95 protein-coding genes and 2 pseudogenes (2 of these 97 running past the window's edge) are annotated in these 114,673 nt (G+C 72.8%); 51 read left to right on the plus strand and 46 right to left on the minus strand.

What is annotated here, in order from left to right; translation table 11 throughout:
* From ABZ865_RS35130 to asnB, 5 genes are all read left to right on the plus strand, one after another.
* On the plus strand, positions 1-11,831 hold the 3' portion of the coding sequence (locus ABZ865_RS35130; RefSeq protein ID WP_361239539.1) for an SDR family NAD(P)-dependent oxidoreductase. The gene continues 2,554 nt to the left of window position 1, outside the view; 11,831 of the gene's 14,385 nt are visible here — the last part of the coding sequence; the start codon falls outside the window, past its left edge; the stop codon is at positions 11,829-11,831.
* A 33-nt stretch (positions 11,832-11,864) separates the two neighbouring features.
* On the plus strand, positions 11,865-14,327 hold the full coding sequence (locus ABZ865_RS35135) for a thioester reductase domain-containing protein (RefSeq protein WP_361239541.1): 2,463 nt from the start codon (positions 11,865-11,867) through the stop codon (positions 14,325-14,327).
* On the plus strand, positions 14,324-15,463 hold the full coding sequence (locus tag ABZ865_RS35140) for an alpha/beta fold hydrolase (RefSeq protein ID WP_361239543.1): 1,140 nt from the start codon (positions 14,324-14,326) through the stop codon (positions 15,461-15,463). The genes ABZ865_RS35135 and ABZ865_RS35140 overlap by 4 nt, the downstream gene beginning before the upstream one ends.
* Before the next feature lie 120 nt (positions 15,464-15,583).
* Complete coding sequence (locus ABZ865_RS35145; protein WP_361239545.1) at positions 15,584-16,363, plus strand: alpha/beta fold hydrolase; 780 nt, start codon at positions 15,584-15,586, stop codon at positions 16,361-16,363.
* A gap of 327 nt (positions 16,364-16,690) precedes the next feature.
* On the plus strand, positions 16,691-18,532 hold the full coding sequence (gene asnB / locus ABZ865_RS35150) for an asparagine synthase (glutamine-hydrolyzing) (RefSeq protein WP_361239547.1): 1,842 nt from the start codon (positions 16,691-16,693) through the stop codon (positions 18,530-18,532).
* A 3-nt stretch (positions 18,533-18,535) separates the two neighbouring features.
* Here asnB and ABZ865_RS35155 read toward each other — a convergent pair whose 3' ends face one another.
* Positions 18,536-19,060 carry a DUF4232 domain-containing protein gene (locus ABZ865_RS35155; protein ID WP_361239549.1) on the minus strand — a complete coding sequence of 175 codons (525 nt, stop codon included), beginning with the start codon at positions 19,058-19,060 and terminating at the stop codon, positions 18,536-18,538.
* A 140-nt stretch (positions 19,061-19,200) separates the two neighbouring features.
* Positions 19,201-20,811 (minus strand): alpha/beta hydrolase, encoded by a 1,611-nt coding sequence (locus ABZ865_RS35160; RefSeq protein WP_361239551.1) that lies wholly within the window; start codon positions 20,809-20,811, stop codon positions 19,201-19,203.
* Between the two features lie 305 nt (positions 20,812-21,116).
* Between ABZ865_RS35160 and ABZ865_RS35165 the strand changes: the two genes are divergently transcribed.
* Positions 21,117-21,959, plus strand: a complete 843-nt coding sequence (locus ABZ865_RS35165) for a chaplin (RefSeq protein ID WP_361239553.1) — start codon at positions 21,117-21,119, stop codon at positions 21,957-21,959.
* A gap of 268 nt (positions 21,960-22,227) precedes the next feature.
* On the plus strand, positions 22,228-23,082 hold the full coding sequence (locus ABZ865_RS35170; protein ID WP_361239555.1) for a GNAT family N-acetyltransferase: 855 nt from the start codon (positions 22,228-22,230) through the stop codon (positions 23,080-23,082).
* A 36-nt stretch (positions 23,083-23,118) separates the two neighbouring features.
* Here the strand turns inward: ABZ865_RS35170 and ABZ865_RS35175 are convergent, their stop codons facing one another.
* A complete protein-coding gene (locus tag ABZ865_RS35175) occupies positions 23,119-23,601 on the minus strand; it encodes a nucleoside deaminase (protein WP_361239557.1) in 483 nt (160 codons plus the stop codon).
* Positions 23,585-24,868, minus strand: coding sequence for an MFS transporter (locus tag ABZ865_RS35180; RefSeq protein WP_361239559.1), 1,284 nt, complete (start codon positions 24,866-24,868; stop codon positions 23,585-23,587). Before ABZ865_RS35180 ends, ABZ865_RS35175 begins: the two co-directional genes overlap by 17 nt.
* 118 nt (positions 24,869-24,986) lie before the next feature.
* Between ABZ865_RS35180 and ABZ865_RS35185 the strand changes: the two genes are divergently transcribed.
* The 3 genes from ABZ865_RS35185 (at position 24,987) to ABZ865_RS35195 (ending at position 27,851) form a co-directional block, all read left to right on the plus strand.
* Positions 24,987-25,373 (plus strand): MerR family transcriptional regulator, encoded by a 387-nt coding sequence (locus ABZ865_RS35185; protein ID WP_361239561.1) that lies wholly within the window; start codon positions 24,987-24,989, stop codon positions 25,371-25,373.
* A 40-nt stretch (positions 25,374-25,413) separates the two neighbouring features.
* On the plus strand, positions 25,414-26,190 hold the full coding sequence (locus ABZ865_RS35190) for a GNAT family N-acetyltransferase (RefSeq protein ID WP_361239563.1): 777 nt from the start codon (positions 25,414-25,416) through the stop codon (positions 26,188-26,190).
* A gap of 209 nt (positions 26,191-26,399) precedes the next feature.
* On the plus strand, positions 26,400-27,851 hold the full coding sequence (locus tag ABZ865_RS35195; RefSeq protein WP_361239565.1) for a hydrolase: 1,452 nt from the start codon (positions 26,400-26,402) through the stop codon (positions 27,849-27,851).
* Positions 27,852-27,888: 37 nt separating this feature from the next.
* Here ABZ865_RS35195 and ABZ865_RS35200 read toward each other — a convergent pair whose 3' ends face one another.
* A complete protein-coding gene (locus ABZ865_RS35200; RefSeq protein ID WP_361239737.1) occupies positions 27,889-30,660 on the minus strand; it encodes an exo-beta-D-glucosaminidase in 2,772 nt (923 codons plus the stop codon).
* A gap of 136 nt (positions 30,661-30,796) precedes the next feature.
* Positions 30,797-31,981: an ROK family transcriptional regulator gene (locus ABZ865_RS35205; RefSeq protein ID WP_361239567.1), complete on the minus strand. Its 1,185-nt coding sequence runs from the start codon at positions 31,979-31,981 to the stop codon at positions 30,797-30,799.
* A gap of 135 nt (positions 31,982-32,116) precedes the next feature.
* Between ABZ865_RS35205 and ABZ865_RS35210 the strand changes: the two genes are divergently transcribed.
* Together ABZ865_RS35210 and ABZ865_RS35215 are read left to right on the plus strand one after the other, a co-directional pair.
* Positions 32,117-33,571 (plus strand): APC family permease, encoded by a 1,455-nt coding sequence (locus ABZ865_RS35210; protein WP_361239569.1) that lies wholly within the window; start codon positions 32,117-32,119, stop codon positions 33,569-33,571.
* A 76-nt stretch (positions 33,572-33,647) separates the two neighbouring features.
* A complete protein-coding gene (locus ABZ865_RS35215; protein ID WP_361239571.1) occupies positions 33,648-34,415 on the plus strand; it encodes a metalloregulator ArsR/SmtB family transcription factor in 768 nt (255 codons plus the stop codon).
* A 121-nt stretch (positions 34,416-34,536) separates the two neighbouring features.
* Here the strand turns inward: ABZ865_RS35215 and ABZ865_RS35220 are convergent, their stop codons facing one another.
* A complete protein-coding gene (locus tag ABZ865_RS35220; RefSeq protein ID WP_361239572.1) occupies positions 34,537-34,974 on the minus strand; it encodes an SPW repeat protein in 438 nt (145 codons plus the stop codon).
* 166 nt (positions 34,975-35,140) lie between these two features.
* On the opposite strand from ABZ865_RS35220, the gene ABZ865_RS35225 reads away from it, so the two are divergent.
* Complete coding sequence (locus ABZ865_RS35225; RefSeq protein WP_361239574.1) at positions 35,141-35,677, plus strand: HXXEE domain-containing protein; 537 nt, start codon at positions 35,141-35,143, stop codon at positions 35,675-35,677.
* Between the two features lie 93 nt (positions 35,678-35,770).
* On the opposite strand, the gene ABZ865_RS35230 is transcribed toward ABZ865_RS35225, so the two are convergent.
* Entirely contained in the window at positions 35,771-36,739 is a 969-nt protein-coding gene (locus ABZ865_RS35230; protein WP_361239576.1) for a S1 RNA-binding domain-containing protein, read from the minus strand.
* 139 nt (positions 36,740-36,878) lie between these two features.
* Between ABZ865_RS35230 and ABZ865_RS35235 the strand changes: the two genes are divergently transcribed.
* The 9 genes from ABZ865_RS35235 to ABZ865_RS35275 all read left to right on the plus strand — a co-directional run bounded on the left by ABZ865_RS35235 (position 36,879) and on the right by ABZ865_RS35275 (position 44,684).
* Positions 36,879-37,559 (plus strand): hypothetical protein, encoded by a 681-nt coding sequence (locus tag ABZ865_RS35235; RefSeq protein ID WP_361239578.1) that lies wholly within the window; start codon positions 36,879-36,881, stop codon positions 37,557-37,559.
* Complete coding sequence (locus ABZ865_RS35240; protein WP_361239580.1) at positions 37,556-37,906, plus strand: YciI family protein; 351 nt, start codon at positions 37,556-37,558, stop codon at positions 37,904-37,906. Before ABZ865_RS35235 ends, ABZ865_RS35240 begins: the two co-directional genes overlap by 4 nt.
* Positions 37,906-39,108 (plus strand): RNA polymerase sigma factor, encoded by a 1,203-nt coding sequence (locus ABZ865_RS35245; RefSeq protein ID WP_361239582.1) that lies wholly within the window; start codon positions 37,906-37,908, stop codon positions 39,106-39,108. The genes ABZ865_RS35240 and ABZ865_RS35245 overlap by 1 nt, the downstream gene beginning before the upstream one ends.
* Before the next feature lie 144 nt (positions 39,109-39,252).
* On the plus strand, positions 39,253-40,575 hold the full coding sequence (locus ABZ865_RS35250) for an aldehyde dehydrogenase family protein (RefSeq protein ID WP_361239584.1): 1,323 nt from the start codon (positions 39,253-39,255) through the stop codon (positions 40,573-40,575).
* 37 nt (positions 40,576-40,612) lie between these two features.
* Positions 40,613-41,521 (plus strand): aldo/keto reductase, encoded by a 909-nt coding sequence (locus ABZ865_RS35255; protein ID WP_361239586.1) that lies wholly within the window; start codon positions 40,613-40,615, stop codon positions 41,519-41,521.
* 216 nt (positions 41,522-41,737) lie between these two features.
* Entirely contained in the window at positions 41,738-42,109 is a 372-nt protein-coding gene (locus tag ABZ865_RS35260; protein WP_361239588.1) for a BlaI/MecI/CopY family transcriptional regulator, read from the plus strand.
* Positions 42,106-43,035 (plus strand): M48 family metalloprotease, encoded by a 930-nt coding sequence (locus ABZ865_RS35265; protein WP_361239590.1) that lies wholly within the window; start codon positions 42,106-42,108, stop codon positions 43,033-43,035. The genes ABZ865_RS35260 and ABZ865_RS35265 overlap by 4 nt, the downstream gene beginning before the upstream one ends.
* Positions 43,036-43,142: 107 nt before the next feature.
* The gene (locus ABZ865_RS35270) at positions 43,143-43,535 is read left to right on the plus strand and encodes a VOC family protein (RefSeq protein WP_361239592.1); all 393 of its coding nucleotides are present in this window, start codon (positions 43,143-43,145) and stop codon (positions 43,533-43,535) included.
* Positions 43,536-43,613: 78 nt separating this feature from the next.
* Positions 43,614-44,684 (plus strand): adenosine deaminase, encoded by a 1,071-nt coding sequence (locus ABZ865_RS35275; RefSeq protein ID WP_361239594.1) that lies wholly within the window; start codon positions 43,614-43,616, stop codon positions 44,682-44,684.
* Here ABZ865_RS35275 and ABZ865_RS35280 read toward each other — a convergent pair.
* The 3 genes from ABZ865_RS35280 to ABZ865_RS35290 form a co-directional block, all read right to left on the minus strand.
* Positions 44,666-45,181: a DUF664 domain-containing protein gene (locus ABZ865_RS35280; RefSeq protein ID WP_361239596.1), complete on the minus strand. Its 516-nt coding sequence runs from the start codon at positions 45,179-45,181 to the stop codon at positions 44,666-44,668. The two genes, ABZ865_RS35275 and ABZ865_RS35280, sit on opposite strands and share 19 nt — an antisense overlap.
* Positions 45,182-45,248: 67 nt before the next feature.
* Positions 45,249-46,766, minus strand: coding sequence for a carotenoid oxygenase family protein (locus ABZ865_RS35285; RefSeq protein WP_361239598.1), 1,518 nt, complete (start codon positions 46,764-46,766; stop codon positions 45,249-45,251).
* Positions 46,767-46,833: 67 nt separating this feature from the next.
* On the minus strand, positions 46,834-47,748 hold the full coding sequence (locus ABZ865_RS35290; RefSeq protein WP_361239600.1) for a LysR family transcriptional regulator: 915 nt from the start codon (positions 47,746-47,748) through the stop codon (positions 46,834-46,836).
* 111 nt (positions 47,749-47,859) lie between these two features.
* Here ABZ865_RS35290 and mgrA point away from each other — a divergent pair, with 111 nt between their 5' ends.
* The gene (mgrA, locus tag ABZ865_RS35295) at positions 47,860-48,852 is read left to right on the plus strand and encodes an L-glyceraldehyde 3-phosphate reductase (RefSeq protein ID WP_361239602.1); all 993 of its coding nucleotides are present in this window, start codon (positions 47,860-47,862) and stop codon (positions 48,850-48,852) included.
* Positions 48,853-48,889: 37 nt separating this feature from the next.
* On the opposite strand, the gene ABZ865_RS35300 is transcribed toward mgrA, so the two are convergent.
* Complete coding sequence (locus tag ABZ865_RS35300) at positions 48,890-49,192, minus strand: DUF1905 domain-containing protein (RefSeq protein WP_361239604.1); 303 nt, start codon at positions 49,190-49,192, stop codon at positions 48,890-48,892.
* A 78-nt stretch (positions 49,193-49,270) separates the two neighbouring features.
* On the minus strand, positions 49,271-49,654 hold the full coding sequence (locus ABZ865_RS35305) for a nuclear transport factor 2 family protein (RefSeq protein WP_361239606.1): 384 nt from the start codon (positions 49,652-49,654) through the stop codon (positions 49,271-49,273).
* A 312-nt stretch (positions 49,655-49,966) separates the two neighbouring features.
* Here ABZ865_RS35305 and ABZ865_RS35310 point away from each other — a divergent pair, with 312 nt between their 5' ends.
* The 7 genes from ABZ865_RS35310 (at position 49,967) to ABZ865_RS35340 (ending at position 55,508) form a co-directional block, all read left to right on the plus strand.
* Positions 49,967-50,377 (plus strand): hypothetical protein, encoded by a 411-nt coding sequence (locus ABZ865_RS35310; RefSeq protein WP_361239608.1) that lies wholly within the window; start codon positions 49,967-49,969, stop codon positions 50,375-50,377.
* Between the two features lie 138 nt (positions 50,378-50,515).
* On the plus strand, positions 50,516-51,286 hold the full coding sequence (locus ABZ865_RS35315; RefSeq protein WP_361239610.1) for a DUF427 domain-containing protein: 771 nt from the start codon (positions 50,516-50,518) through the stop codon (positions 51,284-51,286).
* Between the two features lie 78 nt (positions 51,287-51,364).
* On the plus strand, positions 51,365-51,568 hold the full coding sequence (locus ABZ865_RS35320; protein WP_361239612.1) for a hypothetical protein: 204 nt from the start codon (positions 51,365-51,367) through the stop codon (positions 51,566-51,568).
* A complete protein-coding gene (locus ABZ865_RS35325) occupies positions 51,565-52,146 on the plus strand; it encodes a hypothetical protein (RefSeq protein WP_361239614.1) in 582 nt (193 codons plus the stop codon). Before ABZ865_RS35320 ends, ABZ865_RS35325 begins: the two co-directional genes overlap by 4 nt.
* Positions 52,146-53,207 carry a serine/threonine-protein kinase gene (locus tag ABZ865_RS35330; RefSeq protein ID WP_361239616.1) on the plus strand — a complete coding sequence of 354 codons (1,062 nt, stop codon included), beginning with the start codon at positions 52,146-52,148 and terminating at the stop codon, positions 53,205-53,207. Before ABZ865_RS35325 ends, ABZ865_RS35330 begins: the two co-directional genes overlap by 1 nt.
* A 384-nt stretch (positions 53,208-53,591) precedes the next feature.
* A complete protein-coding gene (locus ABZ865_RS35335; RefSeq protein ID WP_361239618.1) occupies positions 53,592-54,908 on the plus strand; it encodes a DUF6777 domain-containing protein in 1,317 nt (438 codons plus the stop codon).
* Positions 54,909-55,055: 147 nt separating this feature from the next.
* Positions 55,056-55,508, plus strand: a complete 453-nt coding sequence (locus tag ABZ865_RS35340) for an ATP-binding protein (RefSeq protein ID WP_361239620.1) — start codon at positions 55,056-55,058, stop codon at positions 55,506-55,508.
* A gap of 12 nt (positions 55,509-55,520) precedes the next feature.
* Here the strand turns inward: ABZ865_RS35340 and ABZ865_RS35345 are convergent, their stop codons facing one another.
* A complete protein-coding gene (locus ABZ865_RS35345) occupies positions 55,521-56,411 on the minus strand; it encodes a SigB/SigF/SigG family RNA polymerase sigma factor (RefSeq protein ID WP_361239622.1) in 891 nt (296 codons plus the stop codon).
* A 205-nt stretch (positions 56,412-56,616) separates the two neighbouring features.
* Between ABZ865_RS35345 and ABZ865_RS35350 the strand changes: the two genes are divergently transcribed.
* A complete protein-coding gene (locus tag ABZ865_RS35350; protein WP_361239739.1) occupies positions 56,617-56,931 on the plus strand; it encodes a helix-turn-helix transcriptional regulator in 315 nt (104 codons plus the stop codon).
* A gap of 19 nt (positions 56,932-56,950) precedes the next feature.
* On the opposite strand, the gene ABZ865_RS35355 is transcribed toward ABZ865_RS35350, so the two are convergent.
* Positions 56,951-58,156: an epoxide hydrolase family protein gene (locus ABZ865_RS35355; RefSeq protein ID WP_361239623.1), complete on the minus strand. Its 1,206-nt coding sequence runs from the start codon at positions 58,154-58,156 to the stop codon at positions 56,951-56,953.
* 120 nt (positions 58,157-58,276) lie between these two features.
* On the opposite strand from ABZ865_RS35355, the gene ABZ865_RS35360 reads away from it, so the two are divergent.
* Positions 58,277-58,759: a VOC family protein gene (locus tag ABZ865_RS35360; RefSeq protein WP_361239625.1), complete on the plus strand. Its 483-nt coding sequence runs from the start codon at positions 58,277-58,279 to the stop codon at positions 58,757-58,759.
* A gap of 50 nt (positions 58,760-58,809) precedes the next feature.
* On the opposite strand, the gene ABZ865_RS35365 is transcribed toward ABZ865_RS35360, so the two are convergent.
* The 4 genes from ABZ865_RS35365 to ABZ865_RS35380 all read right to left on the minus strand — a co-directional run bounded on the left by ABZ865_RS35365 (position 58,810) and on the right by ABZ865_RS35380 (position 63,511).
* The gene (locus ABZ865_RS35365) at positions 58,810-59,688 is read right to left on the minus strand and encodes a geranyl diphosphate 2-C-methyltransferase (protein ID WP_361239627.1); all 879 of its coding nucleotides are present in this window, start codon (positions 59,686-59,688) and stop codon (positions 58,810-58,812) included.
* A gap of 73 nt (positions 59,689-59,761) precedes the next feature.
* A complete protein-coding gene (locus tag ABZ865_RS35370; protein WP_361239629.1) occupies positions 59,762-60,814 on the minus strand; it encodes a family 2 encapsulin nanocompartment cargo protein terpene cyclase in 1,053 nt (350 codons plus the stop codon).
* Between the two features lie 16 nt (positions 60,815-60,830).
* Positions 60,831-62,273 carry a family 2B encapsulin nanocompartment shell protein gene (locus tag ABZ865_RS35375; RefSeq protein ID WP_361239631.1) on the minus strand — a complete coding sequence of 481 codons (1,443 nt, stop codon included), beginning with the start codon at positions 62,271-62,273 and terminating at the stop codon, positions 60,831-60,833.
* Positions 62,274-62,503: 230 nt separating this feature from the next.
* The gene (locus ABZ865_RS35380; protein WP_361239741.1) at positions 62,504-63,511 is read right to left on the minus strand and encodes a zinc-binding alcohol dehydrogenase family protein; all 1,008 of its coding nucleotides are present in this window, start codon (positions 63,509-63,511) and stop codon (positions 62,504-62,506) included.
* A gap of 167 nt (positions 63,512-63,678) precedes the next feature.
* On the opposite strand from ABZ865_RS35380, the gene ABZ865_RS35385 reads away from it, so the two are divergent.
* Positions 63,679-64,473 carry a VOC family protein gene (locus tag ABZ865_RS35385; protein WP_361239633.1) on the plus strand — a complete coding sequence of 265 codons (795 nt, stop codon included), beginning with the start codon at positions 63,679-63,681 and terminating at the stop codon, positions 64,471-64,473.
* A gap of 34 nt (positions 64,474-64,507) precedes the next feature.
* The gene (locus ABZ865_RS35390; protein ID WP_361239635.1) at positions 64,508-65,200 is read left to right on the plus strand and encodes a ribonuclease H; all 693 of its coding nucleotides are present in this window, start codon (positions 64,508-64,510) and stop codon (positions 65,198-65,200) included.
* Between the two features lie 69 nt (positions 65,201-65,269).
* Here ABZ865_RS35390 and ABZ865_RS35395 read toward each other — a convergent pair whose 3' ends face one another.
* Both ABZ865_RS35395 and ABZ865_RS35400 read right to left on the minus strand, forming a co-directional pair.
* Positions 65,270-66,091, minus strand: coding sequence for a tyrosinase family protein (locus ABZ865_RS35395; RefSeq protein ID WP_361239637.1), 822 nt, complete (start codon positions 66,089-66,091; stop codon positions 65,270-65,272).
* 35 nt (positions 66,092-66,126) lie between these two features.
* Positions 66,127-66,504, minus strand: a complete 378-nt coding sequence (locus ABZ865_RS35400; protein ID WP_361239639.1) for a tyrosinase cofactor — start codon at positions 66,502-66,504, stop codon at positions 66,127-66,129.
* Positions 66,505-66,847: 343 nt separating this feature from the next.
* Between ABZ865_RS35400 and ABZ865_RS35405 the strand changes: the two genes are divergently transcribed.
* The 3 genes and pseudogenes from ABZ865_RS35405 to ABZ865_RS35415 all read left to right on the plus strand — a co-directional run.
* Positions 66,848-68,065 carry an FAD-dependent monooxygenase gene (locus ABZ865_RS35405; protein WP_361239641.1) on the plus strand — a complete coding sequence of 406 codons (1,218 nt, stop codon included), beginning with the start codon at positions 66,848-66,850 and terminating at the stop codon, positions 68,063-68,065.
* A gap of 90 nt (positions 68,066-68,155) precedes the next feature.
* Complete coding sequence (locus ABZ865_RS35410; protein ID WP_361239643.1) at positions 68,156-68,977, plus strand: lipase family protein; 822 nt, start codon at positions 68,156-68,158, stop codon at positions 68,975-68,977.
* A 103-nt stretch (positions 68,978-69,080) separates the two neighbouring features.
* Positions 69,081-69,359 (plus strand): annotated as a pseudogene (locus ABZ865_RS35415) (TetR/AcrR family transcriptional regulator); the annotation flags it as partial.
* A 1-nt stretch (position 69,360) separates the two neighbouring features.
* Here ABZ865_RS35415 and ABZ865_RS35420 read toward each other — a convergent pair.
* Positions 69,361-70,260, minus strand: coding sequence for a LysR family transcriptional regulator (locus tag ABZ865_RS35420; protein WP_361239645.1), 900 nt, complete (start codon positions 70,258-70,260; stop codon positions 69,361-69,363).
* A gap of 188 nt (positions 70,261-70,448) precedes the next feature.
* Here ABZ865_RS35420 and ABZ865_RS35425 point away from each other — a divergent pair, with 188 nt between their 5' ends.
* On the plus strand, positions 70,449-71,336 hold the full coding sequence (locus ABZ865_RS35425) for an SDR family oxidoreductase (RefSeq protein WP_361239647.1): 888 nt from the start codon (positions 70,449-70,451) through the stop codon (positions 71,334-71,336).
* 22 nt (positions 71,337-71,358) lie between these two features.
* Here ABZ865_RS35425 and ABZ865_RS35430 read toward each other — a convergent pair whose 3' ends face one another.
* The 3 genes and pseudogenes from ABZ865_RS35430 to ABZ865_RS35440 form a co-directional block, all read right to left on the minus strand.
* On the minus strand, positions 71,359-72,285 hold the full coding sequence (locus ABZ865_RS35430) for a LysR family transcriptional regulator (RefSeq protein WP_361239650.1): 927 nt from the start codon (positions 72,283-72,285) through the stop codon (positions 71,359-71,361).
* Positions 72,286-72,372: 87 nt separating this feature from the next.
* Positions 72,373-74,076 (minus strand): NAD-dependent malic enzyme, encoded by a 1,704-nt coding sequence (locus tag ABZ865_RS35435; protein ID WP_361239651.1) that lies wholly within the window; start codon positions 74,074-74,076, stop codon positions 72,373-72,375.
* Positions 74,077-74,236: 160 nt separating this feature from the next.
* Positions 74,237-74,679 (minus strand): annotated as a pseudogene (locus ABZ865_RS35440) (FAD-linked oxidase); the annotation flags it as partial.
* A 94-nt stretch (positions 74,680-74,773) separates the two neighbouring features.
* On the opposite strand from ABZ865_RS35440, the gene ABZ865_RS35445 reads away from it, so the two are divergent.
* Both ABZ865_RS35445 and ABZ865_RS35450 read left to right on the plus strand, forming a co-directional pair.
* Positions 74,774-75,757: an aldo/keto reductase gene (locus ABZ865_RS35445; RefSeq protein WP_361239653.1), complete on the plus strand. Its 984-nt coding sequence runs from the start codon at positions 74,774-74,776 to the stop codon at positions 75,755-75,757.
* 52 nt (positions 75,758-75,809) lie between these two features.
* The gene (locus ABZ865_RS35450) at positions 75,810-76,295 is read left to right on the plus strand and encodes a DUF6328 family protein (protein ID WP_361239655.1); all 486 of its coding nucleotides are present in this window, start codon (positions 75,810-75,812) and stop codon (positions 76,293-76,295) included.
* On the opposite strand, the gene ABZ865_RS35455 is transcribed toward ABZ865_RS35450, so the two are convergent.
* From ABZ865_RS35455 to ABZ865_RS35485, 7 genes are all read right to left on the minus strand, one after another.
* Positions 76,269-76,931, minus strand: coding sequence for a DUF2238 domain-containing protein (locus tag ABZ865_RS35455; protein WP_361239657.1), 663 nt, complete (start codon positions 76,929-76,931; stop codon positions 76,269-76,271). The two genes, ABZ865_RS35450 and ABZ865_RS35455, sit on opposite strands and share 27 nt — an antisense overlap.
* A 117-nt stretch (positions 76,932-77,048) precedes the next feature.
* Positions 77,049-78,089 carry a hypothetical protein gene (locus tag ABZ865_RS35460; protein WP_361239659.1) on the minus strand — a complete coding sequence of 347 codons (1,041 nt, stop codon included), beginning with the start codon at positions 78,087-78,089 and terminating at the stop codon, positions 77,049-77,051.
* A 157-nt stretch (positions 78,090-78,246) separates the two neighbouring features.
* Positions 78,247-79,815, minus strand: coding sequence for a protein kinase (locus tag ABZ865_RS35465; RefSeq protein WP_361239661.1), 1,569 nt, complete (start codon positions 79,813-79,815; stop codon positions 78,247-78,249).
* A 224-nt stretch (positions 79,816-80,039) separates the two neighbouring features.
* Positions 80,040-81,068: a polyprenyl synthetase family protein gene (locus tag ABZ865_RS35470; RefSeq protein ID WP_361239663.1), complete on the minus strand. Its 1,029-nt coding sequence runs from the start codon at positions 81,066-81,068 to the stop codon at positions 80,040-80,042.
* Positions 81,065-82,105 carry a tetratricopeptide repeat protein gene (locus ABZ865_RS35475; protein WP_361239665.1) on the minus strand — a complete coding sequence of 347 codons (1,041 nt, stop codon included), beginning with the start codon at positions 82,103-82,105 and terminating at the stop codon, positions 81,065-81,067. The genes ABZ865_RS35470 and ABZ865_RS35475 overlap by 4 nt, the downstream gene beginning before the upstream one ends.
* A gap of 158 nt (positions 82,106-82,263) precedes the next feature.
* Positions 82,264-82,938: an AIM24 family protein gene (locus ABZ865_RS35480; protein ID WP_361239667.1), complete on the minus strand. Its 675-nt coding sequence runs from the start codon at positions 82,936-82,938 to the stop codon at positions 82,264-82,266.
* Positions 82,939-83,006: 68 nt separating this feature from the next.
* Positions 83,007-84,248, minus strand: coding sequence for a serine hydrolase domain-containing protein (locus tag ABZ865_RS35485; RefSeq protein ID WP_361239669.1), 1,242 nt, complete (start codon positions 84,246-84,248; stop codon positions 83,007-83,009).
* 308 nt (positions 84,249-84,556) lie between these two features.
* Here ABZ865_RS35485 and ABZ865_RS35490 point away from each other — a divergent pair, with 308 nt between their 5' ends.
* Positions 84,557-86,338 (plus strand): M4 family metallopeptidase, encoded by a 1,782-nt coding sequence (locus tag ABZ865_RS35490; RefSeq protein ID WP_361239671.1) that lies wholly within the window; start codon positions 84,557-84,559, stop codon positions 86,336-86,338.
* 188 nt (positions 86,339-86,526) lie between these two features.
* Positions 86,527-87,750 carry an SGNH/GDSL hydrolase family protein gene (locus tag ABZ865_RS35495; protein WP_361239673.1) on the plus strand — a complete coding sequence of 408 codons (1,224 nt, stop codon included), beginning with the start codon at positions 86,527-86,529 and terminating at the stop codon, positions 87,748-87,750.
* A gap of 68 nt (positions 87,751-87,818) precedes the next feature.
* Here ABZ865_RS35495 and ABZ865_RS35500 read toward each other — a convergent pair whose 3' ends face one another.
* From ABZ865_RS35500 to ABZ865_RS35510, 3 genes are read right to left on the minus strand one after another with little or no spacing between them, the layout of a single operon-like run.
* Entirely contained in the window at positions 87,819-88,169 is a 351-nt protein-coding gene (locus ABZ865_RS35500) for a UBP-type zinc finger domain-containing protein (RefSeq protein WP_361239675.1), read from the minus strand.
* Positions 88,166-89,638 (minus strand): ATP-binding protein, encoded by a 1,473-nt coding sequence (locus ABZ865_RS35505; protein WP_361239677.1) that lies wholly within the window; start codon positions 89,636-89,638, stop codon positions 88,166-88,168. Before ABZ865_RS35505 ends, ABZ865_RS35500 begins: the two co-directional genes overlap by 4 nt.
* The gene (locus tag ABZ865_RS35510; RefSeq protein WP_361239679.1) at positions 89,635-91,311 is read right to left on the minus strand and encodes an FAD-dependent oxidoreductase; all 1,677 of its coding nucleotides are present in this window, start codon (positions 91,309-91,311) and stop codon (positions 89,635-89,637) included. The genes ABZ865_RS35505 and ABZ865_RS35510 overlap by 4 nt, the downstream gene beginning before the upstream one ends.
* A 220-nt stretch (positions 91,312-91,531) precedes the next feature.
* Between ABZ865_RS35510 and ABZ865_RS35515 the strand changes: the two genes are divergently transcribed.
* Complete coding sequence (locus tag ABZ865_RS35515; protein ID WP_361239681.1) at positions 91,532-92,413, plus strand: universal stress protein; 882 nt, start codon at positions 91,532-91,534, stop codon at positions 92,411-92,413.
* Between the two features lies 1 nt (position 92,414).
* On the opposite strand, the gene ABZ865_RS35520 is transcribed toward ABZ865_RS35515, so the two are convergent.
* The 3 genes from ABZ865_RS35520 to ABZ865_RS35530 form a co-directional block, all read right to left on the minus strand.
* Positions 92,415-93,650, minus strand: coding sequence for a DUF4032 domain-containing protein (locus ABZ865_RS35520; RefSeq protein WP_361239682.1), 1,236 nt, complete (start codon positions 93,648-93,650; stop codon positions 92,415-92,417).
* Between the two features lie 30 nt (positions 93,651-93,680).
* Positions 93,681-94,427 carry an MBL fold metallo-hydrolase gene (locus tag ABZ865_RS35525; RefSeq protein WP_361239684.1) on the minus strand — a complete coding sequence of 249 codons (747 nt, stop codon included), beginning with the start codon at positions 94,425-94,427 and terminating at the stop codon, positions 93,681-93,683.
* An 83-nt stretch (positions 94,428-94,510) separates the two neighbouring features.
* Entirely contained in the window at positions 94,511-95,140 is a 630-nt protein-coding gene (locus ABZ865_RS35530) for an alpha-ketoglutarate-dependent dioxygenase AlkB (RefSeq protein ID WP_361239686.1), read from the minus strand.
* Between the two features lie 115 nt (positions 95,141-95,255).
* Between ABZ865_RS35530 and ABZ865_RS35535 the strand changes: the two genes are divergently transcribed.
* Positions 95,256-95,906, plus strand: coding sequence for a TetR/AcrR family transcriptional regulator (locus ABZ865_RS35535; RefSeq protein WP_361239688.1), 651 nt, complete (start codon positions 95,256-95,258; stop codon positions 95,904-95,906).
* 27 nt (positions 95,907-95,933) lie between these two features.
* Entirely contained in the window at positions 95,934-97,607 is a 1,674-nt protein-coding gene (locus tag ABZ865_RS35540) for an FAD-binding dehydrogenase (protein WP_361239690.1), read from the plus strand.
* Between the two features lie 31 nt (positions 97,608-97,638).
* Here ABZ865_RS35540 and ABZ865_RS35545 read toward each other — a convergent pair whose 3' ends face one another.
* Positions 97,639-97,989, minus strand: a complete 351-nt coding sequence (locus tag ABZ865_RS35545; RefSeq protein WP_361239692.1) for a DUF488 family protein — start codon at positions 97,987-97,989, stop codon at positions 97,639-97,641.
* 175 nt (positions 97,990-98,164) lie between these two features.
* On the opposite strand from ABZ865_RS35545, the gene ABZ865_RS35550 reads away from it, so the two are divergent.
* The 3 genes from ABZ865_RS35550 (at position 98,165) to ABZ865_RS35560 (ending at position 102,228) form a co-directional block, all read left to right on the plus strand.
* A complete protein-coding gene (locus ABZ865_RS35550; protein ID WP_361239694.1) occupies positions 98,165-99,592 on the plus strand; it encodes a M1 family metallopeptidase in 1,428 nt (475 codons plus the stop codon).
* 105 nt (positions 99,593-99,697) lie between these two features.
* Complete coding sequence (locus tag ABZ865_RS35555; protein ID WP_361239696.1) at positions 99,698-100,405, plus strand: response regulator transcription factor; 708 nt, start codon at positions 99,698-99,700, stop codon at positions 100,403-100,405.
* Positions 100,402-102,228 (plus strand): HAMP domain-containing sensor histidine kinase, encoded by a 1,827-nt coding sequence (locus ABZ865_RS35560; protein ID WP_361239697.1) that lies wholly within the window; start codon positions 100,402-100,404, stop codon positions 102,226-102,228. Before ABZ865_RS35555 ends, ABZ865_RS35560 begins: the two co-directional genes overlap by 4 nt.
* A gap of 80 nt (positions 102,229-102,308) precedes the next feature.
* Here ABZ865_RS35560 and ABZ865_RS35565 read toward each other — a convergent pair whose 3' ends face one another.
* Entirely contained in the window at positions 102,309-103,529 is a 1,221-nt protein-coding gene (locus tag ABZ865_RS35565; protein ID WP_361239699.1) for a saccharopine dehydrogenase C-terminal domain-containing protein, read from the minus strand.
* Positions 103,530-103,692: 163 nt separating this feature from the next.
* On the opposite strand from ABZ865_RS35565, the gene ABZ865_RS35570 reads away from it, so the two are divergent.
* Complete coding sequence (locus ABZ865_RS35570; RefSeq protein WP_361239701.1) at positions 103,693-104,442, plus strand: TetR/AcrR family transcriptional regulator; 750 nt, start codon at positions 103,693-103,695, stop codon at positions 104,440-104,442.
* Positions 104,443-104,485: 43 nt separating this feature from the next.
* Here ABZ865_RS35570 and ABZ865_RS35575 read toward each other — a convergent pair whose 3' ends face one another.
* Entirely contained in the window at positions 104,486-105,370 is an 885-nt protein-coding gene (locus tag ABZ865_RS35575; protein ID WP_361239703.1) for a LysR family transcriptional regulator ArgP, read from the minus strand.
* Positions 105,371-105,436: 66 nt separating this feature from the next.
* Here ABZ865_RS35575 and ABZ865_RS35580 point away from each other — a divergent pair, with 66 nt between their 5' ends.
* Positions 105,437-106,051 carry a LysE/ArgO family amino acid transporter gene (locus tag ABZ865_RS35580; protein ID WP_361239705.1) on the plus strand — a complete coding sequence of 205 codons (615 nt, stop codon included), beginning with the start codon at positions 105,437-105,439 and terminating at the stop codon, positions 106,049-106,051.
* Positions 106,052-106,172: 121 nt separating this feature from the next.
* Positions 106,173-107,474, plus strand: coding sequence for an MFS transporter (locus ABZ865_RS35585; protein ID WP_361239707.1), 1,302 nt, complete (start codon positions 106,173-106,175; stop codon positions 107,472-107,474).
* 33 nt (positions 107,475-107,507) lie between these two features.
* Here ABZ865_RS35585 and ABZ865_RS35590 read toward each other — a convergent pair whose 3' ends face one another.
* The 5 genes from ABZ865_RS35590 to ABZ865_RS35610 form a co-directional block, all read right to left on the minus strand.
* The gene (locus ABZ865_RS35590; RefSeq protein WP_361239709.1) at positions 107,508-107,963 is read right to left on the minus strand and encodes a cyclic nucleotide-binding domain-containing protein; all 456 of its coding nucleotides are present in this window, start codon (positions 107,961-107,963) and stop codon (positions 107,508-107,510) included.
* Between the two features lie 318 nt (positions 107,964-108,281).
* A complete protein-coding gene (locus ABZ865_RS35595) occupies positions 108,282-110,531 on the minus strand; it encodes an FUSC family protein (protein WP_361239711.1) in 2,250 nt (749 codons plus the stop codon).
* A 32-nt stretch (positions 110,532-110,563) separates the two neighbouring features.
* Positions 110,564-111,958, minus strand: a complete 1,395-nt coding sequence (locus tag ABZ865_RS35600) for an NAD(P)/FAD-dependent oxidoreductase (RefSeq protein ID WP_361239713.1) — start codon at positions 111,956-111,958, stop codon at positions 110,564-110,566.
* A gap of 213 nt (positions 111,959-112,171) precedes the next feature.
* Complete coding sequence (locus ABZ865_RS35605) at positions 112,172-112,609, minus strand: ATP-binding protein (RefSeq protein WP_361239715.1); 438 nt, start codon at positions 112,607-112,609, stop codon at positions 112,172-112,174.
* Between the two features lie 216 nt (positions 112,610-112,825).
* Positions 112,826-114,673, minus strand: the 3' portion of a protein-coding gene (locus ABZ865_RS35610; protein WP_361239717.1) for an AMP-dependent synthetase/ligase. 60 nt of this gene lie beyond the right edge of the window; only the last 1,848 of its 1,908 coding nucleotides appear in the window; its start codon lies off the right edge, out of view — the gene reads right to left on this strand; the stop codon is at positions 112,826-112,828.

Below are 114,673 nucleotides of genomic sequence, written 5' to 3' on the forward strand. Positions count from 1 at the left end.
TGGAGGCACGCCAGGTCTTCGTCCGCCGTCTCGACGTCGACTACGCCTCCCACAGCGCCCAGGTCGAACCGGTGCGCGAGGCGATCGTCGAGGAACTCGACGGCGTCGTCACCTGCCCGACGGACATCGACTGGTACTCCACGGTCACCGGCGAACCCGTCACCGGCGAGCTGGCGGCCGACTACTGGTACACCAACCTCCGCGAGACGGTTTGCTTCGCGCCCACCGTCGAACGCATGCTCGCCGACGGCTACCGGCACTTCGTCGAGCTGTCCCCGCACCCCGCGCTGCTCACCGCCCTGCGCACCATCGGCGAGGACACGGGCCACGACCTGACCGCCGTCGGCTCGCTCCGCCGGGACGACGAACACGGCGCCGGGCCCGCCTCCTTGGACCGGGCCGCCGCCGAACTCCACGTCCACGGACGCCGGATCGACTGGCGCCGGCTGGTCCCCGACGCCGACCGGGCCGACCTGCCGACCTACGCCTGGGACCCGCAGCGCCACTGGACCGACCCCGAGTCCGGCAGCGGCGGCCCGGGCCTCTTCGACCGCGCCGCGCACCCGTTGCTCGGCATCCAGCTCCAGTCCGCCGACGAGACCCGCTGGACCTTCCGCAACGAGTGGTCCCCGGCCACCGCCGACTGGCTGCCCGACCACACCGTCTTCGGCCGCACGGTGGTCTCCGGCACCACCCTCGTGGAGCTGTGCCGGTCCGCCCTCGCCGTGGTCCGTCCGGACGCTCCGGCCGACGTCACCGACCTGCTCCTGCTCAGCCCGCTCGTGCTGCCGGACACCGGCACGGTCGAGGTCTCCGTCGAGGTCGTCACCACCGGCCCGCTCCCCGAGATCACCGTGCACAGTCGCCCGCGCGGCCAGGGCGCCTCCGGCTGGACCCTGCACGCCACCGCCTCCGCCGCCCCTTCCGCCCCGCTCACCGTCGGCCCGCCCCCGCCGTGGCCCGAGACGGCCGAAGAGGCCTGGCCGGAGCGGACGTACGACCGCCTGGCCGGCCTCGGCCTCGGATACGGCCCCGCCTTCCAGGGCGTACGGTCGGTGGTCGCGCCCGGCGACGGCGAACTCCTCGCCCGCCTCTCCCTGCCCGCCGCCGCCCGGGACGTCGCCGACCCGTACCCGGTGCACCCGGCCCTGCTGGACGCCGCCCTCCAGGTCACCGCGGCCTTCGGACCGGCCGACGGGCGCGCCATGCTCCCCGTCGCCCTCGGCCGCTGCACGCTGTCGGCGCGGAGCGCGGGCGACCTGACCGCCCGGGTGCGGCGCACCGGCGGCACGGCGACCGACCTCACCCTGGAGGTCACTCTCTGGGACGCCGACGGCCTGCCCGCCGGACGCCTGGAGGGCGTACGGCTGCGAGCCGCCGACCCGGCCGACCTCGACACGGGTTCGGAGAACGCGCGCCATCTGTACGAGGTGGCCTGGACGGCAGTGTCCGACGAGCCCGCGGCACCGCAGGGGATCACCTGGGCCGTGGCAGGCGACCCCGTCGATCCGCAGGTCGCGGCGGCCCGGCGGGCCCTGGGGCACCGGGAGACGGGCGCGGACGTCGTCGTACGCTTCTGGCCGCTGCCCGCGCCCGACGCCGAACCCTCCTTCCTCGCCCACGAGTTGGCGGCGACCGCGCTCGGTGAACTGCAGGCACTCATCGCCCGCGCCGAGGACCAGGCGCCGACGCGGACCGTCTGGGTGACCCGTGGCGCGATCGCCACGGGCGACGGTGATCCCGTGCCCGGATACGCCCAGGCGGTGCTGTGGGGCCTCGCCCGGAGCGCCCGCGCCGAACACCCGGACCTCGGGCTGACGCTGCTGGACCTCGACGACACTGATCCCAGGGCGGCGCTGACGGCGGCCGTCGGCCTCCCGGCCGAGCCCGAACTCGCCGCACGCTCAGGTGGGTTGCTCGCACCGCGGCTGGTGCGGGCCCGCACGCCGGAGGTGCTGCGGATCCCGGCCGGCGACCAGTACGAGCTGGTCGGACTGCCCGATGCGCCGAGCCTGCGCCCGGTCGAACCCCGGGTGCCGGGGCCGGGCCAGGTGCGGATCCAGGTCCACGCGCTCGCCGTCGCCGTGCCCGCGACGAACGGTGGCCCCGCTCGGTGTGCCGGTGTGATCGCGGAGGTCGGCGCCGAGGTGGCCGAACTCGCCCCCGGCGCACGGGTGATGGCCGACGTCGACACCCCGCCCGGATCCGAGGCCGTGGTCGACGCGGGCCGCGTCACGGTCCTCGCCGAGGACGTGCCCTTCACCGTGGCCGTCGCGGACGGTGACGGGACGCGACCCCACACCTTCCCCCACGTCTTCCCGGTCGCCGCCGCCCGGGAGGCGCTGCGCAGGGGCGCCGCCACGGCACGCCCCGTCGTCCTCGACCTCGCCGGCACCCCCGCCCCGGTCCCGACCGACGGGACCGTGCTGATCACCGGCGGTCTGGGCGCCGTAGGCCGCCACATCGCCCGCCTGCTCGCCGAACACGGCGTCCCGCGCATCCTGCTGACAGCACGTCAGGGCCGGGAGGATTCCCGTGCCGCCGAGGCTGTGGCGGAACTCGCCGCGCTGGGTGCCCGTGCCGAGGTCGTCGCGTGCGATGTCGGCGACCCGGTCGCCGTCGCCGACGTGCTGGCCCGTGTGGAGGAGGAGTGGCCGCTGCGCGGTGTCGTGCACTGTGCCGGGATCCTCGACGACGGGGTGATCGCCGAGCTGACACCGGAGCGGCTGGCCGGGGTGCTGCGGCCCAAGGTCGACGGTGCCGTGCACCTGCACCGGCTCACCGCCGCCGCACCGCTGGAGCTGTTCCTGCTGGTGTCCTCGGCCGCCGGTGTCGTCGGCAACGCGGGTCAGGGCAACTACGCGGCCGCCAACGTCTTCCTCGACCAACTCGCCCACCACAGGCGTGCGTCGGGCCTGCCCGGCAGTTCCGTGTCCTTCGGTGCCTGGGCGGGTGAGGGCCTCGCCGCCGCTCACGCGGACCTGGAGCGCATGGCCCGGCTCGGCCACCGGGCCCTCACCCCCGACCAGGGCCGCGACCTCGTCGAACTGGCGCTGCGGCGGGACGCCCCGCATCTGGTCGCGTGGGCTCTCGACCTGCCCCGCCTGCGCGAGTCGGGAGCCGCCGGGACCGCCCTGTGGCGCTCCTTGCTGCCCGCACCGCGCGCCGCCGGCGACGCGGGCGGCGGGCTCGCCGACCGGCTGGCCCGGCTGCCCGAGGCCGAGCGGGCCGAACGCGTCCTCGCCCTGGTCCGCGAGGAGATCTCCCGCGCCCTCGGCCTGCGCGCGGCGGAGTCCGTGCGCCCCGACCAGCCGCTGCGCGACCTCGGCATGGACTCCGTCACCGCCGTCGACCTGCGCAACCGGCTGGCCGCCCGCCTCGGCACCCGGCTGCCCGCCACCCTCCTCTTCGACCACCCCACCGCCGACCGGCTGGCCGCGTACCTCCTCGCCCACGCGCTCGGCGGCACTCCGCGCCGGGACACGCCCCGGCCGCACACGGTCGCGGCGCCCGGCGCCGACGAGCCGATCGCGATCGTGGGCATGGCCTGCCGGCTGCCCGGCGGCGTCAGCGACCCGGAGAGCCTGTGGCGGCTGGTCGCCGACGGCCGGGACGCCGTCGGCCCGTTCCCGGCCGGACGCTGGGACGTGGCGGACCTGTACGACCCCGACCCGGACGCCCTCGGCAAGTCCTACGCCCGCGAGGGCGGCTTCCTGGACGACATCGAGTCCTTCGACGCGGGATTCTTCGGCGTCACGCCGAAGGAGGCCGCCGCCATGGACCCCCAGCAGCGGCTGCTGCTGGAGACGGCCTGGGAGGCGCTGGAGCGCGCCGGGATCGTCCCCGCGCGACTCGCGGGCAGCACCACCGGCGTGTACGTCGGCATGTTCGGCAGCGACTACCTCGCCGGCTCCCGCCTGGACCAGCTCGACGGCTACGTCGGCACCGGCTCCGCGCTCAGCGTCGCCTCCGGCCGACTGGCGTACACGCTCGGCCTGCACGGCCCGGCGATGACCGTGGACACGGCCTGCTCGTCCTCCCTGGTGGCGACGCACCTGGCGGCCCAGGCGCTGCGCACCGGGGAGTGCGACCTGGCCCTGGCCGGCGGGGTCACCCTGATGGTGACACCGGGAACCTTCGTGGAGTTCAGCCGGCTGCGCGGCCTGTCCCCGAGCGGCCGTTGCCGCTCCTTCTCCGACGACGCCGACGGCGCGATCTGGGCCGAGGGCGCGGGCATGCTCGTCCTCAAGCGGCTGAGCGACGCCGAGCGGGACGGCGACGAGGTGCTCGCCGTGCTGCGCGGCACGGCCGTCAACCAGGACGGCCGCAGCCAGGGCCTGTCGGCGCCCAACGGCCCGGCGCAGGAACAGGTGATCCGCCGCGCGCTGGAGCTGTCCGGGCTCGAACCCGCCGACATCGACCACGTCGAGGCACACGGCACCGGCACCACCCTGGGCGACCCGATCGAGGCCAACGCCCTGTCCGAGGTCTTCGCGGGCACCCGTCCCCAGGGCCGTCCCCTCCACCTGGGCTCGCTGAAGTCCAACATCGGCCATGCGCAGGCCGCTTCCGGTGTGGCCGGCCTCGTCAAGGTCGTCCAGTCACTGCGCCACCAGACCCTGCCGCGCACCCTGCACGCCGGCACGCCGAGCCGTCACGTCGAATGGGAGGGCAGCGGCCTCGCCCTGCTCCAGGAACCGGTCGCCTGGCCGGCGACGGGGGAGCGGGTCCGGCGGGCCGGGGTCAGCGCCTTCGGCATCAGCGGGACCAACGCCCACGTCATCGTGGAGGAGGCCCCGGCCCCGGCCGGGCGACAGCGGCAATCGCAGGGCGAGGAAGTCCCGGACGGGACACGGCTGTTCGTGCTATCCGGGCGCAGCGAGGCCGGGCTGCGCGGGCAGTCGGCCCGGCTCGCCCGGCACATCACGGCCGGCACCGCCCTCCCGGACGTCGCGCACACCCTGGCCCGGCACCGCAGCCACTTCGAGTGGCGTACGGCGGTCGTCGCCGACGGCCGGGAGGAACTGCTGTCCGCCCTCAAGGCGGTGGGCAGCGGGCGCAGGCCCATGCCCGCGCCCCGGGAGGAGCAGACCGGCAAGGTGGCCTTCGTCTTCGCCGGGCACGGCGGCCAATGGACCGGCATGGGGCTGGAGTTGCTGTCCCACTCCGCCGCCTTCCGCGAGGAGCTGACCCGTGTCGACGCGGCCGTCCGGGGGCACGCCGGCTGGTCGGTGCTCGACGCCCTGCGCGCACCCGAGGAGTTCTCCCCGCTCGACCGCACCGAATACCTCCAGCCCGTCCTGTTCGCCGTCAACGCGGCCCTGGCCGCCGCCTGGCGGGAGCTGGGCGTCACCCCGGATGCCGTCGTCGGACACAGCCTCGGCGAGATCGCCGCCGCCTACAGCGCGGGCGCGCTCACCCTGGACGAGGCCGTCGCCACGGTCACCGCACGGGCCGCGGCGGTGGTGCCGCTCGTCGGACACGGCGGCATGCTCGCCGTGGAGCTGCCGCGCGCGGAGGCCGAGGACCTGCTCGCGCCCTACGCCGGCCGGCTGTTCGTCGGCGCCGTCAACAGCCCCGGCGCCACCGCCGTGTCCGGCGAGAGCGAGGCGCTCGCCGCCCTGCGCCGCGAACTGGAGGAGCGCGGTGTCCCCGCGCGCGTCCTGTCGACACCGTTCGCCTCGCACACCCCGCTCATGGAACCGCTCCGCGCGGAACTGCTCGACCGCTTCTCCGCCGTCCGGGGCACTCGCACACCCACCCCGCTGTACTCCTCGGTGCTGGCCGAACCGGTGCCGGGCGACGGCCTCGACGCCGCCTACTGGTTCGCCAACCTGCGGCAACCCGTGCGCTTCGCGGACACCGTCCGGCGCATGCTGGACGACGGATACCGCTACTTCGTGGAACTCAGCCCACACCCCTCGCTCATCTCCTCCGTCGAGGCGGTCGCCGCCGAGGCCGGGATCGACGCGGTCGGCATCGGCTCGCTGCGCCGCGGCCGCGACGGCCACGACGTCCTCCTCGGCCAGCTGGGCGAGCTGTACACGGCCGGGCACACACCCGACTGGACCGCCCTGTTCCCCGGCGACCGGCGCGCCGACCTGCCGACGTACGCCTTCGCCCGCGAACGGCACTGGCTCGCCCCGGTCCGGTCCGCCGCCACCGGCGCCTCACCGCTCCTCGGCACCCACGTCCAGGCCAGCGACGAACCCGGCCGGGACCTGTTCCAGACCGAGATCGACCTCAACGACAGCCGCTTCGCCTACCTGACCGACCACCGCGTCACGGGCGAGGTGTGGCTCCCGGGCGCCGCCTTCCTCGACCTGGTGCTGGAAGCCGCGACGACGCTCGCGGACGGCGACGCCCAGCAGGCCGGCGGCGACGACGCACGGTCGGCCGACGGCGACGACGCCCAGCAGGCCGACCGCGGCCACGTACAGCTGGCCGACGTCCGGTTCCTGCAGCCGCTGCGCCTGGACGCCGACCGGCCCGTACGGCTCCAACTGGTGCTGCGGCCCGCCGAGGACGGCTTCCGGGACTTCACCGTCTCCTCGGCCGCCGCCGCCGAGCGACGGCCCCGCTGGGAACGGCACGTCACCGGCCGCGTCGCGACCGGCCGCGTCGTCACCGGCCCCCAGCCGGTCGCCGACGAGGGCCCGGGGCTTGCCGCGCTGCGCGAGCGCTGCGCCGAACCGGTCGACGTGCCCGGTGTCTACGCGGGCCTCGCAGCCCTCGGCATCGACTACGGCCCCGCCTTCCGGGGCCTGACGGAAGGCCACCGGGACGGCGCCACGACCGCCGTCGCCCGCCTCGCAGCACGGCCCCCGGCAGGGCACCTTCTGCACCCGGCCACCCTCGACGCCTCCTTCCACGCGGCCGCACTGCCCGCCGGAGCCCCCGAGGGCAGGGCGTTCGTGCCCGCCGGCGCCGGGCGCGTGCGGTTCACCGGCCTGCGCGCCGCACCCGCCTGGGTGAGCTGTGAGCTGCGCTCGGTCGACGGCGACACCGCCACCCTCGACCTGCGCCTGTGGGACGAGCAGGGCCGACTCGTCCTCGCGGCGGACGAGTTCCGGCTCGCCGCGCTCTCCCCGCTGGACGGCGCGCTCTTCGAGACCCGCTGGCAGCCGCGCCCCGAGGCACAGGAGCCGCCCGCCGACGGCAGCTGGCTCATCCTCGCCGACGACAGCGGCGTCGCCGACGAACTCGCCCACCGCATCGGTGACTCGGCGCCCCTCGTCGTCGCGCGCCGTGGCACCGCCTACGGCATCGAAGGCCCCGGTCGTTACGTCCTCGACCCGGCCGATCCCGCACAGCTCACCCGGCTCCTGGACGAGGCCTTCGCGGACGCGCCCCCCTCCCGGGTGGTCCAGCTGTCCGCGCTCGACGCCCCGCCGGTCTCCGACGAGGCCGGCGCCGAGGAGGCGGCCCGCCTGTGCTGCCTGAGCACCCTGCACCTGGTCCGGGCGCTGACCGGGCGGCCGCACGGCAGGGCGCCGCGCCTGTTCGTCGTCGCCCGCGGCAGCCAGGCCGCCGGGGACAGCACCGCGGTGACGCATCCGCAGCAGGCCCTCGCCTGGGGCTTCGGGCTCGCCGTGGCCCAGGAGCACCCGGAGCTGGCGACCACCCTGGTCGACCTGCCCGCCGACGGCGGCACGGACGCGCTGTGGACCCAGCTGTGGCACGCGGACGACGAACGCCTGGTCGCGCTGCGCGACTCGGGCCGGCTCGTGCCGCGCCTGGCCCGCACCCGCCCCGACGACGGCGGACACGCCGAGCGGCCGGACGGGGTGCACCTGATCACCGGCGGCCTGGGCGGCCTCGGCCGCGTCGTCGCCGAACGGCTGGCCCGCCGGGGCGCCCGCCGGCTCGCCCTGCTGAGCCGTGGCACGCCCGACGCGGCCGCCGCCGCCTGGATCCGGGACCTCGAACAGCGCGGGGTCAGCGTGCACCTCGCCCGCGCCGACGTCGCCGACCGCGCCGGACTCACCGCCGCCCTGGACGCCGTACGACAGGCTGCCGGACCCATCACCTGCGTGGTGCACGCCGCCGGTGTCCTGGACGACGCCACCCTGGCGAACCTCACCGAGGAGCGCGTCCGGCGCGTCCTCGCGCCCAAGGTGCTCGGCACCGCCCTGCTCACCGAACTGGTCCCGGAGGCCGACAGCCTGGTCCTGTTCGCCTCGGCGGCCGGCCTGCTCGGCTCGGCGGGGCAGAGCCCGTACTCGGCGGCGAACGCGTTCCTCGACGCCTGGGCGCATCACCTGTCCCGGACCGGCCGGCGGGCGCTGAGCCTGGACTGGGGGGCCTGGGCGGGCGTCGGCATGGTCGCCGAGTCCGGCACCCGGGCCGCCGAGACCAGCCGCTCCGGCCTTGTCGCGTTCTCCCCGCAGGACGGCGGCGAACTGTTCGAGCGCGTCCTGAACAGCGGTCGCCGCCAGCTCGCGCCGATCGCCCTCGACTGGGACCTGCTCGCCCTCGACCCGGACGCCGCGCGCGGCCGCCCCCTGCTGGCCGACCTGGTGACCGTCCCGGCCGGCGGCGGGGACACCGACGACCTCGTGAAGAAGGTGTTCGCGGCCACCGCCGGGCAGGAGCGCGCCGAGTGGCTGGAGACCTATGTGCGGGCGCGGGTCACCGAGGTCTCCGGTGGCGCGGTGGACGTGTTCGCCACCACCGCCCTGAAGGAACTCGGCCTGGACTCCCTGATGCTGGTCCGGCTGCGCAACGTCTTCGCCCGCGACCTGGGCGTGGAACTGCCCGCCGCCGACGTGTTCTCCGCCGCCGACATCCGCGGTCTCGCCCGCGCGCTCGCCGCGGGCCTGCCCGAGCGCGCCACGGCGGCCGAAGCGCCCGACCCGCAGAGATCCGAGCCCGCACCGGACGTGCCCGAGACCGAACTGCGGCCCGCCACGCGGGACGTCGTACGGCTCCTGCGCAGCGCCCAGCCGGGCATGCCCGCGGCCGCCCACGGCGTCGGCCTGGCCGTACGGCTCACCACACCGACCACCCGGGAAGCCCTCACCGGCATCCTCGACCGGCTCGCCGCCCGGCACGCTGCCCTGCGCACCGCCGTCGTCACCGGCGCCGACGGCGGGCGGCAGCTGCGCGTGGACCGGCGGCTGCCCGCGCCGCCACTGCGCTGGACCGACGGCACGGACGTGGACGCGGCCGAGCGGCTGCGGATGCTCCTGGAGCAGCCGTTCGACCTGGCCACCCCGCCACTGTGGCGGTTCGAACTGAACGACGCCGGACCGCGGGGGCAGATCCTCGTCTTCGGCGCCCACCACGCCGTCAGCGACCTGCAGTCCCTGCTGCTCGTGGCCGCCGAGATCGACGCCGAGCTCTCCGGCGTCGCACTCGACGGCACCGTCACCAACCGGGATGTCGACCTGCTGATCGAGGCCCAGCAGAGCGCCGGCCACGGCCCCGGCGACGACTGGCGCGCGGCCTTCGAGGGCAGCGAACGACTCGACCTCACCCTCGCCCGGCCCCGCCCGGAAACCCGCTCCTACCGTTCCGGCAGCGTCACCGTGACCGTCCCCGACGGGCTCATGGAGCGGGTCTCGGCCGCCGCGAGCACCCTGGGCGTCACCCCCGCCGCGTTCTGCCTCGGTACCCTCACCGTGCTCCTCGCCCGCAAGCGCGAGCGGGAGCGGTTCGTGCTCGCCGTGCCGGTGGACACCCGCATCCACGCCGATGCCCCGGACGCGGTCGGCTTCTTCGGCGTCCCGGTGCCCTTCCCCGCCGGGGCGGCGGCGGACGAGCGGGTCGCGGACGTGCTGGTCCGCACCGACGAACGCCTGCGGCAGATCCTGGCGAAGGGCGCCATGTTCTCCGACGCCCTCGCCACGCTCGCCCGCCAGGGCCTGCACCGGGCGAACGCGCCGCTCGTCGAGGTCTACTTCAACTACGTCCGTTTCTCGGGCCGGTTGAGGAACCTGGAAGTGCTGCCCGCCGGGGTCGGCCACACCGACCTCGACCTGATGATCACGATGACCCCCGACGCGGGCACGGTCCGGCTCGACCACAACCTCGACATCCTCGACGCCGCGACGGCGACCGAACTGGGGGAGGAGTTCCTGCGGTTGCTCGCCGAGGTGACGGAGGACGCGAGCGGAGCCGTTCGGGAGATTCCAGGGGCCGTGGCAGCGACCGGGGCCGAGACTGAGACCGATGCCTGCGTAGGGGGCACGACTGAGGCCGAGGCCGGGGCCGTACCGGAGACTCGCGAGGCCGACGTGGTGACAGCCGCCGAGGGCCCGCGGCTCGCCCTCGCCGCCACCTTCGCCCTCGGCAACCTGCCCCTGATGTGCGAGGCGGCGCTGGAGGACGAGCGGGCGACCGTCGCCGAGGCGCCGTACCACCAGGTGCTCGCCGCGCTCCAGGACCCGTCCGGGGTCCTCGCCGACCCGGCGACCTCGGTGGGCGTCGTGCTGCTGCGCGCCGCCGACCTGGAGCGCTTCGGGCCGGTCGACGACACCGTGCTCGCCGAACTGCGCACCGCCTACCCGGCCGCGCTGAAGGCCCTCGCCGAGCGCACCCGCCGCCCTCTGGTCGTCGGCGTCCTGCCCACCACTCAGCCCCAGGAGCGCCTCCTCGCCTGGGAGCACGGGATCGCCGCCGAGCTGGCCGAACTGCCCGGCATCGCGGTCCTGGGCCCCGACGAGTGGACCCGCCACCACGCCGTCGAGGACCGCTTCGACGAGCGCACCGAGCGACTCGCCCACCTGCCGTTCACCCCGGCCTTCCAGGCGGCGGTCGCACTGCGCCTCGCCGAGGTGGTACGGGCCGTACGGCGTCCCGCGCCCAAGGTGATCGCCGTCGACGGCGACGAGACGCTGTGGGGCGGCGTGGCCGGCGAGATCGGCCCCGAGGCAGTCGACCTCACCGGCCCCCGGGCCCTGCTGGCCCGCAGGCTGCTGCGGTGGCGGGACGCGGGCGCGCTGCTCGCGCTGGTCAGCAACAACGACGAGGCGACGGTCCGCGCCGTCCTGGAGCGGCCCGACAGCCTCCTCAAGGCCGAGCACTTCAGCGTGCTCTCCGCCGCCTGGGGCCCCAAACCGACCCGCCTGGCGGAGGCCGCGGGCACCCTCAACCTCGGCCTGGACAGCTTCCTGTTCCTGGACGACAACCCGGCCGAGATCGCCAAGATGCGGGCGGCGCTTCCGCAGGTGCTGTCCGTGACCTGCCCGGGGACCGCCGAACTCGAGGAGTTCCTGGGCAGGTTGTGGCCCCTCGTCCCGGCCGCGACGACCGCCGAGGACGCCCTGCGGGCCCGCTTCTACGAGCAGGAACGCGCGCGGGACGCCGTGCGCGCGGGCGCCGGCTTCCAGGAGTTCCTGGACCGGCTGGAACTCGAGGTCGACATCCGCGAACTGACCGAGCAGGACGCCGAACGGGGCGAGCAACTCGTGCGTCGTACCAACCAGTTCACCCTGCGCGCCCGCTCCGCCGACGGCGGCGACCTCGCCCGGTGGCGGGAGCGGGGCGAGGTGTGGACGGCGGCGGCCCGCGACCGCTTCGGCGACTACGGCCAGATCGCCCTGCTCGCGGTGCGTCCCGAGGGCGACCGACTCGACGTCCTCGCCTGGCTGATGAGCTGCCGCGCCCTCGGCCGGGGCGTGGAGGAGCGGCTGCTCGCCCGGCTCGCCGACCGGGCCGAGGAACTCGGCTGCGCCAAGGTCCGGTTCACCGCGGAACGCACCCCGCGCAACGCCCCCGCGCGCCGGCTGCTCGCCGCGCTCGGCGGCGGTGACCCGGACGGTGAACGGCTGGACGTCGTGGCCACCCCCGAGCATCTGCGGGCGTTCCGCTCGTGGGAGCAGCAGTGAGGAACCAGACCGAGCACAACCCGAAGGGCTCTCATGCGTGACGTGAACGACGAGCCGGTGCACTCCGGCCGGCAGGCGGCGATCGCCGAGTCGATCGAACAGGGCGGCGGGGGACCCGGCGTGGCCGACCTGCTCGCGCGGATACGGGCGGCGGGCTCGGCCACCGAGTCCGCCCCCGACGCCGCCCCTGACCCGGCCCCGGCACCGGATCTGGAGGGCCTGACCGCCACCATCGCCGCCGCGGCCGGCCGCCACCTGCCCACCGGTCATCTGGCGCCCGACGCCGACTTCTTCGACGCGGGCGGCACCTCCGTGGGCGCGGTGGAACTGGCCGCCGAGCTGGAGGGCGAGCTGGGCATCGAGATCGACCTCGACGAGGTCTTCGCCGACGCACGCCCCGTCAGCCTGGCCCGCCGCTGGCTGCCCCTGCTGGGCGGACCGGCGACACCGGCTGCAGCGGTACCTCCGGCACCCGCACTCCTGCCCGCATCCGCACCCCTGCCCGGATCCGCACCCGCCACTCCGCCGCCGCCCCCCACGACCCCGGCCCAGCACCCGAGCACCCTCCCCATCCCGTCCCCCCGCACACCCGCGGTCGTACCGGCGGCACCGGCCGCACCCGTCGTCCCGGCCGTCCCGCACCGAGCCGACGGCCCCCACACCCGAGCCCGTCAGGAAGACCTGGACCAGATCCTGGCCGACCTCGCCCTCGCCGACCGGCTGCCGTTCACCGACGTCCCGGAGCCGCTGCCGCCGACCCGGATCCTGCTGACCGGGGCGACCGGGTTCCTCGGCAGCCACATGCTGCTCGACCTGCTGCGGCACACGGACGCGCACGTGTACTGCCTGGTCCGCGCGGCCGACGAGGAGGCCGCGACGGCCCGCCTCGGCGCACAGCTGCGCAGCTACCGGCTGCCGTGGTCCTCGGAGGTCCGCCGTCGTATCACCGTGCTGCCCGGCGACATCCGCCGCCCGCGCCTCGGCCTGTCCGACGAGCAGTGGCACGCACTGGCGTACGAACTGGACAGCATCGTGGGCGTGGCGGCGGCCGTGGACTTCCTGCGCGGCTACCACTCGCTGCGCGGCAGCAACGTCCTGGGCACGCTCACCCTCGCCGAACTCGCCGCCACGGGCCGGCCGAAGCCGCTGCACCACATCTCGTCCATCGCGGTGTTCAACGAGGTCGGCATCACCTCGATGGGCGAGGACGACCCCCTCGCCCACGTCGACCGGCTCGTCTCCGGCTACGACCAGTCCAAGTGGGCCGCCGAGGTGGCCCTGCGCCGCGCCCGCGACCACGGGCTCGTCGTCACCGCCCTGCGCCCGGGCGGCATCGGCGGCCACACCAGGACGGGCGCCTACAATCCGCAGGACCTCAGCAGCGGCCTGATCTCCGCCTTCGGCCGCTTCCGCACCGTCCCCGCGTTCCGCTATCTCAACGCGGCCCCCGTGGACTGGGTCAGCCGGGTGGCGGTCGCCGCGATCTGCGAACCCGACGCGTGGGGCTTCGACTACAACCTCACCGGCGTGCCCAACACCCTCGACGACGTGGTCCGGGACATGGCCTTCGGCGGCATGCACGTGCGCGTCCAGGACTGGGACGAGTGGCGCACCGACACCCTCGCCCGCCTGGAGGCCGAGCCCGTCCCCGAACTCGCCTTCCTGACCCGGGTGTTGCAGAGCCCCACCGCGCTGAAGCTGTGCGAGGCCACGCTGCAGGGCCCCGCCGCCTGTGCCGAGCGCACCGACGCCCTGGTCGCCGCCCTCGGCCTCCCGGCCGCCGCCCGGTACGACGCCCAGGCCCAGCTGAAGACCTTCGAGAAGCTCGCCGACGACGGCCTGGCCCGGCTCCCGCACAAGGACGACCAGCCGTACCTGTGGTTCGCCGAGACGACCGAGGGCACCGTGGGCCCGGTCGGCGCCGCGGCCGTGACGCCCTGCTCCATGGCGCTCACCCTGTCCATCGCGAGCATGTACCAGCTGGTCAGGGAGCGCCGCGTGGACGTCACCGGCGAGGTGACCTGCACCGCGATCCACCCCGCGCCGCTGACCGTGGAGAAGGGCGACGTCTGGGTGCGCCCCGAGGAGGGCATCCCGCAGCGGCACGGCCTCAGGCACCAACTCCTGCGCTACCGGCTGACGTTGCGCGACGCCGACGGCGGCCGCTGGTGGCTGGAGGGCCGCAAGTACGCGCGGGCCCGCCGGGACCTGTGGCGGCAGACCCGCTCGCTCAGCGTGGAGATCGGCCGCGAGGGCGAGGCCGCGAGCCTGCTCGGCGAACTCGTCGTACCCGCCGACTCCTACGTCCGCGACCAGATCGACGGCATCAAGGTCGATCCCCGGCTCACCGGCCAGGAGAAGCGCGCCGCCAAGCTGACCTGGCTGGCCTGGTTCGGCCTGGAGATGGGCCGCGGACTGCTCGCCCCCTTCGCCCGGGCCGCCGCGGACCTGCTCGACCTGCGCCGCACCCCGACCCTCACGGAGCGCCACCGATGATCTTCAGGACCACTCCCTCCCGGGCGGCCCGGCCCGCACTGCGCAGGGTCCGCACGGCCACCGCCCTCCGCCCGCTGCGCCACCGCCTCGACCCGGCCCGCGTCGAGGAGATCCCCTTCCGCACGAGCGACGGCGTCCGCCTCGGCCTCACCCGCGTCGGCACCGGCGACCCGACCCGCCCGGCGGTCCTGCTGCTGCACGGGCACACCGCCTCGGCCGACATGTTCCTGCTGCCCGAGACCCGCAACCTCGTCGACGTCCTCCTCGACGACGGCTACGAGCCCTGGCTGCTGGACTGGCGGGGCAGCTGCCGGCTGCCGTACAACGAGACCGGCCGCCGCTACACCTACGACGACGTGGCGCTGTACGACATCCCCGAGGCCGTCGCCCACATCCGCGAACGCATCGGCGAGCGGCCGCTGTTCGTGGTCGCACACTGCATCGGCTCTCTCACCCTGTCGCTGAGCATGGCGGCCGGACTCGTCCCGGGCCTGGCCGGCGTGGTGTCCCAAGGGGTCTTCCTCACCCCGAAGCTGGCGGGCCGGACCTCGCTGCGGATGTCCGTGGCGGGGGAGTTGCTGAAGACGCGGATCGACCACATCCCCGTCGACTTCCGCAAGGTGGGCCTGTGGTCCCGGTACACCCCGCTGTTCGCGCTGGCCTCCCGGAAGGCCGACTGCCCCGACCCCACCTGCCAGATGCTGCACAACTCGGCCTGGGGGACCGGTGCTTCGCTCTTCGTGCACGAGCACCTGGCCGAGGCCACCCACGACCGGCTCGCCGAACTCCTCGGCCCCGCCCCGCTGTGGATCCTGCCCCACCTGCGCCGCATCGAACTGGCCCGCAGCGTCGTGCGCTGGCACGACACCGACCACCGCTACCGGGCCCTGCCGCCCAACGCGCTCGACGCCGCCGACCGCATCGACACCCCCGTGCTGCTGCTCGCCGGCAGCGAGAACGGGCTGTGGCTGGACTCGCAGAAGCTCTGCCACGAGGTGCTGGCCCGCCGGCAGCCGCAGCTGGACGTGTCCTACACCGAGATACCGGGATACGGCCACCTGGACACCTTCCTGGGCCGGGGCGCCGCCCTCGACGTCTTCGGGCACATCCTGGAGTTCCTCGGCGAGCGGCGGTGAGAATTCCTCGGCCGGTGCCGGTGACGGAACGCCGCACCCCCCATTACCGTACCGGTCAGTAACCGCAACGGACCGGACCGGATCCAACCGGACCCCACCGCACGATCCCAGGAGGCCCCCATGCCGCAGCTCGAAGTCGACGGCGCCGCACTGACGTACGACGACGAGGGCCCCCGCGACGCGGCGGACGTGCCCCTGGTGTTCGTCCACGGCTGGACCGCGAACCGGCACCGCTGGGACCACCAGATGGCGCACTTCGCCGAGAGACGGCGGGTGATCCGGCTGGACCTGCGCGGGCACGGGGAGAGCACCGGGGCCGGGGTGCGCACGATCGCGGAGCTGGCGAGCGACGTCCTCGCCCTCCTCGACCACCTGAAGGTCGAGCGGTTCGTGCTGGTCGGCCACTCCATGGGCGGGATGATCTCCCAGACCATCGCCCTGGCCCACCCCGACCGGGTGGAGCGGATGGTGCTGGTCAACTCGATCGGCCGGATGACCTACAGCCGGGGCCGGGGCCTGCTCATGGCGGCCTCCACCCTGGTCCCCTTCAAGCTGTTCGTCGCCGCCAACATCCAGCGGGCCTTCAAGCCGGGCTACCCGCGCGAGGAGATCCGGGAGCACATCCGCGCCTCGGCTGACACCCCGCGCGAGGTCGTCATGACGCTGTACGGCGCCATGCGGGCCTTCGACGTCCTCGACCGCGCCGGGGAGATCCGCACGCCCACCCTGATGGTGCACGGCTACCACGACGTCCAGCTGCCGGTGCGGCAGATGCTCCGGATGGCCAAGGCCTACCCGGACGCGGTGGTCCGCATCATCGACGCGGGTCACGAGCTGCCGGTCGAGAAGCCGGCCGAGCTGACCGAGGCACTGGACCGGTTCCTGACCACGGCGTCCTGACGCCTCGGCCCGGACGCCACAGCACCGCGTTTCTGACCGCGAAGGCAGCCGGGGCCGGCCGCTTGGCGAAGTTTTTGCCCGTGGCCGGTTCCGGGTGCCGGGGGCCCGGTGTCCCGGCGGTCCCCGGATCTCGCGCGGGCAAAACCCGGCCGAAACCGTGGGGCGCCGGGGCCGTCCGGGTTACTCCCGCGTTGACCGCCGCCCGGGCCTGACGGAGGCTCGTCGTATAGGTGCTCGATACAACCGGTTCGGCGGTCCTCTCCTGTCCACCCCGGAAAGCGCAGGTGCGCGCGGGGTCGGCCACCGACCGGAGGCAGGAGGCAGCGCATGTGCGGCATCACCGGATGGGTCTCCTTCGACCGTGACCTCGGCGCCGAGGCCGCCGTACTGCATGCGATGACCGAGACGATGGCCTGCCGCGGCCCGGACGACCGCGGCACCTGGGCGGAGGGCCCGGCCGCCCTCGGACACCGCCGGCTCGCCATCATCGACCTCCCCGGCGGCCGCCAGCCGATGTCGGTCCGCACGCCCGAGGGAACCGTCGTCCTGGTCTACTCCGGTGAGGCGTACAACTTCACCGAGCTCCGCCGCGAACTCACCGACCGCGACCACCGGTTCACCACCGACTCCGACACCGAGGTCGTCCTGCGCGGCTACCTCGAATGGGGCGACGCCGTCGCCGAGCGGCTGAACGGCATGTACGCCTTCGCGGTCTGGGACGCCCGCCACGACCGGCTCGTGATGATCCGCGACCGCATGGGCATCAAGCCGTTCTACTACCACCCGACCTCCGACGGCGTCCTCTTCGGCTCCGAACCCAAGGCGATCCTCGCCAACCCGCTGGTCCGCCCCCGCGTCGCCCTGGACGGCCTGCGCGAGCTGTTCACGCTGATCAAGACGCCCGGCCACGCCGTCTGGGACGGCATGCGCGAGGTCGAACCCGGCACCGTCGTCACCGTCGACCGCTCCGGCCTCACCACCCGCGTCTACTGGCAGCTGGAGACCCGCCCGCACACCGACGACCGCGACACCACCGTCACCACCGTGCGCACGCTCCTCGACGACATCGTGCGCCGCCAGCTCGTCGCCGACGTCCCGCGCTGCACCCTGCTCTCCGGCGGCCTCGACTCCTCCGCCATGACCGCGCTCGCCGCCCGGCAGCTCGCCGAACAGGGCGAGAAGGTGCGCAGCTTCGCCGTCGACTTCGTCGGCCAGACCGACAACTTCGTCGCCGACGAACTGCGCGGCACCCCCGACACCCCGTTCGTGCACGACGTGGCCCTGCTCGCCGAGACCGACCACCAGGACATCATCCTGGACGCCCAGACCCTCGCCGACCCCGCGGCCCGCGAGAAGGTGATCCGCGCCCGCGACGTGCCGGCCGGGTTCGGCGACATGGACGCCTCGCTCCTGCTGCTCTTCCGCGCCATCCGCGACCAGTCCACGGTGGCCCTGTCCGGCGAGTCCGCCGACGAGGTCTTCGGCGGCTACCAGCAGTTCTTCGACGAGCAGGCCCGCAGCGCCGACACCTTCCCCTGGCTGGTGCGGATGAGCCGCGACTTCGGTGACGACGCCGGTGTCCTGCGCTCCGACCTGGTCAAGACGCTGGACCTGGAGGGGTACGTCGCGGACGGCTACCGCACGGCCGTCGCCGCCGTCCGGCGCCTGGACGGCGAGAGCGACTTCGAGTACCGCATGCGGCGGATGAGCCATCTGCACCTGACCCGCTTCGTCCGTGCCCTGCTCGACCGCAAGGACCGCATGAGCATGGCCGTCGGCCTGGAGGTCCGGGTGCCGTACTGCGACCACCGGCTCGTCGAGTACGTCTACAACACGCCCTGGTCGCTGAAGTCCTTCGACGGCCGGGAGAAGAGCCTGCTGCGGGAGGCCACCGCGGACCTCCTGCCGCGCTCGGTCTACGACCGGGTGAAGAGCCCGTACCCGTCCACCCAGGACCCCCTGTACGCCCGCGCCCTGCAGGACCAGGCCAAGGACCTGCTCGCCCGGCCCTCCCACCCCGTCTTCGACCTGGTGGACCGCGAGCGGGTCCGGGCGGCCGCCGAACGCGACACGCCCGTCAGCACCCAGGCGGCCCGGCGCGGCCTGGAGCGCACCCTGGACCTCGCCGTGTGGCTGGACCTCTACTCCCCGGAGCTGGTCCTCGGCTGATCCTCAGCGCAGGCCGATCGCCCGGTCCGCGGCCGCCGCCGTCGGCTGCCACCACGTCGTCACCGGCTCCCACACCCGGATGTCCCGCCCGGTGCCGAGCCGGGCCGCGGTGAACGTGCGGCCCCACTGGGACGCGGACGCGGCCACCGTGAGCGAGTCCGCCCGGCGGGCCTCGGGGTCCGCCGGGTCGCCGATGGTGCGGACGGCCGCGTACGCCGTCTTCCCCGCCCCGAGCCGGTACGTGCCGCTGCCGCCCTCCGGCACCGGCAGCGCGGCCCCGTCCAGGTCACCGAAGGTGACCGTGGGCACGCGGTCGACGTCGCAGGCGCGGGTGCCCCGGTTGGTCACGCCGACGCGGACCACGGACCGGTCGGCGGGCGCGGCCTTCGCCCGCACGGTCAGCGCCTTTTCCGCGCACCGGGCGGGCGCGGCGTGCGCCGTGGCCGCCCGGCTCTGCGGCGCGGTGAGCAGCAGGGCCGCGGTGGCGGCGGAGACGGCGGGTACGGCGAGGAGGGCGCGGAAGCGCATGGTGGGTTCCCCCTGTCCTGGTCGGATGCGGTCCGGGTCTTGGTCGGTGACGTCCGGCGGATCGGGTCGGAAACGTCCGGCGCGTCGAGGCACGCCTGCCCGGTGTGACGCCCGGGACGGCGTTTGCACCATTCCGGCCGTCAGTCGGACGTGCTGGCGGTGGAGCGCCAGTCGTTCCCGTCCGCCGGGCAGGAGCTGCCGCTGGGCGGCAGGGAGCCGTACAGCAGGAAGTCGTTGACCTTGCGGTGCACGCACGTGGACGAGGAGTAGCCGGTGTGCCCGTCGCCCTTGTTGTCCAGCACCACCGCGGACGGGCCGAGTCGCCGGGCCGTCTCCACGGTCCAGCGGTACGGCGTCGCCGGATCACCCCGTGTGCCCACGAGCAGCATCTTGGCGGAGTGGACGTTCCTGACCCGGTCGCGGATGAAGTCCGTGCCCTTGGGGCGGCCGAAGCACATCAACAGCTGGGTGAGCCGGTAGCGGCCGAAAACCGGCGACGCCCGGTTGTAGGCGGCCCGCAGCGTTTCGAGGTCCTTGGTGATCCGGGCGGCGGTGGGCCGGTCGGGGTCGTCCGCGCAGTTGATCGCCATCAGCGCGGCCGGCAGGTTGTCCGCCGGGACGTCCTGGGGGGCCACGAGGCCGCCGTCCTTCCCGCCGTGCCCGTCGGCCCGCAGCGGCAGACCTATCCCGCCGGCGGCGAAGTTCAGCACGCCCCGGGTGTCGCCGTCCTCGACCAGCGAGGCCAGCGCGCGCTCCAGGGAGGGCCACAGCTCCTTGCTGTAGAGGGCCTGACCGATGGCGCCCACCAGGTCCTGGCCGGAGAACGTGCCCCCGAAGTCCGTGGGCACCGGGTTCTCGTCGAGCGAGCGCACGAGCTTCACCACCTGGTCCCCAGCCGTCCGCCGGTCCCTGCCGAACGGACAGGCGATGTCCGTAGCGCACCAGTCCAGGAAGTCGTCCAGCGCCGTCTGCTGCCCCTCGGCGCTCGCCACGCCCTGCTCGGACAGCGGCTCGGTCAGGGTGTCCACGCCGTCCAGGGCGATCCGGCCGACCTTGTCCGGGAACTGCGCCGCGTACACCGCGCCGAGCCGGGACCCGTACGAGAAGCCGAGGTAGTTGAGCTTCTTGTCGCCCAGGGCCTGGCGTATGACGTCCAGGTCCCGTGCCGCGTTGACGGTGCCGATGTGCTGCAGGACCGGGCCGGAACGCTTGGCACACTGCTCCGCCGACAGCCGCAGATGCTTCAGCACCACCTGCGGGTGGCCGATGTCGATCTCCTGGTTCGTCGCGACCGACGCCACGGACTCGCCCTCGCCGCAGCTGACGGGGGAGGAGCGGCCGACGCCGCGCGGATCGAACGCGACCACGTCGTACCCGTTGGTCAGGTCCATGAAGTCCTTGCCGCCGTCGGCGAGCTGGCTCACGCCCGCGACGCCGGGGCCGCCGAAGTTCAGCAGCACCGATCCGCGGGACGAGCCGGTCGCCCGATAGCGGGCCAGCGCCAGGTCCAGCTTGCCCGCGCCTGGGTGGGCGTAGTCGAGCGGGACGGTCACCTTCGCGCACTGGAGGTCCCGGGGCATGTCCGGCGCCTTGCAGGCCGCCCACACCACCTTCTGCCCGTAGAACCGCGACAGGTCGGGCTCGGGCCGGGCGGCCGCCGCGGGCAGCCCGGCTCCGAGCAGCGCCAGCGTGAGGGCCCCTGCTCCCGCGCCGCGCCGCACGGCGGGCCGAGTGGACAGCTTGACCAGCATCGATCGCCTCCCGGGCGCACCCGCTGGGGTCCCGGGCTACGCCCTCCTCACCATAGGCGGGCCTCGTACGGCACGCCTCCCGGCGAGCGGGACGGCGGCGCGAGCCGTACCCTTCGCCCTCTCTGTGGCTATCAATGATGAATCGATCGCTTTATAAGCAGTTCGAATGATCGCCCCACTCGTGAGGGTGAAAGAGGGTTTGGCCGTAACTCGGGCGGTTCCCCTGCGTTTTATGTGCTGCGGGTGAGTGCCCGCGATCTTCTCTGGAAGGCAGGGAACCTATGAGACGGGCTACCCGAAACGGTGTGCTCGCCGTCGCCGCCTCTGGTGCGATGGCCATGGCGATGCCGGTGGCCGCCAGCTTCGCGGCCGATGGTGCCTCCGCGGACGGGGCTGCGGCCGGCTCGCCCGGGCTGATCTCCGGCAACGCGGTGCAGGCCCCGGTGCATGTGCCAGTGAACGTGTGCGGCAATACGGTGAACGTGGTGGGGTTGCTCAACCCGGCCATGGGCAACACATGCGCGAACACCGGCGGTGCCGGCACGGGCGGGTCCGCCACGTCCGGCTCGGCCACGGCGCAGGGCGTCGCGAATGACTCGCCCGGTGTGGTCTCGGGCAACGTCGTCCAGCTCCCCGTCGACCTGCCGTTGAACGCCAGCGGCAACAGTGTCGATGTGGTCGGTGTGGCCAACCCGGTCTTCGGCAATCAGTCCGTCAACACGGGGGGTAACACCACCACCCCGCCGAGGACGACGCCGACCACGCCGACCACGCCTACTACTCCGAGCACACCCACCATTCCGGCCACGCCGACGACGCCGACGACGCCGACCACTCCGGCCACGCCGACGACGCCGGCCACGCCGACCACTCCGGCCACGCCGACCACTCCGGCCACGCCGACCACTCCGACGCCGCCCAGGACCACGACGCCGCCCAGGACGTCGACGCCGCCCAAAACTCCGGCGCCGAAGCCTCCGGCCCCCGTCAAGGCCCACCCGGCTCCGCGTCCCGTCCCCGAGTCGGCCTCGGGTCAGCTCGCCCAGACCGGAACGGACCTGACGGCCCCGGCGGTCGCCGGTGCCTTCGCCCTCGTGGCGACCGGTGCCACGCTGTACCGCCGCTACCGTCCGGTGCGCAACCGCTGATCCCGTTTCGCCGCACGGCCCCACTGGACGCAGGCCCGGTGGGGCCGTCGTCGTGCGCCCCTTCGGGGTTCGCCGCGTGATCCGGGCTCGCGCCCTCGCCCCTGCCACCGCGGGTGTGCCCAACAGGCCTGTACGCACGGCTGGTTGAGGCGCACCGACGGCCGATCCGTACGTGGCGCGGGCCCCGGCCGATCGGCAAGGATACTGCGGGCGCGGCCCGATGCCGTGCCGTCCGCCGACCGCACCTCACGGAACATGGAGCACACCGATGACGCCACCGGGCCCCCAGGACCTCGTCGTCACGCAGGCCACCCTCGCCGACTGGCCGGTGATCAGCGGGTGGGCGGCGGCGGAGGGCTGGAATCCAGGGCTGAACGACGGACCCGCCTTCTTCGCCCAGGATCCCGACGGCTTCTTCCTCGGCCGCATCGACGGCGAGCCGGTGTCGGCCATCTCCGTCGTGAACCACGGCTCCGACTACGCCTTCCTCGGCTGCTACCTCGTCCGCCCGGACCTGCGCGGCCGCGGCCACGGGCTCACCACCTGGAAGACCGCCCTGGCCCACGCCGGGAACCGGACCGTCGGCCTGGACGGGGTCGTCGCCCAGCAGGACAACTACCGCCAGTCCGGCTTCGAACTCGCCTACCGCACCATCCGCTTCACCGGACCCGCCCCCGCGGGCGAGACACCGGCGGGCGTCCGGCCCGCCACGCCCGGCGACCTGGCCGCCGTCATCGCCTACGACGGCGCCTGCTCCCCGGCCGACCGTCCGGCCTTCCTCGCCCAGTGGCTGACCGGCCCCGGTCACCGCGCCGTCGTCCGGTACGACGGCGACCGTCTCACGGGCTACGGCGTGCTCCGCCCCGGCCACGACAGCCTGCGCATCGGTCCGCTCTTCGCGGACACCGCCGACGACGTCCGGGCCCTGTTCGCCGCGCTCACCGCCGACGTCGCCGGCCGCGAGGTCGCCATCGACGTGCCCGAGCCGAACCGGGCCGGTGTCGCGCTCGCCGAGGAGGCGGGACTCAGCGCCTCCTTCGAGACCGCCCGCATGTACACCGGGCCGGTCCGTGAGCACGCCAGGGAGCGGGTGTTCGGCGTCACCACGCTCGAACTCGGCTGACCGGAAAGGTCCCTTGGGGAGGCGGGACCCGCCGGGTCAGCTCGCGGCGCCCTGGCGGCGGCGGTGCAGGTCCCGCACCTCGTCCACCAGCTCCGGCACCGGTCCCTCGACCAGCACGCCGGGGGCCACCTCGTTCACCGCGAGCGTCCGCACCGGCGCCTGCGGCACGCCCAACTCGTCGAGCCATTCGCCGAGTTGCTGGGAAGAGGCGACGTACACGATGCGGCCGAGCCCGACCCAGGCGTGCGCGGCCGCACACATCGGGCAGTGCTCGCCCGAGGTGTACACGGTCGCGGCGGCCCGCTCCGCGGGGGAGAGGTGGGCGGCCGACCAGCGGGCCAGCTCGAACTCCGGGTGCCGGGTGTGGTCCCCGCCGGCCACCCGGTTGCGGTCCTCGGCGAGCACGGTGCCGTCCTCCGCGACGAGTACCGATCCGAAGGGTTCGTCGCCCGCCTCCAGCGCCTCACGGGCCAGTTCCACACAGCGGCGCAGGTACCGCAGCTCAGTGTCCTTCACCATCGACGTCCGGCCTCCTCGCGGCACGATCTCCGACTGCGCAGGTTACGGGCACCGAGGGTGACACAGCCGCGCGCGCAGGCCCCGGCGCCGCACCGTGCCGTACGGCCGGAAAGGCGTACCGGTGCCCGCCCGCGACCGTCGCCAGCGCGAGCACGGCCGGCGGCAGCGCGGTCCAGGGCAGTGCCCCGGCGCCCATGGCGTCCAGCGCGAGCCCGCCGCTGAGCGAGCCGGCCGCGATCCCCGCGTTGTACACGGTCGTCTGCAACGAGGTCGCCACATCGGCGTCGGCCGGTCCCGAGACGTCGACCAGCGCGGTCTGAATGAGCGTCGGCGCCCCGCCGAAGGCCACGCCCCACAGGGCGACGGCGCCGAACAGCACCGCGTGCACGCCGGCGCCCACCCCCAGCAGCACCGCCGCGAACGTGGCGAGCGCCGCCAGCAGGGTGGCACGCAGATGCCGGTCGACCAGCACACCGGTGAGCCAGATCCCGGCCACCGTCGCCGACCCGAACACCGCGAGCAGCAGGCCGGTACGGCCGTATCCGGCGTGCTCGGCGAACGGGGCCACGTACGTGTACATCACCTGGTGCCCCAGCAGCAGGAACAGCGTCACGCACAGCACCGGTCGGATCCCCGGCCGCAGAGCGACCCGGGTGAGCGGCACGCGCGCGTGCGGGGGCTCGCCGGGGAATCCGGGCACCCGCAGGCACACCCACACCACGACGAGCACGGCGAGCACGGCCAGCGACCCGAAGGCCGCCCGCCAGCCCACCGCCGCCGCCAGCGCCGTACCGGCGGGCAGGCCCAGCGACAGGGCGAGGGTGATCCCCGCGAGCACGACCGCGATGGCGCGGCCGCGCCGGTCGGCCGGCACCATCCGGGCCGCGTAACCGACGAGCATCGCCCACAGCGTGCCGCCCGTGACCCCGGCGAGCAGCCGGGCCACGAAGGTGAGCGGGTACGACGACGACAGCGCGACCAGCGCGTTGCTCACCGCGAATCCCAGCAGCGCCCCGCACAGCACCGGCCGCCGCGGCAGCCCGCGCAGCGCCGCGGTGACGGGGACCGCGGCCAGGAAGGAGGCCGCCGCGTAGGCGGTCACGAGGAATCCGATCCGGGACTCGGCGACCCCCAGCCGGGGCGCCATCTCGGGCAGCAGGCCCGCGGGCAGGAGTTCGGTCAGGACGGCCGTGAAGGCGGCGCAGGACAGGGCGAGCAGCCCCGACCACGGCAAGGGACGGCCCTTGACCTGGGAGGACAGGAACATGCGACCATGGTCGAACCTTGACATCAGTGTCAAGGCAAGCGCGGCCGTGAGCGGCCCCGGAGCGGGCGGAGAAATCGGAGCGCAGACGTGAGGCGGGCATGAGGATCGGGAGGCGCGCATGAGGATCGGCGAACTCTCCCGGCGCACCGGCGTCCCCACCCGGCTGCTGCGCTACTACGAGGCACAGGACCTGCTCCACCCCGAACGCGCCGACAACGGCTACCGCAGCTATCCCGAGTCCGCCGTCCAGGACGTCCAGCAGATCCGCGGGCTGCTCGACTCCGGCCTCACCACGGAGATGATCCGCGCGATCCTGCCGTACCTGTCCGGCCCCGGGGAACTGCACCCGCCCGCCGAGTGCGTGACCCCGCGGACGGCGGCCCTGCTGCAGGGGCACATCGGCCGCATCCAGGCCCGCATCGACTGCCTGGCCCGCAACCGCGACCGGCTCACCGCCTACCTTGCCGTCGTACGGCCGGAGGACTCCGACCCGGCCGGGCGGTAATTCCGTTGCCCCACCGGGCCGCGGATGCTGGAGTGAGGCCATGGATCATGCGACGGTGCTTGCCCTCTACGACCGGGACATGCGGGAGAACGCTCGCCCCGAGGGTCCCGGAGCCCGGGTCGAACGGGCCGGTGCCGTGGTGCGCCACGTGTCCGGCGGGCAGGGCTGGAACGCCGTCCTCTGGTCCGATCTCGACGCGGCGGGCGCGGACCGGGCGATCGGCGAACAGATCGCCTACTTCACCGGCCTGGGCCGGGACTTCGAGTGGAAGCTCTACGGCCACGACCGGCCGGCCGACCTCGGCGCCCGCCTCACCGCCGCCGGATTCCGGGCCGAGCCCGAGGAGACGCTGATGATCGGCGAGGCGGCCCGCCTGGCCGTGGACACCGAGCCGCCCGAGGGCATCAGCTTCGTCGAGGCCACCGATCCGGCCGGAGTGGAACTCGTTGTGGACGTGCACGAGCAAGCCTTCGGCACCGACGGCAGCGGGCTGCGCCACGAGTTGCTCGCCCGGATCGCCGCCGACGCCGGCACCGCCGTGGCCGTGGTCGCGCTGGCCGGTGCCGAACCGGTCGGCTCCGCCCGCATCGAGCTGGTGCCCGGCACCCGCTTCGCCGGCCTGTGGGGCGGCGGCATCGTCGAGCCCTGGCGCGGCCGGGGCATCTACCGAGCGCTGGTCGCCCACCGCGCCCGCGTGGCCGCCGCCCGCGGCTACCGCTACCTCCAGGTCGACGCCTTGCCCACGAGCCGCCCGATCCTGGCCCGCCTGGGCTTCCACGCGCTGAGCACCACGACGCCGTATCTGTACGGGGCCTGACGAGTCAGTGCGGGGGCTTGACGAGCCGTCACACCGCCGCCGCAACCGGGGAGAGTCCACCCCGGTTATTGCCGGGACTTTCTGTTCACCGAGCCGTCATGCCATGTACCTTTCAACCAATCGACGCGTGTAGAACCCTCAAGCAGGCTCTACGCGCGCAGACTTGGCGCCCGCACCGCCTCTCCCCACCCTTGATGGAGGTTCGCAGGATGCTCGGATCCAGAAGATCCAGCCGCAGACTCCCCACCGCCCTGGCCGGGTTCGGACTGCTCGTCACGGCCGCGGCCCTGCAGGTCGGCACCAGTGCCGCCCCCGCGCACGCGGCCACCACGCATCGCGTCCTGTTCGACAACGCCCATGCGGAGACGGCCGGCAACGCCGACTGGATCATCTCCACCAGCCAGCCCGACCCGCTCGGCCAGGACGCCACCCCGTCCGCCGAGACCGACTGGACCGGCGCCCTGTCCTCCTGGGGCGTGGCGCTGCAGAAGACCGGCGGCTACAGCCTGAAGACGCTGCCGTCGGGCTCCAGCCTGAGCTACGGCGGCACCTCCTCGACCGACCTGTCGAACTTCGACACGCTGGTCCTGCCGGAGCCGAACACGCTGTTCACGGCCGCCGAGAAGACGGCGATCATGAACTTCGTGAAGAACGGCGGCGGCCTGTTCATGATCTCCGACCACAACGCTTCGGACCGCAACAACGACGGTTCCGACTCGGTCAAGATCCTCAACGACCTGATGACGAACAACAGCGTCGACTCCACCGACCCGTTCGGCTTCTCGATCGACGCGCTGAACATCACCAAGGACTACCCGCCGGCCATCAGCGACAGCACCGACCCCGTCCTGCACGGCGCGTTCGGCAACGTCACCAAGAGCCTGATCGCCAACGGCACCACGGCCACCCTCAAGCCGGCCGACAACCCCGCGGTCAAGGGCCTCGTCTACCGCACCGGTTACTCCGGCAACACCGGCGCCTTCTTCCTGACCAGCGCCTTCGGCAGCGGACGCGTCGCCTACTGGGGCGACAGCTCGCCGATCGACGACGGCACCGGCCAGTCCGGCAACACCCTGTACGACGGCTGGAACGACACCGGTGCCACCAACGCGGCCCTCGCCCTCAACGCCACCGCCTGGCTGGCCGGTGACGGCGCCAGCGGCGGAGGCGGTGGCGGTGGCGGCACCTGCACCTCCGCCCAGCTGCTGGCCAACCCCGGCTTCGAGTCCGGCGCCGGCTCCTGGACGGCTTCCAGCGGCGTCATCACCAACGACACCGGCGAGGCCGCCCACACCGGCTCCTACAAGGCCTGGCTGAACGGGTACGGCGCCGCCCACACCGACACGCTCGCGCAGACGGTGACCATCCCCGCCGGGTGCACGAGCGCCACCCTGAGCTTCTACCTCCACGTCGACACCGACGAGACGACCACCTCGACGGCCTACGACACCTTGAAGGCGCAGGTCCTCAACAGCAGCGGAACCGTGCTGTCGACCCTCGCCACCTACTCGAACCTGAACGCGGCCGCCGGCTACACCCAGCGCAGCTTCAACCTCGCGAGCTACGCGGGCCAGACGGTCACGATCAAGTTCACCGGCACCGAGGGCTCCACCCTCCAGACGTCGTTCGTCGTCGACGACACCGCGCTCAGCGTCGGTTGACGCCCAGGGGCCCGGCCTCGGCCGGGCCCCCACCGGGTCAGCCCGCCGGGACCGTCCGCTCCGGCGCGTTCCAGCCCGAGACCCGTACGCGCGGCGCCGAGCCGTGCAGGTCCGCGGTCCGGTAGGTGGCGGTCAGTGTCACCGACTCGCCCGGCCACAGACTCACCTCGTTGTCCGACCACTGCACGGGCAGCACCGGCTTGCCCTGGGCGTCGACCAGGTGGACGTCCGTGAACAGCGCCGGCGTCGTGCCGCTGCCCGTGTTGCGCAGGGTCACCGTCGTGGTCGACGTGCCGCCGGACGCCCGGGTCGACGCCGTCGCCGACACCGGCACCTGCGCCATCGAGGCGAGCCCCTTGAGGTCGGCGAATCTGGTCGTCGGGGTGTAGTACCAGTCGGTCTTCGCCCAGTCGAGCGTGTCGGGCCTGGTGGAGAGCCAGTACACGTTCCGGCTCACCTCCTTGCCGTCCGCGTCGGTCAGGGTCAGCCGGAGCAGGTAGGTGCCGGACAGGCCGCTCACCGACGCCGGCAGGGTGAGGGCGGTGCCGTGCGCGCCGTCCCCGTTCACCGTCACCCCGGTCACCGTCTTGTCGTACTTCTGCGTGCCGTCGGGGTTGAACAGCGTGGCCCGCGCGGTGAGTCCGCCCGCGGAATCGTGCCGGTTGTTCACGACGACGACCGAGCGGTTGTCGTAGGAGTACTGCACGTGCAGCGGCTCGTTGGCCTTCTTCGCGCCGAAGTAGGCGCCGCCCTGGTCGAGATAACGGTCCATCAGCTGCCAGTGCAGCGACGTCCAGCCGCTGTTGAACATCCAGTAGATCACCCCGGTCGCCGGCGCGGCCGAGTCGGACGCGTTGCGCCCGTAGGCCTCGTACTGGGCGCGGACGGCCTCGTACTGGGCCAGCTGCGCCTTGCGGACGTAGTCGGCGAGGCTCGTCGGGGTGCCGTAGCGGCCGGCGAGGGCGGCGTCGTAGATCTTCAGGGTGTTGAAGGTGGGGGACGGTGACCGGTGGTACTGCTTGGCCTGCGGGTTCTTCCACAGGGTGTCGAGTTCCGCGGGTGTCATCATCCGGCGCAGGCTGTCGAGCGTGGGGATGTCGGGGCCCGCGCTCGTCTCGGAGTTGAAGCCGGTGGCGCCGCCCTCGCGCTTGGCGTACCAGTAGTCCGGCGGGACCCAGTCGTAGGGCCCGGTCATCTTCATCCCCGAACGGCCCAGCTGGGGGGAGGACTTGTCGGAGGCCGCGGGAACCACCGGGGTGGGCCAGTCGGCGGCCTCCAGGGCGTCCAGGTAGTTCTTCTCGATCGTCGCGTCGGGCGCGAAGTCGCTGCCGATCAGGAAGGAGATGACGCTCGGATGGCCGCGCAGCCGGGCGGCCTCGGCGGCCATGGACGCCTTCGCGACCGGGTAGTCGGCGGCCGTCCACTTGTCCCCGGCCTCGCTGCCGTTGACCTGGCCCTCCCACTTGTCGCAGCACTCCCAGCCCGGCAGCGTGAGCACGCCGAGGCGGTCGGCGAGGTCGAAGAACTCGTCCGGCTCGAGGTGGCCTTCCAGACGGATGGTGTTCAGGCCCAGGTCGAGGGCGTACTTCAGCCGGTCCTCCACGTACGTCCGGTCCCAGCGCAGGAACTCGTCCGGGGACCAACCGCCGCCCTTGATCAGCAGTTTGCGCCCGTTGATCCGGTACTGGCGGGCGCCGTCGGCGTTCAGCGGCGCCTGGACGTCGCGGATGCCGAAGGTCTCGTGGGCGGTGTCCGAGGCCGTGCCGGCGACGGTCGCGGTGAGGTCGAGGTCGTACAGCGGCTGCCCGCCCATGCCGGCCGGCCACCACACCTTCGGCGAGGTCAGGTGCAGTCCGGGCACGTCGGCGGGGGAGAAGGTGACGGTCTTCGTCTCGTGCGCGGCGAGCTGCACGGTCTTGGTGAAGCGCGTCCCGGCGATGCTGCCGGAGACCTCGGCCGTGACCGCGTCGGCGCTGTCGTTGCGGGCCTGCGCCTTGACGGTCAGGTCGGCGGTGGCGAGGGACGGTACGGCCAGCTTGGTCACCACGTGCGCGTCGCGCAGCGCCACCGGGCCGTCGCGGCGGACCAGGACGTCACGGACGAGACCCATGCTGCGGTCCGGCGGCGGCTGGAGCCAGTCGAGCCAGCTCATGGTGAGGTTCTGGTTCGGCTCGTTGGGCTGGATCCGGAAGGCCACCGTGTTGGTGCCGGGCTTCACCAGCGAGGTGATGTCCAGCTCGTGCCGGGGATAGACGCCGGTCACGTCCGCCGCCTTCGCCACCTGGTGGCCGTTGACGTAGACGTCGGCCGCCGAGATGACACCGCTGAAGTCCAGGTGGGTGCGCCGGGAGATGTCCTCGACGATGAAGTCGGAGCGGTACCACCAGGGGACCTGGAAGTCGGCCCGCGGGATCTTCTCCATGTTGATGGAGTGGAAGGGATCCGCGTACACGCCGTTGGCCAGCAGGGCCGCCAGGACCGTGGAGCGGGGGCCCGCCGGGTACCAGCCCTTGGCCGGATAGCCGGGGGAGGAGACGGTCGCCGCCGCGTCGCTCACCTTCGCCGTGGACTGGATCGTGTACCCGGACAGCGGAGTGGCGGATCCGGCGGCCGACGGAACGTGTGTCACCCTGGCGTGGGCCGCGTCCTTGGCGTCGGCGGCGATCCCCCTGGCGTGGGCGGCCCGCTCTGGAGCGGGGTCGCGGTCCCGGGTCACGGCCCAGGCGGTGGTGGTGATCGTGCCGACCAGGCCGAGGAGTGCGGCGCTCGTGGCGAGCCGGCTTCCGGGGGCGGGGCGAGGGAACACCATGGTCTCCAAGCTCGTAAAGTTAGGAAACTTTACTAACTCGGCACAACGTAGGGGGCCGCACGGGCCGTGTCAACGACCCCGGCCGCGAGGGCCGCGCCGACCGCGCGGCGACCGCGTGCCGACCGGCGTGAACCGGTCAGCCGCCGCCCGTCCGGCGTTCGAAGACCAGATCCCGGGCCGTGCCCAGGGCCGTTGCCACCGCGCCCATGAGCACCGCGTCCTCGCCCAGCCGGCTCGGGGCGATGCTCGGCCGCAACGGGGTGAGCGTGCGCAGATGTTCGCGGACCGGCCCGAGCAGCAGGTCCACGCCCTGGCCCACCCCGCCGCCGAGCACGACGAGGTCCGGGTCGAGCACCGCGGCCGCCGCCGCCACGGTGTGCGCGATCCGCTCGCCCTCCAGCTCCACCGCCCGCACCGCCGCCGGGTTGCCCTGCCGGGCCGCGTCGAACACGGCCTTCGCGGTGAGCTGCCCGCTCATCCCGAAGCGCCGGGCCGCCTCCACCACGGCCACCCCCGACACCGCGTCCTCCAGCCGCTCCGGCTTCTGCCGCCCCGGCCAGGGCAGGAACCCGATCTCGCCGGCCAGCCCGTGCGCCCCGGTGAACAGCCGCCCCTCGCTGACCACCCCCATCCCGAGCCCGGTGCCGATCAGGATGTACGCGAAGAGCCGGCTGCCCGCGCCGACGCCGTACGTGTACTCGCCCAGCGCGGCCAGGTTGGCGTCGTTGTGCACCTCCAGCGGGACGCCCAGCTCCTCACGCATCCGGTCGAGGAGCCCCGCCCGCCCCCAGCCCGGCAGATGCATCGCGAACCGCACCCGCCGCTGCTTCTCGTCGTAGACACCGGGCGTGCCCACCACCCCGTGCACCACCTCCGCCGGGTCCACGCCCGAATTGCCGATCACCTGACGGGCGGTGCCCACGACCAGGTCGGCCATGGCGGCCGAGGCGCGGGCGCGGTTGCGCACGTCGGCGCGGGCGATCACCGTGCCGTCCAGGTCGACCACGGCCACCCGCAGCCAGCCGCGCCCGATGTCCACGCCCAGCACGTGACCGGCGGCCGGGTCCGGGGCGTACAGCACGGCGGTGCGCCCGCGCTCGGGGGCGTGGGTGCCGACCTCGCGGACCAGCCCGGCCGCCTCCAGCGAGGCCAGCGCGCTGGACACCGTCGGCTTCGACAGGCCGGTCTCGCGGGCCAGTTGGGCGCGCGACGCGGCACCGAGGGCGCGCAGCCGGTCCAGCAGCAGCCGCTCATTGGTGCTGCGCAGGCGTCGGCGGCTCCAGGGCTGTTCCTGCGGCTCTATGGCGTCACCAGCGGGCATCGCACCATTCTCATGCATTTCTGACGCATACTTGACGCCTCTAGTAAGGCTCCTTAACTTTATCGGCCAGTCAGTCCGGCCGGGCGAGTCGCCGCCCCACACGCGGTCCGTGCGCCCGTCGCGTCAGGAGTCCCCATGTCCGGTAGCCCGCCACCCACGGGTGGTTTCGTCCGCCGTGTCGGTCTGTTCCAGGCCACGGCCATCAACATGAGCCAGATGTGCGGCATCGGTCCGTTCGTGACGATCCCGCTGATGGTCGCCTCGTTCGGCGGCCCCCAGGCGGTCATCGGATTCGTCGCGGGTGCCGTACTGGCGCTCTGCGACGGGCTCGTCTGGGCCGAGCTGGGCGCCGCCCTGCCGGGCTCGGGCGGCAGCTACGTCTATCTCCGCCAGGCCTTCCAGTACCGCACCGGCCGCATGATGCCGTTCCTGTTCGTGTGGACGGCCATGCTGTTCATCCCGCTGATCATGTCGACCGGTGTGGTCGGCTTCGTTCAGTACCTCGGCTATCTGGCCCCGGACCTGGGCCGCACGTCCGGCGACCTGATCGGTCTCGGTGTGATCGCCTTGGTCGTTCTGTTCCTCTGGCGCGGTATCGAGCACATCGCTCGTATCACCGCCGTCATGTGGACCGTGATGATCGCATCGGTCGTCCTGGTGATCGTCGCCGCGGCCTCCGACTTCAGCCCCCACCGGGCCTTCACCTACCCCGCCGGCGCCTTCGACCTGGCCGGCAACCATTTCTGGCTCGGCTTCGCCGCCGGCCTGACCATCGGCATCTACGACTACCTCGGCTACAACACGACCGCCTACATGGGCGCCGAGATCAAGGACCCCGGCCGGACCCTGCCGCGCTCCATCATCTTCTCGATCGTCGGCATCATGGCGATCTATCTGCTGCTCCAGATCGGCACGCTCGGCGTCGTCGACTGGAAGCGCATGACCGACCCGAAGGACATCGCCTCCACCTCGGTGGCCTCCGCCGTTCTGGAGGAGACCTGGGGGAAGGGCGCCGCGGACACGGTCACCGTGCTGATCCTGGTCACCGCGTTCGCCTCGGTGTTCACCGGCCTGCTGGGCGGCTCCCGGGTGCCCTACGACGCGGCCCGCGACCGGGTCTTCTTCCGCCCGTACGAGAAGCTGCACCCCAAGCACCGCTTCCCGATGCTGGGCCTGGCGACGATGGGTGTGATCACCGCGATCGGTTTCCTGATCGGCCGGCACACCGACCTTGCGACGCTGATCCAGTTGCTCACCACGGTCATGGTGATCGTCCAGGCGCTCGCCCAGATCGTCGCGCTCACGGTTCTGCGCAGACGGCAGCCGGCGCTGCCCCGCCCGTACCGCATGTGGCTGTACCCGCTGCCCAGCGTTCTCGCCCTCGTCGGCTGGTGCGTGATCTACGGCTACGCCGACAAGAACTCCCCGGGGCGCCATCCCATCGAGTGGTCCCTGGCCTGGCTGGCCCTCGGCTGCGTGGCGTTCCTGGTCTGGGCGCGGCTGGAGAAGGTGTGGCCGTTCGGGGCGAGGGAGATCAGCGAGGAGTACGCGGCCGGCCGCGACCCGGACGCCCAGCCCGCCGCGACCTGAGGTGCGGCCGCGCCATTTGACCTGCAGGTAATTGCCTGCGTAACGTCGAGTGCGCGATCGGAGGGGTGACACCAGGATGGACAAGGTCTTCAAGGCGCTGGCGGACGAGACGCGCAGACGCCTGCTCGACCGGCTGCACGAGCACAACGGTCAGACGCTGGGCGAGTTGTGCGAGCGCATCGACATGACGCGCCAGTCGGTCACCCAGCACCTGGCCGTCCTGGAGGCCGCCCATCTGATCAGCACCGTGCGGCGGGGGCGGGAGAAGCTGCACTACCTCAATCCCGTGCCGCTCCACGAGATCCAGGAACGGTGGATCGACAAGTTCGAGCGTCCGCGCCTCGCCGCGCTCGGCGCCGTGAAGCGACGAGCCGAGGAAGCCATGACCGACAAGCCGAGTTTCGTGTACGTCACCTACATCGCGAGCACCCCCGAGAAGGTCTGGGAAGCGCTCACCGACGCCGACCTGACCGCTGCCTACTGGGGGCACAGCAACGTCTCCGACTGGCAGGCCGGCTCCCGCTGGGAGCACGTCCGCACCGACGGCTCGGGCGTCGCCGACGTGGTCGGACGGGTGGTCGAGAGCGAGCCGCCGAGCCGGCTGGTCACCACGTGGGCCGCGCCCGACCAGGAGGGCCAGGAGGACCGGCACTCCCGGGTCACCTTCGACATCCGGCCGCACGAGGACATCGTCCGGCTCACCGTGACCCACGAGGACCTCAACGACGAGGGCGAGCGCTCCGACGTCGCGTCCGGCTGGCCGGCGGTGCTGTCCAACCTCAAGTCGCTCCTGGAGACCGGCAGCACCCTGCCGCAGGCGCCGTGGGAGATGGGCGGCCACTGAGGCCGGACAGGAGCGAGGCCGGTCTGCCCGGGCGGACCGGCCTCGCGATGGTTGGTGGCCTTCACTTCCTTCGACGGGTCCTCCTTCCCTCGTGTCGTGTCTTTCGTGGCTCGGGAGAGCTCTATGGCTGCGGGGCGCTCTTCGCCGCCGTACCCGCGCACAACAGTCCGAGGACGATGGCCAGCGCGCCGATGATGACGTTGTTGAGGATCACGCCGGTGTCCGGGCCGCTGCCCACGATCCACGGCGCGATGATCATCCAGACACCCATGGCGCACATGGCCCAGCTGAGGCCGTACATCCGTTCGGGGGCTGAGGTGAATCCCAGTGCCAGCAGCCCTATCGCGATGCCCACGATCAGGTTGTGGGTCACGAGTGCCGGCTGGCTCGTCGTGTAGTGCAGGATCCACGGGGATGCCGCGCAGTACAGGCCGAGCAGGAAGACCGGCCCGTCCACGAGCGCCACATCGCGACCGCCGAGCATGCGGGCATACCTGTCCCGCATTTCGGATATATCGGGGTGAGTCGCCATATCACCCCTGTGCGAGACGTTGGCCATGTTCGTCTCCTTCGTGACTCGCAGGCCTGACCGCGTCTGGTGCGGTGCGCGGTACACGCCGCCCTCCCAGTTTGCTCTTATTCGCCCTTTATGTGTAGAGGTCGGTCGCGCAGGGCCGGGGCGACTCCGGCGGGGCCGGCGGACCGGGCTGGCAGACTGCGGGTTCATGACACAGGAATCGCCGGTTGTGGGGACCTCCGTCACGCTCGGGCTGCTGGCCGCGTGGGCCGTGCACGACACCGAGGAAGTGGTCACGGTGCCGAGGTGGGTGCGATCCGGGGTCCCGGCGCTGCGGAAGCGGTATCCCAGAGTGCCGGAGAGGGTGTGGCGGCAACTGGAGTCGGTGGACGGCCGGGAGTTCACGACCGCCGTGGCCGCGATGGCCGTGGTCGTCGCCGCGGCGGCCGCGGACGGGCACCGGACCGGCGGACGGTCCGCCGTCTACCAGACCGTGCTCAACGGCTTCGGACTCCACGGCCTGGTGCACCTGGCCCAGGCGGCCGCGTTCCGCGGCTACACGCCGGGCTCGGTCACCACCCCGCTGGTCGTCATCCCGTTCACCCTGTGGGCGCGCGGCCGGCTGCGCCGGGCCGGGGTCCTGCGCCCCGCCCGGCCGCTGGACGCCGTCCAGGGCCTCGCGTTCGCCGCTGCCGCCGCGGTGGGCACCCACGCGCTGGCCCGCCGCGTACTGCGTCGCCGCTGACCGGGCCACGGGAAGCTGCCACGCACCGGTTCACTTGGCGCTTCTCCCCGTCAGGACCCGAAGGTGCGCCCGCCGCGTCCGTGCCGTCCGCCCTCAGGGGCGGATGGTGCGGGCCTGGGTCTGCGACAAGGCGATGCGGCGGCGCGGGACATCGACCTCGATGATCTTCACGGTGAGGGCGTCACCGACCTCGATGTCGGTCTCGGACGATGCATCCAGCTCGTTGGTGTGCACCAGCCCCTGGAAGCCGTCCTCGCGGTCTTCGATGCGCACGAAGACGCCGAACGGCACGATCTTGGTGACCGGTCCGGTGACCACCTGCCCGATGCGCTGCGCGACCTGCGGCCACGGGTCTTCCTGCACGGCTCGGAGCGACAGCGGCACCCGTTCCCCGACCATGTCGACGTCGAGGATCTCGGCCGTGATCTCCTGGCCGACGCCGACGACGTCGGACGGGTGGTTGATCGGACGCCAGGACAGCTCCGGAATGTTGATCATCGCGGTGAAGCCGCCGATGTCCACGAAGGTGACGCCGAAGTCGGCGATGGTCGTCACCGTGCCCGTGACGACCTGGCCGCGCCGCAGGGTCTTCAGGAACGCCCAGTCCCGGTCGCTGGGCGTCGGCTCGGTCTGCCAGCGTGCGCGGAGAACGCCGTCGCTGTCCGGCAGCACGGCGGTGAACAGCGGGTGCCGCTCATCGGTGGCCAGGGATACGACGCCGGCAGCACGCGCGCCGGCGACTCGGGAGGCCACTGCCTCGAACTGGGTCTCGTCCACGACCGCGCTGGTGATCCGCCCGTCCTCGTCCTCCCAGAGGACTTCCACCAGCCCTTCCCCGGGCAGCGAGGCCAAGGCCGCGTCGACGTCGGTGAGCAGGTCCGGCCAGACCGCCAGCCGTGCGCGAGGGGTCAGCCGGGAGCGCACCGCCTCGATGTTGTCGCGGGTGAGGCGGTGCCATCGAGAGGCGTTCGCGGCGTAGGTCTCCTCCAGGAAGGTGGCGCGGTGGGCGCTGACCGCCCAGCTCAGGCGGGCCCAGAAGTCGGCGTCGGCCGGGCGCTGCACGTGCTGGGGGTCGTCGGGGGCGAAGTCGTACGGCGATGCGTCGAGTCGTTCCCGGGAACAGTCCGAGCGAGCGGGTGCGGGCCAGCGCCGCTTCGCAGGGGCGGTCGCTGCCGACGTAGAGGTACTGGTCCCAGCCGACGTGCACGGTGAAGACGCCCTCGGCCTCCAGACGGCACCAGGCGCCGTTGTCGCGGAGCATGGCCCGGACGAGTTCCAGGCCGGCGGCGATCGGTACGAGGGCACCGTCGTGGAACCCGGTGAGGCCGGCTGGGAAGAGCCCGGCCAGGCCGTAGCCGTCGACCGGTGGTTCCAGGCCGAAGTGGGCGAAGCCGCCGATCTGCGGCTCGCGGATGGCCAACTGGTCCACACCGGTCTCTTCGGCGAAGCCGGCGACGGCCTCCAGATAGGCGGCTTCGACCGATCCGTGGTCACTGGTCGCGGGCTCGGCACCGGCGTAGTGGCCGTGCTGATCGCGGTCGGCAGGGTCGTACTTGGTGACCTGGTAGACGTAGGGCAGCACGTCACTGCCCACCGGAGGCCGAAGCCGCCGCTGCTGCGGTCTGGTGGCGTCCATGGCCCAGAGCGTACGGTGAGCCCCCGCTTCGCCACCTGGGCGGGGCAAGAGGACGTCGATGTGGTCGTTCCGCAGCGGGGAAAGGCGTTTCACGTCCTCCTCAGATCGCCGGCGACGTTTCTCCGAGATTCGTGGCGCGCGGTGTCGATCCGGGCCTGTGCCGTTCGTGTAGGAGGTGACAGTCAGCCCCGGCACCGGGAACCCGCCGGGAGGACGCCGGGACGGAGCCAAGGAGAATCCCCATGAAGCACTACCTGCTCAGCGTGGTCCAGCCGGCCGGCGGGCAGCCGCCCGCCCCCGAGGCGCTCGCCGAGATCATGCGCAATGTCCATGCCTTCAACGACGAGCTGCGCGCGGCCGGCGCCTGGGTCTTCGCCGGCGGCCTGCACGGCCCGGAGACCGCCACCGTGCTCCGCCCCAAGGACGGCGACGTCCTCATCACCGACGGGCCCTACGCCGAGGGCAAGGAGTACCTGGGCGGACTCTGCCTGATCCAGGCGGCCGATCTCGACGAGGCCCTGGAGTGGGGGCGCAAGGCCGCCCTGGCGACCACCCTGCCCATCGAGGTACGGCCCTTCGTGGACCAGCACTGATGGCCGAGGCGGCCGACATCGAGGCCGTCTTCCGTGCGGAGTACGGTCACGCGGTCGCCGTCCTCGTCCGCTTCCTCGGCGACATCGACCTCGCCGAGGAAGCGGTGCAGGACGCCTTCACCACCGCCGTGCGCACCTGGCCGGAGGCCGGCATACCGCCGAGCCCGGCCGGCTGGATCATCACAACTGCCCGCAACCGGGCGATCGACCGGCTGCGCCGCGAGTCCTCCCGGGACGCCCGGCACGCCGAGGCGGCCCGGCTGTACGCGCCCGACGCACCGCCCGAGGAAGGCCCCGTGCGCGACGACCGGCTCCGCCTCATCTTCACCTGCTGCCACCCGGCCCTCGCCCCGCAGGCCCGGGTCGCCCTCACCCTGCGCCTGCTCGGCGGACTCAGTACCGCCCGGATCGCCCGCGCCTTCCTGGTCCCGGAGCCCACGCTGGCCCAGCGACTGGTGCGGGCCAAGGCCAAGATCCGCGACGCGGGTATCCCGTACCGGGTGCCGCGGGACGCCGACCTGCCCGACCGGCTCGGCGGCGTCCTCGCCGTCGTGTACCTGATCTTCAACGAGGGCTACACGGGCGATCCCGCCCTGTGCGCCGAGGCCGTACGGCTCGGCCGGCTGCTGGCGGAGCTGATGCCGGACGAGCCCGAGGTCATGGGCCTGCTCGCGCTGATGCTGCTGATCGAGGCGCGCCGCCCGGCCCGGACGGATGCGGACGGCACGCTGGTGCCGCTGCCCGAGCAGAACCGCGAGCTGTGGGACCGGGCCCTGATCGCCGAGGGCCAGGACCTGGTCCGCCGCTGTCTGCGCCGCGACCGGCCGGGGCCTTACCAGATCCAGGCCGCGATCAACGCCGTGCACAGCGACGCGCCGACCGGCGCCGCCACCGACTGGGACCAGATCCTGCGGCTCTACGACCAGTTGACCGTCTTCGCCCCGACGCCGGTCGTGGCGCTGAACCGGGCGGTCGCGGTGGCCGAGGTCGAGGGCCCGGCCGCGGCACTGGACCTGGTGGACGCGCTCGACCTGCCCCGCTACCACGTGCTGCACGCCGTCCGCGCCGACCTGCTGCGCCGCCTGGACCGGCCCGCCGAGGCGGCGGCGGAGTACACGAGGGCCGCCGAACTCGCCGAGAGCGACGCCGAGCGGGCGTACCTGGAAGGGCGCCGACAGGCACTGGACCGCCCGAAGGCCTGACGCTCGTGTCGGCGTGACCCTCGTCACCATCACTGGATCCAGTGGCCGGAATTTACTTGACCACATGAAAGGTTGCTATTTACATCTGACTCTTCGAGACCTACGCTCGGGCCGACCCGCCCGTGCACGACCAGCGAGGCCCCCGTGACCCACCCCACCCCTGAGCAGCCCGCCGACGTCGTGGCCCGGCTGCGTGCCACCTTCCGCACCGGCCGCACCAAGTCCGTCGAGTGGCGCACAGGCCAGCTCCGGCGCCTGCGCGCGATGCTCACGGAGAACGGCGCCGACCTCGCCGCCGCCCTCCACGCCGACCTGGGCAAGAGCGCCACCGAGGCCTACCGCACCGAGATCGACTTCACGATCCGGGAGATCGACCACACCCTGGACCACCTGGACGAGTGGCTGCGCCCGGAGCCCGCGCCCGTCCCGGCGCACCTCGGCGGCGACGCGACCGCCTGGACGCAGTACGACCCGCTCGGCGTCGTCCTCGTCATCGCCCCCTGGAACTACCCGGCCCAGCTGCTGCTCGCCCCCATGGTCGGCGCGCTCGCCTCCGGCAACGCGGTGGTGGCCAAGCCCAGCGAACTCGCCCCGGCCACCTCGGCCGCGCTGGCCGAGCTGATCCCCGCCTACCTGGACACCGACGCGGTCGCCGTGGTCGAGGGCGGCATCCCGGAGACCACGGCCCTGCTGGCCCAGCGCTTCGACCACATCTTCTACACCGGCAACGGCACCGTCGGCCGCATCGTGATGCGTGCCGCCGCCGAGCACCTCACCCCGGTCACCCTCGAACTCGGCGGCAAGTCCCCGGTGTTCGTCGACCACGGCACAGACCTCGACGTGGTCGCCGACCGGCTGGCGCGCGGCAAGTTCCTCAACGCGGGCCAGACCTGCGTCGCCCCCGACTACGTCCTCACCGACCCGGAGACCGCCGCCGCCCTGGAGGCCGGGCTGGTCCGCGCGGTCGAGGCCCTCTTCGGCGCCGACCCGGCGGCCTCGCCCGAGTACGGCCGGATCGTCAACGAGCGCCACTTCGACCGGCTCTCCGCCCTGCTGGACTCCGGCCGGCTGGCGGTGGGCGGCGGAAGCGACCGTACGGACAGGTACATCGCGCCGACCGTGCTCGCGGACGTCGACCCGAAGTCCCCCGTGATGCAGGAGGAGATCTTCGGCCCGATCCTGCCGATCGTCACCGTGCCGGACCTCGACGCCGCGATCGACTTCATCAACGACCGCGACAAGCCGCTCGCGCTGTACGTCTTCACCGAGTCCGAGGAGACGCGCCGGCGCATCGCCGCCGAGACCTCCTCCGGCGGCCTCGGGTACGGCCTGCCGCTCGCCCATCTCACCGTCTCCGACCTGCCCTTCGGCGGGGTGGGGGAGAGCGGCATGGGCAGCTACCACGGCCGCTACTCGATCGAGACGTTCAGCCACCGCAAGGCCGTTCTGGCCAAGCCGCTCGGCTGAACGGACGGTTCCGGGGCCGGTGTGCGAGACTCCGCCGATGACCGCTGAAACGATCACCGCGGACGCCTCCGGCACCTTCGAGCTCGGCGACCTGCCCGTCCGCCGCATAGGCTTCGGCGCCATGCGGCTGACGGGCAGCGCCGCCTTCCACCTCGGCACCTCCAGCGACCGCGCCCGTTCGATCGCCGTCCTCCGCCGGGCCGTGGAACTCGGTGTGAACCACATCGACACCGCCGCCTTCTACTTCTCCGCCCTGCGCTCCGCCAACGAACTCATCAACACCGCCCTCGCCCCCTACGGGGACGACCTGGTCATCGCGACCAAGGTCGGCCCCTTCCGCGACTGGTCCGGCGAGTGGGGCACCTCGGCCCGGCCCGACCAGCTGCGCGGTCACGTCGAGGAGAACCTGCGCCAGCTCGGCCGCGACCACCTCGACCTCGTCTACCTGCGCCGCATGCGCCAGGACTCCATCGCCGAACACTTCGGCGCCCTCGCCGAGCTGCGCGAGGCCGGCCTGATCCGGCACCTCGGGATCTCCGCGATCAAACCCCGGCACCTGGCCGAGGCGCTGGAGATCGCCCCGGTGGTGTCCGTGCAGAATCAGTACGGACTGGACGCGCCCGACCCCGAGGCCGACGAACTCCTGCGGATGTGCGGGGAGCGGGGCGTCGCCTTCGTGCCCTATTTCTCCGTCGCGGCCGAGGGTGGCGAGCGCGGCGCCGCCGAGACGCCGTACGAGGAGCACGTCCGCGCGGTGGCCGAGGCGCACGGCGTCGGCCCCGCCCAGATCCGCATCGCCTGGACCCTGCACCAGGGCCCGCATGTTCTCGCGATCCCCGGCACCGGCAATCCCGATCACCTCGCGGAGAACGTCGCCGCCGGCGCCCTGCGCCTCACGGAGGAGGAACTCCAGGGCCTGAACGCGTTGCACACCAAGGGCGCCTGACGGCCGGCCGGAGGGATGGTCGGCCGACGTCGGCCGTCCCGGTCGGCCGCACAGCACAGCGGGCGGTTTCCGGCAGCGCTTCGGTCATGGTCGAGAGCCCCTCTCATAATGGGTGTGCGGGCGCACGGCCGTACGACGGAACGGCGCCCGGCTGACTACAGTGGTGTAGACGGTGCTTCTGGACCGTACGACGAACACGGGGTGAGGATCGTTCCCATGACCGACGCGAAGGACGAACGCCGACCCGCCGGTGAGCTCGAAGCGAGCATCATGGCCGCGCTCTGGGCCGCCGGCGGCCCTCAGACGCCCGGCCAGGTCCAGCTGAGCCTCGGCGCGGACCTCGCCCGGACGACGGTGACGACGATCCTGACCCGGCTGCACGACAAGGGCGTGGTCGACCGGCACCGGCAGGGCCGCGGCTACGCCTACTTCCCCGTCCAGGACGCCCAGGGCCTCACCGCGCGCCGGATGCACACCGAACTGGACCGGGACAGCGACCGCGAGACCGTGCTCGCCCGGTTCGTCGCCCAGCTCAGCCCCGACGACGAGCGCATCCTGCGGGACCTGCTGGAATCCGGCGAACAATGACCGCGCTGCTCCTGCTGCCCCTGCTGCTGCCGTGCGCCTTCCCGGCGCTGGCCCGGCGGGCCCTGGACCGGCTCGCCCCCGTCGCCGCGCTGTGGGCGATCACCCTCTGCGCGGTCGTCCTCGCGGGCTGCTCGCTGGCGGCGCTCGGCGCGTTCGTCCTGATCGGCCTGCTGAAGATGCCGCTGTTCGCCGCGCTCGGCGAACTGATCCAGCCGTTGCACACCGGCTCCGACCTCATCGTCCTGCCGGTCGCCGCGACCTCCGTCGGCGTCCTCTCCGTGTGCGGCTGGAGCCTCGTCCGCTCGGTCCTGCGCCAGACCCGCGCCTTCCGCGCCGCGCGCACCGAGGCCGGGCTCGGGCCCGCCGCGGGCGACCTCTGCGTCGTCGACTCGCCGCGCCCGGACGCGTACGCCCTGCCCGGCCGTCCGCACCGCATCGTCGTCACCACCGCCATGCTGCGCAGCCTCGACGGCGCCGAGCGCGAGGCGCTGTTCGCCCACGAGCGGGCGCACAACGAGGGCGGCCACCACTACTTCCTCGCCGCCGCCGAAATCGCGGCGCACTGCCACCCCGCCCTGCGCCCGGTCCGCGCGACGATCCGGCTCGCCGCCGAGCGCGCCGCCGACGAGGCCGCCGCGGCCTGTGTCGGCGACCGGCGCCTGACCGCTCGGGCCATCGCCCGCGCCGCCCTCGCCGGGCAGTCCGCGAGCACCGTCCGCCCCGACTTCGCCGCCGCGGCGACCACGGGCCCCGTCCCGCTGCGCGTCCAGGCCCTCCTCGCCGCTCCGCGCGCCCGGCACCGCGCAGGCCGCCGCATCGCCGCCCTCCTGCTCGCCTGCACGGCCGTCTCCTGTGTGGCGGCGGCGGCCGGGACGGTCGACTTCCACCATCGCGTCGAGGTCGCCCAGGGCGACGAAAGGCCCTGACGGCACCCCTTGCCCGGCCGGTACGCCCGGCCGCCCCAGGAGTGACTGGCGTCGGCGAAGTTTTACGTATAACCTCTCCGGCTAACCACCCCACCCGGAAGGCCCCGATGCGACGCGTTGCCCTGGTCACCCTCGTCGTGGACGACTACGACGAGGCCGTCCGCTTCTACACCGACGCCCTGGGCTTCCGTCTCGCCGAGGACGAGGCCCGGCCGGACGGCTCCCGCTGGATCGTCGTGGAGCCCGGTACCGAGGGCCACGGCACCGGCCTGCTGCTCGCCCGCGCCAAGGACGAGGACCAGCGCGCCCGGATCGGGAACCAGACCGGCGGACGGGTCGGGTTCTTCCTGCACACCGACGACTTCGCGCGCGACCACGCCCGCATGACCGCCGCCGGCGTGACCTTCCTGGAGGAGCCGCGCCACGAGCCGTACGGCACGGTCGCCGTCTTCCAGGACCTCTACGGCAACCGCTGGGACCTGCTCCAGCCCGCCGACTGAGCCACCTCCCGCCACACGCTCCACCCGACGCACGCTCCACCCTCCGCTTCGAACCGCCTGCCCAAGGAAAGACCAGCCATGACCGCTACGCGCGTAGACATCGACGTGATCCGCCGCCTGCCCAAGGCCGTCCTGCACGACCACCTGGACGGCGGCCTGCGCCCCGCCACCGTCGTCGAACTCGCGGCCGCGGTCGGCCACACCCTGCCCACCACCGACCCCGACGAACTGGCCGCCTGGTACTTCGAGGCCGCCAACTCCGGCGACCTGGTCCGCTACATAGCCACCTTCGAGCACACCCTCGCCGTCATGCAGACCCGCGAGGGCCTGCTGCGCACCGCCGAGGAGTACGTCCTGGACCTCGCCGCCGACGGCGTCGTCTACGCCGAGGTGCGCTACGCCCCCGAGCTGAACACGAACGGCGGGCTGTCGCTGAGCGAGGTCGTGGAGACCGTCCAGGAGGGCCTCGCCGCCGGTATGGCCAAGGCGGCCGCCGCCGGCACGCCCGTGCGCGTCGGCACCCTGCTGTGCGGCATGCGCATGTTCGACCGGGTCCGGGAGGCCGCCGACCTGGCCGTCGCCTACCGCGACGCCGGTGTCGTCGGCTTCGACATCGCAGGCGCCGAGGACGGCTTCCCGCCCGCCGACCACCTGGACGCCTTCGAGCACCTGCGCCGCGAGAGCGTGCCCTTCACCATCCACGCCGGCGAGGCGCACGGTCTGCCCAGCATCCACCAGGCCCTTCAGGTGTGCGGCGCCCAGCGCATCGGCCACGGCGTGCGCCTCACCGAGGACATCGTCGACGGCAAGCTCGGCCGCCTGGCGAGCTGGGTCCGCGACCGCCGCATCGCCCTGGAGATGTGCCCGACCTCCAACCTCCAGACCGGCTGCGCCACCTCGATCGCCGAGCACCCCATCACCGCCCTGAAGGACCTGGGCTTCCGGGTCACCCTCAACACCGACAACCGTCTGGTCTCCGGTACGACGATGACCCGGGAGATGTCCCTGCTGGTCGAGGAGGCCGGCTGGACGGTCGAGGACCTGCGCACGGTCACGGTCAACGCCCTCAAGAGCGCGTTCATCCCGTTCGACGAGCGCAACGCCCTCATCGAGGACGTGGTCCTGCCGGGTTACGCGGCCGCGCTCTGAACGATCCCCCTGAGGTAGGCGGCCTGTCCGACGTGCTGAAGGTCGTCGGACAGGACGCTCACCAGGCGCACGCCCAGCGAGACCGGCGGATCCCAGCGCTCGTCCACGATCCGTTCCAGATCCTTGGCGGCGACTTCGCGCAGGGCGCCGAGGGTCTGCTCGTGCACGGCGTCGTAGTACCCGGCGAGCAGGTCGGCCGACTCGACCCGCACCTTCGCGACCTTCGCGGGGGTGTGCCCGTAGCCGGTGTCTTGGCGGGGCAGGTCGAGGCCGAAGCGCTTCTGCCAGTCCTGCGACAGCCACACCTGGTCGAGGTCGAAGGCGTCGGCGATGTGGTCGTCCTGCACCCGGGTGAGATGCCAGACGAGCCAGGCGATGGAGTTGGCGCCGGGGTCCGGACGACGGTGCAGTTCGTCCGGTCCGAGGCCGTCGAGGGCGGCATGGACTTCTTCCTGGATGCGGCTGTAGCCGTCGATGAGGATGTCCTTGGCATGCATGGGTCCACCATCGCGCATCCGCGTTCACGGTGCGTGCGGAAACCGCCGTCCGTCACGCACCCGCCCGTCACGCGTCCGGAATCCAGCTGCCGTGGAATCCCAGCGGCACCCGCCCCGGCAGATGCACGCGCGCGACCGGCTCGCCGGTGAAGTCCTGCGCGGCGAGGATCACCAGGTCCGCGGCCCCGCGGTCCGGGTCGTGCACGTAGGCGATCGCGTAGCCGTCGTCCTCGGCGGCCCGGCGGTCCGCGGGATCCCTGGGCACGAACACCGCCTCGCCCGCCGCGGCGTCGCGCGGCAGCCGGTGCACCTGGGTGCTGCCCCGAAGCAGGTCGTGCTTGATGAGCGCGTTGGAGAAGGCCCGGTCGGGCGGGTTGCCGTCGGGCGTCAGATACGCGAGCGTCAGATCGGCGGCCGCGGCCGAGTAGCCGTACCGGTGCCGGCGGGAGACCAGCCCCTCGTTCACGCGCGGGAATTCCTGCGGCCGGTCGTCCAGCACCCGTTGCCGCACCCGACCGTGCCGCAGGTCGACGGTCCAGCGTTCGAGCTTGGTGGTGCCCGCTCCGTACGGGCCGTCCGAGCCGCGCCCGGCGACGTAGAACGGCGCCGGGTAGCTCGTCAGGTCGACCACCACGGACGAGCCCTCGTCGTAGGCGTTCAGGGTGTGCGAGTAGTAGACGGGGTCGACGGGGAACCAGCGCACCGGGCCGCCGGTCCGCTTCATGACGCCCACCCGGGTGGGGTGTTCGCGGTTCCACGCGTACGGCACGGGGTCGCCGCGCTCGGCGGCCGCCGGGTCGAAGGTGACCGGCAGATCGAAGACGACGACGTGCCGCTCGGTGAGCGCGAAGTCGTGCATCATCGGCGCGTCCGCCACCGGGATCCGCGTCGTGCGGGACACCTTCCCGGCCGGGTCCACCACCAGGTGCCGGACGTGGTCCCAGGTCGGGTGGTACGCGATCGCGTGCAGCTCACCGGCGTGCGCGTCGAACTTGGTGTGCGCCGTGAAAGCGCCGTCCAGGGTGCCCCCGAAGTCGTATGTGCCCACGGTGTTGAGCTCGCCGTCGAGCTCGTACGGCAGCGGGCCGCTCTCCTGCAGGGCGAGGATCCGCCCCCGGTACGGGATCACATGCGTGTTGCAGGCGAAGTCCTCCTGGGGCACCGGGCCGGGGTAGGGCTCGCCGAGCTTCCGGGCCACCTGAGAGGAGCGCACCCACCGGTTGCGGTACCACTCGGCCCTGCCGTCGCGCAGCCGGACGCCGTGCACCATGCCCTCGCCGAGCATCCAGTGGTGGGCGCGGGGGTCCTCCAGGCCGAGGACGTTGGGACCGTTGCGCAGGAAGCGGCCGTTCAGCTCGCGGGGGATCCGGCCCGTGACCGGCAGGTCGAAGGCCGTCAATTCTTCCGTGACAGGGGCGAACGCGCCCTCCAGGAAGGGATAGTGACGGTCCGTCGCAAAGGGTTGGTAGTCCGTCCGCCCGCCGGCCCGGGCCCCGGCCGGGACGCCCGTCGTGCCGACGAGCGCGCCGGCCGCCGCGATTCCGGCCGCGCTCCGCAGCACGGTCCGCCGTGTGTGTTCCGCCATCGTCCCCGCTCCCGCACGTCGCTGATGTGGCTGACGGGCACGAGTCTGCGGCGGCGGGCGGCCGGAATCAGGAGGCCTGGGCCCCGTCCCGGGGTGGTGCCAGGCCCCCTGTTTCGAGGAGCGTGACCAGCGCGCGGGCGGCGGGGCTGGTGGCCCCCTCCGGCGGCAGCAGGGCGACGGTCTCGTACTCCGCCTCGCCCGTGCCCTTCAGCGGCAGTGCCGTGAGGGAGGGCCGCTTGTGCCGGAAGTGCCGGGGTACGACGGCGATCCCGAGGTTCTCGTCGACCAGGTCCAGCAGGCTGTGCACGTCGTTGACCTCCAGTGCGACCGTGCGCCGGATCCCGGCCGCGGCGAAGGCGGCGTCGGTGGTGCGTCGCGGCCCCCAGTCCGGATGGAAGTCCACGAACACCTCACCGGCCAGGTCGTCCGGCGTGAGCACGGCGCCGGCCGAGGCGAGCCGGTGGCTCGGATGGCACAGCACCGTCATGGGCTCGCTGGTCAGTGCCACCGAGCGCAGCTGGTCGGAGTCCTCCTGGGTGCGGTAGGCGAAGGCCAGGTCCAGCCGTCCGGCCGAGACCTCCTCGGCCAGCGCGCCCGAACCGGCCTGCCGCAGCCGGATCTCCACATCCGGGTGCCGGCCCCGGAAGGCCGCCAGCAGCCGCGCCACATGCACTCCGGCGATGCACTGCTCGGTGCCCAGGGCCAGCGTGCCGCGCAGTACGCCCTGCACCGCGGCCACCGCCTCGTGCGCCGAACGCACCTGCGCGAGGATCCGCTCGGCCTCCACCAGCAGGGCCCGCCCGGCCTCGGTCAGCGTCACCCGCCGGGTGGTGCGCACGAACAGCGGTGCCCGCAGCTCCCGCTCCAGCGCCCGGATGGACGCCGACAGGCCCGACTGGGACACCATCAGGCGTTCGGCGGCCCGGGTGAAATGCTGGTCCTCGGCGACCGCGACGAAGTGCTGGAGATGGCGCAGTTCCATGATTGAGAAGCCTAGCCGCACAATTCCATCGGATTCTTCTGTTGGACCGCTGCCCGCGGCTCAGGGAAGAGTGGCACCGGTAGTTCGTGTGCCAACCCCTCTGGAGTCGCGTTGTACACCGCACACCCCGACCGTTACGCCGACATGCCCTACCGGCGCACCGGACGCAGCGGCCTGAAGCTCCCCGCGCTGTCGCTCGGCCTGTGGCACAACTTCGGGCCCGACCGGCCCGTCGAGACCCAGCGCGCCATCCTGCGCCGCGCCTTCGATCTCGGCGTCACCCACTTCGACCTGGCCAACAACTACGGCCCGCCGCCCGGCGCCGCCGAGTCCGCGCTCGGCGAGGCGCTGAAGGCGGACTTCACGCCGTACCGCGACGAGCTGGTCATCTCCACCAAGGCCGGCTACCTGATGTGGCCGGGCCCGTACGGCGAATGGGGCTCGCGCAAGTACCTGCTGTCCTCGCTCGACCAGAGCCTCACCCGGATGGGCCTGGACCACGTGGACATCTTCTACTCGCACCGCCCCGACCCGGACACTCCGCTGGAGGAGACGATGGGCGCCCTGCACACGGCGGTCCAGCAGGGCAAGGCGCTCTACGTCGGCGTCTCCAACTACTCGGCGGAGCAGACCCGCGAGGCCGCCCGCATCCTCGCCGACCTCGGCACCCCGCTCCTCATCCACCAGCCGCGCTACTCCATGCTCGACCGGCGCCCCGAGGCCGAGGGCCTGCTGGACGCCCTGGACGAACTCCAGGTGGGCTCCATCGTCTACTCCCCGCTGGAGCAGGGCCTGCTCACCGGCCGCTACCTCGACGGCATCCCCGAGGACTCCCGGGCCGCGAGCGACAGCCCCTTCCTGAACTCGGACGCCGTCACCGAGGACCTGGTCGGCCGGCTGCGCGCCCTGGACGAGATCGCCACGTCCCGCGGCCAGACCCTGGCCCAGCTGGCCCTGGCCTGGGTGCTGCGGGGCGGCAGGGTCACCTCCGCGCTGGTCGGCGCGAGCAGCCCGCGGCAGATCGAGGACAGCGTCGGCGCGATCCGCAACCTGGACTTCGACGACGAGGAACTGGCGCGGATCGACGCGATCGTAAAGGGCTGAGCACGCGGGGCGGTGGCCGCGCTCGAACGGTCCTCCCTCACAGCCGCTCCTCCAGACGCACGGTCACCGTGTCGCCCTCGCCCTTGCCGATCGCCTTGCGCACCTCGGCCTTCATGGGCAGCTTGTGCGTGCCGTCGCCGAGGGCCATGAAAGAACTCCGGAACGGGTGGCCGTCGACCGTGCCGCGGACCTTGACCAGTCCGCGGGTGCCGAAGAATTCGACGGACCTCGGCCAGATCACATAGGTCCAGCCGCCTTGCTCCGGGCTTTTGCGCAGCACCGCGGTGAATTCCTCGTCCAATTTCCCCGCCGGGCCTTTCTTCGTGCTGCTGCTGTTCATGAGGGCCTCCGCTCGCGCTGATCTCTTCCTTTCCTGACAGACCGGCGCGAGCGGAGAAACTCATCGCGACGCCCGGCCTCAGGCCCCCGCCGGCACCCGGTCCAGAAAGCCCAGCACCTGCCGGATCCGGCCCTCCGCGTCCAGCGTGACCACGTCGAACCCGGCGACCGGGGCGGAGCCGTCGGCCTCGTTCACCAACTCCCAGGAGAACCGGGCGGTGTCGTGGTGGCCGTCCACCGCGCCGAGGAGACGGAACGCGAACCCCGGGAACTGCGCGTGGGCCGCCGTGATCACGGCCGTGATCTGCTCGTGCCCGCGGACGTCGGCGAGCGGGTCGGTGTAGCTGCCGTCGGCGGTCCAGGCCGCGGCGACCGCCTTCGCCAGGGCCTCGGGCTCGCGGGCGTTCCAGGCCTCGAGGTAGCGGGCGACGGCGCTCTCGTGACGGTCGGTGTTCACGGACATGGCGAATCAGCCTCCATGAGGTCGTATCTGCTGGTCAGGATCCGGATCCGGGTGCTTGCCGATCCGGTGTGACCACCATGCCGGAGAAACGCGGAGCGGGTCGATTACCTCCCGGGTAATCACTGCGCTCCGTACGACCGGTGCGGTTTCGGCCAGAAGGGCCGGTGAATATGCCAGGAGACTGGCCGGAAAGTCATGGTGACAGTGTTTCGGGAGTGGCGATACTCGAACATCAGGGGCACTTCACCGCACAGAGCCGCACGGAAAGCGAGGGCCGGGCCGGCACATCAGCGAGGCTACGGGGGAGTGATCGTGCACGACGAATTCCTGTGCCATGTCACCGCGTACGGAACGTGCGGAGGGCAGCGCATCGGCGTACCGCTCGGCACCTACCGCGCGCCGACCCTGGCGCTCGCCCTGTGGTGGCTGCGGGACCGGGCGTCGTGGATCGCCGAGCGGCTCGACCCGAGCCCGGAGGACGCCGCCTATCCCGTCGGCGCGCTGGTCCCGGTCGCGGACACGGTGGCCGACGTCCCGGCCCTGCTGCGCGCCTGGTGCGCGGACGACGCCCGGCAGGAGTTGGTCGCCGACGAGCTGGCGGGCGGGCGGCTGGTGCGGATCGCCGCCAGCGACGACACCACCGAGTACGAACTGCTCGCCGAGTCCGTCGACGCCCTGCGCATGCAGCGCACCCTGCCGGCGCTCGTCGTACCCGTCGCCTGACACGTGCCACGCCGTCGGCGCGGACCCGCGGCGGCCGGCCCCCTGCGCATCAACCCCGGCCCCGCGATCTCGATAATCGGTAGCATTTCGGGAGAAAAGGGGCGAGTTCCGGATCTGAGATCTGAGCAGAGGTGACCGATGGCGGACGAGAGCGTGCTGTATCCGAGCCTGATCGTCCCGGTCGGGCATGTCGAGCCCGTGCCGCGCCGCATCCGGGGGACGGCCGGCGGCCGTGTCGTCTTCGACACCCGGCGCGCCCTGTACGTGTGGGAACAGCCTGCCTATCCCCAGTTCAGCATCCCGGTCGAGGACATGGTCGAGGGGGTGCTCACCGACGACGACCACGCCGAACTGCTGGGCGCCGGACCCGCGCGGCGTCACTCCCTGCGCATCGGGCCCGAGATCCGCGAGGGTGCGGCGTGGGTGTGGGACGGCGGCGCCCCGGAGCAGCTGCACGGCACCGCGCGTTTCGAGTGGGGCGCTCTGGACTCGTGGTTCGAGGAGGACGAGCCGGTCTTCGTCCACCCGAGGAGCCCCTACTCCCGGGTGGACGCGCTGCGCTCCTCCAGCAGCGTCCGCGTGGAGCTGGACGGCGTCGTGCTGGCGGACGCACCGCACTGCGTGAAGCTGTTCGAGACCGGCCTGCCGACCCGCTACTACCTCGACCGCGCGCACGTCGACTGGTCCCGGCTGCGCCCCACCGACACGGTGACCCGCTGCCCGTACAAGGGGACGACGAGCGGCTACTGGTCCTTCGACAGCGACGGCACCACCCGTGAGGACATCGCCTGGGCGTACGACTTCCCGACCGTCCAAGCCCATCGCATCGCGGGCCTGGTCGCGTTCTACAACGAGCACGTCGACCTGTTCGTCGACGGCACGCCACTGCCTCGGCCCACCGACGGCTGACCTCAGGAAGGGCGTGGAGCCCGCGGGCCGGTCCTGGCACGCGGGCGCATATATGAACGAATCGGTAGAATTCTGGCCATGGCGGAGCGACCGCTCGCCCGGCCGGCGCCCGAGTGCAATCTGGAGACCGGCGCGGGCTCCACGATGCCGAGCCCGCCCCACGACCACCGCCTCGGACGCCTCCCGCCGAGTGACAGCGTGTTCGACGGCGCCCCGGGCCTGGGGCACCTCGCGGTGCCGGGCTGGGCGCCCGGCGTGACGCGGAAGGGGGCGACGCGATGAGGTCCCCCGCGTTCTGGCCCACGCACGTCGTCCCGCCGCACGGCATGCCCGCCTGGGAGGCACCGGACCCGGCCCGGCCCACGGTGCCGCTCGACCCGCTGCTGCCGGTCCAGCTGGAGGAGCGGTTCGGCGACTGGGGGCACATCCGGTGCGCCAACGGCTGGGCCGCCTGGGTCGACGGCCGTCAGCTCGTCGCCCTGCCCCAGGACCCGCCCGGCGCCGAAGGGGCGACCGGCGGCACCGAGGACCCGCGCCCCCTGCTGGCCCGCGCCGAGCAGGCCCTGGCCGACTACCGGTCGGCGGTGGAGGACCTGGCGGCCGGTGACCTGGACGGGGAGTCGTTCGGGGAACGCACCGGGGGTCTGCGGATCGGCATCGTCGTCGACGGCGAGTCCATGTGGGTGTACGACGCGGACGAGGGGCGCTGGCTGTACGGCGACGGGCGCCGGCTGTCCACCTACGCCACCGACCGGACGGCGGAGGGCGAGCACTCCGGACAGGCCCTCGACCGGACGGCGGAGGGCGAGCACTCCGGGCACGCCCCCACCCGCTACGTCGCCCCGAAGGGTGAGCTGTGATGGCGGGCGACACAAGGCTGTCGTCCGGCAGGCCCTCGGCGCTGATCGGGGCGCGGGTGGCGAACTACCGGATCGAGAGCGAGGTCGGCCGCGGCGGCATGGCCGTCGTCTACCGGGCCCGCGACCTGCGCCTGGACCGCACGGTCGCGCTCAAGCTGCTCGCCCCGGAACTCGCCCGCAACGACACCTTCCGCAAGCGCTTCACCCACGAGTCCCGGGTGGCCGCCGCGATCGACCACCCGCACATCGTGCCCGTCTTCGAGGCCGGCGAGACGGACGGCGTGCTCTACATCGCCATGCGGTTCGTCGCCGGCAGCGATCTGCGCCAGTTCATCGACCGGCACGGACCCCTGCCGTTCGCGGACGCGGTGCGCATCGCCGCCCAGGTGGCCTCCGCCCTCGACGCCGCCCACGAGCACGGCCTGGTCCACCGCGACGTGAAACCCGGCAACGTCCTGGTCGCCCGGGGCGCCGACCGGGAACACCCCGAGCACGTCTACCTCACCGACTTCGGCCTGACCAAGAAGTCGCTGTCCCTGACCGGGTTCACCAGCGTCGGCCAGTTCGTCGGCACGCTGGACTACGTGGCCCCGGAGCAGATCTCCGGCCGGCCCGTCGACGGCCGCTGCGACGTCTACGGCCTCGCCTGCGTCGTCTACGAGACCCTGACCGGCCGCCCGCCCTTCCAGCGCGAGGACGACATGGCGCTGCTGTGGGCACATCAGTACGACGACCCGCCCCCGCCGAGCGAGGCCCGGCCCGACCTCGGCCCGGCCGTCGACGCCGTCTTCGCCAGGGCCCTCGCCAAGAGCCCGGACGACCGCCACGACACCTGCCTGGACTTCGTCGCCGCCCTGCGCGCCGCGGGCATCGCCACCGACATCGCCGCCACCGTCGTTCCCGGTCCCGCGCGGCCAGGAAAGTCGGTGGCTGAGCAGGCGGCCGGTGCGGCACCGGCCGCCCCCGCGGACCCGCCCGCGTGGGCGGAGCCCGTCTTCGCCGGCGTGCCGGGGCCTCGTCCGGACCGGGTGCGGGCGTCGGGTGGCGGAAACCCCGGGTGAGCCGGAACAGCTGCCCGAACCCGCCGGCCGGGCCGGCCCGTGTCGGCCTGTGCCGGCTCGTTTCGGCTTGCGAGGCACACCGGTTCGGAGCACACAATGGGCTGATTGTGCAGCGCGTGCGCAGCAAGCGGGACTTTCTCTGACATCAGCCGCGCATTGCGACGGCAGAGGCCGCGCATCGCGACGGGAAGAGGCCTCGTGAGCTTCGAACCTCCGTCATCCGGCCCTCCGACCGGGCCGCCCTCCGGCCCCCTGTCGGGATCGTCCCAGCCTCCCGCCCAGCCACCCACCCCACCTCCGGGCGGCGGCTCCGGGGCAGGCGCCGGAGGGCCGCACCAGCCATGGTGGAGGTCCGCGCCCCGCATAGCCGGCGTCACCGCCGTCGTGGTCGCCGCCGCCGTCGTGGCGGTGCTCCTCACCCGTCCCGACCACGGTGGCACGGCCAAGGGCGGCGAGGTCTTCCTGCAGTCCGCGAACGCGACCGGCCCGGACCCCTTCACGGAGTCGACCGCCGAGGACGCATCCGCCCCGACGGCGACCGGTTCCCCGGCCACCAAGGCCCCGGGGAGGACCGTGCCAGGGGCCACTTCCCGGACGGCCACCTCCGAGGCGACCTCGACCCTGCCCAGCAACGTGGTGCGCAGCGTGCAGGGCGGGGCACCGGGCCTCTACAGCGGCGTCCAGAACCGCCCCAGCTGTGACGTCGAGAAGCAGATCAAGGCCCTCCAGGCGGACCAGGTCAAGAACCGCGCGTACGCCGCCGAAGCCGGCGTGGAGCCCTCCGCCGTCCCCGCCTACCTGCGCTCGCTCACACCCGTGAGCCTCCGCGCCGACACCCGGGTCACCAACCACGGCTACCGCTCCGGCGGCGCCACCAGCTACCAGGCCGTCCTCCAGGCGGGCACCGCCGTCCTGATCGACGGACACGGCGTGCCCCGGGCCCGGTGCGCCTGCGGCAACCCGCTGACCCCGCCGGTCGCCCAGCAGGGCACACCGCGGCCGGTCGGCGACCACTGGGCCGCGTACCAGCCCTCGAGCGTCGTCGTCGTGACACCCGCGCCGGTGATCATCAAGGTCTTCGTGATCTACGACCACCACCGCCACGACTGGTTCGTACGCGAGCGCGGCGACGACACCGGCCGGCACGACCGGCACACCAAGGCGCCGAAGCACACGCATCCCTGGAACCGCCCGCCCGTTCTCTGCGCGTCCTCGCCGGGCGCGAGCGGGAAGCCCGGCTCCACCACGAATCCCTGCCTGCCACCTTCGAGCAGCCCCGGCAAGCCGCCCTCGAAGTCGTCGTCCTCCTCGCCCGGTTCGTCGCCGTCCGGGCCGACGTCGCCCGGTTCGAGTCCGAAGTCGCCGTCCTCCGAGTCGCCGTCGAAGTCCCCGGGCTCCAAGTCCCCGGGCTCGGAGTCGCCCGGTTCGACGTCCCCGGGGTCAGAGTCGCCTGGTTCGAAGTCCCCGGGATCCGAGTCGCCCTCTCCCAAGTCCCCCGGCTCGGAGTCCCCGTCGCCCAAGTCCCCGCCCGCCGAATCGCCCTCCCCGCGGTCACCCGAGTCGCCGCCCCCGGCGTCCGAGGCGCCCTCGCCCCCGCCCTCCGGGGGCTCCCCGGCCCGGCCTCCGTCCGCGCAGCTGAGCCCGGAGACGCCCGGTTCGGTGGCCCCGGGGGAGTCGGGCGCGGTCTCCCCGAAGGCGTGAGCCGTGGCACACCGGTGCGCCGGAGGGGTGACGATGGTCACGGTGCGCGCTCGGCGAACGCACTCGGGGGACTGACGGTCCCGGCTCGGGGTACGAGGAGTGGTGCAAGAGTCGACCGACCGGACCGGGCTTCCGAGAGAGACACGCATGACCGAACATCTGGGCGGGACAGTGGTACCGACCGGCTTCGACGTACCCGTGGAGCCGCTGCGCCGCGCGGCGCACTACACCGGCGAACCCGGATGCATCGCGGAGGCCCGGACCTTCGCGGCCCAGTTCCTGGACCAGTTGAGGAACGAGTGGTGCGCATCGATCGACAGCCGGGCCGACGGTGAGCTGCTCCTCGTCGTCAGCGAGCTGGTCACCAACGCCGACCGGCACAGCAACGGCCCGTACATCCTGGAGCTGGAGGGCACGGACAGCGCGGTCCGCGTCTGCGTGTACGACAGCAGCGTCGCGCTGCCCCGCCGCTACCCGAGGGACCCCGAACGCGTCGGACGGCACGGCATGGAGATCGTGCACGCGCTCGCCGCCGAGATCACCGTGGAGCGCGTGCCCGTCGGCAAGCGGGTGTGCGCCCGGATCGAGCTGGCGCGCTGAGCGAGGGCGGCCTCACGCGCAGCCGAGTTCGCCCAGCATCCCCCGGCGCAGTCGCGTGATGATCCGCTTGATCAGCCGGGAGACATGCATCTGGGAACAGCCGAGCCGCTCCCCGATCTCCGCCTGGGTCGCCTCCTCCACGAACCGCATGTGGATGATCCGCCGGTCCCGGTCGCTGAGTTCGGCCATCAGCGGGGCGAGCGCGTGGACGTCCTCGACGAGCCGCAGCCCGTTCTCCTCCACGCCGATGAAGTCCGCGAGCACCGCCTCGCCGCCCTCGGGACCGTCCCCGGTGAGCGCGGCGTCCAAGGAGGCGGAGTTGTATCCGTTGGCGGCGATCTGCGCCTCGACGACCTCGTCCTCGGAGACGTTCATGAGCGTGGCGAGTTCGGCGACGGTCGGGTCCCGGTCCAGCCGGCCGGCCAGCTCGTCACGGGCCTTGGCCAGCTCCACGCGCAGCTCCTGCAGCCGGCGCGGAACATGGACCGCCCATGTGGTGTCCCGGAAGAACCGTTTGATCTCGCCCACGATGTACGGCAGCGCGAACGACGTGAACTCGACCTCGCGCGACAGCTCGAACCGGTCGATCGCCTTGATCAGGCCGATCATCCCGGTCTGGACGACGTCCTCCATGTCGTCGCCGCGGCCCCGGAACCGCCGGGCCGCGAACCGCACCAGGGACATGTTCATCTCGATGAGGGTGGTGCGCGCGTACTGGTGCGCGTGCGTCCCCTCCTCCAGCTCGCTCAGCCGGCGGAAGAACTGACGGGACAACTCCCGCGCGTCCCGCGGGGCGACCGTCGCCGGGTCCGCGATGCCCGGCAGCGATCCGTCTCCCGCACTGTGTGGTGCGGTCCGTTCGACGGCCTCTGCTTCCGGCCGGATCCCGGCGGCGGTGTTCATTGCCTCTCCCCTGCAAGTCGGGTTCGACGTCTGCCTCCGCGGCCGAGTCGTCCTGCTGCCCACCCGGACCGCGTGCTGCCCGGCTACCCGGAAGTCGGCGGCCCATGCGTGCCGGAATTCCCCTCAGGGCGCAACACGGCCCCCTTCCCGGACAGTCGACGCCTCCTACGCTGTGGGCGTGAGCAACCAGGTGAGCAAGGAACAGATGGGCGACGTAGAGCCCCTGTGGCGCGATCTCGTCGGTGAGGTGCTGCGCCGTCAGCGGCTGGCGCAGGAGCGGACGCTCAAGGAGGTGGCCGACGCGGCCCGGATCTCCCTGCCCTACCTGTCCGAGGTGGAGCGCGGCCGCAAGGAGGCCTCCTCGGAGGTCCTCGCGGCCGCCGCCCACGCCCTCGGCCTGGGCCTGGGCGATCTGCTGTCGCTGGCCCAGAGCGAGCTGATCCGGCGCGGCGGCGCGGTCCGGCGTACGGCTTCGCACCGGGCCGGGGGACAATACACCGGGATGTGCCTGGCGGCCTGACGCGCCGTCCGCCGGACGGTCAGCCGGCGTCCTTCTCCCGCACCTGCCGGAAGAACGCCCGGACGTCGGCGACCAGCAGATCCGGTTCCTCCATGGCCGCGAAGTGCCCGCCCCGGTCGAACTCCGTCCAGCGCACGAGGTTCTCCGTCCGCTCCGCCTTGTGCCGCAGCGGGACCTGGATCTCGGCGGGGAACACCGCCAGGGCGGTCGGCGTCGTGGACGGCTCGGCGGGCGCGGCCGCGCGACCGGTGGCGTGGGCGCGCTCGTAATAGATCCGCGCCGACGAACCGGCGGTTCCGGTCAGCCAGTACAGCATCACGTTGGTCAGCAGCCGGTCCCGGTCGACCGCTTCCTCGGGCAGCTCCCGCGAGTCCGTCCACTCCCTGAACTTCTCGATGATCCAGGCGAGTTGGCCGACAGGAGAGTCCGTGAGCGCGTACGCCAGGGTGTGCGGGCGGGTGGCGTGCAGCAGGGCGTACGCCGACGCGTCGCCCATCCAGGCCGACCAGCGGCGCCACGAGGCCAGCGCCCGCTCCCGCTCCTCGGGGCCGAGGGCCCCCAGTTCCTCCTCGGTGGGCTCGCTGGTCGCCTGCGCCCCCGGCAGCAGATTGAGGTGGACGCCGGTCACCCGGTCGGGGTGGGCCCGGCCCAGCTCGCGGGAGACCGCCGCGCCCCAGTCACCGCCCTGCGCGCCGAACCGGTCGTAGCCGAGCCGGCGCATCAGCTCCGCCCAGGCGTCGGCCACCCGGCCCGCCTCCCAGCCCGGCTCCGTGGTCGGCCCGGACAGGCCGAACCCCGGGAGGCTCGGCACGACGACGTGGAAGGCGTCGGCAGCCTCGCCGCCGTGCGCCACCGGGTCGGCGAGCGGGCCGGCCACGTCGAGGAACTCCACGATCGAGCCCGGCCAGCCGTGGGTGAGGATCAGCGGGGTCGCGTCCGGCTCGGGGGAGCGCAGATGCGCGAAGTGGATGTGGGCGCCGTCGATCGTCGTGGTGAACTGCGGCCACTCGTTCAGCCGGCCCTCGGCCGCACGCCAGTCGTACTCGTGCCGCCAGTAACGGGCCAGTTCGCGCAGGTAGCCGTCCGGTACGCCGTACTCCCAGCCGGCGCCGGGCAGCGCGGCCGGCCAGCGGGTACGGTCGAGCCGTTCGTGCAGGTCGTCCAGGTCGCTCTGCGGGATCGACAGGCGGAAGGGCCGGATGCTCTCGTCGGGCGAAGAGGTCATGCCCCGAAGGCTAGCCCGACGACCCGTACCCCAGCCGGATCAATGCGCCGCCCGACCGATGAGTTCGGCGGCCGGGAGCGGTCGACACTGGTGACCGCGTTCCCTTCGCAGGAGGTGTCCATGACCACCGACGGATTCACCACGTGTCTGTGGTTCGACGGGCAGGCCGAGGAGGCCGCCCACTACTACGTCTCCGTCTTCAAGAACTCCGGCATCGACCGGGTGGGCCGCTACAACGAGGCGGGTCCCGGCCCCGCCGGCTCCGTGCTCGCCGTGGAGTTCACGGCCAATGGCCAGAAGTTCGTCGCGCTCAACGGCGGGCCCCAGTTCACGTTCAGCGAGGCGATCTCGTTCCAGATCTTCTGCGCCGACCAGGAGGAGATCGACTACTACTGGAACAGGCTCACCGAGGACGGCGGCGAACCCGGGCCCTGCGGCTGGCTCAAGGACAAGTACGGCGTCTCCTGGCAGGTCATCCCGGACGGACTGATCGACATGATCGGCGACCCGGACCCCGAGAAGGCCGTCCGCACCACCAGCGCCATGCTGAGCATGGGCAAGCTCGACGTCGCCGAACTGAAGAAGGCGTACGCGGGCGCGTAGCGCGCACAGGGGCGGTGCCGGCCGGCACCGCCCCTGTGAGACCCCCGGGATCAGACCCGGTCGGCCACGATGAGCAGGTACTGGAAGCTGCCGTTGCGGTAGGCGGTCAGGAAGGTGTCCTCGATGCCGGTCACCAGGTGGTCCGCCTCCTTGCGCAGTTCCCAGTAGGGGATCGTCGCCTCGGTCAGGTCCTCGACGTGGACCGGCACCAGGCGGTTGCGGGCCATCGCCCGGAAGTACTCCGAGCGCGGGTGGATGTCGCAGATGTAGTGGGCGTTGATCAGGGACACCTCGCGGGAGGCCTGCCCGTAGGAGTTGTTGTAGCAGCCGGTGATCACCACGTACCGTCCGCCGCGGCGCAGCAGCCGGGCGTGCTCGGCGAAGAGCAGGTCCAGCTCGACGTACATGGTGGACTCGTTGTTCCACGACGCCGCGTACGCGCCCGTCGTGAAGCCCGTGTCGAGCATGTTGCGGTGGTGGTAGCGGACCTTGCCGTCGATGCCCCGCCGACGCGCCTGCTCATTGGCGAACTCGGCCTGCTTCGCGGAGATCGTGACGCCGTCGGCGTGACAGCCGTAGCGCAGGTGCGCCGTGACGCTGCCGCCGCCGCGGCCGCAGCCGGCGTCGAAGACCCGGTCGGCGGGGGAGAGCGGCCCGAGGTGCGAGGCGAGCAGCTCGGCCTGGGCGTGCTCCAGCCGGTGCAGTTCGGCGGTGATGAGCTCCCGGCGCAGATCCGCGTCGGGTTCGTCCAGCACCGAACGGTCGGCGGCTCCGATGCCGTAGTGGTGGTGATACAGGTCGTCGATCTTCCCGAGTTCGAGGTTGACCGGGTTCTCCTCGGCGTTCCAGTACTCCGCGACGCGGTTCTGGTACGTGGACTGGGCCGGCACCGGAGCCGGTGCGGTCCGGGCGACGGGGGCGGTCGTCAAGGGTGACTCCTCGTTGCGCATGTGACGGTGTTCCGTGGTGCGAGTGCGGGCGTGCGGGTACCTGTAGCGGCGGTCACCAGTAGTCGGGCAGGTGGTAGCGGTGGCTGTTGGTGGCGTGCCACTCGTGGTTGCCGGCCACCCAGGCGGCGAGCCCTTCGGCGTAACGCTCCACGAGGGGCGAGCCGGCGGACAGGAGCGCCGACTCCTCCTCGAAGGCCTCCATGATCCGGTTGTGGATCTCGACGGACTTGAGGTAGGCGGCCTTCAGCCCGCGGCGGTCGTTGGCCGCCACGACCTGGGGCAGGTTGAGATGGTCGGGGTCGCTGGCCAGCTCCTTGGTGAAGGAGTACAGGTCGTTGACGATCGTGGTGGCGTTGCAGGCCAGCGCCGTGATCCGCTGGATCTCGGGGCGGGCGTAGACCTGCTCGGGCAGTTCGTAGCCGTCCACCGCGTCGACGAGCGACAGACAGGGACGGAAGTTGTTGAACTGCCGCATCACCAGGTACTCCCAGACCCGTGGCGCGTACCGGGTCTCCATCCAGGCGGCCTCGGCCAGATAGCCGAGGTGCAGCCGGGCGATGTCGTGCACGAACCGGTCGACCTGGCTGGGGGTCGCGAACGTGGCGTAGTCGGCGAGGGCGAAGTGGTACGAGCGCAGCGGACCGTCGGCCCGTACGCCCTCGCGCCACTCCTCCTCCAGCTCCGGGATGCCGTGGTACGGGTCGAGCGCCGACTGGGCGATGATCAGCGGACCGCCCAGGCCACGCCGCGAGCCGCCCCGGCCCTCGTCCTCCTCGCAGTAGCAGGAGTCGACGACGTTCTCGGCGAGCAGCAGCTTCCCGGCGGCGGTGAGCCGGTCGAGGTCCAGGGCGCCCGGATGCTGCAGGACGACGGCCCGGCCGAACTGGAACCCGGAGAAGTCCCCCTTCCAGGCCTCCGGGAACAGGTCCAGACCGCGGGCCCAGGTCTCCAGCCGGCGGTCGATCTCGGCGGCCTTCACCGGATCGGCGGGCGCGGCCGGCCGGTGGTGCAGTCCGGGGATCGGGCCGGTACGCCGTTCCCGGCGCATGCTCCGGGCGATGTCCGGCGGACCGGGCAGCACGTAGGACGGGGTGGGTGTGCTCATGGCGTGCTCCAGGCCCTCACTCGGCCGTCCGGCCGATCTGGACGTTCTCCAGGATTCCCGCCGCGTCGGGGACCAGGATGGCCAGCGAGTAGTAGGCCGTGACGAGGTAGTTGATGATCGCGGCGGTGTCGATGCCCATGAAGCGGACGTTCAGACCCGGCTGGTACTCCTCGGGGATGCCCGTCTGGTAGAGGCCGATGACCCCTTGGTCGGCCTCGCCGGTGCGCAGCGCGATGATGCTGCTGGTGTGGTCGTCGGAGACCGGGATCTTGCCGCACGGGAAGATCGGCACCCCGCGCCAGGCCGGCACCTCGTGCCCGTCGATGTTCGCGGTGCCGGGCACCAGGCCGCGCCTGTTGCACTGCCGGAAGAAGGCCGCGATCGCCTTCGGATGGGCGAGGAACACCTTGGTCTTGCGCCGCATCGACAGCAGCTCGTCCATGTCGTCCGGTGTCGGCGGTCCCGTGAAGGTGCTGATCCGCTGCCCGTAGTCGACGTTGTGCAGGAGCCCGAACTCCCGGTTGTTGACCAGCTCCCACTCCTGCCGCTCGCGGATCTCCTCGACCGTGAGCCGCAACTGCTGCTGGGTCTGGTCCATCGGCTCGTTGTAGAGGTCGGCGACCCGGGAGTGCACCCGCAGTACGGTCTGGGTGAGCGACAACTCGTACTCGCGCGGGGCGAGTTCGTAGTCGACGAAGCCGCCCGGCAGGGTCGGCTCGCCCACGTGCCCGGCCTGGACGGGGACCTCCGCCTCGCCCTTGCGGTTCATGGGCCGGCCCTGGCGCTCGACATACGCGCGCAGATGGGCGGCGAGGGACGGCGCCCGCTCGGTCAGCTCCTCCACGGCCCCCCAGGGCAGCACCAGCACCACGCCCGAGGTCTCCGCCCGGACCGAGGCCAGCCACAGCGGATCGGACTGGCCGACCGCCTCGTCCCCCATCTGGTCGCCGTCGGTGACGACCCCGAGGACCTCCTCCTCCCCGTACTTGCCGGCCGTGTAGCGGGTGAAGCGGCCGTGCACCACCAGGTAGGCCTCGGTGACCGGCTGCCCGGCCTCGAACAGCACCTGGCCGGCCCGCACCTCCCGGGGCTGGAAGCGGGAGGCGATCTCCCGCAGTACGTCGAGGTCGGGGTAGCCGCGCAGGATCGGCAGCTCGGTGAGCGTCTGGGGGATGACCCGGATGTCGTCGGCGCCGTTCTGCTCGAAGTGCACCCGCCCGCGCCCGGTGCGCAGTTGCAGCCGCCGGTTGACCCGGTAGGTGCCGCCGCGCACGTCCACCCAGGGCAGCGTCTTCAGCAGCCATCGCGAGGTGATGGCCTGCATCTGCGGTTCGGACTTGGTCGTGGTGGTGAGCTGGCGTGCCGCCCGGGTGCTCAGGCTGGTGAGCTGCCCGTCGGCCGAGGCGGCGGGATCGGGTTCGTCGACGGTGGAAGCGGTGGCGATGTCCGGTGTGGACACTTTCCCTCCATCACAGAGGCGAACAAGGGTGACCGGATCGGTCGGTGGTGCGCGGGGTGCCGGTGCGCTGCGACCAGCCAAACAGGGCGCGTGATCCCGGGGTACAGCGTGAAAGGGGCGGTTTTGATCAACAGGTCGCGCAAACCCGGCGGTCGAGGCGTTCGGCGCGGGGGCGCGCAACACGCGCCGCGGCTCTGCCTCCGCACTCGGTGACAACCCTGCGTTTGGGCTCAGGAAAGATCGTTCACCAGCACGGCCGCGCCGTCGAAGCGGCCGGCCTTCAGGTCCTTCAGGGCCTGTGCGGCCGCCGACAGCGGATACGGGTGCGTCGTCGCACGCAGCCGGTGCAGCGCGGCCTTCTCCAGGAACTCGCGGCCGTCCGCCCGCGTGTTGGAGGTGACGCTGCGCAGTTCCTTCTCGTAGAACAGGTCGGTCTCGTAGTGCAGCGGCGGTACGTCGCTCAGGTGGATGCCCGCGATCGACAGCACCCCGCCGCGGTCGAGCGCCCGCAGCGCGACCGGGACCAGGTCGCCGACCGGGGCGAAGAGGATCGCGCTGTCCAGGGGCTCCGGCGGCAGGTCGTACGCGTCGCGCGCCGAGGCCGCGCCCAGCTCCAGGGCCAGCTGCCGGGCGGCCGCGCCGCGGGTCAGGACGTGCACTCTGGCGCCCTCGGCGAGCGCCACCTGCGCACACAGGTGAGCGCTGCCCCCGAACCCGTACAGCCCGAGCCGGCCGCCCGGCGGCAGCGAGGCCCGGCGCAGCGCGCGGTAGCCGATGATCCCGGCGCACAGCAGCGGCGCCAGCGCCACGTCGTCCAGCGCGCCCGGCAGCCGGTACGCGAAAGCCGCCGGCACGGTTGTGTACTCGCCGTAACCGCCGTCGGCGTCCCAGCCCGTGTACGTGGATCGCGGGCACAGGTTCTCGGCGCCCCGCAGGCAGTACGCGCACGCGCCGTCGGTGTGCCGCAGCCAGGCCACGCCCACCCGGTCGCCCATGGCGAAGCCCTCCACGCCCGCCCCGAACCCGGCGACCACGCCCACCACCTCGTGCCCGGGGGTCACCCCGGACCGGCGCACCGGAAGGTCGCCCTCGGCGACGTGCAGGTCGGTGCGGCACACACCGCAGGCGCGCACATGGACCAGCAGCTCGTCGTCCCCGGGCACGGGCACCGGCCGCTCGACGAACCGGAGGAGATCCTCCTCCACCGGCCCGGGCCGATGCACCGACCACGCCCGCATGGTCCCCGCCGTGGCCATCAACTCCGACATACCGCGCCCCGTTCCGCGAAGCCCGTCGTCTCCATCGTCCAGTGTCGGGCAGTTCCACCCGTTCGGCGCGCGGGCCGACCGGGGGATGGCTAGCGTGAGGACTCGGACGATCCGCCTCACCGGAGAGGGCCGTGACCATGGCCGTACCACCAGAAGGAACGCCCTGCTGGGCCGACGCGATGTTCAGTGACCTGGAGGGAGCCAAGACGTTCTACGGCGACGTCCTCGGCTGGACCTTCGGCGAGTCCTCGTCGGAGTACGGCAACTACACCCAGGCCTACGCGGACGGCAAGGCGGTCGCCGCCGTCGTGCCGCCCATGCCCGGACAGGAGGGCCAGTCGCAGTGGTGCCTGTACTTCGCCTCCCCTGACGCGGCCGCGACCGCGGCGAAGATCCGGGAGAACGGCGGCGAGGTGCTGATGGAACCGATGCAGGTCGGCGACTTCGGCACGATGTGCCTGGCCCGGGAGCCCAGCGGCGCGGTGTTCGGCGTGTGGCAGGGCGGCACCCACGAGGGCTTCGAGGCCACGGCGACGCCCGGCGCGTACTGCTGGGCCGAGGTCTTCACCCGCGAGCCGGAGAAGACGGACCCCTTCCTCGCCGCCGTCTTCCCGTACCGGATCAAGCAGATCGAGGACGACGCGGTCGACTTCCGGATGTTCGACATCGGCGAGGACACCGTCCTCGGCCGGATGCGGATGACCGACGACTTCCCGCCCGAGGTGCCCTCCTACGTCAACGTGTACTTCACGGTCGACGACTGCGACGCGGCCGTCGCGCGGGCCACCAAGCACGGCGCCGTGCTCCGCTTCGGCCCCATGGGCAGCCCCTTCGGCCGGTTCGCCGCGCTCACCGATCCGCAGGGCGCGAACTTCTCGGTGATCGACATCACGACCACCGAGGGCGAGATGCCCACGATCAAGGACGTCTGACCCGGCCCGGACCGGCCGCCCGCGCGGTCATGGCATGATCGTGCTCATGCGTGAACGTGTGGTGGCCGCGTGCGACGGGGCTTCGAAGGGAAACCCCGGACCGGCCGGATGGGCGTGGGTGGTCTCGGACGACGAGCGGACCCCGGCCCGCTGGGAGTCGGGCCCGCTCGGCCGGGCCACCAACAACGTCGCGGAACTGACCGCTCTGGAGCGGCTGCTGGCTGCCGTCGACCCTGACGTGCCGCTGGAGATCCGGATGGACTCCCAGTACGCGATGAAGGCCGTCACCACCTGGCTGCCCGGCTGGAAGCGCAACGGCTGGAAGACCTCGGCCGGCAAGCCGGTCGCCAACCAGGAGCTGGTCGTCCGCATCGACGCGCTCCTGGACGGCCGGTCCGTCGAGTTCCGCTACGTCCCCGCCCACCAGGTCGACGGCGACCCGCTGAACGACTTCGCCGACCGCGCCGCCAGCCAGGCCGCCTCGGTCCAGGAGGCGGCCGGCAGCGCGCTGGGCTCCCCGGAGCCGCCGGCGTCGCCCGACACCCCGGTGGCCACGGCGCCGCGGGGGAAGGCGCCCCGCCGCACCGGCGGCGGGACGTCCTCCCGCACCATCAAGGCGAAGTTCCCCGGCCGCTGCCTGTGCGGCCGCTCCTACGCCGCCGGCGAGTCCATCGCCAAGAACGCGCAGGGCTGGGGCCACCCGGAGTGCCGCACCGCCGAGGCCTGATCACGCGCCCGACGGCCGGATCAGGTGGCGGATGCCTGCCGGGCCACCGGCTGCCGGCCTGCTCGCGGCTCAGGAGTCGAACGTGTAGAACTTCGTGTGGTCCAGCAGGTCCGCCGGACGCACGTCGTTCCACGGCTTCATCGTGTCGTTCAGGTCGATCACGTCCGGCGTCCCGCCCGCCGGCACGTACGCCGCGTCGGGGTGCCGGCGCTGCCACTCGGCCCACAGCTTGTCGACGTAGGCGTGGTGCAGCCAGAACACCGGGTCGTTCGGGGAGACGCCGGTGGCCATCTGGCCGCCGACCCACACATGCACCCTGTTGTGCAGGTTGACCCCGCGCCAGCCCTCCAGATGGTTGCGGAAGCCGTCGGAGGAGCTGTTGTAGGGCGCCGTGTCGTACGTGGACAGCGCCAGCACCGACTCCACCTCCGACCGGGTCGGCAGCTCGCGCACACCGGAGCCGAGTGAGCGGCGCAGGAAGGTACGGGTGTCCACGCGGACGCTGATCGGCCAGTTGCCGGTGGCCGCGGCGAACGGGCCGTCCATCACCCTGCCGTCCGTGCTGCGCCCGGTGCCGCCGAGGAAGTCCGGCGCCCACAGCGAGGCACGCACCGTGCGGTCGGCGCTCCAGTCCCAGTAGGGCAGCGCGACCGAGGAGTCCACCGACTGCAGCGCCCGCTCGAAGTCGAGCAGGAATCTGCGGTGCCAGGGCAGGAAGGACGGGGACCGATGGCCGGTCCGCTCGCCGTTGTCGGTGTCGGACATGATGAAGGCGTTGTGGGTGCGGACGAACTCGTCGTAGCGTCCGCTGCGCTTGAGTTCGAGGACGGCGGCGACGAACCTGCGCTTCTCGTCGGCGGTCAGGGCGGCCTGGTTCTTGCGTACGGTCATGTGCGTGGTGCTCCGGAAGTCCGTGCGGCGGGCGGTCAGTTGGCGGGGAACGGCAGCAGCGGGGCGCCCTGCAGCTCGTCCACCGCGGCGCGGGCGGCGGCGCGCGGGGTGGGCACCGGGTCGTAGTGGCTGACGACGCTGATCCAGCTGCCGTCGGCGTTCCGCATCACGTGCAGTTCCACGCCGTCGACGAACACGGCGTATCCGGCGCCGTGTTCGTGGTGGTGACCGCCCGAGGCCGACGGACGGCCCTGTATCCGGCGGCCCTTGTAGACCTCGTCGAAGGAGTCGGGGGAGCCGTGCTGGTGTTCCGCGGCGGCCGCGGTCCGGGGCGTGGCGAGCGTGGCGGCGCCGGCCGCGGCGGCGAGCGCGGCCGCGGTGGACAGCGCGCGGCGGCGGGTGAGTTCGGGCATGCGGGTCCTCCTGTGGGGGAGTCGGTTGATCACACCGCATGCCTATCGGGCCGCCCGCGACCGGAAGAAATCACCCGGAACCGGTTGGCTCCGATCCGGACAATGACGCACATGTCGTACAAGCTTGAATCAGGATGATCTTGCTGCGGCGATGGCGTCATCGGTCGCGGAACGGGCAATTCTTTGCCGGGGCGGCCCGCATTCGGGCGGACTTTCGCGTGCGGGGCCCGCCCGAGTGGCGCGCCTCACCGCGCCAAAGTGACGCGATCCGGAAGTCGGCCCCTCGCTCCCGCTCCTGCTACCCTCCGAGGTCAATCGATCACGTCGAGTGACTCTCAGGGGTGTGCACGTGAAGGCCGTCTGCGTCGGAGGCGGGCCCGCCGGCCTGTATCTCGCCATCCTGCTCAAGCGGCAGAACCCGTCCCACGACATCACCGTCCACGAACGCGACCCCGAGGGCTCGACCTACGGCTGGGGCGTGACGTACTGGCGCGGGCTGCTCGACCAACTCCACGCCCACGACCCCGAGTCCGCGCGCGCGATCGAGGACGACTCGGTGCGCTGGAACCAGGCCGTGGCCCACGTCCACGACCAGGTGACCCGGCAGCCCGGCGACGAAGGCCACGGCATCGGCCGCCACCGCCTCCTCGCGATCCTCACCGAACGCGCCCGATCCCTCGGCGTACGGCTGGAGTTCGAGAGCGAGATCGCCGCCGCCGACCCGCCCCGGGCCGACCTGGTCGTGGCGGCCGACGGCATCCACAGCGCCCTGCGCACCCGTTACGCCGGCCACTTCGGCACACGGCTCGACGAGGGCCGTAACCACTACATCTGGCTCGGCACCACCAAGGTCTTCGACTCCTTCACCTTCGCCTTCGTCGAGACCGAGCACGGCTGGATCTGGTCCTACGGCTACCCCTACAGCGCCGAGCACAGCACCTGCGTCGTCGAGTGCTCCCCGGAGACCCTCACCGGGCTCGGCCTGGACCGGGCGGACGAGGGCGAGGCGCTCGCCCAGCTGGAGAAGCTCTTCGCCGGCGTTCTCGACGGCCACCCCCTCATCGGCCGTTCCCCGACCGGCGGCACGCCCCTCTGGCCGACCTTCCGCACCCTCACCAACCGCAGATGGCACCACGGCAACGTCGTCCTGCTCGGCGACGCCGCCCATACCACCCACTACTCCACCGGCGCGGGCACCACCCTCGCCCTGGAGGACGCCATGTGCCTGGCCACCGCCCTGCGCGACCACGGCACCCTGCCCGAGGCCCTCACCCTCTACGAACACCGGCGCCGCGGCGAACTGCTCTCCGCGCAGAGCGCGGCCCGCTACAGCGCCCAGTGGTACGAGAACCTGCCCCGCTACATCCACCTGCCGCCGCACCGCATGTTCGCCCTGCTCGGCCAGCGTCACTCCCCCCTGCTGCCGTACGTCCCCCCACCGCTCTACTACGGCATCGAAAAGGCGGCCGGACAGCTGGAGGTGCTGCGCAGGCTCAAGCGCTGGCTCGGCCCGCGCGCGGCCCGCGCCCTGCACGCCCGGCAGGCGGCCGACCGCCGCTGAGCGCTCCGCCCGGAAACACGGAGCATCGCCTGCGGCCCGTCCCTCTCACCGCTTTCCGGCGGTCCCCCCGCACCGAAGGAGCCCCTCGCCATGCCCGCCCCCGCCTCGTTCGACCACGCCTCCACTGGCTACAGCCTGGAGCGCGCCTACTGGCTGGCCCGCGCGGCCGACCTGGCCTACAAGGACCGGACCACCATCGAGCAGCAGGCCGCCCAGTGGGGGTTCGACCAGGTGCGGCATCACCAGACGACCTTCACGCCGCCCTTCCCGCTGCAGGACACCCAGGCGTACACCATGGCCGGCGACCGGATGATCGTCACGGCGTTCCGCGGCACCGAGCCCGCCCAGATCAAGGACTGGCTCTCCGACGCCACCACCCCGCCCTGGCCCGGACCCGGCGGCAACGGCTACGTCCACCACGGGTTCGCCGAGGCCCTGGCCTCCGTCCACCCGGCCGTCCACGACGCGCTCGCGGAGCTGCGCACCGACGGGCAGACCGTCTACTTCACCGGACACAGCCTGGGCGGAGCCCTCGCCATGCTGGCCGGCGCCCGCCTCTACCTGGAGGAGCCGCACCTGGCCGCGGACGGCGTCTACACCTACGGTCAGCCCCGCACCTGCGACCGGCAGCTGGCCGAGGCGTTCAACAAGGGCTTCGGCGGGCGCATGTACCGGTTCGTCAACAACAACGACATCGTTCCCGAACTCCCCCCAGAGCCCGTCTTCACCCACGTCAGGACGCTGCGCTACATCGACTCGCACGGCAAGGTGCACGAGACGATGCCGATGCTGTCGGCACTCGGCGACCGGGCCAGGGGACTGACCGCCGACTTCCTCGCCCCCGCCTCCGACGGCGTCCGCGACCACTTCATGCGCGGCTATCTGACCGCGCTGGAGAAGAACCTCGCCTGACGGGCGGCCGACGTCAGGCGTCTGGGCGTCCGGGGGGTCTGGGCGTCCAAGGCGTTTGAGGCGTTCCGAGGGCCGAGGGTTCGACTTGGGTGAATGGCCACTCGGCGCCGACCCGCTGCTGCGCATCGCCTTCGCGCCGCTGCACGGGGACCACGGCGACGTCCTGCGCGCCAACTTCCGCGCCCAGGTCACCGAACGCCTCGCCGCCCGGCTCACCGGAGCGGACGCGGGCCTGCGCGCCGAACTTGCCGTCGCCGCCCTCGTCGGCCTCGGCGTGATGTACGGCATCGCGCGGGGACCGCACCTGCGCGAGACCGACGTCGACACCATCGCCGACCGCCACGGGCCCCTCGTACAGGAGCAGTTGACGCCCGGCGACTGAGTCACCCCTCGGACCCGGGGCCGGTCAGCAGGGCTTCCGCGGATCTGCGGAACGCGGCGAGCAGTCGGCTGCCGTCGCCCGCGCGGGTGGCCAGCGCGACATGGCTCGGTTCGACGCCGTGCAGGGGGATCGCGGTCAGGTCGGGGCGCGTCGGCATGCCGGGGACGCCCGCCGCGATCGCCACCGCCTGCCCGGAGGCGACGAGTTCGAACTTGTCCTCGATGTCGTCGACGTACGGGCCGTCCGGCGCCGGGCTGCCGTCGGGCCGGGGGTCGATGCGCCAGAACGCGTCCCACAGCCGGTCCGGGACGCGGGGGAGGGGCTCGTCGGCGATGTCGTCCACGGTCACCGACTCCTTGCCGGCCAGCCGGTGGTCGCGCGGCACGACCAGGACGCGCGGTTCGTCGTAGAGGATCGTCACCCGCAGGCCCTCAGTGGCGAACGGCAGCCGGGCCACGAGCGCGTCCACGCGGTGGTCGAGCAGTGCCTCCCGCGCCTCGTGCCAGCGCAGGTGCGTGGTCCGCACGTCGGCGTCCGGGAACCGGCGCCGCAGGTCCCGTACGGCCGGGGTGACGAAGACGCCGGTGGTGTAGCCGATGGTGATCCGGCTCGGCCGGGCGGCGGCCCGGGCCGCGGCGGCGGCCTGCGCGGCGGAGCGCAGCAGCGACTTGGCGCGCGGCAGGAAGACCTCGCCCGCCTCGGTGAGCCGGGTGCCCTGCGGGGTGCGGTCCAGCAGCCGGGCACCCAACTCCTGCTCAAGACGCCGTACTTGACGGCTGAGGGACGGCTGGGTGATGTGCAGTGCGGCGGCGGCGCGGCCGAAGTGCCGGTGCTCGGCGACGACCGTGAAGTACCGCACCAGCCTCAGGTCGAGGTCGGCCGCGGAGGAGAAGTCGGTCATGCCTCGAGCGTACTGCCCCCCGATGGCCGTGAACCCGCTGATCATGCCTGCCATCTGTGGTGATGCCAGAAACGCATTGCCCGATACGAAACAGGCTTTGGACGGGGCCGCCCGCCCGGACGAAGGATGAGAGCACTCCCACCGACCAGCGACGTCAGCCTTCCTGGCTGTTCAAGGAGCACACCATCATGCGGGTATTCGTCACAGGAGCCACCGGATTCATCGGTTCCGCAGTGGTTCCGGAACTCATCGGCGCCGGGCACGAGGTCGTCGGCCTCGCCCGTTCGGACGCGGGGGCGGCCGCGCTGAAGGAGGCCGGGGCCGAGGTGCACCGGGGCAACCTGGACGACCCCGAAGGGCTGGCCCGTGCGGCGGCCGATGCCGACGGGGTCATTCACCTGGCGTTCATCCACGACTTCGTCGACCTCAATGCCGCGGGCGCCACCGACCTGGATGCCATCCGGGCCATCGGCGCCGCCCTCGCGGGCTCGGACCGGCCCTTCGTGGTCACCTCGGGCACGGGGATCGTCGCGTCCGGCCGACTCGCCACGGAGCAGGAGGGGCCCGCCGCGGGCACGCACCGGACCGCGTCCGAGGAGGAGACGACGGCGCTGGCCGAGCGCGGGGTGCGCAGCTCGCTGGTCCGGCTCGCCCCGACCGTGCACGGGCGCGGCGACCAGGCCTTCGTACCGCGCCTGATCCGGATCGCCCGGGACAAGGGCGTGTCGGCCTACGTCGGCGACGGGGCCAACCGGTGGCCGGGCGTCCACCGGCTCGACGCCGCCCGCCTCTTCCGGCTCGCCCTGGAGAAGGCCCCCGCCGGCGCACGGCTGCACGCGAACGACGAGGAGGGCGTGCCGTTCCGGGACATCGCCGAGGTCATCGGCCGCCACCTGGACGTGCCCGTCGTCGGCGTGTCCCCCGAGCAGGCCCTGGACCACTTCGGTTTCCTCGGCCGCTTCGCCGCGCTCGACAACCCCACGTCGAGCACGCTGACGCGCGAACTGCTCGGCTGGGAGCCGCGCGAGGCCGGACTCCTCGCGGACCTCGACGAAGGGCACTACTTCCGCCCGTAGTTCTCCCCCGGTCCGAGGCCCTTCAGGCGCGCCCCCCGGGCCCCCGTCCCGGTTCGGCCGTGGCGCGAAGCGCGTGGTCGATGAACCGCTGTGGGGCCGGGGGCAGGGTGCGGGCGGCCGGCCAGGCGATGCCGATGTCGCGGGCGCCGTGGACGTCGGTGACCTCCAGGTAGCGGATGGGGAGGTCCGGGTTGGTCTCCGCAGCCGTCGCGGCGCCCGGGGAGACCGGGATCAGGGACACGCCGAGACCGGCCGCGACCAGGCCGCGCAGGGTCTCCACCTCCTCGCCCTCGAAGCCGACGAGCGGGCTGAACCCGGCCTGGCGGCACAGTGTCTCGGTGCTGCCGCGCAGGCCGTAGCCGGGCTTGAGCACGATGAACCGCTCGTCGGCGACCTCGGCCAGGCGGACGCGCCGGCGCTGTGCGAGGCGGTGACGGGTGGGGACGGCGAGCCAGAGGGGTTCGACCAGGAGCCGTCGCCAGGCGATGAGCGGATGGCCGGGGTCCTTGCCCGTGATGATCAGGTCCGCGGTGGAGTCGAGGAGGCGCTGGGCGAGACTGTTCTCGTCCGCCTGGTGCAGTTCGAACCGGACGCCGGGGAAGTCCCGGCCGAAGCCGTCGACCAGCTTCGGCACCAGCCAGGTGCCCAGGGTGTGCAGAAAGGCCAGCGAGACCACGCCCGCGTCGGGGTCGACGACCTCGGCCACGGCCCGCAGGCCCCGGTCGTAACTGTCGAGCACGGCATCGACGTACTCCTTGAACACCCGTCCGGCCGGGGTGAGGCGCAGCACGCGGCCGACGCGCTGGAAGAGCTCCGCGCCGACCTCTCGCTCCAGCCGGTTCAGGGCCCGGGAGAGGGCGGGCTGGGTGACACGGGCGTCGGCCGCGGCCTCGGTCACCGTGCTTCCCTCGGCCACGGCCTGGAAGGACCGCAGTACCTGGAGATCCATGGCCCCATTCTCTCACCGCATCGGATTCCGCCCATTCAGGTCACCTGGGCATGACTGACGCCTGTACGGCCGGCCGCTGCGGGGACGTCAGACGGCCTTGACGGGCGGGTAGACCGGCTGCCACATGGCGGCCCGGACGCGGTCCTCGATGGAGTCGTCGACGGTCGCGCAGGCGACCCCGTCGGCGGCTGCGGCCCGGGCGACGGCGACGGCGACCGCGACCGACGTCTCCCGCAGCCGGCCGGTGAGCGGCAGAATCGGGGCGCCGGGGGCGGTGGCGTCGGTCTGCCCGGCGACGGCGTGCGCGGAGGCGGCCAGCATGCCGTCGGTGACGCGGTCGGCCCGGGCGACGATCGCGCCCAGCCCCAGGCCCGGGAAGATCAGCGCGTTGTTGGCCTGCCCGATCCGGTACCGGACACCGTCGTGCACGACCGCGGGGAAGGGGCTGCCGGTGGCGATCAGCGCACGGCCGTCGGTCCAGGTCAGCACGTCGGCGGGGACGGCCTCGGCCAGCCGGGTCGGGTTGGACATCGGCAGGATGATCGGGCGCTCGGCGTGGGCGGCCATCGTACGGACGATGTCCTCGGTGAAGGCGCCGCCCTGGCCGGAGGTGCCGATCAGCACGGTCGGGCGCACGCGCGCGACGACCTCGGCCAGCGGGATGCCGCCCACCTTCTCGTCCCGGCGCCAGTCGGCGACCTCGGTGGCCGGGCGGGTGTAGCGCGTCTGGACGTCGCGCAGGCCCTCCTGGCCCTCGGTGAGCAGGCCGTGGCGGTCGACGCCGTAGATGCGGGCGGTGGCCTGCTCGGGACTCAGCCCGTCGGCGACCATGGCGTCGCGCAGCTGGTCGGCGATGCCGATGCCGGCGGTGCCCGCACCGAAGATCACGACGCGGTGGTCGCGCAGCGGCACACCGCTGGCCTTGACGCCGGAGAGCACGGCCGCGAGGTTGACGGCGCCGGTGCCCTGGACGTCGTCGTTGAAGGTGAACTCGTCGTCGCGGTAACGGTCCAGGATGCGGCGGGCGTTGGCCGCGCCGAAGTCCTCCCAGTGCAGGAGGGCGTTCGGGAAGAGCCGGCGGGCGGTGGTGACGTAGGCGTCGATGAAGGCGTCGTACGTCTTCTCGTCCACGCGCGGGTGCCGGTTGCCCAGGTAGAGCGGGTCCTCCAGCAGTTCCTCGCGGTTGGTGCCGACGTCCAGCATGACCGCCAGCGTGCGGTTCGGGTCCACGCCGCCCGCGGCGGTGTACACGGCGAGCTTGCCGACCGCGATGTCGATGCCGCCCACCCCCCAGTCGCCGATGCCGAGGATCGCCTCGCCGTCCGTGGCGACGATCAGGTCCACGTCGTCCGCGCCCAGACCGGAGGCCTTCAGCGCGCCCTCGATCTCCTCAGGGGCGTCGACCGACAGATACACGCCGGCCGGGCGCCGGTACTCGTAGCTGTAGCGCTCGATCGCCCTGCCGACGGTCGGGGTGTAGACGATGGGCAGCATCTCGTCGAGGTGGTCACCGAGCAGTCGGTAGAAAAGCACCTGGTTACGGTCGTGCAGCGCCATGAGATTGACGTTCTTGGCCAGATCGGTCGGCTGTGCCGCGTACTGCTGGTACGCCCGCTCGGCCTGCTGTTCCAGGGTCAGCACGGCCGGCGGAACCAGACCCTGCAGGCCGAGTGCCTGCCGCTCCTCGTGGGTGAAGGCGGTGCCACGGTTCAGCCGGGGCTGGGAGAGCACGGCGCGTCCGCGCGCGGTCGTCTCGATGCGCCCTTCGGCGGCATTCCATCGGGTGGTCATGACCGGCTCCTTGTCGCTCCGGGGAATCCGTGATGTCAGCAAGGGTCGGTGGTCGGCTCGCATACGTCCAATGCCTGGAATCAAGGTAATCCATGAAGCCAAAGCATGTGCGGCACGCGCCACGCCACGCAGCACCACGATCACCGCCAGCGCCAGCCCGGGTCAGATGGGGTGCGGTGTCGACGAGCAGGACCGGCGTGTCCGCCGTCGTCCCCTCGGTGACCGTGAGTGGCGACCAGTCGTGCGAGCGGCCCCGCGCACGCACCCGCCATCCGCTGTGCCACGCCCAGTCGACGACGGCGAGCACCTGCTCCGGACCGGTCGACGCGCAGGCCCACAGCCCGTCGGCGGTGATCTCGCCCACCAGTTGCGGTACGCCGACCGGTAGAGCGTCACCTCCGTCGGAAAGCCGGGGAGTTCGGCCGCGGCGACGGCCGGGTCGGCCGCGAGCAGCACGGGTACGGCGGCCGGCGCAGCGGCGGCGCGCAGCGGGCCGCGGCGGCTGAACGGCACCGAACCACCACTGGCGGAGGGGGAGTTGTCCACCGGACGATCGATCACGGGTTCACGCTGGGCATCGCTTGACGATTCCTGGCGTTCCATCGACCCATATCACCCATGCGGGTGAAAAACGCTCGGGCTGTCCGCCGGAGTGACGCACTCCGCACCGGCCGGTGGCGGATGACACACTGGCGCCATGGACGAACGCGTGATGGGCAGGTCGGGACAGCGGGCATCGGTCGTCGGACTCGGCACGTGGCAGCTGGGCGCCGACTGGGGCGACGTGGACGACAAGGAGGCCCTGTCCGTCCTGGAGACGGCGGCCGAGTCGGGGGTCACCTTCTTCGACACGGCCGACGTGTACGGCGACGGGCGCAGCGAGGAGATCATCGGCACCTTCCTGAGCGGCCGGCCCGACCTGCACGTGCTCGTGGCCACCAAGATGGGCCGCCGGGTCGAGCAGATCCCCGGGAACTACGTCCTGGACAACTTCCGCGCCTGGAACGACCGCTCCCGCCGCAACCTCGGCGTCGACCGCCTCGACCTGGTCCAGCTGCACTGCCCGCCCACCCCGGTCTACTCCTCGGACGAGGTGTTCGACGCCCTCGACACCCTGGTGGCGGAGGAGCGGATCGCCGCGTACGGCGTGAGCGTGGAGACCTGCGCCGAGGCGCTGACCGCGATCGCCCGGCCGAACGTGGCGAGCGTGCAGATCATCCTCAACCCGTTCCGCATGAAGCCCCTGTACGAGGTGCTCCCGGCCGCCCGGGAGGCGGGCGTCGGCATCATCGCGCGCGTCCCGCTCGCCTCCGGTCTGCTGTCCGGCAAGTACACCAAGGACACGGTCTTCGCGGCCGACGACCACCGCACCTACAACCGGCACGGCGAGGCCTTCGACCAGGGCGAGACGTTCTCCGGCGTCGACTTCGCGCAGGGCGTCGAAGCGGCCGCCGAGTTCGCCGCGCTCGCCCCCGAGGGCTGGACCCCGGCCCAGCTGGCGCTGCGCTGGATCATCGAGCAGCCCGGCGTGACCACGGTCATCCCCGGCGCCCGCAACCCGGAGCAGGCCCGCGCCAACGCGGCCGCCGGAAAGCTGCCCCCGCTGCCCGAGGAGACGGTCACCGCGATCCGCGAGCTGTACGACCGCAGGATCAAGGACCAGGTCGAGCACCGCTGGTAGCGTCCGCCGGGCCCCCTGTTTCAACGAACGGCCGGACGGTTACACGCACCGCATGACCGAGGAGCCGAGGCGCAGGGGGCGCGACGAGACCGAGGAGGAGCGGGCCGACCGGATGTGGGGCGAACTCATCCAGGAGGTCCGGGTGGCCCAGACCGGTGTGCAGATCCTGTTCGGCTTCCTGCTGACCGTCGTCTTCCAGCCGAAGTACGACCGGCTCGCCCACGCGGACAAGGCCATCTACATCGTCACCGTCGTGCTGGGCGCGGCGGCCACCGGCGCCCTCGTGGGGCCGGTGTCGCTGCACCGCCTGGTCTCGGGGCTGCGGGTGAAGCCCCAGGCGGTGCGGCTGGCGTCCCGGCTGACCAAGGTCGGCCTGTTCCTGCTGCTCGCCACCATGACGGCCTCGCTGGTGCTCATCCTCCGGGTGGCCACGCACGGCGGCTTCGTGCCCTGGCTGGTCGCGGGGGTCGTCGCCTGGTACCTGCTGTGCTGGTACGCGCTTCCGCTGTGGTCACGGCGTCATTACAGGAGGCGCTGACTCCAGCGCCGCCAGCTGACGGTCGTGCACCCGGCTGAGCACCAGCAGCGAGACCACCGCCCCGATCAGGGCGCAGAACATGTCCCACTGGGTGTCCCACACATCGCCCTGGGTGGCGAGGAACGCGTCCGCGCCGTGCCCGCCGATCACGGCCGCGGCCCACTCCAGCAGTTCGAAGCAGGCGCTGAAGGCGAGGCAGGCGCACACGGTGAGCGGCGCCAGCCAGCGGCTGCCGCGCAGCGGCGAGGTACGGCTGAGCAGTTCGCGCACCAGGACGGCCGGCACGAAGCCCTGCATCAGATGGCCGAAGCGGTCGTACGGGTTGCGGGACAGGCCGAAGGTGTCCCGCAACCAGTCGCCCGCCGGTACCTGGGCGTACGTGTAGTGGCCGCCGACGGCGAGGACCAGCGCGTGCACGGCCAGCAGTCCGCACAGCAGCCCGGTCAGCGGGAAACGCCGCCACACCAGCACCACCAGGGGCAGCCCGAGCAGCGCCCAGAAGGTCTCCAGGAACCACGTCGTGCGGTCGCGCACGTCCCACGCCGACACGGCGAGGCCCACGGCCACCGCGGCCGCGAAGAGGGCGGGCGGCACGCGGCGCGGCGCGGTACGCGGGGCGGGATGCACTGCGGTCATGGCGGGCTCCTTGCCGGAGGGAGGAAGGAGCCCCATCGTGGCGGCCGCCGGCGCGCACGGGCATGAGTACGGCTACTCAGTCCGCACCGGGCGCCGGTGCTCCCGCCCGTGAGCCGTTCAGCCCCGCGGCCGGCCCTCGCGGGCTCCGCGCAGCGCGGCCAGGCAGCCGCCGATGGCCTGCTGGAGTTCCTCCAGGCGCTGGACCATGTCGTCCTCGTAGAAGTCCTGGGCGTCGTCGAAGGTCAGTTCCTCGAACGCCCGGGTCGCCTTCTGCAGGCTGCTGTAGAACTTCGTCCGCCGTTCCTGGACGCGCAGTTCGGGGTCGGCCTCGACCGTCTCGGCGACCAGGTTCCGCAGGGTGTCGTAGGCCTCGGTGGCCCACTCGCCGGTGTCCTCGGTGTCGTCCAGCTCGTCGATCAGCGACAGATGCCGCTCGGCCTCCTCGCGTAGTTCGGCGGGCGCGTCCACCGTCTGCCCGGCCGGGGTCCTGATCTGCCCGGACTCGGCGATCTGGCGGACATAGCCGATCCGGTCGGCGGCCCGGCTCTCGCTGGCGACGGCCTTCTTCAGGTCGTCGGTGCGTACGACGTCGCGGGCCAGCTCGGCCTGCAGGTCCGGGTCCTCCTTGAGCCGGTCCAGCAGGGCCGAACGGGCGGCCCGTGCGGTGGAGGGGTCGGCGAGGATCGCGGCGCGCAGCGCGGTCGGGTTCTCGGCGACCTCCAGGGCCTTGGTGGGGCGGATGCCCTCGGCCTCGGCGGCCTGGGCGATGGCGGTGCCGCGCTCGGACGTGCCGCTGTTGCGGGAGGTGTAGTAGCTCAGCCACACGTCGGCGTCCGGCAGTTCGACGTCCTGGCCGGGTTCGAGCGCCTCGAAGTGCGGGACGAGACCGTCGTCGGCCGCCCGGTCCCAGGCCTTGTAGTAGCGCATGACCCGCTCGGGCGAGCAGCCGGCCAGCTCCGCGAACTCCTTCGCCGAAACCTTCGGCGTCTCACCGGCCGCCTGCCCGCCGGGCCGCACGCTGCGCGCCACCATCAGCGCGAAGGCCCAGCCGCCGGTGCGCGCGTAGACGCCGAACTCGCGCGCGTCGCGCGCCACGAGGTCGGACAGGGGCGCCGGGGCGGGCGCGGACGTCTCGGACGGGTCGATGACCAGGGTCACGGATGACTCTCCTGCAGGCATGGCTCGATGGCTCGGTGGGACGGCACCCGGGTGTCCGGGCACAGGCAGGAAGCCTATATGGACTCATTGACGATGCTTTGCCAGGCCGAGCCAGGACAGGCCGAGCCGGGCTCGGCGGGGGTCGAGGGTGGCGGGGTCACTGCCTCGGTTCGCGGAAGGTCTCCAGGAAGGTCTTCAGGGCGAGCCGGTTGGCGGCGTCGTCCCAGTCCGCCGCCGGGGTGGTGAAGCGCAGCGAGCAGCCGCGGCCGGCGTCCAGCAGGAAGCCGCGCCCGAGGGTGTGGAGCCGTGCGTCGCCGGTCCCGGACAGCCATTCCAGGTCGGCGGCCTTGCGCCCCCGGTAGGTGGTGGCCTTCAGGGTGCCGACGCGGTGGTAGCCGCCGAGCCGCTCCAGGCCGGGCTCGACGTCGTCCCGCCACACGGCGACCGGATCCGGGCCCACGCGTTCGCTGTAGGTCACCGCGAGCGTCGGTGAGTCGCCGCCCGCGCCGAAGGTGACGCGGTAGGCACGGTCGGCACCACGCGCGGTGGCCAGCCGCTTCCAGCCCGAGGGCAGGGCCACCGTGAAGCCCTCGGGGGCGGCGTACGGGCGGTATCCGGCCGGCAGGGCGGAGGAGGCGCCGGAGCCGGGGGTGGATGTCGGGGTGGGGCCGGTCTCCGTGCGGCCGGCCGGCGGGGTGGCCGTGGCCGTCGGCCGGGACGGCGCCGCCGACGTGGAGGTGCCGGGCAGGAGGTGGACGGCGGCCAGCACGGCCGTGGCCACGGTGATGAGGGCCAGGGCGCTCCCGGCGGCCCACATGCGCCTGCCGCGTACCGGACCGGTGTGCCGTACGGCCGTGTAGGCGTCGCGGAGCCGGGGCACGGGGGCGAGGGACCGGTCGGCGTCGGCGTCCTCGTCCAGGGCACGGGTCAGGGCCTCGCGGACCACCGTACGGGTCAGCCGCTCGCGGGGGTTCTTGCGCAGCAGCCCCTGCACGGTCTGGGTGAGCGGGCCCGTGCGCAGCGGGCTGCGCAGCGGCAGTCGGTCCACGGCCTTCAAGGTGGCCTCGGGGCGGCCGCGGTCGCGGAAGGGCGGCCGGCCCTCGACCATCGTGTAGAGGATCGCGCCCAGTGCCCACAGGTCGGCGGCCGGTCCGATGCGCTCGTCGCGGGCCTGTTCCGGGGAGGCGTACGACGGTGCGGTGACCCTCGGGGCCAGGGTCGTGCCCGCGAGACCGAACCCGGCGACCACGACCTGTTCCCCGTCCCGCACGAAGATCTGGCCGGGGCTCAGCTCGCCGTGGGTGATGCCTTCGTCGTGCGCCGACTGGAGCACGTCGAGGATCTCGAGGCCGATCCGGGCCGCGCGGACCGGGTTGAACGGGCCCTCCGCACCGAGGAGTTCACCGAGGGGAGTGCCGTCGATCCACTCGACCGCCGTCCACAGGCTGCCCCCCTCCACGACGGCGTCGACGACGGTGGCGACCCGGCCGGGCCGCAGCAGCCGCATGGTCTCGGAGGTCCGGACGACCCGGGACGTGGCGCGTCGTACGGTGTCCCGGTCGGCGGTGTCCGGCAGGCCGGTCTGGGCCACCAGCCGGGGCCGGTTCACCGGCACGTCCTCCGCGTACCACCACTGGCGGTTCGTCTCGCGGGAGAAGACCTCCAGGAGCCGGTACCGTCCGGCGACCAACTCGTGTGCGGAGACGTGCGCCTTGACCATGGTCATCCCTCGCTGAAACCCCTGCCTCGTCTTGTGCAGAGGTACGCGGGGCGCGCGGGGGAGCGTTCAAAGCATCCGCAACTCCTGCTCCAGTTCTGCCTTTTGTTCAACCTGTCGAAAAGGTTTGCGAGTTTGGGAAGGTGGCGTGCGGCCGGGTATCGACCTGCGGGTAACCGACGGTAAACACCCGGACGCGGCGCAGGCCGCCACGGCCGTCGGAGGGCCGGGGTTCAGAGGTCTCGGCCCGCCAGGAAGTCCAGCAGCCGGAACAGCTCCCCGGCACCGGCGGTGGTCAGGGGCAGGCCCACCAGCAGGGTGCGCGCGGCGGCCGTGTGGGTGTCGGCCTCGGCCAGGGCGGCCGCCCGGCCGCCGGCCTCTTCGACGAGCGCGGCCGCCTCCTCGGTCCGTCCGGCGTCCAGCAGGGCGGGCAGCCGGCGGGCGGCGGGGGAGCCGAGGGCGGCCAGGACCGGGAAGGTCTTCTTGCGCTCGCGCAGATCGCCGCCCACGGGTTTGCCGGTCACGTCCGGGCGGCCCCAGATGCCCAGCACGTCGTCCACCAGCTGGAAGGCGACGCCAAGATGGCGCCCCGCCTGGTCAAGCGCGGCGACCGTCGGCCCGGGAGCGCCGCCCAGCGCGGCACCGAGCGCGATGGCACAGCCCAGCAGCGCGCCCGTCTTGTGCTCCGCCATCGCCCGGTACTCGCCCGGCGTCACCCGCTCCGGCCCGGCGAAGGGCCGTGCGGCGAACAGCAGGTCGTCGGCCTGCCCGCGCACCAGATCGGCCAGGGCCGTGGACAGCAGCCGTACGGCACCGGGTCCGCCCGGCGCGGCGGCGAGGGTCTCGACCGCGAGGGCGAACAGGGCGTCACCGGCGAGGACCGCCGGGCCCGTGCCGTACGCCTTCCAGACGGCGGGGCGGCCGCGCCGGGTCGCGTCGCCGTCCATGACGTCGTCGTGCAGCAGCGAGAAGGCGTGCACCAGCTCCACCGCGACCGCCGCGGGCACCCCGGCCCGCGCGTCGGCGCCCGCCGCCTCGGCGCCGAGCACCGCCAGCGCCTGCCGTACGCCCTTGCCGCCGGACGCGGCCGCGCCGGCACCGCCGACCTCGCACCAGCCGAAGGAGTACGCGGCCAACTCGGCCACCCACGGATGCAGCCGGCCCACCGCCTCCGTCAGCGCGGGGCGGACCAACTCCCGGCAGCGGGCCAGGACTTCGGGGGCGGACGGCGGTGCCTGCACCGCCGGGGGAAGCGGTGTCATCGTACGACCTCCGCGTCCAGGCCGAACTCCTGCTGCGTCCGGGCCACCATGGCCCGCGCGTGCCGCAGCCCGCTGCGTTCCAGCGTGCGGGCCAGATCGGCCAGTTCGGCCGCCGTCCGGGCCCGGTCGCGGCCCAGCCGGAACAGCGCCTTGGCCAGACCGAGCCGGGCCAGTGCCTCGCCGCGCGGCTCGCTCATCGCGCGGAACTCCGCCAGGGCCAGCTCGTACAGGTCCCGGGACTCGGCGTAACGCCCGGCGCGGTAGAGGACGTTGCCGCGCATCTTGTGGTTGTAGGCGAGCGCGCTGGACAGGTTCATCGCCCGGCAGGACGTCTCCGCCCGCGACAGCAGCGCCAGGGCCCCCTCGGTGTCGCCGTCGCGCACCGAGACGATGTCCGCGAGTCCGCGCAGCGCCCAGGCGTGGCCGCGCCGGTCCTCGGCCCGCTCGGCTATCTGCGCCGCCTCCTCGAACAGCGCGTACGCCCTGTCGTACTCCCCGGTGTTGCGGTGCATCTGCGCGATGCCCTCCAGCGCCCACACCGTGTGCCGGGCCTCCCCGCGCCGGCGGGCCTCGGCCAGCAGCTGCTCGTGCAGACGGCCGACCGCCGCGTAGTCACCCTGGATCCGGCCGGTCTCCGCGAGGCCGGCCAGCGAGTAGCCGCGGACAACGATGTCGCCGCCCTGCTCGCCGAGTTCGGCCGCCAGCCCGAGCAGCCGCCAGGCCAGCGGGAACGCCCCGCGCTGCCGGGCCAGGGTGCCGCCGCTCCACAGCGCCCACGCCATCGCCGCGGTGTCCCCGGCGCCCCGCGCGGCCCGGTAACTCGCCTTCCAGGCCCGGTCGGCCTCGCGCACCTGGCCGAGCCGCCGGTGTGCCTCGGCCACGGCGAGCCCGCAGCGCGCCGCCTCGTCGGGCCGCCCGGAGCGCTCGGCCTCGCGCAGCCGTTCGGTGCCCTCGGCCAGCACATCGACCAGCGAGGAGTTCACGGACAGGGTGGTCAGGGCGCCCTGGTACTCCGGGGCGGAAGCCTTGCCGTACATGCGTGCCCTTCTATACACAGAGTGTATACATGGTGTGTATAGCATCTCGGAAAAATGCCCCGGCCCCCCGGAGGGAGCCAGGGCGTGGTCTGTTGCCGGTCAAGACGCGGGTACGGCGACGGGGGTTGCCTGTGAGGCGCAGATCACCCCGTGCGGCGTCAGTGCTGCTGCACCTTCTGCGGCAGGGCCTCGCTCGGCCGCACCACGACGAACCCCTCGCCCTGGAGCATCAGCTGCACTGCCTCGCCCGAACCGCCGCGCAGCATCGAGCCGAAGGACTGCGAGCGGTGCAGCGCGGTCTGCAGATGCGCGGTCCAGCCGACCACCGCGTCCGTGTCGACGTAGACCGGGTACTGCGCCGAGACCGGTATGACCAGCGGGTTGCCCTCGCAGACCAGGCCGAGCCGGCCGTGCCCGCTGAACACGCTGTTGAACAGGCCGCCGCCGGCGATGCCGGAGCCCTTCACGGTCTTGATCTCGTACGACAGCGTGGCGTCGAAGCACAGGACGTTGCGGCCGTTGACGGTGAACTGGTCGCCGGGCTCCACCTCGACGATGAAGCAGTTCTGGGCCTCGTGCGCGAACCAGACCTCGCCCTGCCCGCGCACCGCCATCAGCGGCAGCCCCTCACCGGTGACCGCGCGCTTGAGCATGCCGCCCACGCCCTGGCCCTTGCGCTCGAACTGGAGGCTGCCGCGGTGGGCGATCATCGCGCCCTGCCGGGCGAACATCTCGCCGTTCACCGCGTACTTGATGCACTTGGCGTTCTCGACGCTCATCCCCGGCTCGACGGCCGGCCGCACCACATGACTGGAAAAGAGATCACCCTTCATGCGGGGCATGGTGTCCCGGACGGCCCGGTTCCGCCAAGATCACGGAATGTATCTGTTGTGCGACAGGACTACTCTTCCCCGTCCACCCGGTCCGCCCGGTCCACCCCGCGCACTCCGACCGTCGAGCCGCGCACTCCGACCGCCGAGCCGCGCGGTGCCTTCGTCCTCTTGCCGCAGAACGCCGACTCCAGGGTGCCCGCCAGGGTGTCGAGCACCTTGCCGTTGTTGGAGGTGTTGACCACGGCGGTCATGCTGCGCCCGCCGTCCTTGGTGGTGAACGCGTACGTGTAGTAGCCCTGGACGGCGCCCGTGTGGCCGTAGACCGAGATGCCGCAGGACAGGTCGCGGCGCCGCAGCCCGAGCCCGTACGCGGTGGTGCTGTTGACCTTCGTGAAGCGCTCCATCTCCGCGAGCCGCGCGGAGGACATCAGCCTGCCGCCGAGCAGCGCGGAGTAGAAGGTGTTCAGATCCTTCGCGCTGGAGATGATCGCGCCCGCGCTCTGCGCCCAGGACACCGTCTGGGAGGTGGCGTCGACCAGCGCGGGGCCGGCCTGGTCCGAGGTCAGATAGCCGCGGGCGTACCGGCCGGGGATCCGGGTGTCCGGGTGGACGTAGAAGGTGTCGCTCAGCTTCAGCGGCTTGAAGATGCGGTTCTCGTACGCGCTCTTCACGGAGTGCCCGGTGAGCTTCTCGATGAGCAGGCCGGCGACGACGAAGTTGGTGTTGGAGTAGGAGTAGGCGGCCCCCGGCGCGTTGGTGCGCGGCTTCTTCAGGGAGAGCTTGACTAGGTCGCGGTAGGTGAAGACCTTGTTCCGCACGGCCTCGAATCCGGCCACGCTCTTCGCGAACATGTCGTCGGTGTAGTCGTACAGCCCGCTGCGGTGGCTCAGTACGTGCCGGACCGTGATGCGGTCGTCCGGCAGCAGTTTCGGCACATAGCGGTTGACCGGCGCGTCCAGGTCCAGCTTGTGCTCGTCCGCGAGTTGCAGCAGCACCACGGCCGAGAAGGTCTTGGTGACGCTGCCGACGCGGAAGCGGTCGGCGGTGCTGATGGCCCGCTTCGTGTTCCGGTCCGCGAGTCCCCGGGACACCAGGTACGTCATGCCGGGGTCGTCGATCCGGGCCCATGCCCCCGGCGCCCCCTGGGCACGTGCCGTGTGCAGCACTCCGTCCACGCCCGTGATGTCCGGTGTCGGAAGCGCCGCCGACGGGGTGTTCGTCTCCCCGGTCGCGGCCCGCGCGGGGACCGCGACGAGCGACAGCACGACCGCTCCCAGGACCGCGCCCCTGCCCATCGTTGCTGAGACCATCCGGCACCCACTCCCATATGTCCGGTTCGTGATGCGACATCAATCACATTCCGGCCTGGAACCTAGGGGATTGAGGCAGCGTCTCCACAGCCGACACACAGCTGGTCATCTGTTGATCACCCTGTGGCGCTCATTTGCAAAGGATTGTCATAGAAAGCTGCGAAATGGATCATTCCGGCTTTACGTGCCCATGACTGATCCGAAAGGGTGAGACCCGGGGCCCGACCAGCCCCCGTGGCGCGTCAACTGCGCCATGCCTCAAGGCGGTTGGTGATCCCGGCCGTCTTCGAACGAAGGAACCCTGATCAGTGCGTAGACCGCACATACGCAGCGTGGCGATCGCCGTCGCGGTGACGACGGCTGCCACGGGCCTGGCCGGCACGGCCTTCGCCGGTACCTCCACGGGGGTGGAACGGTCCGCCGCGTCCTCCGTCTCCACGGCGACGGTGGTGGTGGAGGCGGCGCGCACCGCGGCCTTCGCCCACGCCACGGCGACCGGTGTCTCCCAGGGCGACGACCTGCACGCGCAGGACGTGATGATCGACCCCGAGGGCGCGCGCCACGTCCGCTTCGTCCGCACGCACAACGGCATGCCGGTCCTCGGCGGCGACCTCGTCGTCCACCTGAACCGGCAGCTGGCCTACACGGGTGTCACCCGTGCGGCCGGCGAGGCCGTCAAGCCCGCCACCACCAAGGCCAAGCTGACGGCCGGCCAGGCCGCCGCCAAGGCCGCCCAGGTCGCCAAGGGCGAGGCGGGCACGGCCGAGCTGGTGGTGGACGCCCGCGCGGGCTCCGCCGCCCTCGCCTACCAGGTGACCGTCACCGACAACGGCGCCTCCAGCACCGTCGTCATCGACGCCGTCACCGGCAAGGTGCGCAGCAACACGCCCGACGCCGACGAGTTCCTGTCGCCGAAGCTGATCGAGACCCTGCGCAAGCGGGGCGAGACCATCGACCCGGCCACCGGCACCGGTTCGGCCCCGGCCGGCCTGCTCGGCTCGGGTGTCTCCGGCGCCACGACCTACCCGTCGGCCGCCAAGGGCACCGGCAAGACCCTCTTCGTGGGCACCGTCGGCCTGACCACCACGCAGACCTCGCGTGGGCACTACCTGCTCAAGGACCCGAGCCGGTACGGCACCGAGACGCGCGACGCCAAGGGCAAGTACACCGAGAACTTCGGCGCGGGCGTGAAGTTCACCAACACCACCAACGTGTGGGGCAACGGCGCGACCACCAGCCGCGCCAGCGCCGCCGCGGATGCCCAGTACGGCGTCACCAAGACCCTGGACTTCTACAAGAAGACCTTCAACCGCAAGGGCATCGCCAACAACAGCAAGGCCGCCCGCGCGATGGTCCACTGGGGCAACAAGGTCGCCAACGCCTTCTGGGACCCGACCTGCAACTGCATGCTGTACGGCGACGGCGACGGCGAGATGTTCAAGAAGCCGCTCGTCGTCCTCGACGTCACCGGTCACGAGCTGACCCACGGCGTCGTGGAGGCCACCGCGAAGCTCGAGCCGACCTTCGTCGACTCGGACGGCAACCAGTACGGCGAGCCCGGCTCGCTGAACGAGTCGCTCGCGGACATCTTCGGCTCCAACGTGGAGTTCTACGCGAACAACACGAAGGACACCCCGGACTACCTGGTCGGCGAGAAGCTGGGCCTGGCCCAGAAGTTCCTGCGCCGCCTCGACCACCCGTCGCTCGACAAGCTCGAGGGCACGATCGACTACTGGTCGCCGGACACGTACTACACCGAGGTGCACGCCGGTTCCGGTGTCTCCTCGCACGCCTACTACCTCCTCGCGGAGGGAAGTGGCAAGAAGACGATCAACGGCGTCAACTACAACTCGCCGACCTTCAACGGCGCCACGGTGAAGGGCATCGGCCGCTCCAAGGCCACCGCCATCTTCTACCGTGCGCTCACCCGCTACATGGTCTCCACCACCGACTTCCACCAGGCGCGCATCGCGACGCTGAAGGCGGCCAAGGACCTGTACGGCACGAGCAGCACCGAGTACAAGACGGTGGACAAGGCGTGGGCCGCGGTCAACGTGACCGCCGCCAACACGCCGCGCGCCCACCACTGACGGACGGCACTACGCACCACCAGCACGACCGGATGCCCCGCCTCGCGCGGGGCATCCGCATGTCCGGGCCCCGCCGAGGTGCGGATCAGCGGTGTCGGCGGGACGATGACCTCCGTGGGATACGCAGGCACGTCCCCTACGGTCCGTCCGAAGCCCGGCGCGTCCGTCACGCCGAGGGATGTGGTCCGGTGACCGGCCGGTTCGGGCGCGTCTGCCGTGTGGTGGCCGTCCTCGTGGTCGCCGCCGCCGGGCAGTCCGTGCCCGCGCGGGCCGCCCCGGCCCTTCCCGGGGCCAGCACCCGAGCCTCCGGAGTCGTCACCTGGGCGGCGAGCGCCGACCGGGTCGGAACGGGCGTCGCCGACCGCGGCTACCGGCTCGTCGTGCGCACCAGCGTCGGCGGCAGCGACCTGCGCGTCCGCCTCTCCAACGCCTTCGGCGACCGCCCCCTCACCGTGGACGACGTCTACGCGGGCCTGCGCGGCCGGGGTGCCGCCCTGCGCACGGGCAGCAACCGGCGGCTCACGTTCGGCGGGTCCCGGACGGTCACCGTACCGGCGGGTGCCGCCGCGTGGAGCGATCCGCTGCCCGGCACGGTCCCCGCCGGGACGGGCCTGGTCATCAGCCTGCACACCCGGGACGCGGCGGGCCCGGCCACCGGCCACGGGCTGGCCATGCAGACGTCGTACATCAGCGAGGGCGACCACACCGCCGAGGAGGGCGGCGCCAACTGGACGCTGCCCACCGGCTCCTGGTGGTACCTCGACGCGGTCTCCGTACGCCCGACCCGCCCCGGCACCGGCGCCGTCGTCGCGCTCGGCGACTCCATCACCGACGGCTGGCAGTCCACGGTCGACCTCGACCGGCGCTGGCCCGACTACCTCTCCCGCCGCCTGCGCACGGCCCGCACGGCGGTGGAGGGCGTGGCCGACGAGGGGATCTCGGGGAACAAGCTCCTCACGGACGATGGCGGCGGGCAGAGCGCCCTGCACCGGCTGGACCGGGACGTGCTGTCCCAGCCCGGCGTGCGCACCGTGCTCCTCTTCGAGGGGGTCAACGACCTCAAGGCGCACACCGGCGTCTCGGCGGCCGATCTGATCGCCGGGTACCGGGAGCTCGTCCGGCGGGCGCACGCGGCCGGGAAGTGCGTGGTCGCCGCGACCCTCGGCCCGTTCGAGGGCTGGCCCGAGTGGGACCTGGCCGCCGAGGCCGTACGCCAGGCCGTCAACCGGTTCATCCGGAACGGCGGCGGCTTCGACGCGGTCGCCGACATCGACCGCGCCCTGCGCAGCCCCTACGACCCCGAGCGGCTCCTGCCCTCCTACGACGGCGGCGACCACCTGCACCCGGGTGACAAGGGGATGCGGGCGATCGCCGACGCCGTGGACGTGGACAGCCTGCACTGCGGACGCTGAACCGTCGCGCCTCCGGCCCGGGGAGCTTCAAGCCCGGCCCAGGAAGGCTCAGCCCGGCCCAGGGACTTTCAGCGCAGTGTCTGCGCCCAGTTCACCGGGACCCGCCCCGCCGGTCCCGGTGCCGGCTGGTCCGCCGGATGGCTGGTCGGGGACGCGAGCCGGGGACCGGAGTCGTACAGCTCGTCCGTGGCGAAGTCCCAGAACCAGTCCTCGCCCGGCTCGAAGCTCTGGATCACCGGATGCCCGGTCTCCCGGTAGTGCGCCGTGGCGTGCTTGGCGGGGGAGTCGTCGCAGCAGCCGATGTGTCCGCACTGCGCGCAGCGGCGCAGATGGAACCACCAGCCGCCCGCCTCGTCGCACTCGACGCAGCCGGTGCCGCTCGGCGGGACGCTCGGGTCGATCGCGGTCTCACCGCTCATGCTGCCTCCTCGGGAGTCGGGCCGGACGCCTCGTCCGGCATCTCGGCGGTCAGCGGAAGGAAGACCTGGAAGCGGGTGTCGCCCGGCACCGAGTCCACCCGCAGGCTGCCGTGGTGCTTGTTGACGACGATCCGCCAGGAGATGTCCAGGCCGAGACCGGTGCCCTCACCGACCGGCTTGGTGGTGAAGAACGGGTCGAAGATCCGGCCCTTGATGTCCGCCGGAACGCCGGCCCCGGTGTCCCGGAACTCCACCAGCACCCGCTCGTGGTCCAGCGCGGTCCGCACGGTCAACGTGCCGTCCCCGCCCGCGCTGTTGATCGCGGACACCGCGTTGTCGATCAGGTTCGTCCACACCTGGTTCAGCTCCGCCGGATAGGCGGGGACCGGCGGCAGCGTGCGGTCGTACTCCTTGACCACCTCGATGCGCCCGCCGATCTTGGCGGACAGCATCATCAGGGTGCTGTCGAGGAGTTCGTGCACGTCCACCACGCGGTACGGCGCCCGGTCCAGCTGCGAGTACTGCTTGGCCGCGTCCACGAGATGCGAGATACGGGTGGTGGAGTCCTCGATCTCGTTCATCAGCAGCTCGGTCTCGATGGTGTAGTTGAGCCAGCTCACCGCCCCGGGCAGGATCTCCTCGTCCACGGCGGCGGCGACCTGCTCCAGCCAGTCGGTGTCGAGCCCGGCCTGCACGAAGGTGGGCGCGAGCTGCCAGCCGTGGTCGATGCCGTGGTCCTCCATCCAGTCGGTGAGCTCGTCCTCCCGGTCGGAGGCCTCGAGCGGGCTGAGCGCCGGGGCTTTCGCGACCCGTTCGGCCGTACGCTCCTGGATCTCGACCAGACTCGCCAACTGGTCCCGGGAGAAGGGGCCTTCGGCGATCATGCCGAGCTTGTGCCGCATCTTCGCGACCCGCTCCCGCAACGTCGAGGTCGCCCGGACGGCGGCCGCGGCCGGGTTGTTCAGCTCGTGCGTGAGGCCGGCCGACAGCGAGCCGAGCGCCAGCAGCCGCTCCCGCTGCCCGACGGTGGCCTGGAGGTTCTTCGAACCGAAGAACAGGCCCTCCAGCAGGTGCACGGCCATCGGGAACCACTCGCTCATGATGTCCGCGAAGGTGTCCGCCGGAAGCACGAAGAACCGCGTCGGCTCCGTCACCCGCATCGAGTTGTTGTACACCTGCCGCACCCGGTCCCCGAGGTACGCCTGCATGGCGCCCGCGTACACCCCGGGCTGCGAGGTCCGGGTCACCTCGACGTCGTCGCCGCCGACCCGGCGGGAGAGCACGACCGTGCCCTCGATCATCACGAAGAAGCAGGTGGCCGGGTCACCCTCGGCGTACACCGGCCCGGGCTGGAACAGCTCCACCCGGCCCTCGCCGCACAGCCGCCCCAGCTGCTCGGGCTCCAGCTTCTCGAACAGGAACAGCGAGCCGATCTCCCTCGGGCTGCACGGCATCGACTGCCCGCTCATGACTGCTCCAGATACCGGTGGACGAGCATCACGGCCATGGCTCCCTCTCCGACGGCGGACGCGACCCTCTTCGCGGACTCGGCGCGCGCGTCGCCCGCCACGAACACGCCGGGGACGCTGGTCTCCAGGTGGTACGGCGGGCGGTCCAGCTCCCAGCCGGCCGGCGGCCGCCCGTCGGCGGTCAGATCGGGCCCGGCCAGGATGAAGCCGCGCTCGTCGCGCAGCACGGAGTCGCCCAGCCAGTCGGTCAGCGGAGCCGCGCCGATGAACACGAACATCCACTGGGCGTCGACCTGTTCGCTCTCACCGCTCGCCACATGACGCAGCGTCAGCCGCTCCAGACGCTCCGAGCCGTGTGCCGCGTCGACCACCGTGTGACTGCGCACCGCGATGTTCGGGGCCTCCTCGATCTGCTGGATCAGGTAGTGCGACATCGACGCCGACAGATCGGGGCCGCGCACCAGCAGCGTCACCGACTTGGCGAACCGGGACAGATACATCGCCGCCTGGCCCGCCGAGTTGGCGCCGCCGACGATGTACACGTCGTGCCCCTGGCAGGCGGCCGCCTCGGTGAGCGCGGAACCGTAGAACACCCCGCAGCCGGTGAGATCGGTGCAGCCCTGGGCCTCCAGCTGCCGGTACTGCACGCCGGTGGCCAGGATGATGCTGTGCGCCGCGATCGCCGAGCCGTCCGCGAACCGTACGACGCGGGCCGCCCCGTTGACCTCGAGCCCGGTCACCTCACGCGCGGTCAGGATCTCCGCGCCGAACTTGGCCGCCTGCCGCCGCGCCCGGTCGGTGAGCTGGGCGCCGGAGACGCCGTCGGGGAAGCCGAGGTAGTTCTCGATGCGGGAGCTCTGCCCGGCCTGCCCGCCGGTCGCCTCCCGCTCCACCAGGACCGTCCTGAGGCCCTCCGAGGCCCCGTACACGGCGGCGCCCAGCCCGGCCGGGCCGCCGCCGATGACCACGAGGTCGTAGAAGTCGGCCGTCGGTGTCGTCGCCAGACCCACCCGCGCGGCCAGCTCGGGCGCCTCGGGCTCGACCAGGGCGGTGCCGTCCGGGGTGATGACCAGCGGCAGCCGCTGCCCGTCCTGTCCGGCCGCGGCCAGCAGCCGCTGTCCCTCCGGCTCCTCGACCGAGTACCAGCGGTACGGCACCTGGTTGCGGGCGAGGAACTCCCGCACGTCCGAGGAACGCGCCGACCAGCGGTGACCGACGACCTTGGTGCTGGGCACCGGCCGGTAGTCGCTGTGGCGCCACGCCTCCAGGAGGTCGTCCAGCACCGGATAGAGCTTCTCCTCCGGCGGGTCCCACGGCTTGAGCAGATAGTGGTCCAGGTCGACGACGTTGATCGCGTCGATCGCCGCGTTGGTGTCCGCGTACGCGGTCAGCAGCACGCGCCGCGCCCCCGGGTACACGTCCAGGGCCTGTTCCAGGAACTCGATGCCGTTCATCTGCGGCATCCGGTAGTCGGCGAGGATCACCGCCACCAGATCGCCGCGCAGCTTCAGTTCACGCAACGCGTCCAGCGCGGACTCGCCGGACTCCGCGCGGACGATGCGGTACCCCTTGCCGTAGCGCCGTCTGAGGTCGCGCGCGACGGCGCGGGAGACCCCCGGGTCGTCGTCCACGGTCAGGATGACGGTCCTCGCTGCGTCGGCAGCCTGTGCCATGCCTCTCCCACCCCGAGCGGTCGGGTCCACGGGACGGCGTCGCTGGTCCGCCGCACCGGTTCCCGCCCATCGTATGTTCGATCGCCCGGGTTCGCCCCGGCATCCGCCAGGACCGTGATCATCCGCCCGGTACCGAAGACATGCGCGGACATGAGCGCGACGTGGTGAAGACTGATCGGGACCGATCCCCGCGAACGCGGCACGACGAGGAGGCCCACGCATGACACGCCCGATCACGGCAGGGGTGGACGGTACGGAGGAGAGCCTGGCCGCGCTGGACTGGGCGGCCAGGGAGGCCGTGCGCCGGGGCCTGCCCCTGCGCGTCGTGCACGCGTGGCGCTACGCCGAGTCGCTCGCCACGGCCGACCGGGACACCCAGCACGGCTGGGTGTCGGACGGGGTCGCGGAGGCCATGCGCACCGTCTCCGGGCGGCATCCGGGGCTCGAGGTCCGGATGGACGTGGTCGAGGGCGGGCCCGCGCAGGCGCTGGCCGACGCCGCGGCGGAGGCCGAGATGCTGGTCCTGGGCTCGCGCGGGCACGGACCGGTGATCGGGTTCCTGCTCGGCTCGGTCGGCCAGCAGGTGATCGCGGAGACGACCCGGCCCGTGGTCCTGGTGCGCGCCGGGGACCAGCCGGCGGCGGAGGCCGCGGGGCGGGACGTCGTGGTGGGCCAGCACGGAAGCGCCGAGGACAGCGCGGACGTGCTGCGTTTCGCGTTCGAGACGGCCGCCGCCCGCCGCGCCACCGTCCGTGCCGTCCGCGCCTGGACCCTGCCGCCGGTCTTCGCCTACAGCCCCGGTTCGCTCAAGCTCCTGGACGACGCCGGCGGCCTCGAACCGTACGAGAAGCAGGCCCTGGCCGACGCGCTGGCGCCCTGGCGGGAGCGCTTCCCGGACGTGCCCGTGGCCGAGCACGTGGAGATGGGCAGCGCGGGGCAGGTGCTGCTGTCGGTGGCCGGACGGGCCCAGCTGATGGTCGTGGGCCGGCGGGCCCGTCGTACGGCCGTCGGGGCCCGGATCGGCTCGGTCACGCACGGGGTGCTGCACCACGCCGGCTGCCCGGTGGCCGTGGTCCCGCACGAGCGGCCCGCGGACGCGTGACCTACTCGGCCGTCGTGGGCTCCAGGGTCGCACGGGCCTTCGGGAGCACGTTCTCGATGTAGTCCTTCACCGCCGTGTCGAGGCCGATGTCGTGCTGCGCCCGCTCGGACAGGTACCAGCGGTGTTCGAGCAGCTCGTGGTAGATCTCGGCCGGGTCCATCGTGCCGCGCAGGTCCGGCGGGACCGCGCGGACGGTCGGCCGGAACACGTCCCGCACCCAGCGGTGGGCCAGCACCTCCGGGCGGGCCGCGAGGGGATCGCCGGGCGCGTAGTCGTCCTGGGTGGCCATCCAGCTCTCCAGGTCGTTCAGCAGCCGCCGCGCCTGGTTCTCCTCGGTGTCGAGACCGGTCAGGCGCAGCAACTGGCGCTGGTGGTGGCCCGCGTCGACGACCTTGGGCACGAAGGTCACCGAGTCGCCGTTCGAGGAGTGCTCGATCTGCATCTCGGCCACGTCGAAGCCCAGGTCGTTCAGCCGGCGGATCCGGCGCTCGATGTAGTGGTACTTGCCCGCCGGGTACACCGAGGTGCGGGTCAGCTCCTGCCACAGGCCGCCGTACCGGGTGCAGATCTCGTGGCCGAACTCGACCGGGTCGACGGACGGGTGCAGCGCCCCCGACGCCTCCAGGTCCAGCAGCTCCCCGCTGATGTTGACCCGGGCCAGGTCGAGGTCGTACTCCCGCTGCCCGGGGCTGAGCCGGGGGTGCAGGTCGCCGGTCTCGGCGTCCACCAGGTACGCGGCGTAGGCGCCCGCGTCCCGGCGGAACAGCGTGTTGGACAGCGAGCAGTCGCCCCAGGCGAACCCGGCCAGGTGCAGCCGCACCAGCAGCACCGCTAGGGCGTCCATCAGGCGGTGCATGGTGGCCGGGCGCATGGTGGTCTCGAACATCGAGCGGTACGGCTGCGAGCCGCGCAGATGCCGGGTGACCAGCACCGGCTCCAGCGGGGCGCCCGCGCGGTCCCTGCGGCCGGTGACCACCGCGAGCGGGTCGACGGCGGGGATGCCCAGCCGGTCCAGGTCCCGCAGCAGTTCGTACTCGCGCAGCGCGGGCCGCTCGGCCAGCTCCTTGACGGCGATCACCTCGTCACCGGCGTGCGCGTACCGCACGACGTGCCGGGAGATGCCGCGGGGGAGCGGCACGAGGTACTCCTCGGGCCACTCCTCCAGGGGCACGTCCCAGGGCAGTTCGAGCAGGAGCGCGGGGTGCTCCGGGTTCGTGGCGCTGATCTGCAAGGCCATGGGCGAACCCTAAGTCCCCGTGCGGGGTCGCTAGGAGGCCCGGGACAGGGCCAGTTCGGCGGCGGCCCGGACCGGGCCCCGGTGGACCGGGCCGTGGCCGGGCAGCAGGGTGTCGCCGTCGAGCTTCCCGATCAGCTCCAGCGAGGCCACCGCCCCCGGGCGGTCGTGCTGGAAGAAGTCGAGCACCATCTGCGGGCCCTTGATCCGCGAGGTCGCGTGGCCGCTGACCAGGGCGTCGCCGGAGATCACGATGCCGGCGTAGGGCAGGTGGTAGACGCAGTGGCCGTCGGTGTGGCCGGGAGTGTGCACCGGGACGGGACGCCCCGGCAGGTCGAGGGCGCCCTCGGTGGGGAACGGCTCGGGGGCGGTGACGGGGTTGTGGCCGGCGCCGCCGACCTTGAGCACGTGCACCGCCCAGGGCAGGACACCGGGCCGCCAGGCGTTGCGCACCACGTCGCCGATGGTGGCCTGCTGGAGGAACTCCCGGCGCGCGTGCGGGACTTCCGCCGGGTGCAGGTAGACCGGGGTGCCGTGGGTGGCGCGCAGGTACTCGGCCGAGCCCACGTGGTCGTTGTGCGCGTGGGTGATCAGCACGGCGGCGACCGCCTCCGGTGAACTGCCCACTTCGGCCAGGGAGTCGAGGACGCCCTGCCGGTCCCCGGGGTAGCCGGTGTCCACGAGGGTGACGGCGTCGCCGTCCTTGAGGATGACCCAGTTGACGTGGTTGCCGTGCACCAGATAGGTGCCCTCGGCGACTTGGTGTACCTCTGCGCGCATGCTCTCCCCAGCCCTCACGGCGGAACGTCGGGGACAGCCAACCAGATGCGCGGGCGCTGTGCGCAAGAGGGCCGCCGAACGGGTCAGCGCACGCCGTGCGGGCGGAACTGGACGCTGATCCGGGGCCCTGTCGCCCGAGCGGTCTTGGGGACGCAGTGCTCCCAGGTGCGTTGGCAGGAGCCGCCCATGACGATCAGGTCGCCGTGCCCCAGCGGCCGCCGGACCGTCGCGCCGCCGCCTCCCGCCGGCCGCAGCAGCAGGTCCCGGGGCGCGCCGACGGAGAGGATCGCGACCATGGTGTCCTCGCGGTTGCCCCGCCCGATCCGGTCGCCGTGCCAGGCGACGCTGTCCCGGCCGTCGCGGTAGAAGCAGAGCCCGGCGGTGGTGAACGGCTCACCCAGCTCGTCCGCGTAGTGCGCGCTGAGGGCCGCGCGGGCGTCGTCGAGCACCGGGTGCGGCAGCGGGTCGCCCTCGCCGTAGTGGGCGAGCAGGCGCGGTACGGCCACCACGTTGTCGTACATCGTGCGGCGCTCCGCCCGCCAGGGCACCTCCGCCGCGAGCTGTTCGAACAGGGCGTCGGCGCCGCTCAGCCAGCCCGGCAGCACGTCGATCCAGGCGCCGGCGCCCAGCTCGGTCCGGCTCAGCCCGTCGAGGGGACCGAGCCGCAGCTCGTCGGTCTGGTCGAACAGGGAGCCCTGGAGGTGCGTGGCCATGGGACCCAGCCTACCTCTAATCGAAAATACGTTCCCATTGTTGAACCTCCTGCCAGGGCTCTTTCGATACACCGCTGTATCGGATACATTCCCGTATCCGATGGAGGTCGCGACGATGACGGCACAGGACACGGCCCGACGGGTCACCAAGCGGCGCGCCCGGACCCGGGCCAACCTGCTCGACGCCGCCTTCGCGGTCTTCGCCGCGAAGGGGTTCGGCCGCGTCTCCATCGAGGAGGTCTGCGAGGCCGCCGGCTACAGCCGGGGCGCCTTCTACTCGAACTTCGCCACCCTGGACGAGCTGTTCTTCGCCCTGTACCAGGTGCGTGCCGACCTCATCGCCGCCCAGGTGGCCGAGGCCCTCGCCCAGGACGGGCCCGACCTCGACGTGCCCACGTCCGTGGACCGGGTCACCGAGGTGCTGCTGCTCGACGTGGACTGGCTGCTGGTGAAGACCGACTTCCTGGTGCACGCGGCCCGCGACCCGGCCGTCGCCCAGGCCCTGCTCGACCACCGCGCCCGGCTCCGGGAGGCCGTCGCCGACCGGCTCTTCCGGGCCCGGGGCCACACCGAACTGCCCGCCGTGCTCGGCGGCGTCGACGGCGCCGCCCGCGCGGTCGTCGCGGCCTACGACGGCGTCACCACCCAGCTGCTGCTGGACAAGGACGTCGACGCGGCCCGCACCTGGCTGAAGCAACTGCTCAACGCCCTGCTGACCGACGGCAGCGGCACCCCCGAACGCGTCGCGGACGGAAACGGAAGCTGACGCAAGCAGACGGAAGGAACGGACGCCATGGACGCGGACGTCATCGTCGTCGGAGCGGGCCTCGCCGGCCTGGTCGCGGCGCACGAAATCACCAGCCGGGGCCGGCGCGTCGCCCTGGTCGACCAGGAGAACGCCGCCAACCTCGGCGGCCAGGCGTTCTGGTCCTTCGGCGGGCTCTTCCTCGTCGACTCGCCCGAGCAGCGCCGCCTCGGCATCAAGGACTCCTTCGACCTCGCCTGGAACGACTGGCGGGGCAGCGCGCAATTCGACCGCCTCGCGGACGAGGACTCCTGGGCGGTGCGCTGGGCCCGCGCCTATGTCGAGTTCGCGGCCGGCGAGAAGCGCTCCTGGATCAAGGGGCACGGCATCGAACTGCTGCCGACCGTCGGCTGGGCCGAGCGCGGCGACCTGCGGGCGAACGGCCACGGCAACTCCGTACCCCGCTTCCACATCACCTGGGGCACCGGCACCGGCGTGGTCGAGCCCTTCGTCGGCTACGCCCGGCAGGCCGCCCGGGACGGACTGCTCACCTTCTACCACCGCCACCAGGTCGACGAGCTGGTCATCGAGGACGGCGCGGCACGCGGGGTGCGCGGCACCGTCCTCGCCGACGACCACGCGGCGCGCGGCGTCGCCTCCAACCGCGACCGCCTCGGCGACTTCGAACTCACCGCCCAGGCCGTCGTCGTCACCACCGGCGGGATCGGCGCCAACCACGAGATCGTGCGCCGTTACTGGCCCGAGCGACTCGGCAAGGCCCCCGCCGAGATGGTCACCGGCGTCCCCGCCTACGTGGACGGCCGCATGCTCGACATCAGCGCCGAGGCGGGCGTACGCCTGGTCAACCGGGACCGCATGTGGCACTACACCGAGGGCCTGCAGAACTGGGATCCCATCTGGCCCGGCCACGGCATCCGCATCCTGCCCGGCCCGTCCTCCATCTGGCTCGACGCCCTCGGCCGCCGCCTGCCCGACCCCTGCCTGCCGGGCTACGACACCCTGAGCACCCTCGCGTACCTGCGCACCACCGAGGACATCGCCGGGTACGACCACTCGTGGTTCGTGCTCACCCGGAAGATCATCGAGAAGGAGTTCGCGCTCTCCGGCTCCGAGCAGAACCCCGACATCACCGCCAAGGACCGGGGGGCCGTGCTCCGCGACCGGCTGCTCGGCAAGGGTGCCCCCGCGCCCGTCCAGGCCTTCCTCGACAAGGGCGCGGACTTCGTCACCGCGGACACCCTGGAGCGGCTGGTCGAGAAGATGAACGGCCTGACCGACAAGCCGCTGCTGGACGCGGCCGAGGTGCGCCGCCAGATCGAGGCCCGCGACCTGCAGATGGCCAACCCCTACAGCAAGGACTCCCAGGTCCAGGGCATCCGCAACGCCCGCCGCTACATCGGCGACCGGCTCGGCCGGGTCGCCGTCCCGCACCGCATCCTCGACCCCGCCGCCGGGCCGCTGATCGGCGTCCGGATGCACGTCCTGACCCGCAAGACCCTCGGCGGCATCCAGACCGACCTGGACTCCCGCGCCCTCGGCCTCGACGGCAAGCCCGTCGACGGGCTGTACGCGGCCGGCGAGGTGGCCGGCTTCGGCGGCGGAGGCGTCCACGGCTACAACGCCCTGGAGGGCACCTTCCTCGGCGGCTGCCTCTTCTCGGGCCGCGCGGCGGGCCGGGCGGCGGCCCTGCAGACGGCCTGAACCGCTCACCGGGGACGGGACACGGGGCTGCTCAGTCCTCGAGCAGCTCCGCCAGCACCGCCGCATGACTCGTGTCCGGCTTCTTGGACGCCGTCAGCAGGGTCACCGGCCCCTTGCGGGCGGATTCCCTGAGGCCGTCGAGCAGTTCGGCGGCCTCGGGTTCCCGCAGCTCGGCCTCGTAGCGGTGCCGGAACTCGTCGTACGTGCCATGGTCGCTGTGGTACCAGTGGCGCAGCTCGGTGGACGGGGTGAGCCCCTTCGGCCACTCGTCGATCCGCACCGCGTCCTTGGCCAGCCCGCGCGGCCACAGTCGGTCCACCAGCACGCGCAGGCCGTCGTCGGGCTCGGGTGGGTCGTAGATCCGGCGCACGCGCACGCTCACGGTCGGGCCCCTCTCGGGTCGCGGACAGTGCCGTGAGCGTACTTCGGGAGCCCCCGGGCGCGGCGCGGCGACGCGGCCTGACGTGGCCGGAAAGTGGGGGACCCGCAGGGCCGCCGGCCCCTAGTCTGTGCAGTCTCTGCCGCACCGATCACGCCACCCCCGCCGAGGAGCACACGTGACGTCACCCCGCAGACCGGCCGCACGACGACGCACCGCGGTCCTCCGCCGCGAGGCGGTCCTCGCCACCGTGCCCGTCGCCGTGGCGGCGCTGCTGGGGGCCGCCGGCCCCACGGCGGCCGGCACACCCGGCGCGGCGGGCGCGGGCGACCCGTACTTCCCGCTCAGCGGTAACGGCGGCTACCACGTCCGCCACTACGACCTGACGCTGCGCTACGACACCGCCTCCCGCCACCTCGACGGCAGGGCCGTGCTCACCGCGCGCGCCACCCAGAGGCTCAGCCGCTTCGACCTCGACCTCAAGGGCCTGAAGGTCACCGGCGTCACCGTCGACCGGGCCGCCGCCGGCTTCACCCGCAACGGCCAGGAACTCGTCGTCACCCCGCGCCACGCCCTGCGCGAGGGCCAGGAGTTCCGCGTCGCCGTCACCTACAACGGCACCCCGAAGCCCGTCACCGACCCGGACGGCTCCGCCGACGGCTGGATCCGCACGGACGACGGGGCGTTCGTCGCGGGCGAACCCCAGGGCGCGATGACCTGGTTCCCGGCGAACGGCCACCCGAGCGACACGTCGTCGTACGACTTCACGATCACCGTGCCGAAGGGACGCACCGCCGTCGCCAACGGCGTCCTGGCCGGGCAGCACACCGCGCACGGCCGCACCACCTTCCGCTGGCACCAGGCCGAGCCCATGGCCGCCTACCTGGCCACCGCCACCGTCGGCACCTTCCGCGTCGAGCGCTACACCACCCCCGACGGCGTCCAGGTGGTCAACGCCGTCGACGCGCGGGAGGCCCGGGCGGCCGCGCCCGTGCTCAGGCAGCTGCCCTCCGTACTCGCCTGGGAGAGCAAGCTGTTCGGGCCGTACCCGTTCCGCGCCGCCGGTTCGATCGTCGACCACGCACCGGACGTCGGCTACGCCCTGGAGACCCAGAGCCGGCCGGTCTACGACTCGGCGCCCGACCTGAGCACCCTCGTCCACGAGAACGCCCACCAGTGGTTCGGCGACTCCGTCGCGCTCACCGCGTGGCGGGACATCTGGCTCAACGAGGGCTTCGCCACCTACGCCGAGTGGCTCTACAGCGAGCAGCACGGCGGCCGGAGCGCCCAGAAGACCTTCGACGCGCTCTACGACCGCCCCGCGAGCGACAACCTGTGGGCCTTCCCGCCCGGCGACCCGGGCAGCGGCCGGAACATCTTCGGCACGCCGGTCTACGACCGGGGCGCCATGACCCTGCACGAACTGCGCAGGACGGTCGGCGACCGGGCCTTCTTCCGGATCCTGCGCGCCTGGGCGACCGAGCACCGGGGCCGGCACGGTACGTCCGCCCAGTTCGTGCGCCTCGCCGAGCGCGAGTCCGGAAAGGACCTCGAGGGCCTCTTCCACACCTGGCTGTACGCACACGGCAAGCCGGACCGCGCCTGACGAGTTCCAAACAAGTGTCGGCCAGGGTCGACGCATGATCCATCGCAGAACCGCCGTGGGGTCCGCCGAGTGGCTCGCCCGCCGAGCCGCTTAGGATCCGAACTCGTGTGCGCACATGTACTGGTCGCCGAGGACGACGAGAAGCAGGCCGAACTGATCCGCCGCACCCTGCTGGCCGAGGGGCACACCGCCACCGTCGTGCACGACGGCGCGGCGGCACTGGACGCGGCCCGGCGCCTGAGACCCGACCTCGTCGTGCTCGACCTGATGCTCCCGGTGCTCGACGGCTTCGGGGTCTGCCGGGCACTGCGCGGCGGCGACGAGGACCCGGAGATCCCCGTCGTGATGCTCACCGCCCGCGCCGCCGAGGACGACGTGCTGCTCGGGCTGGAGCTGGGCGCCGACGACTACATGACCAAGCCGTACAGCCCGCGCGAGCTGATGGCCCGCATCCGCACCGTGCTGCGGCGCAGCGGCCGGGGTGCCGGGGGCCGGGGCGACGATCCCGTCGTCCGGGCGGCGGGGCTCAGCGTCGATCCCGTGCGGTACGAGGTGCGCTGCGACGGCATGCCCGTGGAGTGCACACCGGCCGAGTTCCAGATACTGCTGGCCATGGCGGGGGAGCCGGACCGGGTCTTCTCCCGGCGGCAGTTGCTGCGCTTCACCCGTGGCCTGGACCGCGCCTCCACCGAACGGGCCGTCGACGTCCACATCATGAACCTGCGCCGCAAGATCGAGGCCGACCCGCGGCGGCCGGTGCGGCTGGTGACCGTGTTCGGCGTCGGCTACAAGCTGAGCGGCGGCCGGCCGTGAAGCGCAGGATCCCGCTGCGCAAACGCCTGCTGGTGCGGCTGCTGTTCGTCTCCGCGCTCATCGCCGTGTGCTCGGTCGCCGCCACCGCCTGGCTCGCGGTGACGACCACCACCAGCGCCCTGAAGGAGGAACAGGGCCAGGACCTCGCCGCCGACAACCGCATCCTCGCCGAGCTGAGCGGATACGCCGCCACCCACCGGGACTGGGCGGGCGTCCAGCGCACCGTGCGCGACCTCGCCGCCGAGACCGGCAGGCGCGTCGCCGTCACCAGCGCCGACCGCACCCTCATCGCCGACTCCGCGCCGCGCGGCACCCCGCTGCCGCCCCGGCCCGCCGCCACCGTCGACCCGCTGCGCACCGACACCTACACCGAGTCCGGGGCCCAGCTCAGCGGCATCGACCCGCGAGCGGTGGGCCCGTACCGGGTCACGTCCGCCGAGCGGGACCGGCTGGACGCGCTGGCCGCCAAGCGCCGCCAGTGCTACGAGCGGTTCGGCATCGAGTCCACGATCGTGCGCACCCCGAGCGGACGCCCCGTGCTCAGCGGCCCGGACGGCACGACCTACGCCGACCAGCAGTGCGCGGACGGACTGCTGAACGCCCCCACCCCGACCGAGCAGAAGGCCCTGACCGAGCTGTCGGAGCTTGCCCGGCCCTGCCTGAAGCAGGCCGGGCTGGACCTGCGCGGACCGCTGTTCTTCAGCCCCGACCCGACCGGCAAGGACCCCTTCGGCGGCGGCTACCTGATCGCCAAGTTCGCCAAGGCGGGCGACCGTACGACCGGACAGGCCGTGCGGGCCTGCGTCACCGGCGCCCGCCGCACCCAGCTGGAACCCTATGTCGCCCCGGTCGCCGACCTGTTCCTCGGCATCGGCGACCAGAACCCCACCCGCTTCGACATGTCCCCGGCCAACAAGGCCAAGGTGGTCGGCGCGGCCGGCCTGGTCCTCGCCGTCACGGTCGCCGTGACCGCCGTCGTCGCCGTACGGCTCTCACGACCGCTGCGCGCGCTGACCGAGGCGGCGCAGGCCCCGCCCGAGCTGCATGTGCGGGTGCCGGTCACCACCCGGGACGAGACCGGCATCCTCGCCGAGGCGTTCAACGACCTGAGCGAGCGCCGCGAACGCCTGGAGGCCCAGCGCAAGGCGATGGTCAGCGACATCGCCCACGAACTGCGCAGCCCGCTCACCAACATCCGCGGCTGGCTGGAGGTCGTCCGCGACGGCGTCGTCGACCCCGACCCCGCGCTGCTGGACTCCCTGCACGAGGAGGCGCTCGTGCTCCAGCGCGTCATCGACGACCTGCAGGACCTCGCGGCCGCCGACGCGGGCACCCTGCGCCTGCACCGCGAACCGGTCCCCGCCGGCGACCTCCTCGACCAGGTCGCCGCCGCCCACCGCGTCGCCGCCGACGCCGCCGGGGTCGCCCTGCGCACCGAGGGCGACGCCGGCGCCTGGCTGGAGGCCGACCCGGTACGGATGCGGCAGGCCCTCGGGAACCTCGTCTCCAACGCCCTGCGGCACACACCCGACGGCGGCACGGTCACCCTGGCCGCCCGCCGGGACGGCGCCGACGTCCTGCTCAGCGTCACCGACACCGGCACGGGCATCGCACCGGAGGATCTCCCGCACGTCTTCGAGCGGTTCTGGCGCGCCGAGAAGTCCCGCAGCCGCCGCACCGGCGGCAGCGGCCTGGGCCTGCCGATCGTCCGCCATCTGGTCGCCGCGCACGGCGGCACCGCCGAGGCCGCGAGCGAGCCGGGCCGGGGCGCGCTGTTCACCCTCCGGCTGCCCGCGGCCGCGCCACCCGGCGACGAACCGTAGCGCCGGTCACGCACCGAGGGAGCCGGTGACGAGCCGAGGGAGCCCGTGCGAACCGCAGGGCAGAACGGCACCCCGCCCGGTCACTGCTCGCGCAGACCCCACGGGGAGCCGTACTCGGTCAGCAGGTCGAGGAACGGGCGGGCGGGGAAGGCCTCCGGGCCGAGGACGCCCGTGCCCGACCAGGCACCGGTGGCGAGGAGTTCGAGGGCGACGACCGGATTGACCGCCGTCTGCCACACCACGGCCTGACAGCCGTACTCCGTCATCGACCACTGGTTGTCGACCACGTGGTACAGGTACACCTCGCGCGGCGCCCCGTCCTTGGTGCCGCGCACCCAGGTGCCCGCGCACGTCTTCCCGTGCATCCGCTCGCCCAGCGTCGCCGGATCGGGCAGGCACGCGGCGACCACGTCCCGCGGCGAGACCTGGACCGGGCCGTCCGGGCCGGGCACGGTCACCGGCGCCGTGCGGTCGAGTCCCAGCCGGTGCAGGGTCTTCAGCGTCTCGATGAACTCCCGGCCCAGGCCGTACTTGAAGGTGACGCGCCGCGCGTCGACCCAGCGCGGCATCAGCAGCACCTCCTCGTGCTCCACGTTCACGCACTCCACCGGGCCGATCCCCTCGGGGAAGTCGAACACCTCGGGCTCGCTGAACGGGGCGGTCGTGAACCAGCCCCGCCCCGCCTCATGGACGACCGGCGGGTTCAGGCACTCCTCGATGGTGGTCCAGATGCTGAAGGACGGCGCGAAGTCATGGCCCTCGACGGTGAGGTCCGCGCCGTCACGGACGCCGATCTCCTCGATGGAGTCGAAGAGTTCGTCGGCCGCGTACCGGGCGAACACGTCCGACAGACCCGGCTCCACGCCCATCCCGACCAGCGCGAGCGCTCCCGCCTTCTCCCACTCGCCGGCGAGCGCGAACTGCGCGTCGCCCAGCTTGACCCCGCACTCCTCGTACGGCCGCTCGGGGTGTGGCCGGGACAGCGACATCGCCATGTCGACATAGGTGGCGTTCGCCGCGCGCGCCGCCCGGAACAGCGGCATGACGAAGCGCGGGTCGGTGGCGTTGAGCAGCACGTCGCAGCCGTGGTGGGCCAGCAGCTCGGCCACCGCGGCCTCGTCGCCGGCGTCTAGGCGCTCGGCGCGGAACCGGCCGCCCGCCTCACCGAGGGCCGCGACCGCCGCCTCGGCCCGGGCGGGGTCGTAGTCGGCGACCACCATGAGGTCGAGGAACGGACGGCGGGCCGCGATCCGGGTGACGGCGGTACCCACGCCGCCGGCTCCCACGAGCAGTACACGCATGACGAAACTCCCTGCCTGACACGAACGGGTGAAGGTGAACGGGCAGGCGCGCCTTGGCCGGAATCCAACGCCCGGGCGTGCAGTAAGGTCAATGGTGTTGGCATAAGCCATGAGCCATCAGGCCCGCAGCAGGGGTCCATGGCAGGGGAGGGGAGGATCCGCCGTGCCTAAGCCCGTCGTGCCCGAGGAGAAGCGCCGACGGCGCCGTCCGACCCGCGCCGGCACCGTGCTGTCCGAGCGGCTGATCGTGGAGACCGCGCTGCGCCTGCTGCGCGAGCACGGGGGCGCCGGGCTCAGCGCGCGCCGCCTCGGACTGGCGCTGGACTGTGACCCCAGCACGCTGTACCGCTACTTCCGGGGGATGGACGACCTGACGCTGGCCATCGGGGACGCGCTCATCGGGCAGGCGCTCACGGGCTGGGAGCGGACGGGGCGGTGGCGGGCGGACCTGCGGGCGATCGGGCTGCGCATCCACGCCGCGTACGTGGCGCATCCGCAGGCGGCGGTGCTGACCGCGAACCGGGTCACCGGGCGCGCCCACGAACTGGCCGCCGACGAGACGGTCCTGGACGTGCTGCGCACGGCCGGCTTCTCCCTGGAGGAGACGGTCCGCGTCTACCACGCCTTCATCGACCAGACGCTGGCCTTCGCCGCCCTCGACGCCGCCTCCCTGGCCCTGCCGAGCACCGCCCAGCGGGCCGACGAGGACATGTGGCACTCGACCTACGCCCGCCTGCCCCGCACCACCCACCCGCGCATCGCGGAAGCCGCCCCGCTGCTGGCCCGGCGCATGGTGAACAGCGCCTATCCGACGGCTCTGGAGATGCTGCTGGACAGCGCGGAGGGACGGCTGCGAGCGGGGGAGGGCCGGCACGGGAGCGGGAGCCGGGGCCGCGGCGGCCGCCGGGGTTGAGCCTCTCGCGGCAGCCGGAGGCTGAGCGGGCCGCTCGCCCGGTTCAGCGGCGCAGCGCCTCCGCCGCCGTGGCCGTGACCGCCTCGGCCAGGGCCGCCAGCGCGGGGGAGTCGAGCTTCCACTGCTGCCAGTACAGGGCGACGTCCATCGACGCGTCCGGCGCGAGACGGACGAGGCGGCCCTCGCGCAGCAGCGGGCGGGCCTGGGCCTCCGGGACCATGCCCCAGCCGAGGCCCGCGGCGACCGCGGCGACGAAGCCCTCCGAGGTGGGCACGTAGTGCCGCAGCGGGCCGGCGCCGGTGCCGCCCAGCCGGCGCACGAAGCCGTCCTGGAAGTCGTCCTTGCGGTCGAACGCCACGACGGGCGCCGCGGGCAGCACGTCGGGCAGCGGTCCGGTGAGATGACGGTCGGCGAATCCGGGCGCGGCCGCCGGGAGATAGCGCATCCGGCCGAGCGGACGGACCGAGCAGCCGGGCACCGGATCGGGCGAGGAGGTCACGGCGGCCATCACGAGCCCCTCGCGCAGCAGCGCCGCCGTGTGGTCCTCGTCCTCGCGGTGCAGCTCGAAGGAGAGCCCCGTCACCCGGGTGAGAGCGTCGAGGAACCAGGTCGCCAGCGAGTCCGCGTTCACCGCCACCGACACCCGGGTCGGCTCCCCGGCACCGCTCAGCCCCAGCTCACCGCGCGCGTCCCGTTCCAGCCGGGCGAGCTGCCGGGCGAACCGCACCAGCACCGCACCGGACTCGGTCGGCCGGACCGGCTTGGTCCGCTGGAGCAGCACCCGGCCGGTGCGCTGCTCCAGCGCCTTGACCCGCTGGCTGACCGCCGAGGGCGTCACGTGCAGCGCCGCAGCGGCCGCGTCGAAGGTGCCCTCGTCCACGACGGCCAGCAGCGTCAGCACCTGCTCCAGGGGAAGCTCCGTCATCACGAGCGCTAAGGGTACGTAAGAATCTTTAGCTGTACCTGCGGTGATCGTGAACCTAGCGTCGAGGGCATGAACCACGCCCTGACCGCCGCGGCCGCCGGATTCGGCACCGGCCTCTCCCTGATCGTCGCCATCGGAGCCCAGAACGCCTTCGTCCTGCGCCAGGGGGTGCGCCGCGACGCCGTCCTCGCCGTGGTCGGCATCTGCGCCCTGTCGGACGCGGTGCTCATCGCGCTCGGTGTCGGCGGGGTCGGCGCGGTGGTGGTCGCGTGGCCCGGGGCGGTGCGGGCCGTCGGACTGATCGGCGGGGCGTTCCTGCTCTGCTACGGCGCCCTCGCCGCCCGCCGCGTCCTCAGACCGGGCACCGGACTGCGCGCGGAGGGCGAGGCGGCGGGCTCGCGCCGGCGCGCCGTGCTCACCTGCCTGGCGATGACCTGGCTCAACCCGCATGTCTACCTGGACACGGTCTTCCTGCTCGGCTCCCTCGCCGCCGACCGCGGCCCGCTGCGCTGGACCTTCGGCCTGGGCGCCGCCCTGGCCAGCCTGTGCTGGTTCGCCGCCCTCGGCTTCGGCGCACGGCTGCTCGGCCGGTTCCTGGCCCGGCCCACCGCCTGGCGGGTCCTGGACGGCCTGGTCGCCGCCACCATGCTCGGCCTCGGGGCGATGCTCGTCGCCGGATCCTGAGTCCCGGGTCCTGAACCCCTGGTCTCGAACCCCGGGTCCTGAACAATTGGTTCGGCCGTCAGAGGAGTTGCTGCGATAGTGAGGCTCGAATCGAAAGATGTATCGAGCAACCAGGACATCCGTGGACACGAGCGAGAGCAGCAGCACCGAGCCCGACACCGCCTCCCCGGCCGCGCCGGCCCCGCCCCGGCGCGGCTGGCGCCGCTGGGCGATGGACACCCGCCCCCTGCGCGTTCCGGCCTACCGGCGTCTGTGGTCGTCGACCATCGTCACCGCGGTCGGCAGCCAGCTCACCGCCGTCGCCGTGCCCAAGCAGATCTACGACATGACCCACTCCTCGGCCTGGGTCGGATACGCCAGCCTCGCCGGTCTGGTGCCCATGGTCGTCTTCGCGCTGTGGGGCGGGGCGGTCGCCGACACGGTCGACCGGCGCAAGCTGCTGCTGGGCACGAACACCGGTATCGCCGTGACCTCGCTGCTGTTCTGGGCGCAGGCCGTCACCGGGCTGGGCTCCGTGGTCGTCCTCATGCTGCTGTTCGCCGTGCAGCAGGCGTTCTTCGGGCTCAACTCCCCGGTCCGCAGCGCCTCCGTCGCCCGACTGGTGCCGGCCGAGGAACTGCCCGCGGCCAACGCGCTCGGCGCGACCGTGATGCAGACGGGCCTGGTGGTGGGACCGCTGCTGGCCGGCGCGCTGATCCCGGTCGTCGGGCTGCCCGCGCTGTACCTGATCGACGCGCTCGCGCTGTGCGTCACCGTGTGGGCGGTCTTCCGCCTCCCCGCGCTGCCGCCGCTGGAGGAGCCGGCCACGCGCCGGGCCGGGCTGCGGGAGATCGCGGCCGGGTTCCGCTACATCGCCGGGCACCAGGTGCTGCTGTGGTCCTTCCTCGCCGACATCGTCGCCATGGTCTTCGGCATGCCCCGCGCCCTGTACCCGCAGCTGGCCTCGCAGACGTACGCCTCGTACGGCGAAGGGCTCGCGCTCGGTGTGCTGTTCGCCGGCATCGCGGTGGGCGCGGTGCTGGGCGGGCTGTTCTCGGGGGTGTTCTCCCGGGCGCGGCGGCACGGCTGGATGGTCATCGGGTCGGTGGTGGCCTGGGGCGTGGCCGTCACCGGGTTCGGGCTGAGCGGGAGCCTCTGGGTGGCGCTGGTGTTCCTCGCCGCCGCGGGCGTGGCCGACATGGTCTCCATGGTCTTCCGTCAGGCGATCCTGCTGTCCGCGGCGACCGACGAGATGCGCGGCCGGATGCAGGGCGTGTTCACGGTGGTCGTCGTCGGCGGCCCGCGCCTGGCCGACGTGCTGCACGGCACCGCCGGCTCGGCGTTCGGCCCCCGGGCCGCCGTGACCGGCGGCGGTGTGCTGGTCGTCGCCGTGATGCTGGCACTGGCCGCCGCGGTCCCGGCGCTGCGCCGCTACCGCGTCTGAGGGCCGGCACGGGGCGCCGGCGCGTCTGCCGGCCTACACCGGGCGCTGGCGGCGGATCGCGTACTGGTCCATGAGCTTGCCGCGGGTCGTCTCCAGGCGGTGGGCGAGGATCTCGGCGACCGTGCGCACCAGCGACAGGCCGAGCAGCGGGTCCTCCACGGACAGCGCCAGCACCGAGGGCCCGTCGAACTCGTAGGCGCGTACGTTGCTGAAGGCCACCGCGCCGAAGTCCCACTCGTACGGCGGGAACAGCCAGGACCAGCCGAGCATGTCGCCGGCGCCCAGCGTGGCCACGACGACCCGCTGCCGTGCGGTGACCTGCTGGTCGAGGTTGACCGCGCCGGACCGGATCACCCAGAACCGGTCGGCGGTGCCGCCCGCCTCGAAGATGCGGGTGTCCTCCGGGAAGGAGACGTCCTTGGCCAGCTCCATCAGGCGCTCGCGCTGTGCCTGGGGCAGGGCGGTCAGCAGTTTTATCGCTTTGGTCATGGCGCGGGGCTCCTCGCCGGCGACGGTTGGGGGTGATGTCCTCTCAGCCCATTTCAGCCGCTGCCGCCGTGCCGGGCACCTCGAAGAGCACGGCTTTCGGCCGGCGAGTCCTGTCGGAGACAGGAAAAAGCCCTGGCTGGACGGGGGAAACCAGCCAGGGCCGTAGGTGGTGATGCACGGAGGGCGCGCGGAGGACGGTCCGGCTCTCACTCCGTCACCACTTATGGATGAACAATAAACCATCTGGCGGCACTTCACCGAATCGAGTCCAGGTCAGGTGACCTGTTTCACTCCGGTGGGGCCCGCCCCGGCGTGCCGTCACGTCGTCGCCCGCCCGACGCGCAGGCCGAGTGGCCGGGCCAGGCCTGTCACCGCCTCGTCCAGGCGTTGCAGATGCCGCAGGACGCGGTCGGTCACCCGGCCGTAGCGGGGGGTGCCTAGGGTGCCCGGCTCCAGCATCGACGCGATGCTCGGGCCGGTCTCGATCTCGGCCGTGGAGCGCGGGTCCCTGACGTGCGCGGCCATCGCCTCGATGGTGTGCACGATCCGCGCGCCGACACCGCGCAGCCGGGGATCGGCCGCGATCGACGGGTGGGTCGGCAGCAGCTCCGCCGTCGCCGCGAGCGAACGTCCGTGGTAGGCGCAGGTCTCCAGCAGCGCCACGACGTACCGGGCGGTGTTCCGGCGGGCGCGCATCGGCGTCAGCCGCTGGGTCAACGGCTGTGTGGCGGCACGCAGATCCGCCAGCGCCTGGTCCAGATCGCGCGCCTTGTCCACCAGGTCGGCGTGCGGATTGCCGCTCAGCTGGCCCACCGCGGCCCGGGTGAGGTCCGCCAGCTTGTCGAGGGCGGTGACGAGCAGCTCGTTGGTCCGCCGGTCGGTGTTGACCGGCAGCACCACCGCCGCCGCGAACACCCCGCAGGCCGCGCCCAGCGCCGTCTCCTCCACGCGCAGCAGCAGCACCGCGAGGCTGTACGTGTTCAGCAGGGTGTACAGCAGCCCCAGAGCCGCCGTCACGAAGAAGGACATCAGCGTGTAGGACAGGGGAGCGGAGTAGAACATCGCGAAGACGAACACCAGCACCAGGGCGAACGCGGTCCACGTGTGGTGCCCGACCAGTCCGGCCAGCCCGATACCGGCCACCACGCCCAGGACCGTGCCCAGCAGCCGCCGGTACCCCTTCACCAGGATCTCCCCGGTGGACGCCGTGTTGACGAACACGATCCAGCAGGTCAGCACCGCCCAGTACCAGCGATGAGCGGACAGCAGCTCGCCCCCGGCGATGGCCAGGGCGGAGCCGACCGCCACCTGCACGGCGGCCCGGGTGGTCGGCCGCTGGAGCCCGGTCCGCCGCGCCGGCTCCGCCGCGACCTCCTCGCTGCCCTCGATGGCGGCGTCCTCGGCGTCCAGCTCCTCGCGGGAGCGGGCGGTCGCCGGGGAGTCGTCGGACTCGTCCTGCGGCCCCTCCTGCGCGATCCGCAGCCCGAGCACGGCACGCGCCGCCTCGCCGAGGCCCCGGAACACGTCCTGCACCGGCGGGGACGCCTTCGGCAGGTTCTCCTCCTCGCGGTATCCCAGCAGCCGGTTGCGCACCTGCGCCAGCGCCGTCCCCGAGGCCTCGCCGACCGGCCGCAGCACGAGCAGGCGCAGCGCCGACAGGTCCCGGCGCAGCATGGCGGTCGCCTCGTCCCGCACCGGCAGCTCGACACCCGACGGCACCGGTGCCCCCGGCAGGTGCAGGGTGAGCGTGTCGGTCCGCTCGGCGCTGCGCGCGGTGAGCAGCATCAGCCCCAGCCGCTCGGCCGCGATCTCGGCCTCGGCGACCCGGCGCTGCAGCAGCCGTGCCACCGCCTCGTCGGAGGTGCCGTCCTCCAGCCGGCCCTGGATCATCAGCGCCGTCTCGTGCAGCCGCGCGGTGTCGGTGCGCAGCTGCTCCAGCACCTTCTCCACGTCGTCGGGACCCGCGTCCAGCAGCTCGGTCTGCGTGGCGATCAGCCGGCCGAGCCGGGCGCGGAAGGCCCGTCGCAGCCGGTCGAGCGTGCCCGCCGGGGTGTGCGGCAGCAGCACGAACCGGGCCGCGGCACTGCACGCGAACGCGAGCGCGATGGCGCCGTACAGGGCGGGCAGCGCCCGGACGGTCGCCTGCACGAACAGGGACAGGAAGTAGACCTGGAAGCCGATCAGCCCGAGTGCCGTGCCGCGGTCGCCGAACCGGCGGCCGTAGACGGCGCAGAAGATGAGGGCGACGAAGAACAGGTCACCGACCACGACCCACCGGTTCAGCACCGCGCCCAGCGTCACCGAGGCCAGCGCCACGGGCAGGCCCAGGGCCAGGGTGACGGCCTGCGCGGGGCGCTGCTTCTCCCGGACGGCGAAGGTCGAGACCATCGCCGCGATGGCCCCCGCGACCAACTGGGGCACGGGGACCCGCAGCGGGGCGAGCACGGCGAGAGTGAGGGCGATGGCGGTCACCGTGCGCAGCCCCGCGGTGAGCCGGAGCAGCCCCGGATCGGACGCCGCGAGCCGGTCCCGCAGCCGCACCCCCGCCGCTCGTCCCACCGCCCTCACGCCGTCGCGCCCTCTCCCGTGTCAGTCCGTGATCACGAACCTCCGGCCGGGTCGGTCGAGCCGGCCGAGTCGCCCTCGACCTCGGCGCGGACCTGGTCCGGCGTCAGATAGGCGTCCGTGTACTCGAAGTCCTTCAGCCGCGCCGGCCTGCGGGCCTGGAAACCGGTACGGACGAAATCGTCGCCGGCGACCGCGTTCAGCAGCCAGTTGGTCATGACCCGGGTCTTGGCGACGTTGGTGCGCAGCGCCGACCAGTGGTAGCCGCGGGCCACCAGCTGGGCGAGGACCCCGCGCAGCTCGATGCCCAGCGGCTTGGAGACGGCGTCCTTGCCGCCGAGGTCGACGACGAGGCCCAGGTCCTTGTGGACGTACGGCTCCAGGGGCAGGCCGCGCAGTGTCGCGATGACGTTGTCCGCGACCTTCTTGCCCTGGCGCATGGCGTGCTGCGCCGTGGGCGGGCAGACCGCGCCCTCCTCGTCCTTGGCCAGGTCGGGCACGGCCGCCGCGTCGCCGAGGGCGAACACCCCGTCGTGGCCCGGCACGGTCATCTCGGGGGTGACCACCAGCCGGCCGCGGAGCGTCTCCGCGCCGAGCGCGCCGATCAGCGGGCTCGCGGCCACGCCGGCCGTCCAGATCAGGGTGTGCGTCGGCACCACCCGGCCGTCGGTGAAGGTGACCTCGTCCTCGCTCACCTTCTCCACGGACACGCCCAGCGAGATCTCGATGCCACGGCGGCGCAGGATCTCCTGCGCGCTGCGGCCGAGCTTGTCGCCCAGCTCCGGCATGAGCTTCGGCGCGATGTCGATCAGATGCCACTTGATCAGGCTCGGGTCGAGGCGCGGATAGCGCTGCAGGGCCGTGTGCGTGAGGCGCTGCAGACAGGCCGCGGTCTCGGTGCCCGCGTATCCGCCGCCGACCACCACGAACTGCAGTCGCGCGGCACGCTCGGCCGGGTCGTCGCTGGCGTCCGCCAGGTCCAGCTGCGAGATGACGTGGTCGCGGATGTAGGCGGCCTCGGCGAGGGTCTTCATCCCGAACGCGTGCTCGGTCAGACCCGGGATGTCGAAGGTGCGGGTCACGCTGCCCGGGGCCAGGACGAGGTAGTCGTAGGACTCGTTGACGACCTCGTCGGTGATGGTGCGGATGACGCACACCTTGTCCTTCAGGTCCACGCCGATCGCGCCGCCCGGGATGATCCGGGTGCGGTACTTCCTGCTGCGGCGCAGCGAGACGGCGATCGACTGCGGCGTGAGCACGCCGGAGGCGACCTGGGGCAGCAACGGGAGATAGAGCTGGTAGGAGAACGGCGTCACCAGGGTGACGTCGGCCTCGTCCGGTGCGAGCTTGCGCTCCAGTCGGCGGACGCAGCCGACTCCGGCGAAGCCCGCCCCCACCACCAGGATCCTGGGTCGTGTCACGGTGTTCATCCCTTTCTGCGGCTCCAGGCGGTCCGACTCGACGCCGTTCGCATGCCCCGGACCGCTGCCACCACACCGATCCCACCGTGCCCCCAACCGTTCCGCCAGCTGGCGTACGGCAGGCAGACGAACGCGTGGCCACCAGCATGCCCCCACAGGGGCGGGCGTATCCGGATCTCGAACAGATAGACGTCGGATAGACGTCGGACCGATGTGGGACGGTCACCAGGGCAGGAACACGTGGACGTCCTTGCCGTGGTCCTCCACGACCACGCTGACCTGGTCGCACAGCGTGTGCACCAGATGCCAGCCGATCCCGCCGCCGCCCGTCTCCGGCCGGAAGGGCCGTGGCGCGGGGCGGTCGGTGCTGGTGTCGTGCAGGGTCACGTGCACCCCGTCGAAGGTGCGCCGCAGCACCAGCTGGAACGGCCCGGGAGCGTACTGGACCGCGTTGGCGGCCAGCTCGGTGACGACCAGCAGGATGTCGTCCCAGGAGTCGGGCGCGCCGGGCGGCGTGTCCCGGGCGAGAGCGCCCAGGAACTCCTCCGCGGCGAGCCGCGCCCCCGTCACGTTGCGCAGCTCACCGGGGAAGGAGAAGGCACGCTCGTAACCCTCCTCAGAGGGCGGTGGTCCCTCCCACCGCGGTGGCTCCGTCACCATCGTTTCTCCGGCCCCGTCCGGCCGGGCCGGGTTCGGCCCTCGCGGACGGGGCGATCGTCGCTGCCGATCCCGCACCCGGCGGGTTCCCACAGCCGGGCCGAGTACGCGCCGCACGGCCGTCCGCCCCACCCCAGCGGCACCACCTGCGGCCGGAGGATCCGCCGGCACCGCCCGGCGCCACCTCGGGCCGGAGGATCCGCCGGCACCGCCTGCCGCCTACCGGAAGACGTCGTCCGGCTCGTCCCAGTCGGCCTGTGCCGGCGGTCCCGGCCGCTGCACCGCGCGGGAACGGGCCTCGTACATCGCGTCGATCTCCGACGCGTAGTGCCGCACTATGGCGTCCCGGCGCAGCTTCATGGACGGCGTGAGCAGACCGTTGTCCGGGGCGAACGGCTCCTGCAGGATCCGGTGGACCCGGATGGACTCCGCGCGGGACACCGTGCTGTTGGCCGCGGCGACGGCCCGCGCGATCTCCTCCCGCAGCGCGTTCTCCTCGCGCGCCTCCCGGCCCGCCGCGCCGCCCTGCAGCGCCAGCGTCGCCCGCCAGTGCGCGAGGAACTCCGGGTCCAGCGTGATCAGCGCCCCCACACAGGGCCGGTCGTCACCGACGACCAGCGCCTGATGGATCAGGGGATGCATGCGCAGCCGCTGCTCCAGCGGGGCCGGCGCCACGCTCTTGCCGCTGCTCGTGACGATCACCTCCTTCTTCCGGCCGGTGATCGTCAGATAGCCCTCCGCGTCCAGCCGCCCGATGTCGCCGGTGGCCAGCCAGCCGCCGCGCACCGCGGCCCGCGTTCTCGCCTCGTCGCCGATGTAGCCCTGGAACACCGACGGGCCGCGCACCAGGATCTCCCCGTCGTCGGCCACCTGGATCTCGGTGCCCGGCAGCGGCCGGCCCACGGTCCCCGACTTCTCCCGGCCCAGCGGCTGGTTGGTGATCCCGCCGCAGGTCTCCGTCAGCCCGTAGCCGTCGTTGATGTACACGCCGATGCCCTCGAAGAACAGGGACAGCTCCCGGCTGAGCGCGGAGCCGCCCGACGTGCCCCGCCAGGCGCGCCCGCCGAGCGCCGAGCGCAGCTTGCGGTACACCGTCCGCTCGTACAGGGCGTGCTGCAGCCGCAGATCGAGGCCGGGGCCCGCGCCGGTACCCAGCCGACGCCGCTCCTCCGCCTCGGCGAAGTCCCGCGCGGTCTGCGCCGCCCGCTCGAAGAGCGCGCCCCGCCCCGCCTGCTGGGCCGTCCGCAGGAACGTCTTGTACAGCTTCTCGAACATCGACGGCACGCCGTACAGGTACGTCGGCCGGAAGGTGCGCAGCGCCGAGGCGACCGTCTCCGCGGTCATCTCCGGCTCGTGCGCCATCAGGATGCCGCCCCGCAGGCAGATCAGCTGGATCATGATCCCGTACACGTGCGAGAACGGCAGGAACACCAGCACCGACGGCTGCTCACCCGGCGGGGCCGCGGTGTGGCCCCAGCCGGCCAGCAGGGTGTCGGCGGGGTAGGCCAGGCCCCGGTGGCTGAGCGCGCAGCCGAGCGGACGCCCCGAGGTGCCGGAGGTGTAGGCGATGACCGCCGTCGCGTCCGGCAGCACGATCCGGCGCAGCGAATCCACCGTGGTCAGCGGTACCGCCCTGCCCCGCTCGGCCAGTCCGGCCAGCGCGCCCGCGTCCAGCTGCCAGACGTGCCGCAGCCGGGACAGCCCCGCGCACACCGTGCCGACCGTCATCACGCTCTGCTCGTCATCGACGGCGATCGCCACGCAGCCGGCGTCCCGCAGGATCCACTCCACCTGCTCCCGCGACGACGCCGGATGGATCGGTACGACCTCCGCGCCCACGGTCCACAGGGCGTGCGCCAGCACCGTCCACTCGTAGCGGGTGCGGGCCATCAGGGCCACGCGGTGGCCCGGCGAGATCCCGTCGGCGACCAGGCCCTTGGCCAGGTCGACCACTTCGTCCCGCAGCTCCACCGCCGTGATCTCCTCCCACACGGCCGAGGCCGGTCCACCGCGCCGCGCGAGCACCGGCAGGGTGGGGTTGGTCTCGGCCGTCTCGAAGACGGTGTC

It is taken from the genome of Streptomyces sp. NPDC047085, from assembly GCF_040643735.1.
Taxonomy (GTDB): Bacteria; Actinomycetota; Actinomycetes; order Streptomycetales; family Streptomycetaceae; genus Streptomyces.

Bases quoted from the DNA above. Each gene is read 5' to 3' on its own strand.
- ABZ865_RS35605 (WP_361239715.1), bottom strand. From the start codon at position 112,609: ATGGTGACGGAGCCACCGCGGTGGGAGGGACCACCGCCCTCTGAGGAG.
- ABZ865_RS35145 (WP_361239545.1), top strand. From the start codon at position 15,584: ATGCCGCAGCTCGAAGTCGACGGCGCCGCACTGACGTACGACGACGAG.
- ABZ865_RS35275 (WP_361239594.1), top strand. From the start codon at position 43,614: ATGACCGCTACGCGCGTAGACATCGACGTGATCCGCCGCCTGCCCAAG.
- ABZ865_RS35450 (WP_361239655.1), top strand. From the start codon at position 75,810: ATGACCGAGGAGCCGAGGCGCAGGGGGCGCGACGAGACCGAGGAGGAG.
- ABZ865_RS35475 (WP_361239665.1), bottom strand. From the start codon at position 82,105: ATGTACGGCAAGGCTTCCGCCCCGGAGTACCAGGGCGCCCTGACCACC.
- ABZ865_RS35175 (WP_361239557.1), bottom strand. From the start codon at position 23,601: ATGGTGAAGGACACTGAGCTGCGGTACCTGCGCCGCTGTGTGGAACTG.
- ABZ865_RS35200 (WP_361239737.1), bottom strand. From the start codon at position 30,660: ATGGTGTTCCCTCGCCCCGCCCCCGGAAGCCGGCTCGCCACGAGCGCC.
- ABZ865_RS35500 (WP_361239675.1), bottom strand. From the start codon at position 88,169: ATGAGCGGTGAGACCGCGATCGACCCGAGCGTCCCGCCGAGCGGCACC.
- ABZ865_RS35180 (WP_361239559.1), bottom strand. From the start codon at position 24,868: ATGTTCCTGTCCTCCCAGGTCAAGGGCCGTCCCTTGCCGTGGTCGGGG.
- ABZ865_RS35430 (WP_361239650.1), bottom strand. From the start codon at position 72,285: ATGGATCTCCAGGTACTGCGGTCCTTCCAGGCCGTGGCCGAGGGAAGC.
- ABZ865_RS35265 (WP_361239590.1), top strand. From the start codon at position 42,106: ATGACCGCGCTGCTCCTGCTGCCCCTGCTGCTGCCGTGCGCCTTCCCG.
- ABZ865_RS35280 (WP_361239596.1), bottom strand. From the start codon at position 45,181: ATGCATGCCAAGGACATCCTCATCGACGGCTACAGCCGCATCCAGGAA.
- ABZ865_RS35590 (WP_361239709.1), bottom strand. From the start codon at position 107,963: ATGACCAAAGCGATAAAACTGCTGACCGCCCTGCCCCAGGCACAGCGC.
- ABZ865_RS35400 (WP_361239639.1), bottom strand. From the start codon at position 66,504: ATGCCCGAACTCACCCGCCGCCGCGCGCTGTCCACCGCGGCCGCGCTC.
- ABZ865_RS35530 (WP_361239686.1), bottom strand. From the start codon at position 95,140: ATGGCCACGCACCTCCAGGGCTCCCTGTTCGACCAGACCGACGAGCTG.
- ABZ865_RS35285 (WP_361239598.1), bottom strand. From the start codon at position 46,766: ATGGCGGAACACACACGGCGGACCGTGCTGCGGAGCGCGGCCGGAATC.
- ABZ865_RS35515 (WP_361239681.1), top strand. From the start codon at position 91,532: ATGACACGCCCGATCACGGCAGGGGTGGACGGTACGGAGGAGAGCCTG.
- ABZ865_RS35325 (WP_361239614.1), top strand. From the start codon at position 51,565: ATGAGGTCCCCCGCGTTCTGGCCCACGCACGTCGTCCCGCCGCACGGC.
- ABZ865_RS35290 (WP_361239600.1), bottom strand. From the start codon at position 47,748: ATGGAACTGCGCCATCTCCAGCACTTCGTCGCGGTCGCCGAGGACCAG.
- ABZ865_RS35580 (WP_361239705.1), top strand. From the start codon at position 105,437: ATGAACCACGCCCTGACCGCCGCGGCCGCCGGATTCGGCACCGGCCTC.
- ABZ865_RS35205 (WP_361239567.1), bottom strand. From the start codon at position 31,981: ATGCCCGCTGGTGACGCCATAGAGCCGCAGGAACAGCCCTGGAGCCGC.
- ABZ865_RS35485 (WP_361239669.1), bottom strand. From the start codon at position 84,248: ATGGTCTCAGCAACGATGGGCAGGGGCGCGGTCCTGGGAGCGGTCGTG.
- ABZ865_RS35185 (WP_361239561.1), top strand. From the start codon at position 24,987: ATGAGGATCGGCGAACTCTCCCGGCGCACCGGCGTCCCCACCCGGCTG.
- ABZ865_RS35390 (WP_361239635.1), top strand. From the start codon at position 64,508: ATGATCGTGCTCATGCGTGAACGTGTGGTGGCCGCGTGCGACGGGGCT.
- ABZ865_RS35370 (WP_361239629.1), bottom strand. From the start codon at position 60,814: ATGAGCACACCCACCCCGTCCTACGTGCTGCCCGGTCCGCCGGACATC.
- ABZ865_RS35245 (WP_361239582.1), top strand. From the start codon at position 37,906: ATGGCCGAGGCGGCCGACATCGAGGCCGTCTTCCGTGCGGAGTACGGT.
- ABZ865_RS35320 (WP_361239612.1), top strand. From the start codon at position 51,365: ATGGCGGAGCGACCGCTCGCCCGGCCGGCGCCCGAGTGCAATCTGGAG.
- ABZ865_RS35195 (WP_361239565.1), top strand. From the start codon at position 26,400: ATGCTCGGATCCAGAAGATCCAGCCGCAGACTCCCCACCGCCCTGGCC.
- ABZ865_RS35425 (WP_361239647.1), top strand. From the start codon at position 70,449: ATGCGGGTATTCGTCACAGGAGCCACCGGATTCATCGGTTCCGCAGTG.
- ABZ865_RS35520 (WP_361239682.1), bottom strand. From the start codon at position 93,650: ATGGCCTTGCAGATCAGCGCCACGAACCCGGAGCACCCCGCGCTCCTG.
- ABZ865_RS35135 (WP_361239541.1), top strand. From the start codon at position 11,865: ATGCGTGACGTGAACGACGAGCCGGTGCACTCCGGCCGGCAGGCGGCG.
- ABZ865_RS35340 (WP_361239620.1), top strand. From the start codon at position 55,056: ATGACCGAACATCTGGGCGGGACAGTGGTACCGACCGGCTTCGACGTA.
- ABZ865_RS35465 (WP_361239661.1), bottom strand. From the start codon at position 79,815: ATGACCATGGTCAAGGCGCACGTCTCCGCACACGAGTTGGTCGCCGGA.
- ABZ865_RS35510 (WP_361239679.1), bottom strand. From the start codon at position 91,311: ATGGCACAGGCTGCCGACGCAGCGAGGACCGTCATCCTGACCGTGGAC.
- ABZ865_RS35455 (WP_361239657.1), bottom strand. From the start codon at position 76,931: ATGACCGCAGTGCATCCCGCCCCGCGTACCGCGCCGCGCCGCGTGCCG.
- ABZ865_RS35505 (WP_361239677.1), bottom strand. From the start codon at position 89,638: ATGAGCGGGCAGTCGATGCCGTGCAGCCCGAGGGAGATCGGCTCGCTG.
- ABZ865_RS35600 (WP_361239713.1), bottom strand. From the start codon at position 111,958: ATGAACACCGTGACACGACCCAGGATCCTGGTGGTGGGGGCGGGCTTC.
- ABZ865_RS35445 (WP_361239653.1), top strand. From the start codon at position 74,774: ATGGACGAACGCGTGATGGGCAGGTCGGGACAGCGGGCATCGGTCGTC.
- ABZ865_RS35170 (WP_361239555.1), top strand. From the start codon at position 22,228: ATGACGCCACCGGGCCCCCAGGACCTCGTCGTCACGCAGGCCACCCTC.
- ABZ865_RS35305 (WP_361239606.1), bottom strand. From the start codon at position 49,654: ATGTCCGTGAACACCGACCGTCACGAGAGCGCCGTCGCCCGCTACCTC.
- ABZ865_RS35220 (WP_361239572.1), bottom strand. From the start codon at position 34,974: ATGGCCAACGTCTCGCACAGGGGTGATATGGCGACTCACCCCGATATA.
- ABZ865_RS35535 (WP_361239688.1), top strand. From the start codon at position 95,256: ATGACGGCACAGGACACGGCCCGACGGGTCACCAAGCGGCGCGCCCGG.
- ABZ865_RS35300 (WP_361239604.1), bottom strand. From the start codon at position 49,192: ATGAACAGCAGCAGCACGAAGAAAGGCCCGGCGGGGAAATTGGACGAG.
- ABZ865_RS35385 (WP_361239633.1), top strand. From the start codon at position 63,679: ATGGCCGTACCACCAGAAGGAACGCCCTGCTGGGCCGACGCGATGTTC.
- ABZ865_RS35330 (WP_361239616.1), top strand. From the start codon at position 52,146: ATGGCGGGCGACACAAGGCTGTCGTCCGGCAGGCCCTCGGCGCTGATC.
- ABZ865_RS35255 (WP_361239586.1), top strand. From the start codon at position 40,613: ATGACCGCTGAAACGATCACCGCGGACGCCTCCGGCACCTTCGAGCTC.
- ABZ865_RS35480 (WP_361239667.1), bottom strand. From the start codon at position 82,938: ATGAAGGGTGATCTCTTTTCCAGTCATGTGGTGCGGCCGGCCGTCGAG.
- ABZ865_RS35225 (WP_361239574.1), top strand. From the start codon at position 35,141: ATGACACAGGAATCGCCGGTTGTGGGGACCTCCGTCACGCTCGGGCTG.
- ABZ865_RS35470 (WP_361239663.1), bottom strand. From the start codon at position 81,068: ATGACACCGCTTCCCCCGGCGGTGCAGGCACCGCCGTCCGCCCCCGAA.
- ABZ865_RS35160 (WP_361239551.1), bottom strand. From the start codon at position 20,811: ATGCTGGTCAAGCTGTCCACTCGGCCCGCCGTGCGGCGCGGCGCGGGA.
- ABZ865_RS35540 (WP_361239690.1), top strand. From the start codon at position 95,934: ATGGACGCGGACGTCATCGTCGTCGGAGCGGGCCTCGCCGGCCTGGTC.
- ABZ865_RS35240 (WP_361239580.1), top strand. From the start codon at position 37,556: ATGAAGCACTACCTGCTCAGCGTGGTCCAGCCGGCCGGCGGGCAGCCG.
- ABZ865_RS35270 (WP_361239592.1), top strand. From the start codon at position 43,143: ATGCGACGCGTTGCCCTGGTCACCCTCGTCGTGGACGACTACGACGAG.
- ABZ865_RS35380 (WP_361239741.1), bottom strand. From the start codon at position 63,511: ATGCGGGCGTGGTCGGTGCATCGGCCCGGGCCGGTGGAGGAGGATCTC.
- ABZ865_RS35360 (WP_361239625.1), top strand. From the start codon at position 58,277: ATGACCACCGACGGATTCACCACGTGTCTGTGGTTCGACGGGCAGGCC.
- ABZ865_RS35140 (WP_361239543.1), top strand. From the start codon at position 14,324: ATGATCTTCAGGACCACTCCCTCCCGGGCGGCCCGGCCCGCACTGCGC.
- ABZ865_RS35435 (WP_361239651.1), bottom strand. From the start codon at position 74,076: ATGACCACCCGATGGAATGCCGCCGAAGGGCGCATCGAGACGACCGCG.
- ABZ865_RS35260 (WP_361239588.1), top strand. From the start codon at position 41,738: ATGACCGACGCGAAGGACGAACGCCGACCCGCCGGTGAGCTCGAAGCG.
- ABZ865_RS35315 (WP_361239610.1), top strand. From the start codon at position 50,516: ATGGCGGACGAGAGCGTGCTGTATCCGAGCCTGATCGTCCCGGTCGGG.
- ABZ865_RS35355 (WP_361239623.1), bottom strand. From the start codon at position 58,156: ATGACCTCTTCGCCCGACGAGAGCATCCGGCCCTTCCGCCTGTCGATC.
- ABZ865_RS35210 (WP_361239569.1), top strand. From the start codon at position 32,117: ATGTCCGGTAGCCCGCCACCCACGGGTGGTTTCGTCCGCCGTGTCGGT.
- ABZ865_RS35395 (WP_361239637.1), bottom strand. From the start codon at position 66,091: ATGACCGTACGCAAGAACCAGGCCGCCCTGACCGCCGACGAGAAGCGC.
- ABZ865_RS35155 (WP_361239549.1), bottom strand. From the start codon at position 19,060: ATGCGCTTCCGCGCCCTCCTCGCCGTACCCGCCGTCTCCGCCGCCACC.
- ABZ865_RS35420 (WP_361239645.1), bottom strand. From the start codon at position 70,260: ATGACCGACTTCTCCTCCGCGGCCGACCTCGACCTGAGGCTGGTGCGG.
- ABZ865_RS35190 (WP_361239563.1), top strand. From the start codon at position 25,414: ATGGATCATGCGACGGTGCTTGCCCTCTACGACCGGGACATGCGGGAG.
- ABZ865_RS35565 (WP_361239699.1), bottom strand. From the start codon at position 103,529: ATGCGTGTACTGCTCGTGGGAGCCGGCGGCGTGGGTACCGCCGTCACC.
- ABZ865_RS35525 (WP_361239684.1), bottom strand. From the start codon at position 94,427: ATGCGCGCAGAGGTACACCAAGTCGCCGAGGGCACCTATCTGGTGCAC.
- ABZ865_RS35345 (WP_361239622.1), bottom strand. From the start codon at position 56,411: ATGAACACCGCCGCCGGGATCCGGCCGGAAGCAGAGGCCGTCGAACGG.
- ABZ865_RS35350 (WP_361239739.1), top strand. From the start codon at position 56,617: ATGGGCGACGTAGAGCCCCTGTGGCGCGATCTCGTCGGTGAGGTGCTG.
- asnB (WP_361239547.1), top strand. From the start codon at position 16,691: ATGTGCGGCATCACCGGATGGGTCTCCTTCGACCGTGACCTCGGCGCC.
- ABZ865_RS35410 (WP_361239643.1), top strand. From the start codon at position 68,156: ATGCCCGCCCCCGCCTCGTTCGACCACGCCTCCACTGGCTACAGCCTG.
- ABZ865_RS35215 (WP_361239571.1), top strand. From the start codon at position 33,648: ATGGACAAGGTCTTCAAGGCGCTGGCGGACGAGACGCGCAGACGCCTG.